The sequence below is a fragment of the Streptomyces sp. NBC_00207 genome, assembly GCF_045160965.1.
In the GTDB taxonomy this organism is placed as follows: domain Bacteria; phylum Actinomycetota; class Actinomycetes; order Streptomycetales; family Streptomycetaceae; genus Streptomyces.
Window position 1 is genome coordinate 3,226,607 of record NZ_CP130715.1, and the last position, 107,519, is coordinate 3,334,125.

At 70.8% G+C, this 107,519-nt stretch carries 139 protein-coding genes, 1 other RNA gene and 2 pseudogenes (1 of these 142 cut by a window edge); 111 read left to right on the plus strand and 31 right to left on the minus strand.

Annotation, left to right across the window (positions count from 1 at the left end):
• The 4 genes from OG472_RS15315 to OG472_RS15330 form a co-directional block, all read left to right on the plus strand.
• On the plus strand, positions 1–9 hold the final stretch of the coding sequence (locus tag OG472_RS15315; RefSeq protein ID WP_401601530.1) for a hypothetical protein. 420 nt of this gene lie to the left of the window's left edge; only the last 9 of its 429 coding nucleotides appear in the window; its start codon lies off the left edge, out of view; it ends in the stop codon at positions 7–9.
• A gap of 53 nt (positions 10–62) precedes the next feature.
• Positions 63–764, plus strand: a complete 702-nt coding sequence (locus OG472_RS15320) for a DUF3105 domain-containing protein (RefSeq protein ID WP_401601532.1) — start codon at positions 63–65, stop codon at positions 762–764.
• Positions 761–1,441 carry a DUF305 domain-containing protein gene (locus OG472_RS15325; RefSeq protein WP_401601535.1) on the plus strand — a complete coding sequence of 227 codons (681 nt, stop codon included), beginning with the start codon at positions 761–763 and terminating at the stop codon, positions 1,439–1,441. The genes OG472_RS15320 and OG472_RS15325 overlap by 4 nt, the downstream gene beginning before the upstream one ends.
• Before the next feature lie 200 nt (positions 1,442–1,641).
• On the plus strand, positions 1,642–2,061 hold the full coding sequence (locus OG472_RS15330; protein ID WP_361769649.1) for a CBS domain-containing protein: 420 nt from the start codon (positions 1,642–1,644) through the stop codon (positions 2,059–2,061).
• Here the strand turns inward: OG472_RS15330 and OG472_RS15335 are convergent.
• Positions 2,046–2,912, minus strand: a complete 867-nt coding sequence (locus OG472_RS15335) for an alpha/beta fold hydrolase (protein ID WP_405943182.1) — start codon at positions 2,910–2,912, stop codon at positions 2,046–2,048. The genes OG472_RS15330 and OG472_RS15335 overlap by 16 nt on opposite strands.
• A gap of 131 nt (positions 2,913–3,043) precedes the next feature.
• Positions 3,044–3,745, minus strand: coding sequence for a DUF998 domain-containing protein (locus tag OG472_RS15340; protein ID WP_383572094.1), 702 nt, complete (start codon positions 3,743–3,745; stop codon positions 3,044–3,046).
• A 73-nt stretch (positions 3,746–3,818) separates the two neighbouring features.
• Here OG472_RS15340 and OG472_RS15345 point away from each other — a divergent pair, with 73 nt between their 5' ends.
• The 4 genes from OG472_RS15345 to OG472_RS15360 all read left to right on the plus strand — a co-directional run bounded on the left by OG472_RS15345 (position 3,819) and on the right by OG472_RS15360 (position 9,541).
• A complete protein-coding gene (locus tag OG472_RS15345; RefSeq protein WP_405941548.1) occupies positions 3,819–4,364 on the plus strand; it encodes a hypothetical protein in 546 nt (181 codons plus the stop codon).
• 219 nt (positions 4,365–4,583) lie between these two features.
• Positions 4,584–6,188 carry a multicopper oxidase family protein gene (locus OG472_RS15350; RefSeq protein ID WP_405941549.1) on the plus strand — a complete coding sequence of 535 codons (1,605 nt, stop codon included), beginning with the start codon at positions 4,584–4,586 and terminating at the stop codon, positions 6,186–6,188.
• Between the two features lie 163 nt (positions 6,189–6,351).
• Positions 6,352–7,713: a hypothetical protein gene (locus OG472_RS15355; RefSeq protein WP_405941550.1), complete on the plus strand. Its 1,362-nt coding sequence runs from the start codon at positions 6,352–6,354 to the stop codon at positions 7,711–7,713.
• 73 nt (positions 7,714–7,786) lie between these two features.
• Complete coding sequence (locus OG472_RS15360; RefSeq protein ID WP_401601552.1) at positions 7,787–9,541, plus strand: NAD+ synthase; 1,755 nt, start codon at positions 7,787–7,789, stop codon at positions 9,539–9,541.
• A 103-nt stretch (positions 9,542–9,644) separates the two neighbouring features.
• Here OG472_RS15360 and OG472_RS15365 read toward each other — a convergent pair whose 3' ends face one another.
• The gene (locus OG472_RS15365) at positions 9,645–10,673 is read right to left on the minus strand and encodes an endonuclease/exonuclease/phosphatase family protein (RefSeq protein ID WP_401601555.1); all 1,029 of its coding nucleotides are present in this window, start codon (positions 10,671–10,673) and stop codon (positions 9,645–9,647) included.
• Positions 10,674–10,960: 287 nt separating this feature from the next.
• On the opposite strand from OG472_RS15365, the gene panB reads away from it, so the two are divergent.
• The 3 genes from panB (at position 10,961) to OG472_RS15380 (ending at position 13,832) form a co-directional block, all read left to right on the plus strand.
• Positions 10,961–11,839 (plus strand): 3-methyl-2-oxobutanoate hydroxymethyltransferase, encoded by an 879-nt coding sequence (gene panB, locus OG472_RS15370; RefSeq protein ID WP_383572075.1) that lies wholly within the window; start codon positions 10,961–10,963, stop codon positions 11,837–11,839.
• A gap of 131 nt (positions 11,840–11,970) precedes the next feature.
• Positions 11,971–12,984: an ATP-binding cassette domain-containing protein gene (locus tag OG472_RS15375; RefSeq protein WP_383572072.1), complete on the plus strand. Its 1,014-nt coding sequence runs from the start codon at positions 11,971–11,973 to the stop codon at positions 12,982–12,984.
• Positions 12,981–13,832 (plus strand): ABC transporter permease, encoded by an 852-nt coding sequence (locus tag OG472_RS15380; RefSeq protein ID WP_405829884.1) that lies wholly within the window; start codon positions 12,981–12,983, stop codon positions 13,830–13,832. The genes OG472_RS15375 and OG472_RS15380 overlap by 4 nt, the downstream gene beginning before the upstream one ends.
• A gap of 56 nt (positions 13,833–13,888) precedes the next feature.
• Here the strand turns inward: OG472_RS15380 and OG472_RS15385 are convergent, their stop codons facing one another.
• Positions 13,889–17,437: an AfsR/SARP family transcriptional regulator gene (locus tag OG472_RS15385; RefSeq protein WP_405941551.1), complete on the minus strand. Its 3,549-nt coding sequence runs from the start codon at positions 17,435–17,437 to the stop codon at positions 13,889–13,891.
• A 73-nt stretch (positions 17,438–17,510) separates the two neighbouring features.
• Here OG472_RS15385 and OG472_RS15390 point away from each other — a divergent pair, with 73 nt between their 5' ends.
• Positions 17,511–18,305 carry a site-2 protease family protein gene (locus OG472_RS15390; RefSeq protein WP_405829885.1) on the plus strand — a complete coding sequence of 265 codons (795 nt, stop codon included), beginning with the start codon at positions 17,511–17,513 and terminating at the stop codon, positions 18,303–18,305.
• 19 nt (positions 18,306–18,324) lie between these two features.
• Here the strand turns inward: OG472_RS15390 and OG472_RS15395 are convergent, their stop codons facing one another.
• On the minus strand, positions 18,325–18,507 hold the full coding sequence (locus OG472_RS15395; protein WP_030723453.1) for a hypothetical protein: 183 nt from the start codon (positions 18,505–18,507) through the stop codon (positions 18,325–18,327).
• 238 nt (positions 18,508–18,745) lie between these two features.
• On the opposite strand from OG472_RS15395, the gene OG472_RS15400 reads away from it, so the two are divergent.
• Entirely contained in the window at positions 18,746–20,809 is a 2,064-nt protein-coding gene (locus OG472_RS15400) for a TerD family protein (RefSeq protein ID WP_405829887.1), read from the plus strand.
• Positions 20,810–20,900: 91 nt separating this feature from the next.
• Here the strand turns inward: OG472_RS15400 and npdG are convergent, their stop codons facing one another.
• Entirely contained in the window at positions 20,901–21,605 is a 705-nt protein-coding gene (gene npdG / locus OG472_RS15405) for an NADPH-dependent F420 reductase (RefSeq protein ID WP_383572060.1), read from the minus strand.
• A gap of 96 nt (positions 21,606–21,701) precedes the next feature.
• Here npdG and OG472_RS15410 point away from each other — a divergent pair, with 96 nt between their 5' ends.
• Entirely contained in the window at positions 21,702–22,307 is a 606-nt protein-coding gene (locus tag OG472_RS15410) for a hypothetical protein (protein WP_405941552.1), read from the plus strand.
• 112 nt (positions 22,308–22,419) lie between these two features.
• Here the strand turns inward: OG472_RS15410 and OG472_RS15415 are convergent, their stop codons facing one another.
• Entirely contained in the window at positions 22,420–22,656 is a 237-nt protein-coding gene (locus OG472_RS15415) for a hypothetical protein (RefSeq protein ID WP_327413666.1), read from the minus strand.
• A 72-nt stretch (positions 22,657–22,728) separates the two neighbouring features.
• Between OG472_RS15415 and map the strand changes: the two genes are divergently transcribed.
• Positions 22,729–23,586, plus strand: a complete 858-nt coding sequence (gene map, locus OG472_RS15420; RefSeq protein WP_405941553.1) for a type I methionyl aminopeptidase — start codon at positions 22,729–22,731, stop codon at positions 23,584–23,586.
• 151 nt (positions 23,587–23,737) lie between these two features.
• Entirely contained in the window at positions 23,738–24,385 is a 648-nt protein-coding gene (locus OG472_RS15425) for a heme oxygenase (biliverdin-producing) (RefSeq protein WP_405829890.1), read from the plus strand.
• Positions 24,386–24,409: 24 nt separating this feature from the next.
• On the opposite strand, the gene OG472_RS15430 is transcribed toward OG472_RS15425, so the two are convergent.
• The 4 genes from OG472_RS15430 to OG472_RS15445 all read right to left on the minus strand — a co-directional run bounded on the left by OG472_RS15430 (position 24,410) and on the right by OG472_RS15445 (position 28,434).
• Positions 24,410–24,553 (minus strand): hypothetical protein, encoded by a 144-nt coding sequence (locus tag OG472_RS15430; protein ID WP_401601575.1) that lies wholly within the window; start codon positions 24,551–24,553, stop codon positions 24,410–24,412.
• Between the two features lie 337 nt (positions 24,554–24,890).
• Complete coding sequence (locus tag OG472_RS15435) at positions 24,891–25,568, minus strand: PhzF family phenazine biosynthesis protein (RefSeq protein WP_405941554.1); 678 nt, start codon at positions 25,566–25,568, stop codon at positions 24,891–24,893.
• Positions 25,569–25,587: 19 nt separating this feature from the next.
• On the minus strand, positions 25,588–27,003 hold the full coding sequence (locus OG472_RS15440) for an HtaA domain-containing protein (RefSeq protein WP_405941555.1): 1,416 nt from the start codon (positions 27,001–27,003) through the stop codon (positions 25,588–25,590).
• Between the two features lie 60 nt (positions 27,004–27,063).
• Positions 27,064–28,434 carry an HtaA domain-containing protein gene (locus OG472_RS15445; protein WP_405941556.1) on the minus strand — a complete coding sequence of 457 codons (1,371 nt, stop codon included), beginning with the start codon at positions 28,432–28,434 and terminating at the stop codon, positions 27,064–27,066.
• 116 nt (positions 28,435–28,550) lie between these two features.
• Between OG472_RS15445 and OG472_RS15450 the strand changes: the two genes are divergently transcribed.
• The 6 genes from OG472_RS15450 to efeU all read left to right on the plus strand — a co-directional run bounded on the left by OG472_RS15450 (position 28,551) and on the right by efeU (position 35,412).
• Positions 28,551–29,567: a hemin ABC transporter substrate-binding protein gene (locus OG472_RS15450; protein ID WP_405941557.1), complete on the plus strand. Its 1,017-nt coding sequence runs from the start codon at positions 28,551–28,553 to the stop codon at positions 29,565–29,567.
• 319 nt (positions 29,568–29,886) lie between these two features.
• On the plus strand, positions 29,887–30,960 hold the full coding sequence (locus OG472_RS15455; protein ID WP_401602471.1) for a FecCD family ABC transporter permease: 1,074 nt from the start codon (positions 29,887–29,889) through the stop codon (positions 30,958–30,960).
• Positions 30,961–30,968: 8 nt separating this feature from the next.
• Positions 30,969–31,832 carry a heme ABC transporter ATP-binding protein gene (locus tag OG472_RS15460; RefSeq protein WP_405943183.1) on the plus strand — a complete coding sequence of 288 codons (864 nt, stop codon included), beginning with the start codon at positions 30,969–30,971 and terminating at the stop codon, positions 31,830–31,832.
• 211 nt (positions 31,833–32,043) lie between these two features.
• The gene (gene efeO / locus OG472_RS15465) at positions 32,044–33,198 is read left to right on the plus strand and encodes an iron uptake system protein EfeO (RefSeq protein WP_383572030.1); all 1,155 of its coding nucleotides are present in this window, start codon (positions 32,044–32,046) and stop codon (positions 33,196–33,198) included.
• A 35-nt stretch (positions 33,199–33,233) separates the two neighbouring features.
• The gene (efeB, locus tag OG472_RS15470) at positions 33,234–34,529 is read left to right on the plus strand and encodes an iron uptake transporter deferrochelatase/peroxidase subunit (RefSeq protein ID WP_405829900.1); all 1,296 of its coding nucleotides are present in this window, start codon (positions 33,234–33,236) and stop codon (positions 34,527–34,529) included.
• A 34-nt stretch (positions 34,530–34,563) separates the two neighbouring features.
• Positions 34,564–35,412, plus strand: coding sequence for an iron uptake transporter permease EfeU (gene efeU / locus OG472_RS15475; RefSeq protein WP_405829902.1), 849 nt, complete (start codon positions 34,564–34,566; stop codon positions 35,410–35,412).
• 60 nt (positions 35,413–35,472) lie between these two features.
• On the opposite strand, the gene OG472_RS15480 is transcribed toward efeU, so the two are convergent.
• Both OG472_RS15480 and OG472_RS15485 read right to left on the minus strand, forming a co-directional pair.
• A complete protein-coding gene (locus OG472_RS15480) occupies positions 35,473–36,042 on the minus strand; it encodes a GNAT family N-acetyltransferase (RefSeq protein ID WP_405941558.1) in 570 nt (189 codons plus the stop codon).
• A gap of 256 nt (positions 36,043–36,298) precedes the next feature.
• The gene (locus OG472_RS15485; protein WP_405829905.1) at positions 36,299–37,165 is read right to left on the minus strand and encodes a PhzF family phenazine biosynthesis protein; all 867 of its coding nucleotides are present in this window, start codon (positions 37,163–37,165) and stop codon (positions 36,299–36,301) included.
• Positions 37,166–37,284: 119 nt separating this feature from the next.
• On the opposite strand from OG472_RS15485, the gene OG472_RS15490 reads away from it, so the two are divergent.
• A complete protein-coding gene (locus tag OG472_RS15490; RefSeq protein ID WP_401601600.1) occupies positions 37,285–37,578 on the plus strand; it encodes a hypothetical protein in 294 nt (97 codons plus the stop codon).
• Positions 37,579–37,618: 40 nt separating this feature from the next.
• Here OG472_RS15490 and OG472_RS15495 read toward each other — a convergent pair whose 3' ends face one another.
• Complete coding sequence (locus tag OG472_RS15495; RefSeq protein ID WP_401601602.1) at positions 37,619–38,380, minus strand: SDR family oxidoreductase; 762 nt, start codon at positions 38,378–38,380, stop codon at positions 37,619–37,621.
• 108 nt (positions 38,381–38,488) lie between these two features.
• Between OG472_RS15495 and OG472_RS15500 the strand changes: the two genes are divergently transcribed.
• On the plus strand, positions 38,489–39,787 hold the full coding sequence (locus OG472_RS15500) for a Bcr/CflA family multidrug efflux MFS transporter (protein WP_405829906.1): 1,299 nt from the start codon (positions 38,489–38,491) through the stop codon (positions 39,785–39,787).
• 114 nt (positions 39,788–39,901) lie between these two features.
• Positions 39,902–40,918, plus strand: a complete 1,017-nt coding sequence (locus OG472_RS15505; RefSeq protein WP_405829908.1) for a small ribosomal subunit Rsm22 family protein — start codon at positions 39,902–39,904, stop codon at positions 40,916–40,918.
• Here the strand turns inward: OG472_RS15505 and ddaH are convergent.
• Positions 40,915–41,769, minus strand: a pseudogene (ddaH, locus tag OG472_RS15510) (dimethylargininase); the annotation flags it as partial. The gene OG472_RS15505 and the pseudogene ddaH sit on opposite strands and share 4 nt — an antisense overlap.
• Before the next feature lie 97 nt (positions 41,770–41,866).
• Between ddaH and OG472_RS15515 the strand changes: the two are divergent.
• Entirely contained in the window at positions 41,867–42,478 is a 612-nt protein-coding gene (locus OG472_RS15515; RefSeq protein WP_401601610.1) for a TetR/AcrR family transcriptional regulator, read from the plus strand.
• A 170-nt stretch (positions 42,479–42,648) separates the two neighbouring features.
• Positions 42,649–43,398 (plus strand): bifunctional DNA primase/polymerase, encoded by a 750-nt coding sequence (locus tag OG472_RS15520; protein ID WP_401601612.1) that lies wholly within the window; start codon positions 42,649–42,651, stop codon positions 43,396–43,398.
• A 152-nt stretch (positions 43,399–43,550) separates the two neighbouring features.
• On the opposite strand, the gene yaaA is transcribed toward OG472_RS15520, so the two are convergent.
• Positions 43,551–44,354: a peroxide stress protein YaaA gene (gene yaaA, locus OG472_RS15525; protein ID WP_405829911.1), complete on the minus strand. Its 804-nt coding sequence runs from the start codon at positions 44,352–44,354 to the stop codon at positions 43,551–43,553.
• A 102-nt stretch (positions 44,355–44,456) separates the two neighbouring features.
• On the opposite strand from yaaA, the gene OG472_RS15530 reads away from it, so the two are divergent.
• Positions 44,457–45,899, plus strand: a complete 1,443-nt coding sequence (locus tag OG472_RS15530; protein ID WP_405829913.1) for an RNB domain-containing ribonuclease — start codon at positions 44,457–44,459, stop codon at positions 45,897–45,899.
• Here the strand turns inward: OG472_RS15530 and OG472_RS15535 are convergent.
• Together OG472_RS15535 and OG472_RS15540 are read right to left on the minus strand one after the other, a co-directional pair.
• Positions 45,896–46,732 carry a hypothetical protein gene (locus tag OG472_RS15535; RefSeq protein ID WP_405829915.1) on the minus strand — a complete coding sequence of 279 codons (837 nt, stop codon included), beginning with the start codon at positions 46,730–46,732 and terminating at the stop codon, positions 45,896–45,898. The genes OG472_RS15530 and OG472_RS15535 overlap by 4 nt on opposite strands.
• Before the next feature lie 5 nt (positions 46,733–46,737).
• Positions 46,738–47,472 carry a MerR family transcriptional regulator gene (locus tag OG472_RS15540; protein ID WP_405829917.1) on the minus strand — a complete coding sequence of 245 codons (735 nt, stop codon included), beginning with the start codon at positions 47,470–47,472 and terminating at the stop codon, positions 46,738–46,740.
• 77 nt (positions 47,473–47,549) lie between these two features.
• Between OG472_RS15540 and rnpB the strand changes: the two genes are divergently transcribed.
• An RNA gene (rnpB, locus tag OG472_RS15545) (RNase P RNA component class A) lies at positions 47,550–47,951 on the plus strand.
• Positions 47,952–48,035: 84 nt separating this feature from the next.
• Here the strand turns inward: rnpB and OG472_RS15550 are convergent.
• On the minus strand, positions 48,036–49,358 hold the full coding sequence (locus OG472_RS15550) for a tyrosine-type recombinase/integrase (protein ID WP_405941559.1): 1,323 nt from the start codon (positions 49,356–49,358) through the stop codon (positions 48,036–48,038).
• Positions 49,359–49,745: 387 nt separating this feature from the next.
• Positions 49,746–50,216 (minus strand): hypothetical protein, encoded by a 471-nt coding sequence (locus tag OG472_RS15555; RefSeq protein ID WP_405941560.1) that lies wholly within the window; start codon positions 50,214–50,216, stop codon positions 49,746–49,748.
• Between the two features lie 486 nt (positions 50,217–50,702).
• On the opposite strand from OG472_RS15555, the gene OG472_RS15560 reads away from it, so the two are divergent.
• The 32 genes and pseudogenes from OG472_RS15560 (at position 50,703) to OG472_RS15715 (ending at position 65,216) form a co-directional block, all read left to right on the plus strand.
• Positions 50,703–50,936 carry a helix-turn-helix transcriptional regulator gene (locus OG472_RS15560; protein WP_405941561.1) on the plus strand — a complete coding sequence of 78 codons (234 nt, stop codon included), beginning with the start codon at positions 50,703–50,705 and terminating at the stop codon, positions 50,934–50,936.
• Between the two features lie 103 nt (positions 50,937–51,039).
• On the plus strand, positions 51,040–51,357 hold the full coding sequence (locus OG472_RS15565) for a hypothetical protein (protein ID WP_405941562.1): 318 nt from the start codon (positions 51,040–51,042) through the stop codon (positions 51,355–51,357).
• Complete coding sequence (locus tag OG472_RS15570) at positions 51,354–51,578, plus strand: hypothetical protein (RefSeq protein WP_405941563.1); 225 nt, start codon at positions 51,354–51,356, stop codon at positions 51,576–51,578. The genes OG472_RS15565 and OG472_RS15570 overlap by 4 nt, the downstream gene beginning before the upstream one ends.
• A complete protein-coding gene (locus OG472_RS15575) occupies positions 51,575–51,826 on the plus strand; it encodes a hypothetical protein (RefSeq protein ID WP_405941564.1) in 252 nt (83 codons plus the stop codon). The genes OG472_RS15570 and OG472_RS15575 overlap by 4 nt, the downstream gene beginning before the upstream one ends.
• On the plus strand, positions 51,823–52,038 hold the full coding sequence (locus OG472_RS15580) for a hypothetical protein (RefSeq protein ID WP_405941565.1): 216 nt from the start codon (positions 51,823–51,825) through the stop codon (positions 52,036–52,038). The genes OG472_RS15575 and OG472_RS15580 overlap by 4 nt, the downstream gene beginning before the upstream one ends.
• On the plus strand, positions 52,035–52,244 hold the full coding sequence (locus tag OG472_RS15585) for a hypothetical protein (RefSeq protein WP_405941566.1): 210 nt from the start codon (positions 52,035–52,037) through the stop codon (positions 52,242–52,244). Before OG472_RS15580 ends, OG472_RS15585 begins: the two co-directional genes overlap by 4 nt.
• Entirely contained in the window at positions 52,244–52,681 is a 438-nt protein-coding gene (locus tag OG472_RS15590; RefSeq protein ID WP_405941567.1) for a hypothetical protein, read from the plus strand. Before OG472_RS15585 ends, OG472_RS15590 begins: the two co-directional genes overlap by 1 nt.
• Positions 52,682–52,774: 93 nt before the next feature.
• Entirely contained in the window at positions 52,775–53,359 is a 585-nt protein-coding gene (locus OG472_RS15595; RefSeq protein WP_405941568.1) for a hypothetical protein, read from the plus strand.
• Positions 53,356–53,685, plus strand: a complete 330-nt coding sequence (locus OG472_RS15600; RefSeq protein WP_405941569.1) for a hypothetical protein — start codon at positions 53,356–53,358, stop codon at positions 53,683–53,685. Before OG472_RS15595 ends, OG472_RS15600 begins: the two co-directional genes overlap by 4 nt.
• Positions 53,682–54,026, plus strand: a complete 345-nt coding sequence (locus tag OG472_RS15605) for a hypothetical protein (protein ID WP_405941570.1) — start codon at positions 53,682–53,684, stop codon at positions 54,024–54,026. Before OG472_RS15600 ends, OG472_RS15605 begins: the two co-directional genes overlap by 4 nt.
• A gap of 110 nt (positions 54,027–54,136) precedes the next feature.
• Positions 54,137–54,388 (plus strand): hypothetical protein, encoded by a 252-nt coding sequence (locus OG472_RS15610; RefSeq protein ID WP_405941571.1) that lies wholly within the window; start codon positions 54,137–54,139, stop codon positions 54,386–54,388.
• A gap of 103 nt (positions 54,389–54,491) precedes the next feature.
• Entirely contained in the window at positions 54,492–55,313 is an 822-nt protein-coding gene (locus OG472_RS15615) for a PD-(D/E)XK nuclease-like domain-containing protein (protein WP_405941572.1), read from the plus strand.
• A gap of 8 nt (positions 55,314–55,321) precedes the next feature.
• Positions 55,322–56,086: an ATP-binding protein gene (locus OG472_RS15620; RefSeq protein ID WP_405941573.1), complete on the plus strand. Its 765-nt coding sequence runs from the start codon at positions 55,322–55,324 to the stop codon at positions 56,084–56,086.
• A gap of 76 nt (positions 56,087–56,162) precedes the next feature.
• Entirely contained in the window at positions 56,163–56,531 is a 369-nt protein-coding gene (locus OG472_RS15625; protein ID WP_405941574.1) for a hypothetical protein, read from the plus strand.
• A complete protein-coding gene (locus tag OG472_RS15630; RefSeq protein ID WP_405941575.1) occupies positions 56,528–56,797 on the plus strand; it encodes a hypothetical protein in 270 nt (89 codons plus the stop codon). The genes OG472_RS15625 and OG472_RS15630 overlap by 4 nt, the downstream gene beginning before the upstream one ends.
• On the plus strand, positions 56,794–57,237 hold the full coding sequence (locus OG472_RS15635; RefSeq protein ID WP_405941576.1) for a helix-turn-helix domain-containing protein: 444 nt from the start codon (positions 56,794–56,796) through the stop codon (positions 57,235–57,237). Before OG472_RS15630 ends, OG472_RS15635 begins: the two co-directional genes overlap by 4 nt.
• On the plus strand, positions 57,237–57,587 hold the full coding sequence (locus OG472_RS15640) for a helix-turn-helix domain-containing protein (RefSeq protein ID WP_405941577.1): 351 nt from the start codon (positions 57,237–57,239) through the stop codon (positions 57,585–57,587). The genes OG472_RS15635 and OG472_RS15640 overlap by 1 nt, the downstream gene beginning before the upstream one ends.
• Before the next feature lie 47 nt (positions 57,588–57,634).
• Positions 57,635–58,516 carry a hypothetical protein gene (locus OG472_RS15645; RefSeq protein ID WP_405941578.1) on the plus strand — a complete coding sequence of 294 codons (882 nt, stop codon included), beginning with the start codon at positions 57,635–57,637 and terminating at the stop codon, positions 58,514–58,516.
• Complete coding sequence (locus OG472_RS15650; RefSeq protein ID WP_405941579.1) at positions 58,500–59,123, plus strand: DnaA ATPase domain-containing protein; 624 nt, start codon at positions 58,500–58,502, stop codon at positions 59,121–59,123. Before OG472_RS15645 ends, OG472_RS15650 begins: the two co-directional genes overlap by 17 nt.
• Positions 59,120–60,493, plus strand: a complete 1,374-nt coding sequence (locus OG472_RS15655) for a replicative DNA helicase (RefSeq protein WP_405941580.1) — start codon at positions 59,120–59,122, stop codon at positions 60,491–60,493. Before OG472_RS15650 ends, OG472_RS15655 begins: the two co-directional genes overlap by 4 nt.
• A complete protein-coding gene (locus OG472_RS15660) occupies positions 60,490–60,810 on the plus strand; it encodes a hypothetical protein (protein ID WP_405941581.1) in 321 nt (106 codons plus the stop codon). Before OG472_RS15655 ends, OG472_RS15660 begins: the two co-directional genes overlap by 4 nt.
• Positions 60,807–60,986, plus strand: coding sequence for a hypothetical protein (locus OG472_RS15665; protein WP_405941582.1), 180 nt, complete (start codon positions 60,807–60,809; stop codon positions 60,984–60,986). The genes OG472_RS15660 and OG472_RS15665 overlap by 4 nt, the downstream gene beginning before the upstream one ends.
• Entirely contained in the window at positions 60,983–61,402 is a 420-nt protein-coding gene (locus OG472_RS15670) for an HNH endonuclease signature motif containing protein (protein ID WP_405941583.1), read from the plus strand. The genes OG472_RS15665 and OG472_RS15670 overlap by 4 nt, the downstream gene beginning before the upstream one ends.
• Before the next feature lie 117 nt (positions 61,403–61,519).
• Complete coding sequence (locus tag OG472_RS15675) at positions 61,520–61,843, plus strand: hypothetical protein (RefSeq protein WP_405941584.1); 324 nt, start codon at positions 61,520–61,522, stop codon at positions 61,841–61,843.
• A 44-nt stretch (positions 61,844–61,887) separates the two neighbouring features.
• Positions 61,888–62,277: a hypothetical protein gene (locus OG472_RS15680; RefSeq protein ID WP_405941585.1), complete on the plus strand. Its 390-nt coding sequence runs from the start codon at positions 61,888–61,890 to the stop codon at positions 62,275–62,277.
• Positions 62,278–62,345: 68 nt separating this feature from the next.
• Entirely contained in the window at positions 62,346–62,720 is a 375-nt protein-coding gene (locus OG472_RS15685) for a hypothetical protein (RefSeq protein ID WP_405941586.1), read from the plus strand.
• Positions 62,717–62,893 (plus strand): annotated as a pseudogene (locus OG472_RS15690) (LuxR C-terminal-related transcriptional regulator); the annotation flags it as partial. The gene OG472_RS15685 and the pseudogene OG472_RS15690, both read left to right, overlap by 4 nt.
• A 306-nt stretch (positions 62,894–63,199) precedes the next feature.
• Positions 63,200–63,568: a hypothetical protein gene (locus OG472_RS15695; RefSeq protein WP_405941587.1), complete on the plus strand. Its 369-nt coding sequence runs from the start codon at positions 63,200–63,202 to the stop codon at positions 63,566–63,568.
• Positions 63,565–63,747 carry a hypothetical protein gene (locus OG472_RS15700; RefSeq protein ID WP_405941588.1) on the plus strand — a complete coding sequence of 61 codons (183 nt, stop codon included), beginning with the start codon at positions 63,565–63,567 and terminating at the stop codon, positions 63,745–63,747. The genes OG472_RS15695 and OG472_RS15700 overlap by 4 nt, the downstream gene beginning before the upstream one ends.
• On the plus strand, positions 63,744–64,052 hold the full coding sequence (locus tag OG472_RS15705; RefSeq protein ID WP_405941589.1) for a hypothetical protein: 309 nt from the start codon (positions 63,744–63,746) through the stop codon (positions 64,050–64,052). Before OG472_RS15700 ends, OG472_RS15705 begins: the two co-directional genes overlap by 4 nt.
• Entirely contained in the window at positions 64,045–64,584 is a 540-nt protein-coding gene (locus tag OG472_RS15710; protein ID WP_405941590.1) for a DUF6221 family protein, read from the plus strand. The genes OG472_RS15705 and OG472_RS15710 overlap by 8 nt, the downstream gene beginning before the upstream one ends.
• A 32-nt stretch (positions 64,585–64,616) precedes the next feature.
• On the plus strand, positions 64,617–65,216 hold the full coding sequence (locus tag OG472_RS15715; protein WP_405941591.1) for a hypothetical protein: 600 nt from the start codon (positions 64,617–64,619) through the stop codon (positions 65,214–65,216).
• 45 nt (positions 65,217–65,261) lie between these two features.
• On the opposite strand, the gene OG472_RS15720 is transcribed toward OG472_RS15715, so the two are convergent.
• Positions 65,262–66,044: a Bro-N domain-containing protein gene (locus OG472_RS15720; protein WP_405941592.1), complete on the minus strand. Its 783-nt coding sequence runs from the start codon at positions 66,042–66,044 to the stop codon at positions 65,262–65,264.
• A 221-nt stretch (positions 66,045–66,265) separates the two neighbouring features.
• Between OG472_RS15720 and OG472_RS15725 the strand changes: the two genes are divergently transcribed.
• On the plus strand, positions 66,266–66,673 hold the full coding sequence (locus OG472_RS15725; RefSeq protein ID WP_405941593.1) for a helix-turn-helix domain-containing protein: 408 nt from the start codon (positions 66,266–66,268) through the stop codon (positions 66,671–66,673).
• 58 nt (positions 66,674–66,731) lie between these two features.
• On the opposite strand, the gene OG472_RS15730 is transcribed toward OG472_RS15725, so the two are convergent.
• Entirely contained in the window at positions 66,732–67,496 is a 765-nt protein-coding gene (locus tag OG472_RS15730) for a GntR family transcriptional regulator (RefSeq protein WP_405941594.1), read from the minus strand.
• 252 nt (positions 67,497–67,748) lie between these two features.
• Between OG472_RS15730 and OG472_RS15735 the strand changes: the two genes are divergently transcribed.
• The 13 genes from OG472_RS15735 (at position 67,749) to OG472_RS15795 (ending at position 75,430) form a co-directional block, all read left to right on the plus strand.
• Positions 67,749–67,994 carry a helix-turn-helix domain-containing protein gene (locus tag OG472_RS15735; protein ID WP_405941595.1) on the plus strand — a complete coding sequence of 82 codons (246 nt, stop codon included), beginning with the start codon at positions 67,749–67,751 and terminating at the stop codon, positions 67,992–67,994.
• Positions 67,991–68,326, plus strand: a complete 336-nt coding sequence (locus OG472_RS15740) for a hypothetical protein (protein ID WP_405941596.1) — start codon at positions 67,991–67,993, stop codon at positions 68,324–68,326. Before OG472_RS15735 ends, OG472_RS15740 begins: the two co-directional genes overlap by 4 nt.
• On the plus strand, positions 68,323–68,535 hold the full coding sequence (locus OG472_RS15745; protein ID WP_405941597.1) for a hypothetical protein: 213 nt from the start codon (positions 68,323–68,325) through the stop codon (positions 68,533–68,535). Before OG472_RS15740 ends, OG472_RS15745 begins: the two co-directional genes overlap by 4 nt.
• A 164-nt stretch (positions 68,536–68,699) precedes the next feature.
• Positions 68,700–68,855 (plus strand): hypothetical protein, encoded by a 156-nt coding sequence (locus OG472_RS15750; RefSeq protein WP_405941598.1) that lies wholly within the window; start codon positions 68,700–68,702, stop codon positions 68,853–68,855.
• Complete coding sequence (locus OG472_RS15755) at positions 68,855–69,406, plus strand: DUF6919 domain-containing protein (protein WP_405941599.1); 552 nt, start codon at positions 68,855–68,857, stop codon at positions 69,404–69,406. The genes OG472_RS15750 and OG472_RS15755 overlap by 1 nt, the downstream gene beginning before the upstream one ends.
• An 8-nt stretch (positions 69,407–69,414) precedes the next feature.
• The gene (locus OG472_RS15760; RefSeq protein WP_405941600.1) at positions 69,415–69,621 is read left to right on the plus strand and encodes a hypothetical protein; all 207 of its coding nucleotides are present in this window, start codon (positions 69,415–69,417) and stop codon (positions 69,619–69,621) included.
• Positions 69,622–69,696: 75 nt separating this feature from the next.
• Positions 69,697–69,840 carry a hypothetical protein gene (locus OG472_RS15765; RefSeq protein WP_405941601.1) on the plus strand — a complete coding sequence of 48 codons (144 nt, stop codon included), beginning with the start codon at positions 69,697–69,699 and terminating at the stop codon, positions 69,838–69,840.
• 89 nt (positions 69,841–69,929) lie between these two features.
• Positions 69,930–70,235, plus strand: a complete 306-nt coding sequence (locus OG472_RS15770) for a hypothetical protein (protein WP_405941602.1) — start codon at positions 69,930–69,932, stop codon at positions 70,233–70,235.
• A complete protein-coding gene (locus OG472_RS15775; protein WP_405941603.1) occupies positions 70,232–70,438 on the plus strand; it encodes a hypothetical protein in 207 nt (68 codons plus the stop codon). Before OG472_RS15770 ends, OG472_RS15775 begins: the two co-directional genes overlap by 4 nt.
• A gap of 27 nt (positions 70,439–70,465) precedes the next feature.
• The gene (locus OG472_RS15780; RefSeq protein WP_405941604.1) at positions 70,466–71,764 is read left to right on the plus strand and encodes a hypothetical protein; all 1,299 of its coding nucleotides are present in this window, start codon (positions 70,466–70,468) and stop codon (positions 71,762–71,764) included.
• Between the two features lie 508 nt (positions 71,765–72,272).
• Positions 72,273–74,309, plus strand: coding sequence for a hypothetical protein (locus OG472_RS15785; protein WP_405941605.1), 2,037 nt, complete (start codon positions 72,273–72,275; stop codon positions 74,307–74,309).
• A 189-nt stretch (positions 74,310–74,498) separates the two neighbouring features.
• Positions 74,499–74,963, plus strand: coding sequence for a hypothetical protein (locus OG472_RS15790; RefSeq protein WP_405941606.1), 465 nt, complete (start codon positions 74,499–74,501; stop codon positions 74,961–74,963).
• Between the two features lie 2 nt (positions 74,964–74,965).
• A complete protein-coding gene (locus OG472_RS15795) occupies positions 74,966–75,430 on the plus strand; it encodes a hypothetical protein (RefSeq protein ID WP_405941607.1) in 465 nt (154 codons plus the stop codon).
• Between the two features lies 1 nt (position 75,431).
• Here the strand turns inward: OG472_RS15795 and OG472_RS15800 are convergent, their stop codons facing one another.
• Positions 75,432–75,623, minus strand: coding sequence for a hypothetical protein (locus OG472_RS15800; protein WP_405941608.1), 192 nt, complete (start codon positions 75,621–75,623; stop codon positions 75,432–75,434).
• A gap of 206 nt (positions 75,624–75,829) precedes the next feature.
• Here OG472_RS15800 and OG472_RS15805 point away from each other — a divergent pair, with 206 nt between their 5' ends.
• The 16 genes from OG472_RS15805 (at position 75,830) to OG472_RS15880 (ending at position 89,309) form a co-directional block, all read left to right on the plus strand.
• A complete protein-coding gene (locus tag OG472_RS15805; protein ID WP_405941609.1) occupies positions 75,830–76,066 on the plus strand; it encodes a DNA-binding protein in 237 nt (78 codons plus the stop codon).
• A gap of 682 nt (positions 76,067–76,748) precedes the next feature.
• Entirely contained in the window at positions 76,749–77,843 is a 1,095-nt protein-coding gene (locus OG472_RS15810; RefSeq protein WP_405941610.1) for a hypothetical protein, read from the plus strand.
• Between the two features lie 31 nt (positions 77,844–77,874).
• Positions 77,875–78,573 (plus strand): glycosyltransferase family 2 protein, encoded by a 699-nt coding sequence (locus OG472_RS15815; RefSeq protein WP_405941611.1) that lies wholly within the window; start codon positions 77,875–77,877, stop codon positions 78,571–78,573.
• Complete coding sequence (locus OG472_RS15820; RefSeq protein WP_405941612.1) at positions 78,570–79,166, plus strand: class I SAM-dependent methyltransferase; 597 nt, start codon at positions 78,570–78,572, stop codon at positions 79,164–79,166. The genes OG472_RS15815 and OG472_RS15820 overlap by 4 nt, the downstream gene beginning before the upstream one ends.
• Complete coding sequence (locus tag OG472_RS15825; protein ID WP_405941613.1) at positions 79,166–80,047, plus strand: NAD-dependent epimerase/dehydratase family protein; 882 nt, start codon at positions 79,166–79,168, stop codon at positions 80,045–80,047. The genes OG472_RS15820 and OG472_RS15825 overlap by 1 nt, the downstream gene beginning before the upstream one ends.
• Before the next feature lie 294 nt (positions 80,048–80,341).
• Entirely contained in the window at positions 80,342–80,539 is a 198-nt protein-coding gene (locus OG472_RS15830; protein WP_405941614.1) for a hypothetical protein, read from the plus strand.
• Positions 80,540–81,046: 507 nt separating this feature from the next.
• Entirely contained in the window at positions 81,047–81,460 is a 414-nt protein-coding gene (locus tag OG472_RS15835) for an HNH endonuclease (protein ID WP_405943184.1), read from the plus strand.
• A gap of 97 nt (positions 81,461–81,557) precedes the next feature.
• Positions 81,558–81,995 carry a hypothetical protein gene (locus OG472_RS15840; protein ID WP_405941615.1) on the plus strand — a complete coding sequence of 146 codons (438 nt, stop codon included), beginning with the start codon at positions 81,558–81,560 and terminating at the stop codon, positions 81,993–81,995.
• Complete coding sequence (locus OG472_RS15845; RefSeq protein ID WP_405941616.1) at positions 81,988–83,718, plus strand: terminase; 1,731 nt, start codon at positions 81,988–81,990, stop codon at positions 83,716–83,718. The genes OG472_RS15840 and OG472_RS15845 overlap by 8 nt, the downstream gene beginning before the upstream one ends.
• A complete protein-coding gene (locus OG472_RS15850) occupies positions 83,715–85,145 on the plus strand; it encodes a phage portal protein (protein WP_405941617.1) in 1,431 nt (476 codons plus the stop codon). Before OG472_RS15845 ends, OG472_RS15850 begins: the two co-directional genes overlap by 4 nt.
• Positions 85,129–85,896 carry a hypothetical protein gene (locus OG472_RS15855; protein WP_405941618.1) on the plus strand — a complete coding sequence of 256 codons (768 nt, stop codon included), beginning with the start codon at positions 85,129–85,131 and terminating at the stop codon, positions 85,894–85,896. The genes OG472_RS15850 and OG472_RS15855 overlap by 17 nt, the downstream gene beginning before the upstream one ends.
• A 4-nt stretch (positions 85,897–85,900) precedes the next feature.
• Positions 85,901–86,536 (plus strand): hypothetical protein, encoded by a 636-nt coding sequence (locus OG472_RS15860; RefSeq protein WP_405941619.1) that lies wholly within the window; start codon positions 85,901–85,903, stop codon positions 86,534–86,536.
• Positions 86,537–86,551: 15 nt separating this feature from the next.
• Positions 86,552–87,508, plus strand: a complete 957-nt coding sequence (locus OG472_RS15865; RefSeq protein ID WP_405941620.1) for a phage major capsid protein — start codon at positions 86,552–86,554, stop codon at positions 87,506–87,508.
• A gap of 29 nt (positions 87,509–87,537) precedes the next feature.
• Positions 87,538–88,521, plus strand: a complete 984-nt coding sequence (locus OG472_RS15870; RefSeq protein WP_405941621.1) for a glycosyltransferase family 4 protein — start codon at positions 87,538–87,540, stop codon at positions 88,519–88,521.
• Between the two features lie 9 nt (positions 88,522–88,530).
• Positions 88,531–88,947, plus strand: coding sequence for a hypothetical protein (locus OG472_RS15875; RefSeq protein ID WP_405941622.1), 417 nt, complete (start codon positions 88,531–88,533; stop codon positions 88,945–88,947).
• The gene (locus tag OG472_RS15880; RefSeq protein WP_405941623.1) at positions 88,947–89,309 is read left to right on the plus strand and encodes a hypothetical protein; all 363 of its coding nucleotides are present in this window, start codon (positions 88,947–88,949) and stop codon (positions 89,307–89,309) included. Before OG472_RS15875 ends, OG472_RS15880 begins: the two co-directional genes overlap by 1 nt.
• Here OG472_RS15880 and OG472_RS15885 read toward each other — a convergent pair.
• Positions 89,306–89,629, minus strand: a complete 324-nt coding sequence (locus OG472_RS15885) for a DUF4429 domain-containing protein (RefSeq protein WP_405941624.1) — start codon at positions 89,627–89,629, stop codon at positions 89,306–89,308. The two genes, OG472_RS15880 and OG472_RS15885, sit on opposite strands and share 4 nt — an antisense overlap.
• Before the next feature lie 28 nt (positions 89,630–89,657).
• Between OG472_RS15885 and OG472_RS15890 the strand changes: the two genes are divergently transcribed.
• The 20 genes from OG472_RS15890 to OG472_RS15985 all read left to right on the plus strand — a co-directional run bounded on the left by OG472_RS15890 (position 89,658) and on the right by OG472_RS15985 (position 104,372).
• Positions 89,658–89,990 carry an HK97 gp10 family phage protein gene (locus tag OG472_RS15890; protein ID WP_405941625.1) on the plus strand — a complete coding sequence of 111 codons (333 nt, stop codon included), beginning with the start codon at positions 89,658–89,660 and terminating at the stop codon, positions 89,988–89,990.
• The gene (locus tag OG472_RS15895) at positions 89,990–90,391 is read left to right on the plus strand and encodes a hypothetical protein (protein WP_405941626.1); all 402 of its coding nucleotides are present in this window, start codon (positions 89,990–89,992) and stop codon (positions 90,389–90,391) included. Before OG472_RS15890 ends, OG472_RS15895 begins: the two co-directional genes overlap by 1 nt.
• Positions 90,392–90,465: 74 nt before the next feature.
• The gene (locus OG472_RS15900) at positions 90,466–91,050 is read left to right on the plus strand and encodes a phage tail protein (RefSeq protein ID WP_405941627.1); all 585 of its coding nucleotides are present in this window, start codon (positions 90,466–90,468) and stop codon (positions 91,048–91,050) included.
• 95 nt (positions 91,051–91,145) lie between these two features.
• A complete protein-coding gene (locus OG472_RS15905) occupies positions 91,146–91,478 on the plus strand; it encodes a hypothetical protein (protein ID WP_405941628.1) in 333 nt (110 codons plus the stop codon).
• 122 nt (positions 91,479–91,600) lie between these two features.
• Positions 91,601–91,894 (plus strand): hypothetical protein, encoded by a 294-nt coding sequence (locus OG472_RS15910; protein ID WP_405941629.1) that lies wholly within the window; start codon positions 91,601–91,603, stop codon positions 91,892–91,894.
• A gap of 19 nt (positions 91,895–91,913) precedes the next feature.
• On the plus strand, positions 91,914–96,110 hold the full coding sequence (locus OG472_RS15915) for a hypothetical protein (RefSeq protein WP_405941630.1): 4,197 nt from the start codon (positions 91,914–91,916) through the stop codon (positions 96,108–96,110).
• A 10-nt stretch (positions 96,111–96,120) separates the two neighbouring features.
• Complete coding sequence (locus OG472_RS15920; RefSeq protein ID WP_405941631.1) at positions 96,121–96,972, plus strand: hypothetical protein; 852 nt, start codon at positions 96,121–96,123, stop codon at positions 96,970–96,972.
• A gap of 11 nt (positions 96,973–96,983) precedes the next feature.
• The gene (locus OG472_RS15925) at positions 96,984–98,024 is read left to right on the plus strand and encodes a hypothetical protein (protein WP_405941632.1); all 1,041 of its coding nucleotides are present in this window, start codon (positions 96,984–96,986) and stop codon (positions 98,022–98,024) included.
• Positions 98,024–99,109, plus strand: coding sequence for a hypothetical protein (locus OG472_RS15930; RefSeq protein ID WP_405941633.1), 1,086 nt, complete (start codon positions 98,024–98,026; stop codon positions 99,107–99,109). Before OG472_RS15925 ends, OG472_RS15930 begins: the two co-directional genes overlap by 1 nt.
• 1 nt (position 99,110) lies before the next feature.
• Positions 99,111–99,830, plus strand: coding sequence for a hypothetical protein (locus OG472_RS15935; protein WP_405941634.1), 720 nt, complete (start codon positions 99,111–99,113; stop codon positions 99,828–99,830).
• 8 nt (positions 99,831–99,838) lie between these two features.
• On the plus strand, positions 99,839–100,006 hold the full coding sequence (locus OG472_RS15940) for a hypothetical protein (RefSeq protein WP_405941635.1): 168 nt from the start codon (positions 99,839–99,841) through the stop codon (positions 100,004–100,006).
• Positions 100,007–100,018: 12 nt separating this feature from the next.
• A complete protein-coding gene (locus OG472_RS15945; RefSeq protein WP_405941636.1) occupies positions 100,019–100,651 on the plus strand; it encodes an N-acetylmuramoyl-L-alanine amidase in 633 nt (210 codons plus the stop codon).
• A gap of 2 nt (positions 100,652–100,653) precedes the next feature.
• A complete protein-coding gene (locus tag OG472_RS15950; RefSeq protein WP_405941637.1) occupies positions 100,654–100,899 on the plus strand; it encodes a hypothetical protein in 246 nt (81 codons plus the stop codon).
• Positions 100,900–100,909: 10 nt separating this feature from the next.
• Positions 100,910–101,269, plus strand: a complete 360-nt coding sequence (locus OG472_RS15955; protein ID WP_405941638.1) for a hypothetical protein — start codon at positions 100,910–100,912, stop codon at positions 101,267–101,269.
• Positions 101,270–101,704 carry a hypothetical protein gene (locus OG472_RS15960; protein WP_405941639.1) on the plus strand — a complete coding sequence of 145 codons (435 nt, stop codon included), beginning with the start codon at positions 101,270–101,272 and terminating at the stop codon, positions 101,702–101,704.
• Positions 101,694–102,026, plus strand: coding sequence for a hypothetical protein (locus tag OG472_RS15965; protein ID WP_405941640.1), 333 nt, complete (start codon positions 101,694–101,696; stop codon positions 102,024–102,026). Before OG472_RS15960 ends, OG472_RS15965 begins: the two co-directional genes overlap by 11 nt.
• A gap of 120 nt (positions 102,027–102,146) precedes the next feature.
• Positions 102,147–102,599 carry a DUF6221 family protein gene (locus tag OG472_RS15970; protein WP_405941641.1) on the plus strand — a complete coding sequence of 151 codons (453 nt, stop codon included), beginning with the start codon at positions 102,147–102,149 and terminating at the stop codon, positions 102,597–102,599.
• The gene (locus OG472_RS15975) at positions 102,596–103,015 is read left to right on the plus strand and encodes a hypothetical protein (protein ID WP_405941642.1); all 420 of its coding nucleotides are present in this window, start codon (positions 102,596–102,598) and stop codon (positions 103,013–103,015) included. The genes OG472_RS15970 and OG472_RS15975 overlap by 4 nt, the downstream gene beginning before the upstream one ends.
• The gene (locus tag OG472_RS15980; RefSeq protein ID WP_405941643.1) at positions 103,015–103,353 is read left to right on the plus strand and encodes a hypothetical protein; all 339 of its coding nucleotides are present in this window, start codon (positions 103,015–103,017) and stop codon (positions 103,351–103,353) included. The genes OG472_RS15975 and OG472_RS15980 overlap by 1 nt, the downstream gene beginning before the upstream one ends.
• Positions 103,350–104,372 (plus strand): hypothetical protein, encoded by a 1,023-nt coding sequence (locus OG472_RS15985; protein ID WP_405941644.1) that lies wholly within the window; start codon positions 103,350–103,352, stop codon positions 104,370–104,372. The genes OG472_RS15980 and OG472_RS15985 overlap by 4 nt, the downstream gene beginning before the upstream one ends.
• 60 nt (positions 104,373–104,432) lie before the next feature.
• Here the strand turns inward: OG472_RS15985 and OG472_RS15990 are convergent, their stop codons facing one another.
• The 7 genes from OG472_RS15990 to OG472_RS16020 form a co-directional block, all read right to left on the minus strand.
• On the minus strand, positions 104,433–104,888 hold the full coding sequence (locus OG472_RS15990) for a hypothetical protein (protein ID WP_405941645.1): 456 nt from the start codon (positions 104,886–104,888) through the stop codon (positions 104,433–104,435).
• Positions 104,889–105,048: 160 nt separating this feature from the next.
• Positions 105,049–105,276 carry a hypothetical protein gene (locus OG472_RS15995; RefSeq protein ID WP_405941646.1) on the minus strand — a complete coding sequence of 76 codons (228 nt, stop codon included), beginning with the start codon at positions 105,274–105,276 and terminating at the stop codon, positions 105,049–105,051.
• A 23-nt stretch (positions 105,277–105,299) separates the two neighbouring features.
• Positions 105,300–105,632: a DUF6233 domain-containing protein gene (locus OG472_RS16000; protein WP_405941647.1), complete on the minus strand. Its 333-nt coding sequence runs from the start codon at positions 105,630–105,632 to the stop codon at positions 105,300–105,302.
• 153 nt (positions 105,633–105,785) lie between these two features.
• Positions 105,786–106,073 carry a hypothetical protein gene (locus OG472_RS16005; protein WP_405941648.1) on the minus strand — a complete coding sequence of 96 codons (288 nt, stop codon included), beginning with the start codon at positions 106,071–106,073 and terminating at the stop codon, positions 105,786–105,788.
• A 9-nt stretch (positions 106,074–106,082) separates the two neighbouring features.
• On the minus strand, positions 106,083–106,232 hold the full coding sequence (locus tag OG472_RS16010; protein WP_405941649.1) for a hypothetical protein: 150 nt from the start codon (positions 106,230–106,232) through the stop codon (positions 106,083–106,085).
• A gap of 9 nt (positions 106,233–106,241) precedes the next feature.
• Entirely contained in the window at positions 106,242–106,823 is a 582-nt protein-coding gene (locus tag OG472_RS16015) for a hypothetical protein (protein ID WP_405941650.1), read from the minus strand.
• A 336-nt stretch (positions 106,824–107,159) separates the two neighbouring features.
• The gene (locus OG472_RS16020) at positions 107,160–107,303 is read right to left on the minus strand and encodes a hypothetical protein (RefSeq protein ID WP_405941651.1); all 144 of its coding nucleotides are present in this window, start codon (positions 107,301–107,303) and stop codon (positions 107,160–107,162) included.
• Positions 107,304–107,519: the final 216 nt, after the last annotated feature.

Here is a 107,519-nt window from a genome sequence, read left to right on the forward strand (position 1 = left end):
CGGACCTGACGGGTCCGGTTTTGCGTTCCACCCACCCCCCTCAGCAGAAGGAACCAGGGCACATGGCCAGCAAGTCCGGCAGGACCCAGCAGAACACCGACCCGCACTCCCGTCAGGCGCGCATAGCCGAGATGCGCCGCGCCGAAAAGAGTCGGGAGCGGCGCAACAAGGCCGTCGCGATCACGATCTCGACGGTCATCGTCGCCGGTCTGGTCGGTTTCGGCGCCTGGGTGCTGATCGACCAGAAGCAGACCGAGCAGCGCAAGAAGGAGGCCGCGGAGCAGATCCGCAAGGAGGCCGAGGAGGTCCGCAAGAAGCCCGTCGAGGGCGAGCAGCTCTGGGACGCGAAGAACCTGGGCCGCAACCACGTCGAGACCCCGGTGAAGTACGAGATGAATCCCCCGGTCGGCGGTGACCACCACCCCCGGTGGATGAACTGCAACGGCGACGTCTACAAGAACCCGCTGCCCGAGGTGAACGCCGTGCACTCGCTGGAGCACGGGGCCGTCTGGGTCACGTACAACGAGAAGGCCGCCAAGGCCGACGTGGACAAGCTGGCCGCGACCGTCGGCAAGACCCCGTACACGCTGATGAGCCCGATCAAGGAGCAGACCGGGGCGATCATGCTCAGCGCGTGGGGCAAGCAGCTGACCGTGGAGACGGCGGACGACCCGCGGGTGAAGCAGTTCTTCACCAAGTACGTGCAGGGCGAGCAGACCCCCGAACCCGGCGCCGCCTGCACGAGCGGGCTGACCGCCAAGTGACCGGCCGTACGCCCCGTACGTACTGGGTCGCGGGCACGGCCGTGCTGCTGGCGCTGCTGTTCGCGGCGGCGGCCACGGTCGCCGCCGCGAACGGCGATCCCGGTGCGGCACGCCCTCCGTCCGCCCCCGCCACTCCGGGTCTCCACTCCCCGGACGCCGGCTTCGCCCGGGACATGGCGGTGCATCACCAGCAGGCGGTGGAGATGTCCTTCATCGTGCGGGACCGCACCGGGGACGAGGCGGTACGCACCCTCGCCTTCGACATCGCCAACACCCAGGCCAACCAGCGGGGCATGCTGCTCGGCTGGCTGGACCTGTGGGGACTGCCGAAGGTGGTGGCCGACGAGCCCCCGATGTCGTGGATGGGGACTTCCGGAGGCCACGGAGACCATGCGGGCCACGGCGCCGCCAAGCCCGGCGCGCTGATGCCCGGCATGGCCACCAAGGAGGAGCTGGAGCAGCTGGGAGCCGCCTCCGGGCGGGACGCCGAGGTGCTCTTCCTCCAGCTGATGACCGACCACCACAAGGGCGGCGTCACGATGGCCGAGGGATGTGCGCAGCAGTGCGTGACCCCGGTCGAGCGGGCGCTGGCCCAGGGCATGGTCGACGCGCAGCGCTCGGAGCTCACCCTGATGGCGGACATGCTGGGGAAGCGCGGGGCTGCGCCGCGCGGGTGACGGGACACGCGCCGCGCGGGTGACGGGACACGCGCCGCGCGGGTGACGGGACACGCCCGTACGGTGGTGAGAGGGCGCCCTCTCACCCGTACGGGCGTGTGCTCCCGCGCGTGGAGTCGCACGACGAGCCCGGGGCGGGGGACGCCGAGGCGGGCGCAGCCGCGCCCCGCCGCTCGTACGGCGCTCAGGAGGTTGATGCGATGACCACCGCCGGAGAGATCATGCACAAGGGGGCCCAGTGGATCCCCGCCACCGAGACCCTGGACCGGGCCGCCCAGCTGATGAGTGAGCTCAATGTGGGCGCGCTGCCCATCAGCGACTCCGAGGAACGGCTCTGCGGGATCCTGACCGACCGCGACATCGTGGTCGGCTGCGTGGCCAAGGGCCGCGACCCGTCGAAGATCACGGCCGGTGACATGGCCCGGGGAACGCCGCGCTGGATCGACGCGGGCGCGGACGTCTCCGAGGTGCTGGAGGAGATGCAGAGCCACCAGATCCGCCGGTTGCCGGTGATCAGGAACAAGAAGCTGGTCGGCATGATCAGCGAGGCAGACCTGGCCAAGCACCTCTCCGAAGAGCAGATCGCGGGCTGGGCCGAGAAGGTCTACGCGAGGAGCTGACCGCCGGCGTTGCGGACCGCCCGGGCCACCTGGTCCGGGCGGTCGAGCATGACCAGGTGCCCGGCGGGCTCGGCGACCTCGAAACGGGCGCCCAGCACGTCGGCGAGGTCCGCCTGCCGGGCGAGCCAGCGCAGGTCGGAGCGCCCGTGGAGCCCCCCTACGGCGGAGCCGTGGGGGAACGGGCCGTCGTGACCGGCGATGACGGTGGCGGGGGCGGTCAGCGGGTGCGTCCCGCGCAGGGCGAGCAGTTCGGCGGCCATGTCCGGGTAGCGGGAGTTCTCGAGCAGGGCTCCGCGCCAGACGCGGCCGGTGCGGTAGCAGCGGCGTACGAGGTCCCGTGCGGCCGGGTCGGGGCCGCCGGTGCGGGAGGCCCGTACGGTGGCGCGCCGGGCCAGTGGCCCCAGCGCGGCCGGCAGCCCGGCGGCGGTCACCGCCAGGCCGAGCGCACGGGCGACGCCGGTGCGCAGCGCGGCGGGCAGCACCGTACGGGGGTCCTCCTCCACGCTGCCGTCGAGGAGGACGAGGGCGGCGGTGCGCCGCGGGTAGAGGCGGGCGAAGGCCTCGGCGTGGAACGCGGCGATCGAGTGCCCGACGACGGTGACCGGGCCGGTGAAGCCCAGTACGTCCAGCAGGCCGGCGATCCGGTGGGCCTCCCCGGCGGTGGTCGGCGGCTCGGCGGCCGGGCCGCTGAGGCCGTGGCCGGGCCGGTCGAAGCGGACGACGGTGCGGCCGGAGGCGGCGAGCAGCCCGGCGACCGCGTCCCAGTCGAACCAGGCCATGGCGAGCCCGGCGCTGAGCACGCACACGGGACCCCGGCCCTCGACGACGACGTGCAGCGGCACCCCGTCCACGCGGACGAACCGGCCGGTGCCGCGCACGTACGGAGCCTCGTGCGGGTCCGCGTACCGGTCGTCGTACGGCTCCGCGTTCCGCGGCGGGCGCGGCGGCTCGGGCCGTGACTCGGGGTGTGGCCCGGGCGCCGTCACGTACGGCCTTCCTTGTGGACCGAGTAGGCGAGCAGGCCGAGCCAGAGCGCCACGAGCAGCACCTGGAGCCGCTGCCCGGCGCCGAGGGCCCAGGTCCCGCGCCCCGCGGTGAACATCGCGATGGCGGTCAGCGTCCACGCGGTGGCGAGGAGTTCGAGGGCGACGAGCGCGGGGCCGTAGCGGGCCAGCGGGGCGAACCAGCCGTAGCGGCGGGCGGCGACGGTCAGGGCCACCAGGCCGACGAGGGCGCCGGTCATGGCGAGGCTGCTGCTGACGGCATGGGCCCGGTGGGTGGCGGGGACCAGGCCGGCGGTCTCCAGGGCGGCGCATTCGGGGTCCACGGTGGGCGTGCAGCTCAGCGGCAGCCAGGCGTCGGCGGCGGTGGCCGCGCCGAAGAGGGTCACCCCGGCCCAGCCGACGACCGCCCAGAGGCGGCGCGACTCGGCGTGCTTCAGCAGCCGGGACAGGGCCAGCAGTCCGCCGGAGAAGGCGAGCAGCCCGGCGGTGAAGTCGGTGGCCCGGAAGAGGCCGCCGAGCGGCTGGTCCTGGGCGGCGAGCTCGCTGACGTACGTCTCGATGGGGTTGAGGCCCGTGGAGAGGACGACTTCGAGGACCCACGCGGTGTAGGCGGCGCCGGCGAGACCGATCAGGACGGCGACCGGCCAGGCGGTCCGCGGAGAGAGGCCATGTGGGGACATAGTGTGACTAATCCTAAGCAGACCCGGGGGTCGGTCCTATGATCGGATACCCACCCCGGGTAGGGTTCCGGCCATGACGCGCAGTGCCGAGCGAGCCGCCCCGGGGTCCCGGTTGCTGCTGCTCGCCGCCCTGCTGCTGGGCATCGTCACCATGCACACCCTCGGCCATCCGTCTGCCTCCCATGCCATGGAGGACGTGTCCGCGGCCCGCTCCGTTGCCTCGGCCGGGTCGCCCGGTCCCGCGGCGGACGGTGGCGCGCACCACACCCCGGCGCTCGCGCCGACGACGCCGGACCGGGAGCAGGAGCACCGGCCGGCCGTGGAACCGGCACACGAACCGGTCCCGGCCCCGGTGCCGGTCCCGGAAGCGGGCCTGGCAGCGGGCCTGGAGCCGGCGCAGGCCGCAGGGACGCAGGGGCCCGGTACCGGCATGGACCCCATGTCCGTCTGCTCCGCCGTGCTCGCGGGGCTCGTCCTGCTGTACCTCGGCGCCGGACCGGCCGGCTCCCGCGACACCGCGCCGCTCGGGGGCGCGGCCCGCATACCGGGCCGGTCCGGTGGCCCGGATCCGCCCTCGCCCCGTGAGCTCCTGACCCGGCTGGCGGTCCTGCGGGTATAGGCCCGGCCCCGGCCGTCGCCTCCGCATGCCCTTACGCCCGCATGCCCATACGTCCGTACGCCCGTACGTCCGTGCGCCCGCATGCCCTCGTGCCCGTACGCAGGGGCACCCGCACGCCCGCGGTGTCCCGCTCCCCGTACACCCGCATGCCCGTACGCCCGCGAGGCGGCGCCGAACCGCGCCCATGAATCCGTAACACCAGACCCACGAGGTGCTCCCATGCGCTCTCTTCCCACCCGTCGCGCCGTCCTCGGCGCATCCGCGGCCATCGCCGGCTCCGGACTGCTCGCCGCCTGCTCCGGCTCCTCCGGTTCCTCCGGCACGGACCACGGCTCCATGAACCACGGCGGTTCCGCCGCCGACGGCCCCGAGGGGTACGTGGACCCGGCCGGGCCCGAGGTCCGCGCCGCCGAGGCGGCCCGCAAGGCCACCGGCCCGCTCACCGAGGTCAAGGTCACCGCCACCGCCACCCCGCTCGACCTCGGCGCCGGGCGGACCGTCCGCTCCTGGGCTTACGGGGACAAGCTGCCGGGCCAGGAGATCCGGGCCACCGCCGGCGGCACCCTCTCCCTCACCCTGGCCAACAACCTTCCCGAGGCCACCTCCCTGCACTGGCACGGGCTCTCGCTGCGCAACGACATGGACGGGGTCCCCGGGCTGACCCAGCGGGACATCGCCCCGGGCGGATCCTTCACGTACAAGTTCGCCGTCGCGCAGCCCGGGACGTACTGGTTCCACCCGCACACCGGGGTCCAGCAGGACCGCGGCCTCTACGCCCCGCTCATCATCGAGGACCCGAAGGAACCCCTCTCCTACGACAAGGAGTGGGTGGTGGTCCTGGACGACTGGATCGACGGCGTGGACGGCGCCACCCCGGACGCCGTCCTCGCCGAACTCCGCAAGGGCATGAACGCAGACGGGGCCGGAGGCGGCGGGGGCCACGCCGGGCACGGCGCCCCGCCCGCCCCGGGTGCGAGCCGCCCCGGCGGCCGCTCCCACCTCCTCGTGGGCGCCGACAGCGACATCCTCGGCAAGGACGTGGGCGACGTCGCCTACCCCTACTACCTGATCAACGGCCGGGTGGCGGAGGACCCGTCGGTCTTCACCGCCCGCCCCGGGGACCGGATCCGACTGCGTATCATCAACGCCGGCGGGGACACTCCCTTCCGGATCGCCCTCGGCGGCCACGAGCTGACGGTCACCCACACCGACGGCTACCCGGTGGAGCACGTGAAGGCCAGTTCCCTGCTCCTGGGCATGGGCGAGCGGTACGACGTCCTGGTCACCGCCCAGGACGGGGTGTTCCCGCTCACCGCGCTGGCCGAGGGCAAGGGGCAGTCGGCGCTGGCGGTGCTGCGCACCGGGGCGGGTACGGCGCCCACGGCCGCGACCCGGCCGGCCGAACTGGACGTGCGGCCTCCGTCGGCGGACACGTTCAAGGCCGCCGGTACGGCCGTACTGGCCCCGCGCGAGCCGGACCGTACGGTGCAGATCCGCCTGACCGGCTCCATGACCCGGTACGACTGGGCCTTCGACGGCAAGCCGTACACACCGGACCAGCGGCACCCGGTGAAGGCGGGCGAGCGGGTCCGGCTCGAGTTCCGCAACGCGACCCCGATGTGGCACCCGCTGCACGTGCACGGCCACACCTTCGCGCTGGGCGGAGGGGCCGGCGGGGCGCGGAAGGACACCTCGGTCATCCTGCCGGGCGGCAGGCTGACGGCGGACTTCGACGCGGACAACCCCGGGCTGTGGATGGTCCATTGCCACAACGTCTACCACTCGGAGTCCGGAATGATGACGGTCCTGGGCTACCAGCTGTAGGCAGCGGCCGTACGGTCCCGGGCCCGGCTCCTTCGGCGGGCAGGCCCGGGCCCCGGTCCCGGCCCCCGCCCGGGCCCGGGCGGGAATTCGGAGGGGCGCGGGCCGTGGGCATGGCACCCTTGCGGTGATCACAGCAGCTGCGACGAAGGACGCCCCCGCCGGTATGAGCACCCCGCCGAACCCGCCCAGTACCCCCGCCGAACCCCCGACGGAGCCGGCGCGGACCCCGATACCCGAGACGGCCTCCATACCGGCGCCCGTGCAGCCGCTCTCGCTCGACAAGACCCCGGCCACGGCGGCCACCGAGGCTCCCGCGACCCCGCCCGCCGCCGGGGCGCCGGAGGCCACCGGGGCGCCGGCCGCCGCGGAATCCCCGGCTCCTGGCGAGGCCCCGGCCCCCGCCGAGGTCCCGGCAGCCCCTGCTCCCGAGACGATCGAGGCGCCCGCCGCCCCGGCAGCCCACGAGGCCCCGGCCGCCCCTGCGGGCTCTGCCGCCCCCGAAGCCCCGGCCGCCCCCGGCCCGTCGCAGTTCGCCCCGCCCGCGCCGTCGCCGTTCGCCACGCCCGCCCCCGGCGCCGCCTCGCCGTTCGCGACGCCCGCCCCCGGTTCCATACCGTCGCCGTTCGCCACGCCCGCGCCGGGCGCCCCGACCGCCCCCGGCATGCCCGGCGCCCCCGCCTGGGGCCAGCCCGCCTGGGGCGCGGGCCCGTACGGCGGTTACCCGCAGCAGCCGAAGCCGCCCACCAACGGCCTGGCCGTCGCCGCCGTGATCGTCGCCAGCTTCGGCGTCATGACCGCCGTCGTGCCCTTCTTCTTCTGGGCCGGCGCCCTGCTGGCCGTCGTCGCCACGGGCCTCGGCATCGGCGCCGTCGTCCGCGCCAACAACGGCGCCCCGAACAAGGCGATGGCCGTCGTCGGCACCGCCCTCGGCGTGCTCGGCCTCGCCGCCTCGATCGGCGGCTTCTTCATCACGGCCGCCTTCCTCGAGAACACCTCCGGTCGCGGTCGCCACGAGCAGGGCATCGGCATCGACGAGGACGACATGGACCTGGAGGGCCTCTACCCCAGCGGTGAGCCCTGGCCGTCCGCGTCCCGGTCGCCCTCGCAGGTCCCGGGCCTGACCAGCGCGCTGCCGTTCGGCGAGACCTTCACCTACCCGAACGGCGTCAAGGTGAGCCTGTCGGCGCCGACGAAGTACGAGCCGAAGGGCATCATCGCCCGCGAGCGGGTGAAGAACGCGATCCAGCTGACGGTCACGATCACCAACGGTTCGTCCTCGCCGCACGAGGTCATCTACGCGATGCCCAACGTCCGCGACGAGCAGGGCATGACCGCCGAGATGGTCTTCGACAGCGGCGGCTCCGGCAGCCGCGTTCCGAAGATGATCGAGGGGTCCATCCTGCCGGGCCAGTCCGCCAGCGGGATCGTGGCCTTCGAGGTCCCCGAAGGCACCAAGAGCATCACCGCGGACATCTCCGCGGGAACCCTGCTCGACGACGTGAAGTACGCCGGCCCGATCGGCTGACGAAGCAGTTCCCGCAAGGGAAAACAGGCGGGGCCCAGGACATCGCGTCAGAAAGACGATTAGACTGGGCCCCGTGCCTCAACTACGCCTCGCTCTGAATCAGATCGACTCGCACGTCGGCAACATCGCCGCCAACGCCGACTCGGTCGTGCACTGGACCCGGCACTCCGCCGAGCAGGGTGCCCACCTGGTGGCGTTCCCGGAGATGATGCTGACCGGGTACCCCGTCGAGGACCTCGCCCTGCGCGGCTCCTTCGTCGAGGCCTCCCGCGCCGCGCTGCGCGGGCTCGCGGAGCGGCTGGCGGCCGAGGGCCTCGGCGAACTGCCGGTCGTCGTCGGCTACCTCGACCGCACCGAGAAGGCCGTCCCCCGGCTCGGCAAGCCGGCCGGCTCCCCCGAGAACGCGGCGGCCGTGCTGCACCGCGGGCAGGTCGTCCTGCGCTTCGCCAAGCACCACCTGCCCAACTACGGGGTGTTCGACGAGTTCCGGTACTTCGTGCCGGGCGACACCCAGCCCGTGATCCGGGTGCACGGCGTCGACGTGGCCCTGGCCATCTGCGAGGACCTCTGGCAGGAGGGCGGCCGGGTCCCGGCCACCCGCTCCGCCGGGGCCGGACTGCTGATCTCCGTCAACGCCTCACCGTACGAGCGCAACAAGGACGACCTGCGCCTCGAACTCGTCCAGAAGCGGGCCCAGGAGGCCGGCTGCACCCTCGCCTATCTGGCGATGATCGGCGGCCAGGACGAGCTGGTCTTCGACGGCGACTCGATCGTCGTCGACGCCGACGGCGAGGTCATCGCCCGCGCCCCGCAGTTCTCCGAGGGCTGCGTCCTGGTCGACCTCGACCTGCCCGCCGCGCGCGCCGACGCCCCCGAGGGCGTGGTGGACGACGGGCTGCGCATCGACCGCGTGATCCTGTCCGAAGAGCCGGTGGAGCCGTACGAGGCCGTGGTCACCGGCGGTTACGCAGACCGCCTCGACGACGACGAGGAGGTCTACGACGCGCTGGTCGTGGGCCTGCGCGCGTACGTGAAGAAGAACGGGTTCCGCTCCGTCCTGGTCGGGCTCTCCGGAGGCATCGACTCCGCCCTCGTCGCCGCCATCGCCTGCGACGCGATCGGCGCGCAGAACGTGTACGGCATCTCGATGCCGTCGAAGTACTCCTCGGACCATTCCAAGGGGGACGCGGCCGACCTGGCCGAGCGGACCGGCCTGAACTTCCGGACCGTGCCGATCGAGCCGATGTTCGACGCGTACATGGGCTCGCTGGGCCTCACCGGCCTGGCCGAGGAGAACCTGCAGTCCCGGCTGCGCGGCACCATGCTGATGGCGGTCTCCAACCAGGAGGGCCACATCGTGCTGGCCCCGGGCAACAAGTCGGAGCTGGCCGTCGGCTACTCCACGCTCTACGGGGACTCGGTGGGCGCTTACGGCCCGATCAAGGACGTCTACAAGACGGACGTCTTCCGGCTCGCGCAGTACCGCAACCGGGCCGCCGCCGAACGCGGCGAGACCCCGCCGATCCCGGAGAACTCCATCGTGAAGCCGCCGAGCGCCGAACTGCGCCCGGGCCAGGTGGACACCGACTCGCTGCCGGACTACCCGGTGCTCGACGCGATCCTGGCCCTGTACGTGGACCGCGACCAGGGCATGGAGGCGATCGTGGAGGCCGGCTTCGGCCGTGAGCTGGTGGCCCGGACCCTGCGGATGGTGGACACGGCGGAGTACAAGCGCCGCCAGTACCCGCCGGGCACGAAGATCTCCGCGAAGGGCTTCGGCAAGGACCGCCGGCTGCCGATCACGAACGGCTGGCGCGAGCAGGCGTAGCCACCGCGCGCGGCTGCCGGGCCCGGAGGCCGGGCCCGGCAGCCGTGTGCGTCAGCCGTGTGCGTCAGCCGTGTGCGTCAGCCGTGTGCGTCAGCCGTGTGCGTCAGGGCTTGACCGTGACCCGGGCGGCGACCGGAAGGTGGTCGCTGCCCGTGCGCGGCAGGGTCCACGAGGCCTCCGGCCGGATCCCGCGGACCATGATCTGGTCGATCCTGGCCATCGGGAACTGCGCCGGCCAGCTGAAGCCGAAGCCGTCGCCCGCCGCACCCTGGGTGGAGCGCATCTGCGAGGTCACCTCGGACAGGGCGCGGTCGTTCATGGTGCCGTTGAGGTCGCCGAGCAGGATGACCTTCTTCAGCGGTTCGGCGGCGAGCGCGGCGCCCAGCGCGTCGGCGCTGTCGTCGCGCTGGTTCGCGGTGAAGCCGGCGTTCAGCTTGACCCGGACCGAGGGGAGGTGGGCGACGAAGGCCGCGACCTTGCCGTGCGGGGTGTCGACGGTGGCGCGCATGGCCCGGGTCCAGCCCATCCTGATGTCGACGGGCGCGCTCGCGCTCAGCGGGTACTTGCTCCACACGCCGACCGTGCCCTCGACCGAGTGGTACTTGTACGTGCCCGCCAGGGCCTTCTCGTAGACGGGGACCGCGCTCCCCTTGAGCTCGGTGAGGGCCAGGATGTCGGCCCCGGACCTGGCGACCGATTCGGCGGTGCCGCCCGGGTCGGGGTTGTCGGCGTCGACGTTGTGGGTGGCGACCACGAGGTTGCCGCCGGAGCCGGACTTGTCGGTGACCAGGCCGCCGAAGAGGTTCACCCAGACCGCGCCGGTCAGCACGAGGGCGATGAGCGCGGTCGCGGACTTGCGGAAGACGGCTCCGGCCAGCAGGACCGGGACGGCCAGACCCAGCCAGGGCAGGAAGGTCTCGGTGAGGCTGCCGAGGTTGCCCACGTCGTTGGGCAGCTCCGCGTGGAAGATCATCACCAGCGAGATCAGTACGGAGACCGCGGCGAGCACCCATCCCCGCCGCCAGATCCCGGGGTCCTTGCGCAGTTCGGCCAGCCGGCGCCGGAAGCGGGATCCGGAGGGCTCGGGCTCCGAGCCGCCGTTCCCCGATTCCGTCATGTACGCCTGTGCCATGCCACTGCCCTCGCTGCCGTGCTCGCGCTCCGTCCCCGCCCCTTGACCCTAGGCGATGCACGAAGCCTTCCGTGTCGTACGTCACGACCGCCCGTCACGGTCGTACGTCCGGGAGGACGAACGGCCGTGCGCACGGGGTTCCGGTTGTCACGAAACGCGCACATTGGATCCTTCGGGGCGGTGTGCTCCCCGCACTACTTCCGCCTTCGGCCCCGCGGATGCCACCATGGTGGGTGAGTCCGGGGACGCCGTGAGGGCGCCTCGAGATGACACAAGGAGCAGTTGCAATGACGCATGCCGTTTCGCCTGCCCGCGAACCCGCAGCAGCAGCTTCGTCGGGCCCCCCGACCCTGTACGGAGGCACGGGCACCCGGCGCATCACCGTCCGCGATCTGACCCTCGCCAAGGAACGCGGCGAGAAGTGGCCCATGCTCACCGCATACGACGCGATGACCGCGTCCGTCTTCGACGAGTCCGGCATCCCGGTCATCCTCGTCGGCGACTCCATGGGCAATTGCCACCTCGGCTACGACTCCACCGTCCCGGTGACGATGGACCAGATGGCCATGCTCTCCGCGGCCGTCGTACGGGGCACGAGCCGCGCCCTGGTCATCGGCGACATGCCGTTCGGCTCGTACCAGGAAGGCGCCGTGCAGGCGCTGCGCAGCGCCACCCGTCTCGTGAAGGAGGCCGGGGTCGGAGCGGTGAAGCTGGAGGGCGGCGAGCGCTCGCTGGCCCAGACCGAGCTGATCGTGCAGTCCGGCATCCCCGTCATGTCCCACCTGGGCCTGACCCCGCAGTCCGTCAACGCGATGGGCTACCGGGTGCAGGGCCGCGGCGACGAGGCCGCGCACCAGCTGCTGCGCGACGCGAAGGCGGCGCAGGACGCGGGCGCGTTCGCGGTGGTGCTGGAGCTCGTCCCGGCCGAGCTGGCCGCCGAGGTGACCCGGTCCCTGCACATCCCGACGGTCGGCATCGGCGCCGGCTCGGAGTGCGACGCGCAGGTGCTGGTGTGGACCGACATGATGGGCCTGACCGGCGGGAAGCTGCCGCGGTTCGTGAAGCAGTACGCGAACCTGCGGGCGACCATGGGCGACGCGGCGAAGGCCTTCGCCGCGGACGTGGTCGGCGGAACGTTCCCGCAGGAAGAGCACGCCTTCCACTGATGAGGTGAACGGCCGCTCCGGCGGCCCCGCGACAGCCCGCCGACCGTGTGTCGGCGGGCTGTCGTATGCCTGTCGTACGTTTGTCGGTCGACTGTCGGTGCTTTGTCAGTGGCGGCTGCTCCCATAGGGGCATGACGCGAAACGACAACAAGCCCAACGCCGTGGAGGTACGGGGGCTGGTCAAGCACTACGGCGAGACCAAAGCCCTCGACGGTGTCGACCTGGATGTCCGGGAGGGCACGGTCCTCGGGGTCCTCGGCCCCAACGGCGCCGGCAAGACGACGCTGGTCCGCTGCCTCTCCACCCTGATCACCCCCGACGCCGGCACGGCCGTCGTCGCCGGGTTCGACGTGGTCCGCCAGCCGCGGCAGCTGCGCCGCACCATCGGCCTCACCGGCCAGTACGCCTCGGTCGACGAGAAGCTCTCCGGCTGGGAGAACCTCTACATGATCGGGCGGCTGCTCGACCTGTCCCGCAAGGACGCCCGCCTCCGCGCGGACGAGATGCTGGAGCGGTTCTCCCTGACCGAGGCGGCCAAGAAGGCCGCCATGAACTACTCCGGCGGCATGCGCCGCCGGCTCGACCTCGCCGCCTCCCTGATCGGCAACCCGGCCGTGCTCTACCTGGACGAGCCGACCACCGGTCTCGACCCCCGCACCCGCAACGAGGTGTGGGACGAGGTCCAGCGGCTGGTCGCCGAGGGCGCCACCGTGCTGCTCACCACCCAGTACATGGAGGAGGCCGAGCAGCTCGCCAGCGAGCTGACGGTCATCGACCGCGGCAAGGTCATCGCCAACGGCAAGGTCGACGAGCTGAAGGCGCGCGTCGGCGGCCGCACCCTGAAGATCCGCCCCGTGGCCTCCGCCGACCTGCCGGGCATGGCCCGCGCGCTGGCCGAGGCGGGACTGGACGGCGTGGCCGGCACCCAGGCCGTGCCGGACGAGGGCGTCCTGCTGGTCCCGATCCTGAGCGACGAGCAGCTGACCGCCGTGGTCGGCCTGCTGGCCGCCCGCGGGTACGCGATCGCCGACCTCGGCACCTACCTGCCCAGCCTCGACGAGGTGTTCCTGGCCATCACCGGCCAGAAGCCGGCCTCCGTCGAGGACTCCGTCCCCACCGAGAAGACCGAGGAGGTCGCGGCATGAGCACCGTAACCACGACGAAGACCGCTCCCACCGCGCCCGGTCCGGCCCCGGTGGACGGCCCGTCCGGCGAAGGCCGGATCGGACTGCGCGCCAACCTGCGGCACATCGGAGCACTCGTGCGCCGCAACGCCCTGCAGATCAAGCAGGACCCCGAGTCGATGTTCGACGTCCTGTTCATGCCGATCATCTTCACGCTGCTGTTCGTGTTCGTCTTCGGCGGCGCCGTCTCCGGCAAGGGCAACCAGAGCCAGTACGTCAGCTACCTGGTCCCGGGCCTCATGGCCATGATGGGCATGAACATCGCCATGGCGGTGGGCACCGGGGTCAACGACGACTTCAAGAAGGGCGTGATGGACCGCTTCCGGTCCATGCCGATCGCCCGGTCGTCCGTACTCCTCGCCAAGATCGTCGTCGAGATCGGCCGGATGCTCGTCGCCATCACGATCCTGCTGGGCATGGGCTTCATCCTGGGCCTGTCGATCAAGGGCTCGATCGTGGACCTGTTCCTGGCCATCGGCCTGTCGGTCGTCTTCGGCGCCTCGCTGATGTGGATCTTCATACTGCTGGGTCTCACCCTGAGCTCCGCGCAGGCCGTCCAGGGCATGGCCATGATGGTCCTGATGCCGCTCCAGTTCGGCAGCTCCATCTTCGCCATGCCGTCCACGATGCCGGGCTGGCTGCAGACCTTCACGGACTACAACCCGCTGTCGAACCTGGCCGACGCGGCCCGGGCCCTGATCAACGGAACACCGGTGGGCGACTCGGTGTGGATGACCCTGGCCTGGTCGGTCGCCATCACCGCGGTCACCATGCCGCTCGCGGTACGGAAGTTCCGCCAGAAGACCTGACCCGCGGACCGATCCGTTCGGATCGCGTCCCGGACGGACACCGGCCGGGGGCCGGGTCAGATGAGGGCGGTGGCCTCCTCCATGGTGAGGCCGCCGCCTTCGGCGTACGCCTTCTCGAAGGCCGCGCCGCCGAGCGCCGCCCGCGCCAGCTCCTCGACGCGGGCGGCGTCCTCGCGTTCCGTGGTGATCGGGAAGTGCCCGGGCGGCAGGTGGGTCCGGTAGGCACCGAACAGCCGGGCGGCGTCGTACGCGCGCCGCGGGCCGCCGAGCGAGACGAGGGAGACGGCCCCCGTCAGCAGGTACACGGCGGGCAGCTGCGGGGCGACCATCATCACGAGCGGGTCCCGGACCCTGTTCGTGGCCTCGCGGATCCGCACCAGCGCTTCCTCGTACTCGCCCTCCTGGTTGTCCAGCCAGGCCGTCGTGGCGAGGAGGAACACGTCGAAGACGGCGTACGCACCGAGCGCGAAGTCCTCGCGCAGCGCCTCGATCTGGGCCCGGGCCTCGGAGATCCGGCCGGTGCGGCCGAGGAGGCCCGCGAGGAACATCCGGGCGGCGGGCATGGCCTCGTTGCCGTACCCCTGCCACCGTGCCGTGATCTCGGTGAGGATCGCCTCGGCCTCCTCGGCCTCCCCGTTCTCGACCAGCGTCCCGGCCATCCGTACGCGCAACACCGTCACCTGGGCGTTGGCGCCCAGGCGTTCGGCGTGCTCGATCGCGGCCCGGAAGTCCTCGGCGGCCAGCGCGTACATGCCGCGCTTCTCCCGGGACTCGGCGCGCGCGGACAGCGCCTCGGCGCAGCCCCAGTCGTCGCCGAGCTCGCGGAAGAGGGCCAGGCTCTCCTCGGCGTCGCGGGCGGCGTCGCCGGCCCAGTCCGCCCGGTTGGCGAGGATGTTGGCCCGGAGCTGCAGGGCGGACGCGAGCTCCCAGCGGAAGCCGAAGGCGCGGGCGGTCTCGACGGTCTCGTCCACGACGCGCTGCAGCATCCCGGGGTCGCCCGCGATCATGACGGCGTAGATCCAGAGGGAGGAAGGGGACCGGCAGGTCTGCGGCAGCCCGGGCCGGTAGGCGGCGAGCACGCCGTCGATCTGGGTACGGACCTCGGGGGTGTCCCAGGTGTCGCTGTTCTGGTCGCGGGCGGCCAGCCGGATCAGCTGGATGCCGCGCCAGGCCTCGGTGAGCAGTTCGCCGGTGTACGGCGGGGGCGTGTCGACGATGCGCTCGTGGACGGGCTCGGCGGGGACGGTGGGCGCCGCGAAGGGGTTGGGGCCGAGCGCGGCGGCCGCCTCGGACCAGTGCCGGGACTCGGTGGCCAGGTCGTGCATGTGCCAGTACCAGCCCAGGGAGTGGACGAGGCACAGCACTTCGCCGGCGTCGCGGGCGGCGACCGCGCGGCGCAGGGCGGTACGGATGTTCTCGTACTCGGTGACGAGCCGCTCGGTGGCGGCCCGCTGGCCGTGCCCGCGGAGCAGGGGCTCGTTGGCGCGGGCCAGTTCGCGGTAGTGGACGAGGTGGCGGCGCTCGGTGTGCTCGCGGTCGCCCTCGGCGGCGGCGAGGCGCTCGGCGGCGTACTCGGCGACGGTCTCCAAGAGGCGGTAGCGCATGCCGGAGCCGTCGCGGCCGGGGGCGGCGACGACGAGGGATTTGTCGACGAGGGAGCCGAGGACGTCGGCGGTGTCGTAGGAGGGGTCGGCGCAGACGTCCTCGGCGGCGGCGAGGTCGCAGCCGCCGGCGAAGACGGACAGACGGCGCAGGACGGTGCGTTCGGGCACGTCGAGGAGGTCCCACGACCAGTCCACGACCGCACGCAGGGTCTGCTGCCGGGGCAGCACGGTACGGGCACCGCTGGTCAGCAGCCGGAAACGGTCGTCGAGCCGGTCGGCGATCTGGCGCGGGGTCAGCAGCCGCAACCGGGCGGCGGCCAGCTCGATGGCCAGCGGCAGACCGTCCAGACGCCGGCAGATCTCCGCCGCCGCAGCCGGATCGTCATCCGTACGGAAACCCGGCCGGGCCGCAGCCCCACGGTCACCGAGCAGCCGCAGCGCCACGGGATCGGGCAGCGGCTCCACCGGACGCAGCGACTCCCCCGGAACCCCCAACGGCTCACGGCTCGTCGCCAGGATCTGCACACCCGGACAGCGCGCCAGGAGCTCCTCCGCCAACTCCGCGGCGGCACCGATGACGTGCTCGCAGTTGTCGAGCAGCAGCAGGAGCCGCTGGCGTGCGCAGTGCTCGGCGAGCCGGTCCAGCGGGGCGTCGCCGGTCCGGTCGGTCAGGGCCCGCAGCTCCTCGGCGGCGGCGCCGCGCAGCTTGGTCTCCCGGGCCCCGAGTGCGGCGAGCGCGGCCTCGGCGACGTCCTCCGGGTCGTCCACGGGGGCCAGCTCGACGAACCACACCCCGTCGGGCCATCCGCCGCGCGCGTCGTGCGCTTCGGCGGCCTCCTGCGAGAGCCGCGTCTTGCCGGCCCCGCCGGGCCCGAGGAGCGTGACGAGCCGCGCCCGCGCGAGATCGTCCCCGATGGCCCGGATGTCGTCCTCACGGCCGACGAAGGTGGTGAGCCGGGCCCGCAGATTCCCACTGCCCCGTCCGCCCTGCCGGGCCGCCTCGGGCGCCGACGGCGGGTACGGGCCCGACCGGGAGCCGGCGGACCCCGCGGCGTAGGCGGTGGCGCCCTGGCCCGGCTGCGCCGGATGCCCGCCCGGGGCCGAGTCGGGGGCGCCCGGCCGCCATCCCTCGCGGGGGGCGGCGCCGGGCGGGGTGGCCGGTGCCGAGCCCCGGCCGGACGGCCCGGGTCCGGTCGGCGCGCCGACGCCAGAGCCCTGCTCGGGCCGTATCGGGTGCGCGGCGCCGCCGGTGTCGGCCGGGTAGGGGGCGGGCTCGGGGCGACGGGGCGCCGAGGGGGTGAGGAGTTCGGTGTGCAGGGTGCGCAGGGCGGGGCCCGGGTCCGTGCCGAGCCGGGCCGCCAGGTCCCGGCGTACGGCGTCGTACGCGGCCAGCGCCTCCGCCGGGCGGCCCGCGTCGCGCAGCGCCCGGATGCGCAGGGCCTGCAGCGGCTCGTCCAGCGGCTGCTGCGCGCACAGCGCGGTCAGTTCCGGCAGGGCCCGCTCGGCCCCGCCCAGGGCCAGGGCCGCCGCGAGCCGGCCCCGGCGCGCGTCCATCCGTACGGCCTCCCAGCGCGCGGACTCCGCGCCCGGGTCCGGCAGGTCGGCGAGGGCGGGCCCGCGCCACAGGGCGAGGGCCTCCTCGTAGCGGGCGGCGGCCTCGGCCGGGTCCCGCGTCTCGGCCGCGGACCGGGCGAGGCGCTCGAAGCGGTACAGGTCGACGTCCTCGCGTTCGGCGGCGAGCTGGTAGCCGCCCTCCGCGGAGCGCACGGCCGCGTGCCCGAGGGCCCGCCGCAGCCGGGCGACCAGCGCCTGCAGGGCGGCCACCGCGTCGGCCGGCGGGTCACCGTCCCACACCTCGGCGACCAGCAGCGCGGCCGGCACCACCCGCCCCGGCCGCAGCGCGAGCGCGGTCAGGAGCGCCCGCAGGCGCGCTCCGCCGACGGCGACGGGGGTCCCGTCGTCGTGGATGGCCTGGGCGGTGCCGAGAATTGCGTAACGCACCGGCCCATTGTCCCCGCACCCCGCCCCGGCCCCGAACCGTTTTCGCTCCGGAGGCCGGGATAGGTTTCCGGGCATGGGTCATCAGGGCAGCCGCGGCGAGCGGCGGATCAGTTCGGTATTCATCGGCATCTTCGCCGTCATGGCCGTCACGGGCTGGGCGGTGTGGACGGGGTACTCGACGAGCACCGGGCTCGCGGTGTTCCTCTTCGTGACGTCGGCGTGGGTCGTCTCCCTCTGCCTGCACGAGTACGCGCACGCCCGCACGGCCCTGCACGGCGGCGACCTCTCGGTGGGCTCCAAGGGCTACCTGACGCTGAATCCGCTGAAGTACACGCACGCGCTGCTCAGCATCGTGCTGCCGGTGCTGTTCGTGATCCTGGGCGGTCTGGGCCTGCCCGGCGGCGCCGTCTACATCGAGCGCGGCCGGATCCGGGGGCGCTGGAAGCACAGCCTCATCTCGGCGGCGGGCCCGCTGACCAACGTGGCGTTCGCCGTCGTCTGCACGGCGCCGTTCTGGCTGGACGCCCTCGACGGGGTGCCGATGCCCTTCCGGTACGCGCTCGCCTTCCTGGCCCTGCTCCAGGTCTCGGCCGCGATCCTGAACTTCCTGCCGGTACCGGGCCTCGACGGCTACGGCGTCATCGAACCCTGGCTGTCGTACCGGGTGCGCCGCGAGGTGGAGCCGCTGGCGCCGTTCGGCCTGATCGCCGTCTTCGCCCTGCTGTGGATCCCGGAGGTCAACGTCTTCTTCTTCGGCGTGGTGCGCGATCTGCTGTCCGCACTGGGCGTGTCGGACCTGGAGACGGACTGCGGCCACGCCCTCTACCGCTTCTGGCAGGACGCCGGCAGCTTCTGCGAGGCCCCCTGACGCGGCCCCGCCCGGCGGCCTACGAGGTCCGCGCGGCCTTCTCGGCCTTCGCCTTGCGCAGGTAGTACCAGGCCAGGTTGGACGTGAGCCCCGCGAGCAGCACCCACACGATCCCGAGGAAGCTGCCCTCGACGAAGGCGACGACGGCCGCGGCCACCGCAAGGACGCAGACGACAACGGCGAAGACGGCAAGGCGGGGCATGGGAAGAGCTCCTCGGGAACACTGAACGGGGTCGAGCCCCTCCAGTGTCCCCCATGCCCCGCAGTGCTGCCGTAAGGACGGAGCCGAACCGCGGTCGTCCCATTTCCCCCTTTGCCTGATCTGCTGCGCTGCTCGGCGCTACGGTTCGCCGGTGACGCGCCGTATCGGGGGCGCGACAGAGCGAACATCCCGGCCCGCTCCGCCCGCGACGGACGACGCCGGCGAGTGGGGGGAAGACATGCAGGAGATCCCAAAGGGCGCGAACGTCAGCCTGACCGCCCTCAGCGAGGACGCCGGTTCGGTCGTCGTGAGTCTGGGCTGGACCAGCACCTCCGGAGCCGGCGATGCCGACGTCTCCGTACTGCTCCTGGACGAGAACGGCAAGGTCCGCGGAGAGAACGACTTCTACTTCTACAACAACCCCGCGGCCGCCGACGGAAGCGTGCAGCTCCTCGGAAAGACGCCCACCGACAGCGGGGACGAAGACCGCATCAGCGTGGACCTGACCGCCGTTCCGGAGGACGTCACGCGGATCGTGGTGGCGGCCAGTCAGTACGGTGGCGCCCGCTTCGGGGACCTCGACGACCTGCGGATGACGGTCGCGGACCGGGCCGGCGAACCACTCGTCGGATTCTCGATCGAGGGCGCGAGCGTGGAGACGGCCTTCATCTTCGGTGAGCTCTACCGTCGGGGCGAGGAGTGGAAGTTCCGGGCCGTGGGGCAGGGGTACGAGACGGGCCTCGCCGGGCTGGCCACCGACTTCGGCATCGCCGTCACCGAGGAGGCCGACGAACCGCCGGCGTCCGAGGCGGCAGGGGAGCCCGGTGGTCCCGGTGAGCCGGGCACTCCCGGAACGGCGGAAGCGCCCGCGCCCGGCGCACCCGTCCCACCCGTCGCACCCGCCGATCGCACTGCTCCCGGCCCCGCCGCCCCCGCCGCGGAACCGGGACCCGCGGCAGCCGCCGTGCCGGCCCAGTCGCGCGGTCGCAGTCCGCGCACGACGAGGAAGAAGGTCACCCTGCCCAAGGTGGCCAAGAACTCCCTCGCCGAGAACGACTCCTGGCCGACGGCGCGGCTGTTCCCGGTGCCCTCCCTCAAGAGCGACAAGGAGCGCGAAGTACGCGCGACCTCGGTCCTGCTGTCGGTGATGGCCCAGGTCCCCGAACTGGGGCGCCGCCTCACCGCCGCGTTCGGTGCCCCGGCCGGCCGCATGCAGACCTTCACCGAGGTGTCCCTGCCCCACGGCGACTCCCCGAAGCGGCCCGACGGTGTGATCCGGGTGGAACGCGCGGGCAGGCTGTGGACGGCGCTCGTGGAGACGAAGACGAACGGCAACCCGCTCAAGGCCGAGCAGGTCCAGCAGTACATGGACATCGCCGCGCGCCGCGGCTACGAGGCGGTGATCACGCTGTCCAACGACGTGGCCCTCGAAGGGGCGGCCATGGTCGACGTCAAGATCGACGGACGGCGCAAGCACAAGGTCAGCCTGTGGCACCTGTCGTGGGCGGAGGTGGCGCACCAGGCCCAGATGCTGATCCGCCACGAGGGCGTCGGCAACGCCGCCCACGCGTGGCTACTCCAGGAGCTCCTGGAGTACCTGCAGCACGAGAACTCCGGGTGCCACGGGTTCCAGAACATGGGACCGGCCTGGGTGCCGGTGCGCAACGGCATCGAGGACGAGACCATCGACCCCGCCGACGCCCGCGCCGTCGACGTCGTGGAGAGCTGGGAGCGGCTCATCCGGCAGGTCTGCCTGCGCCTCGGTGGGGAACTCGGGCAGAAGGCCCTGCCGGTGCAGCGCGCCCGGCGCGGCAGCGATCCACGGGCCCGGCGGGTCACGGCGGCCGGGAGGCTGTGCACGGAGGGGCGGCTCTCCGCGGAACTGCGTGTCGACGGGACCAGCTCCGTCATCGCGGTCATCGCCGATCTGCGGACGGGGAAGGTCCGCACGTCCGTCGACATTCCGGCTCCGGAGGCGGCGTATCCGCTGGCCACGGTGAAGCGGCTGATGCGGCTGCTCTCCGATGCACCGGCGGATCTGCACGTTCAGAGCCTCGTCGAGGGTGAGAACGGGCCGCGCGGCACCCTGGAGCGCCTGCGGCCCGAACCGGGTGATCTGCTGCCCAGGGACGGGGCCCCGCTCAGCGGGTTCCGGCTGTCGCTGATCAAGGGGATGGGCAACAGCCGGGGCAATACCGAGTCCGGCTTCATCCGCAGTGTGGACGGTGCCGTCGACCGCTTCTACCGGGGTGTGGTGGCCCAGCTCGGCGCCGTCGAAGCGCGCCCCGGCCGACGGGGCTGAGCGCGGGGCATGCCCGGCGGTCCGGCCGACGAGGACCGCTCCGCCGTGCATGCCCCGGCAACGGGCGTCCGTGCCCGTGGGAATTCGCGGCTCAGACGTCCGTGATGCGCAGGCCCGCGTGGGCCTTGTAGCGGCGGTTGGTGGAGATGAGGTTGGCGACCAGGGATTCGACCTGGTGGGCGTTGCGCAGGCGGCCCGCGAAGACTCCGCGCATGCCGGGGATGCGGGCGGCGAGGGCCTGGACGATGTCCGTGTCGGCGCGGGCCTCGCCGAGGACCATCACGTCGGTGTCGATCTCGTCGATCGACTCGTCCTGGAGCAGGACGGCCGAGAGGTGGTGGAAGGCTGCCGTGACGCGGGAGTCGGGGAGCAGGGCGGCGGCCTGCTGGGCGGCGCTGCCCTCTTCGACCTGGAGGGCGTAGGCGCCCTGCTTGTCGAAGCCCAGCGGGTTGACGCAGTCCACGACGAGCTTGCCCGCGAGGTCCTCGCGCAGGGCTTCGAGGGTCTTCGCGTGGCCCTCCCACGGCACTGCGATGATCACGATGTCGCTGCGGCGCGCGCACTCGGCGTTGTCCGCGCCCTCCACGCCGAGGCCCAGTTCGTCGGCGGCGGTCCGGGCCCGGTCGGCGGCACGGGAGCCGATGATCACCTTCTGGCCGGCCCTGGCGAGGCGGTAAGCGAGGCCCCGGCCCTGGTCGCCGGTGCCGCCGAGGACGCCGACGACGAGGCCGGACACGTCCGGCAGCTCCCACGGGTCCTTGACCGGCGGCTTCTGCGTGCTGTCTGAGGAAGTCATGGGGGCGAGGGTACTGCCGGGTAGGCCACAGTCGAAGGGGAGGGAAGGATCCCGTACTGCTCCCCTATGTCCCTTCCATGCGGCAGGATGCCCGATATGGATGCCGTGAGGGTCGCGCTGCTGCGCGAGGTGCTCGCCGGTACGCAGTGGCCGGGCGCCGCCCGCCGCTTCGCCGGTTCGCTGCGCCGGTCCGTCGTACCGGCCGGCGGGAACCTGCTGCTGGTGGGGACGGAGGGCTACGAGCCCTGGCATCTGGCGGCGCACCTGGTGGACGAGGCCGCATGGTCGGGTCTGCCGGAGCTGGCGCCCACGCTCGTACGCCACCGGGTGCGGCCCGGGGGGCCGCCGCACCTGTCGGTGGGGCTGGGCAGGCTGGCGGCGGCCCGGCGCGGGCACACGCTGCTGGTGGTGGCGCCCGGGGAGCCGGGTGAGGGGCTGCTGGAGCGCGTCCACGAAGCCCGGCGCGCGGGGGCGACCGTACTGTCCCTGGACGGCGGGGATCCGGATCTGGGCACGCTCGCGCACGAGGTGCTGTCGGTGCCGGAGGCCGGCGCCGAACTGGACCTGGACACGGTGCAGCACCTGGTCAGCGCGGCGGCCGGGGAGAACAGCCTGCCGGTGCAGCGCGGGCCGCGCCGCTTCCGGGACCGGCTGGCGCGGCTGGCCGACCAGTTGACCGCGCCGCCGCCCAGCCGCTGGTAGCCGGGACCGCGGGCACCGCCCGGCCGCTGACGTTCCGGGACCGCGGGCACCGCCCGGCCGCTGACGTTCCGGGACCGCGGGCACCGCCCGGGCCGCCGGTGGACCCGGGGCGTCAGGAGGGCGTGCCCTCTTCTTCCTCGCGGGTCTTGTCGTTCCACTTGGGATCGTTCTGCCACTCGAGGTTGCGTTCCTGCGCCGTCTCCATGGCGTGGCCCGCCGCCTCGGGCGTCTCGTACGGGCCGAAACGGTCCTTCGCCGGGCACTCGGGGCCTTCTTCGACCTTGTTGTGGACCAGGCAGTAGTACCACTCGCCCGCTTTGCCCACCTGGCGCTTCTTGAACAGGGCCATCGTTGTCAGGCTCCTCTCGTTACCGCTCTCTGCCGCCATGCTGCCCCATCCCCGCTGGATACACTCGCTTGCATGTCTGGCCAGTCGCTGCTCGTACCAGGCGAGCTTTCCCCCGTCCGTTCCGTTCCCGGAAACATCCGCCGGCCCGAGTACGTGGGCAAGCCCGCGCCCACTCCGTACACCGGACCGGAGGTGCAGACGGCCGAGACCATCGAGGCCATGCGCATCGCCGGCCGGATCGCCGCCCAGGCGATGGAAGAGGCCGCCAAGCTGATCGCGCCGGGGGTGACCACCGACGAGCTCGACCGGGTCGCCCACGCGTACATGTGCGACCACGGCGCCTACCCCTCGACGCTCGGCTACCGCGGTTTCCCGAAGTCGCTGTGCTCCTCCGTGAACGAGGTCATCTGTCACGGCATCCCGGACTCCACCGTCCTGCGCGACGGCGACATCGTGAACCTCGACGTGACCGCGTACATCGGCGGGGTACACGGCGACAACAACGCCACCTACCTGTGCGGGGAGGTGGACGAGGAGTCGAAGCTGCTGGTCGAGCGCACCCGCGAGGCGCTGAACCGCGCCATCAAGGCCGTCAAGCCGGGCCGCCAGATCAACATCATCGGCCGGGTCATCGAGTCGTACGCGAAGCGCTTCGGCTACGGCGTGGTCCGGGACTTCACCGGCCACGGCATCAACTCCTCCTTCCACTCCGGCCTGATCATTCCGCACTACGACAGCCCGCACGCCACGACCGTCATCGAGCCCGGCATGACCTTCACCATCGAGCCGATGCTGACGCTGGGCACCCACGAGTACGACATGTGGGCGGACGGCTGGACCGTCGTCACGAAGGACCGCAAGCGGACCGCGCAGTTCGAGCACACGCTGGTGGTGACGGACGCGGGAGCGGAGATCCTGACCCTGCCGTAGCCGGGTCCCCGCGGGATCCCGGCCGGGTCCCGGGGGCGGATTCTTTTACCGACAAGACGTCGGGAACACATTGACTTAGGCAAGCCTAAGTAGGAGTATCAGGCGTGGCGGCACTGCCGCCACGCCTTTTTCCTCTTCCTGGAGGTCCGCCTTGGACGCCTTCTCTACGGTCATCCGCGTCGCGTCGCACGAGCAGCACACCGAGGCCGAGACGTCGACCTTCATGAGCGACCTGCTCGGCGGACGGCTCGGCGTGGACGCGTACACGCGCTACACCGAACAGCTGTGGTTCGTGTACCGGGCCCTGGAGGATGCGGCCGAGTCCCTCGGGAACGACCCGGTGGCCGGCCCGTTCATCCAGCCCGAGCTGATGCGCGTCGCCGAGATCGAACGCGATCTCGCCCACCTGCTGGGCCCGGACTGGCAGGAGAACGTGGTGGCGCTGCCCGCGACGCAGGCGTACGCCGCCCGCGTGGCCGAGTGCGCGGCCGAGTGGCCGGGCGGATACGTCGCCCACCACTACACCCGCTACCTGGGCGATCTCTCCGGCGGCCAGATCATCCGCGACAAGGCCGAGCGCACCTGGGGCTTCGAGCGCAAGGGCGACGGCGTCCGGTTCTACGTCTTCGCGGACATCTCCAACCCGGCGGCCTTCAAGCGGACCTACCGCGAGCTGCTGGACGCGATCGCCGCGGACGACCTGGAGAAGCAGCGCATCATCGACGAGTGCAAGCGCGCCTTCGACTTCAACGGCGCGGTCTTCCGCGAGCTGGGCGAGGAGTTCCGCCTCAGCGCGTAGCCCCGGCGGCGCCGGCCCCGCGGATCAGCGGAGCCGGCGCAGGGCCTGCGCCTCGGCCCGTTCCACCGACGCCCTGCCGTGCACGTGCACCAGGGCCAGGTGGAACAGGGCCGGGGCCACCGGCGCCCAGCGGTGGATCCGGTCGGGGCGCAGCAGGTAGCGGGTCACCTCGGCCGGGCGGAAGGGGACGCACTCGCCCCGACGAGTCGATGTGCCGCGAGAGCCCCTCGTTGACGGAGGAGTTCCACATGCCCGGCGCCGTACGCACGCGCTCGCTGCGGTGGCTCATGACGAGCAGGTGGTCGGCGGTGACCACGGCGATGTTGCGCCGAAGCTGCACTGCAGGAAGGCCGGGGCGGCCAGCGCTGTTCGGGGTCGAGGCAGCGGGTCCGGGGCGGGTCCCCGTCCGCGGACCGGCGGTCCGGCTGCTGGGCCGCGAGGAAGGTGCAGTAGTCCGTTGCGCACCATTCCCGCCGACCGGCGGCGGCAGCCTAGAGGCAAACGATCACCCCTGGGGGGCGACCGGTGTCACCGCCCGGGCGAAGCGGACGCGGCCGCCGATCTCGACGGTGCCGTCGGGTCCGGGGGCGGTGAGGATCTGGGAGCCGGCGCCCTGGGTGATGTTCAGGGCGCGGTTCAGCTGGGCGGTCAGCAGGATCGCCGCCGAGCCGGTGGCCTCGTCCTCGGCGATGATCCCGTCGGGGCGGCGCGGGAAGCCCCGGGCCCGTACGCGGCCCGCGGTCTCGTCCTCCCAGGCCCAGGCGTAGAGCCAGCCCTCGCCGGGCGGCGGGGCCGGGAGCGCCTCGACCTCGGCGACGGATCCGTACTGTTCGGTGCACTTGCCCTCGACCCACTCGGAGCGGGCCGTGATCCAGGTGAACTCCCCGTCGTCCCGGGCCCATACGGATCCGGCGGGCGGCTGGAGCTCCTCGATGTCCAGCAACCACGCGACCCCGACCAGCGGATGTCCGGCGAAGGACATCCGGGTGCCGGGGGTGCGGATGTCGACGACCCCGCGCTCGGGGTCGTCGACGAACACCGTCTCGCTGTAGCCGAGTTCGGCGGCCAGCGCCTGCCGGGACGCGTCGTCGGGGCAGGTCCGGCCGTCGCGTACGACACCGAGCAGGTTGCCGTACCGGCCGTCACCCGCGCAGAAGACCTTCAGCACGTCGAGATCGTTCACGCGGGAATTCAAGCACGGCTCAGGCCTGGGCCGTGCGCCGCCTGCGCGCGAGGAACATCGCGCCCGCGCCGGCCGCGATCACCGCGCCGGAGGTGGTGAGCAGGGCCACGGCCGGGATCTCGGCGCCGGTGTTGGCGAGGTTGCCGCCGACGGAGCTGCTGCCCACGCCGGCGCCCGTAGCACCGGTGGTGCCCGTACCGCCGGTGGTGCCGGTGGTGCCGCCCGTGGTCGTCGGCAGGGTGGCGTCCTTGTCCACGGCGACGGAGAAGGTGAGCGGGTCGATGGCGTCGCCCGCCTTGTACGGGGAGCCGGTGGTGTCGTTGGCGAAGGCCGCCGCACCCTCGGCGGTGAAGGCGGCCGGGACGGCGTTCAGGGCGAGCACGCCGTTCTTGGTCTTGTAGTCGGTCTTCGACAGGTCGAGCGTGGCGAAGGGGACGGCCGTCTTGCTGCCGGAGGCGTTCTTGACGTCCAGGTACAGGGTGCCGGTCTTGCCGGTGGCGTCGACGCGGGGGTTGGCGAAGGTCATGTCGAGGCCGTGGGCCGCGTACTGGAAGCGGAGGTTGCCCTCGAAGGAGGCGTTCAGCTTCTGCTTCTTGACGTCCAGCTCGCCCTTGCCGAAGGCGAAGTCGTACAGGTCGCCGTTCTTGGCGGCCCCGCCGGCCGGGGTGATCGAGCCTGCGCCCAGCACGTACCTGCGGAAGGACTCCTTCACGCCCCACGTCAGCTTGCCGCCGAGGACCTTCTGCACGCCGTCGGCCGGAGCGGTGGGCTGCGGGGCGGTGGGCGTGGGCTGCGGGGCGGTGGGGGTGGGCTTCGTGGGGGTGGGCTCCGGGTCCGGGGTGGGCTGCTTGAAGTCCAGCTTCGCGGTGAGCGGGTCGCCCGCCTTGTCCTCGTAGCCCGGCGAACCGAGCGCGTCGGCCGCCTCCTTGGTGAGGGTGGTCGCCAGGTTGGTCATCGCCTGGCCGGCGAAGGCCACCTTGGCCAGCGGCACGTCCTGGGTCGTCGTACCGGCCTTGGTGACGTCCGCGGTGAGCTTCTTGGTGCCGGTGTCGATACGGATGTCCGAGAGCTTGACCTCGAAGCCGTGGCCGGTCGGCGGGGCGGGCGAGGAGAAGGTGACGCTGCCCTTGAAGGCCGCCTTCACCACGTGGCCGCCGGCCGGGTCGTACTGCCCGGTCGGCTCGACGAAGCGCAGCGTGCCGTCCTCGTTCTGCCTGGCGCCGTCCGCCACGGTGATGGTGCCCTTGGCCATGCCGGTCACGTAGGTGCGGTAGCTCGCGAGCACGCCCCAGTCGAGGGAGCCGCCGATGATCTCCACCGGCGCGGTCGGGGGGCCGCCCGCCGCGGTGGCGGGCAGGGCGAAGGCGGTGGAGCCGAGCGCGGCGGCGGTGAGAACGGCGGCCGCGAGGGAGACCGGACGGCGGATGGACGACATGGCGGGGTACTCCCGGGAGGCAAGAAGAGGGAAGGGGGAAGGAGGCGGCGGAGGGCGGAGCTACTCGGCGGCCGTACGCCGCTTGCGGACCACCAGGAAGGCGCCGCCGCCGGCCAGGACCAGTACGGCCACGGCCAGGGCGATGAACAGCCCGGTGCCGGAGGACTGCCCGGCCTTCGCGGCGGGGGCGGGCTCGGCGGCCGGCGACGCGGGCGCGGGCGGGGCCGTGGAGCCCAGGTCGGGCAGCGCCGGCAGCTTCGCGGCGGCGTCGAGGGCGACGGCGAGCGAGACGGGATCCATCTCCGTGCCCGCCTTGTACATGGAGTTGAAGGCCTGTGATCCGCCCTCGGTGAGGACGGCCGGCGCTTCGGTCAGGGTGGCCAGCCCGCCCTCGGCCTTCAGGCCCTTGGCGTCGAACTCCACCAGCGGGACGGCGTTCTTCGTCTCGCCGCCGGTGGTCACGTCCGCGGACAGAACGCCCTTGCCGTTCTCCACCTTGACGCTCACCTTGCCGAGCTGGAGGTCCAGATGGGCGCCGGTGAACCGGACGGTGCCGGCGAAGGCCGCGTCGAGCGTGCCCTTCCCGCCGTCGTACGCGCCCTTGCCCTGCGGGAAGCGGAACAGCGCGCCGCCGTCCTGGGCACCCTCGGCGAGGGTCCACTTGCCCTGGCCGACCGAGCCGGTGACGTACTCGCGGAAGGTGCGGCGCACCCCCCAGTCGACGGCGGCGTCGGCGAAGGCGCCCTGCGCCTGCGGGGTCTGCGCCGTGGCGCCCGGCTGCGGGGTCGCCGACGGCGAGGGCTCCGCGGCCGGGGCGGACTTCACGTCGGCGGAGAGCGAGACGGGGTCGAGCTGTGTGCCGGCCGCGTAGTAGCCGGCGAAGGCCTGGGCGCCCTGCGCGGTGAGGGTGGCCGGGATGTTCGTCAGCGTCAGCGGGCTGGCGCCGCCCTTCATGTTGACGCCTCCGAGGCCGAGCGTGGCGAAGGGCACCTGGGACTGGTTGCTGACCGCGCCGGTGTCCTTGGCCTTGCTGGAGACGTCCACGTACAGGGTGCCGCTGCCTCCGCCGATCTTGACGGTGGGGTTGCTGACGGTCATGTCCAACTCGTGGACCCCGTCGGGCTTCTGGTGTCCCTGGAAGGTCACCCCGCCCGAGTAGGAGGCTTCGAAGGTGCCGGAGCCCGGATCGTAGGAGCCGGCCGCCGAGTGGAACCGGAACAGACTGCCGCCGACCGTGGCGGCCCCGCTCTTCAGCTTGAAACCGCCTTTTGCAACCGGGCCGGTGACATAACTCTGGAAAGACGATTTGATACCCCAGTCGAGCCGACCCCCCTGAACGGTGCCCGCGTGGGCGGCGGCTGCCGGGAGCAGGGCGCCCAGCAGGGCCGCCAACAGCGTGACGGCGAACGCGCGGACGGGTCTGGCGGACATGAATGGCCCCTCCTGGGTCTGGCTAAGCAAGGTTAGGCTAACCTAAGCTACTCACGGCCGGGTTCGTAACCCCCCGGTCCCCAGAACCTCAGTCGGACGATCAGGACGGTGCCTTCGTGCCTACGCCCGCCGCGTCACACCGCATTCCCCGTCTCGCAGTCGCCGTGGCAGCACTGGCACTCGCGCTGACGGGCTGCGGAGGTACGGCCACCACCCCTGGCCCATCCGCCCCCGGCGCAGCCGCCGTCCCGGACCGGGTGGAACCACTCGATCCGGCGCCGCAGCCCGCACTGCCGGTGACGGTGCCCTCGGCCGACGGCGTCCAGGTCACCATCACCTCCGCGGACCGCGTCGTCCCGCTGACCGGCAGCCTCAACGAGATCGTCCACACCCTCGGCCTCGGCAGGCAGGTCGTCGCCCGGGACATCACCGCCACCTTCGAACAGGCCGCGGACCTGCCGGTGGTGACACGTGGCCACGACGTCTCCGCCGAGAGCGTCCTGTCCCTCCGCCCGACCCTCGTCATCGCGGAGACCACCAGCGGCCCCGCGGAAGCGGTCCAGCAGATCCGCGACGCCGGCATACCCGTCCTCGTCGTCGCCCCGGCCAAGTCCCTGGACGACGTACCGAAGCGCATCGACACGGTCGCCGCCGCCCTGGGCGTCAAGGACGCGGGCACCCGGCTGACCCAGCGCACCGCCGACCGGATCACCGCAGCCCGCAAGGACGTTCCGGCCACTTCCGGGAAGAAGCCCCGGGTGGCCTTCCTCTACCTCCGCGGCACCGCCTCCGTCTACCTCCTGGGCGGCTCGGACTCCGGCGCCGCCTCCCTGCTGGAAGCGGCCGGCGCGGTCGACACCGGCAAGGAGTCCGGCCTCGGCAAGGACTTCACCCCGATCACCAGCGAGGCCCTCGCGGCCGCCGCCCCCGACGCGATCCTGGTCATGGCCAAGGGCCTCGAATCGGTCGGCGGCATCGACGGCCTGGTGAAGATCCCGGGCGTCGCCCAGACCCCGGCCGGCATGGACCGCCGAGTGGTCACGGTCGACGACGGCGTCCTCCTCAACTACGGCCCCCGCACCGACCAGGTGCTGTCCTCCCTGGTGACCCAGCTCTACGGCAAGGCCGCCTGAAGTGCCCCTCCACGACCCCACCAGTGGCCTCGCCGGCCAGAACGCAGCATCCACCGAGGCGGCAACGCCCGACACCGCCCCGCCCGCAGGAGCCAGGCGTGTGCCGGGGCGCTCCCCGCAGGGCGTCGAACGCAACGGGGCTCGGCCCTCCGACCCCCCGACACGTTCGGCGCCCGAGGAGACGCCCCGGCGCGCGCCCGGCCCCACCCCTCCCACAGGCCCCGGCACGGACACGGCCAAAGCCACCCCGGCCAAGCGGCGCAGCCAACCCGTGCCCGGCCCCGGCGGCACCACCGTCTCGGCCGCCCGAGGCCCGGCCCTGCCGGAGCCGCCCGGCCTCACCCGCACCGCCCCCGCCGAGCCGCGCGGCCGAAAGGCCTACCTGCTCACCGCGGCCCTGGTCGCGGCCCTGCTCCTCCTCGCCCTGCTCTCCGCAGGAGTCGGCGCATACCGCATCCCCACCGCCGACGTACTCGCCTCCGTCCGGCACCACATCGGCCTCGGCGGAACCCCCCTCGACCGCGTCGGCGAGAGCGTGCTGTGGAACGTACGCCTCCCCCGCGTCGTCCTCGCGCTGCTCGTCGGCGCCAGCCTCGGCTGCGCCGGCGCGCTCATGCAGGGCGTCTTCGGCAACCCCCTCGCCGAGCCCGGCGTCATCGGCATCTCGGCCGGCGCCGCCGTCGGCGCAGTCGCCGCCATCGGCCTCGGCCTCAGCTTCCTCGGCAACTGGACGATCACCGTCTGCGCGTTCATCGCGGGCCTGATCACCGTCAGCTCCGTCTACCTCCTCTCCCGCAACGGCGGGAAGACCGAGGTCGTCACGCTCATCCTCACCGGCATCGCCGTGAACGCCTTCGCCGGCGCCCTCATCGGCCTGTTCGTCTTCTTCGCGGACAGCGGCCAGGTCAACCAGATCACCTTCTGGCAGCTCGGCTCCCTCGCCCAGGCCACCTGGCCCAAGGTGCTCGCCGTCCTGCCCTGCGCCCTCGCCGGTCTGCTGATCGCCCCCTTCTACGCCCGCCGCCTCGACCTGCTCTCCCTCGGCGAACGCCCGGCCCGCCACCTCGGCATCGACGTCGAGCGGCTGCGCCTCTCCCTCATCCTGGTCGTCGCCCTGCTGACCGCCGCCGCCGTGGCCGTCGCCGGGGTCATCACCTTCATCGGACTGCTCGTCCCCCACCTGCTGCGCATGGCCAACGGACCCGGCCACCGCTTCCTCGTCCCCGGCAGCGCGCTCGCCGGAGCCGTGGTCCTCGTCGCGGGCGACCTGGCCGCCCGCACCCTCGCCCAGCCCGCCGAGCTGCCGCTCGGTGTGCTGACCGCCCTGATCGGCAGCCCGTTCTTCTTCTGGCTGCTGCGCCGCACCCGCCGCAAGCAAGGAGGCTGGGCGTGACCAGCAGGCTGATCGGGCTGCTCGCCCGGAACAAGCGCACCATCCCGCCCCGCCCCGCCCCCGGCGCGCCCCTCGCCGAGATCGTGGACCTGCACGTCCGCCTCGGCGGGCGCGAGGTCCTCTCGGGCATCGACCTGACCGCCCGGTCCGGCGAGGTACTGGCGCTGGTCGGCCCCAACGGCGCCGGCAAGTCCACCCTGCTGGCCGCACTCGCCGCCGACCTTCCCGCCGCTTCCGGCGAGGTCCGGATCGACGGCCGCCCGGTGGGCGACTGGAGCACCCCGGATCTGGCGCTGCGCCGCTCCGTACTCCCCCAGTCGGCCGCACTGTCCTTCCCTTTTCCTGTGGCGGACGTCGTACGGATGGGCCGCGCCCCCTGGGCGGGCACGCTCCTGGCCGAGGCCGACGAGGAGGCGGTGGCCACCGCGATGGCCGCCACCGAGGTGACGGAGTTCGCCGCCCGCCCGTTCTCGGCCCTCTCCGGCGGCGAGCGGGCCCGGGTCGCACTGGCCCGCGTACTGGCCCAGCGGGCCCCGCTGCTGCTGCTCGACGAGCCCACCGCCGCGCTCGACCTGCGCCACCAGGAGCTCGTGCTGCGGATCTGCCGGGAGCGGGCCGCGGCCGGGGACGCGGTGGTCGTCGTCCTGCACGACCTGGGCCTGGCCGCCGCCTACGCGGACCGGGCCGCCGTCCTGCACGACGGCCGGATCGCCGCGGCGGGCCCGCCGGCCGAGGTGTTCGAGGACGCCTTGCTCAGCCGGGTCTACCGGCAGCCGGTCGAGGTGCTTCCGCACCCGCGCACCGGGGCCCCGCTGGTGGTCCCCGTACGCACGGCGGAGCCTTCCGCGATGCGGAACGAACAGCCGGCCTGAGCCCGGCTTGACCTCGGCTTGACCTGGCCATGGGGTGCCCGTGGAGCGTCCGTGACGGGTCCGTGTCCAGCCGCCGCGCCGCGCCGGAAGGTGAGAGCTGAATCACTGGACGCGTGGGCATGACTCAGGTAAGCCTCGGTTAAGTTAGGTCCGCCTCACCGGCCTCTCCCCCTTGGGACGGCCCGATTCGTCCGACGCCCAGGAGCCCACCATGCGCCCCGCCCGCCTCACCGTCATCGCCGCCGCCTCCGTCGCGGCCGCCCTGACCGCCGTCACCGGCTGCTCCCAGAAGAGCGACGCGGGTGGCGACGACGTGATCAAGGTTGCGGCCTCCGACAGCGCCTGCGACGTGTCGAAGACGGAGTTCCCGTCGGGCAAGGTGCAGATCGACGTCGAGAACAAGGGCTCGAAGGTCACCGAGGTCTACGTCCTCTTCCCGGACGCTCGCATCGTGACCGAGCGCGAGAACATCGGCCCCGGCACCAAGGCCTCCATCACCGCCGAGATCAAGGCGGGCGACTACGAGATCGTCTGCAAGCCCGGCATGAAGGGCGACGGCATCAAGCAGAAGGTCAAGGCCACCGGCAAGGGCTCCGCCGAGGAGAAGCGCAGCCCCGAGGCGGACGCCGCCGTCGCCGCGTACCGCGCGTACGTGGTCAAGCAGGCCGAGGAGACCCTCCCCAAGGCGCAGGCCTTCGCCGACGCCGTCAAGGCCGGCGACATCGAGACCGCGAAGAAGCTGTACGCCCCGTCCCGCATCGGCTGGGAGCGCACCGAGCCGGTCGCCGAGTCCTTCGGTGACATCGACCCGAAGGTCGACGTGCGTGAGGACGGTCTGGAGGCCGGCCAGGACCCGGCGAAGGACTGGACGGGCTGGCACCGCCTGGAGAAGTCCCTGTGGGCCGACAACAAGATCGACGACAACGACAAGAAGCTCGCCGACACCCTGATCGCGGACCTGACCGACTGGCAGAAGAAGGTCGGCACGGCGGAGATCACCCCCAGCTCGATCGCGAACGGCGCCAAGGAGCTCCTCGACGAGGTCGCCACCGGCAAGGTCACGGGCGAGGAGGAGCGTTACTCCCACACCGACCTGGTCGACTTCAAGGCGAACGTCGAGGGCGCCCAGGAGGCCTTCGAGGTCCTGAAGCCGATCGTCTCGAAGTCCGACCCGGAGCTCGCCAAGCAGCTGGAGACCCAGTTCGCGGCGATGACGGTGCTGCTGGACAAGTACCGCACGGACAAGGCCTCCTACGAGTTCACCTCGTACGAGAAGCTCGGCGACGCGGAGAAGAAGGAGCTCTCCGACGCGGTCAGCGCCCTCGGTGAGCCGCTGTCCAAGCTCGCCGCCGCGGTCACGAAGTAAGTCCCGAGCAGAGTCGAAGGAGGCGGGAGACCACGATGAGCGAGTCGCAGTCGGAGTCGGCGGCGCAGCCGCAGCCGGAACAGCAGGCGGTCAGCGAATCCCCGGTGGCGCCCTCGCGGCGTTCCGTCCTGGGCTGGGGCGGGGCCGGGCTCGCGCTCGGCGCCGCCGCGGCCGGCGGCGCGGTGGCGGCCTTCGGCGGCGGGTCGGACATGGTCTCGGCCGCCGCGGCCGGGGGCGCCGTGCCGTTCCACGGCGAGCACCAGGCCGGTATCGCCAGCGCCGTGCAGGACCGTCTGCACTTCGCGGCCTTCGACGTGAAGACGAAGAGCCGCGAGGAGCTGATCAAGCTCCTGAAGGACTGGACCGAGGCGGCCCGCCGCATGACGGCCGGTCTGCCGGTCGGCGAGGGCGGCTTCGGCGGTCTCCCGGAGGCCCCGCCGGACGACACGGGCGAGGCGCTGGGCCTGAAGGCCTCCCGCCTCACCCTGACCATCGGTTTCGGACCGGGCCTGTTCGCCAAGGACCGGTTCGGGCTGGAGGGCAAGCGCCCCGAGGCGCTGGTCGACCTGGAGCTGTTCCCCGGCGACAACCTGGACCCGGCCCGCTCCGGCGGCGACATCTGCGTCCAGGCCTGCGCCGACGACCCGCAGGTCGCCGTGCACGCCATCCGCCAGCTCGCCCGCATCGGCTTCGGCAAGACCGCGGTGCGCTGGTCCCAGCTGGGCTTCGGCAAGACCTCGTCGACCACGCCCGAAGAGCAGACCCCGCGCAACATGATGGGCTTCAAGGACGGCACCCGGAACATCTCGGGCACCGACAAGGCGGCCCTGGAGAAGCACGTGTGGGTCGGCGCGGGCGACGGCAGCGACTGGATGACCGGCGGCTCCTACCTGGTGGCCCGGCGGATCCGGATGAACATCGAGATCTGGGACCGCACCCCCCTGGGCGAGCAGGAGGACATCTTCGGCCGCGACAAGGGCGAGGGCGCCCCCGTCGGCAAGTCCAAGGAGCGCGACGAGCCCTTCCTGAAGGCCATGAAGCCGGAGGCGCACGTCCGCCTCGCGCACCCGGACACCAACAACGGTGCGACGATCCTGCGCCGCGGCTACTCCTTCACCGACGGCACGGACGGTCTCGGCCGCCTCGACGCGGGCCTGTTCTTCCTCGCCTACCAGCGCGACGTCCGCAAGGGCTTCGTCCCGATCCAGCGCAACCTGGCGAAGTCCGACGTCCTCAACGAGTACATCCAGCACGTGGGTTCGGCGATATTCGCCGTCCCGCCGGGCGTTCGCGACAAGGACGACTGGTGGGGCCGGACGCTGTTCGCGTAGTCCCCGTCGTAGAGCCTGGAGAGGAACCACCGCCGTGTTCGGCAACTATCTGATCGGCCTGCGCGAGGGGCTGGAGGCCAGCCTGGTCGTCTGCATCCTCGTCGCGTACCTGGTGAAGACCGAGCGCCGGGACGCCCTGCGTCCCGTGTGGCTCGGCATCGGGATCGCCTGCGCGCTCTCGCTCGCCTTCGGCGCGATGCTCGAATTCGGCAGCCAGGAGCTGACCTTCGAGGCGCAGGAGCTCCTCGGCGGCAGCCTCTCCATCATCTCGGTGGGCCTGGTGACCTGGATGGTCTTCTGGATGAAGCGCACCGCGCGGCACCTGAAGGCCGAGCTGCACGGCAAGCTCGACACGGCGCTCGCCATGGGCACCGGCGCGCTGGTCGCCACCGCCTTCCTGGCCGTCGGCCGCGAAGGCCTGGAGACCGCGCTGTTCGTGTGGACGTCGGTACGGGCCAGCGGCGAAGGCTCCTCGGCCCCGCTGATCGGCGTGCTGCTGGGCATCGCCACGGCGATCGTGCTGGGCTGGCTCTTCTACCGGGGCGCGCTGAAGATCAATCTGGCGAAGTTCTTCAAGTGGACCGGCGCCATGCTGGTGGTCGTGGCCGCGGGCGTGCTCGCGTACGGGGTCCACGACCTGCAGGAGGCCCGCTTCCTGGGCGGCCTGGGCGACAAGGCCTTCGACATCAGCGCGACGATCCCGCCGGACAGCTGGTACGGGACCCTGCTCAAGGGCGTCTTCAACTTCCAGCCGGACCCCACCGTCCTGCAGCTGACGGTGTGGACGCTGTACCTGGTCCCCGTGCTGGTGCTGTTCCTCGTCGACCGCAGCCGCCCGGCGAGCCGGAAGCCGCAGCCCGCGGACGCCGCGCCGGCCGGCTGACGCCCTGCGCACGACCTCGTGAACGGCCGGCAGGCTGTGGTGAGGGGCCCGGCGGCCCGCTCACCACAGCCTGTCGGCGTGTCCGGGGTGGAGCGGTACGCGGACCCCGGTGAAGGCCGCGCGGTCCCGGCCCGGGTCGTCCGTGAAGAAGGCCGCCAGCACCACCTTGTCGAAGCCGGGGGCGTCGGTGGCGAGCGGCTCCGGGTCGCCGGGGGCGTCGCCCAGCAGCACCGTGCCGGGCAGCTGCGCGAAGCCGGCCGCCTCGTAGAACGGCGCGAGCGGGCGGTCGCAGCTGAACAGCGCGAGGTCCACGGCCCGGTCCGCCGCGAGCTCGGCGCGGGCCGCCGTCACCAGGCGGGCCCCGTATCCCCGTCCGCGCAGCGCGGGCCGGGTCACGACCGAGCTCAGCCCGGCCGCCCGGTAGGTCCGCCCCGCGAGCCGGACCTCCTTGAACAGCAGCGCCAGCGAGGCGGCCACGGTGCCGTCGGGGGCCAGCAGGAGCAGGGCCCGCGGAGCCAGGGCCGGATCGTGCCCCGGCTCGGCCCCCGGCCACGCCGCGTCCTCCAACCCGGCCACCTCCCGGGCCAGCCCTGCAGGCAGCTCCGCCTCCCTGAAACCAACCACCCTCACGACTCCTCCTCCCAACTCAACTGCCGCGCCCCTGCGGGGCCTACCACTCCGGACCCGCCCCGCGGCTCCGCTGCCAGGGGCTCCGCCCCCGGACCCCCGCGCCTCAAACGCCGGCAAATCCAGCCTCTCCGGCGTTTGAGGAGCGGGGTCTGGGGCGGAGCCCCAGCAGCGGAGCCACGGCTGCAGGTCTGGGGCGGAGCCCCGGTGGCGGCGGCACGCGGGCACGTCACCGGGGCGGGCGGGCCCGGGGGCGGGCTCACGGGATGCGGACGCCCTCGCCGCCGACCCTGACCCGGGGGTCACCCGCACGCAGTTCGACCGTGAGCACCCCCGGGCGCCCCATGTCCTCGCCCTGGTGGAGGGTGAGCACGGCGTCCGCCGGGACCAGCCCGAGCTCCCGGACGTACGCGCCGAACGCGGCCGCGGCGGCCCCCGTGGCGGGGTCCTCGACGACGCCGCCGACCGGGAAGGGGTTCCGTACGTGGAACTCCGCGGGGCCCGCCCGGTGCACCAGCTGGACCGTGGTGAGGTCCAGGCGCCGCATCAGGGCCTCCAGCCGGGCGAAGTCGTAGGCGAGGTCCGCGAGCCGGGCCCGGGTGGCGGCGCCGAGCACGAGGTGGCGGGCTCCGGCGTAGGCGATCCGGGGCGGGAACGCCGGGTCCAGGTCCCCCACCTGCCAGTCCAGCGCGGCCAGAGCCTCGGCGAGGTCGGTCGCGCCGATCTCCTCGATGTGCGGCTCGACGCTGGTCAGCGTGGCCCGCAGCCGCCCGCCGTCCTCGGCGGTGACGGACACGGGCACGGTGCCCGCCCGCGTCGCGAGGAGCAGCTCTCCCGGCCCGATCCGCTCCGACAGTGCCACGGCCGTGGCCACGGTGGCGTGCCCGCAGAAGGGGACCTCCGCCTTCGGGCTGAAGTACCGCACGGTGAAGGACCGGCCCGCGGGGCCTTCGAGTCCCTCGGGCGGGGCGGTCAGGAAGGCCGTCTCGCTGTACCCCAGCCGGGCGGCGATCGCGAGCATCGCCGCGTCGTCCAGCCCGGCCGCGTCGAGTACGACCCCGGCGGGGTTGCCGCCTTCGGGGTCGTGGGAGAAGGCGGTGTAGCGCAGTACCTCGGTAACGGTCATGCGTCCATGATCGTCCGGAGTGCCGTGCGGGGTCCAGGGCTTTCGTGCCGGGCGGGATGGACGACCCGCGACGGGGTACGCGCAGGGCGACCGGCACGCACCGCGAGAACGGGACGACGATGACCGAGCACCCTGACGAGGCCGCCGTGGAGGCCGCCCACGAGCCGCACGACCCGGCCCCGGGAGAGCGCGCCGCCGTCGACCGGGTCCGCGCCGAGGCGGTCGGGATGGGGCACCACCAGGCGGAGGCCGCGCTGGAGGCGGCGCGCGCGGAGGGCGCCGACCCGGCCGTCGTCGCCGAGTGGGAGCGCATCGAGGAGCACCTGGCCGCGCACCGGGGCCCGTACGCCCCGGACGCGGACCCGTTCGTCCAGGGCCTGCTCACGGCCCGCACACGGCACGGGAGCGACTAGGTCCGGTCCGGAGCCGGGATCCGGGGCCGCAAGGCCCCCGCTACCCCCGCCCGATGTAAGGCATCGACGTCGCCATCACCGTCGCGAACTGCACGTTGGCCTCCAGCGGGAGCTCCGCCATGTGCAGGACCGTGCGGGCCACGTCCGCGGCGTCCATCACCGGTTCCACGGCGAGCTGGCCGTTGGCCTGGAGGATGCCGGTCTGCATCCGCTCGGTCATCTCGGTCGCCGCGTTGCCGATGTCGATCTGGCCGCAGGCGATCCGATACGGACGCCCGTCCAGCGACAGGGACTTCGTCAGGCCCGTCATCGCGTGCTTGGTGGCGGTGTAGGCGATGGAGTGCGGGCGCGGCACGTGCGCCGAGATGGAGCCGTTGTTGATGATGCGGCCGCCCTGCGGGTCCTGCTGCTTCATCTGGCGGTAGGCGGCCTGTGCGCACAGGAAGGCGCCGGTCAGGTTGACGTCCACGACCGAGCGCCAGGCCTCGTAGGTGATGTCCTCCAGTGGGACCCCGCCGGGCCCGAAGGTGCCCGCGTTGTTGAAGAGCAGGTCGAGGCGCCCGTACCGGGCCCGCACTGACTCGAACAGCGCAGTCACGTCGTCCGGATGGCTCACGTCCGCCCGTACGCACAGCACGTCGGCTTCGGCGCCGGCCGCGGCGGCGGTCTCCTCCAGCGGCTCGGTCCGGCGGCCCGCCACGGCCACGGACCAGCCCGCCGCCGCCAGGGTCAGCGCCACCGAGCGGCCGATGCCGGAGCCGGCGCCGGTCACCAGGGCGATCTTCTTCGTACTTTCGTCCATGGGGCCGCAGGGTACGTCACACGGCGGCCCGGTCCCCGGACGTTCCGATTGCTGAGAGCATGGGTCGGTCAGGGGTGCGTAAAGCAGATGAGAAGACTGGAGTTCCGCATGTCGGAGAGAGGCCCCGCGACGGCCGCCTCGCACGACTCGTCGCCCGAATCGCCCTCCGCCCCCGCCACGACGACGCCCCTGGCGGCAGCACGCCGCACGGGCCTGCTCGTCACCTTCATACTCGGCGGGCTCACCGCCCTCCCCCCGCTGTCCATGGACATGTACCTGCCGGCCCTGCCGCAGGTCACCGATGCCCTGAACAGCCCCGCCGCGACCATCCAGCTCACCCTCACGGCCTGCCTCGCCGGCATGGCACTGGGCCAGCTCGTCATCGGCCCGATGAGCGACCAGTGGGGCCGCCGCCGGCCCCTGCTCGCCGGCATGGTCGTCTACGTCCTGGCCACCGCGATCTGCGCCCTCGCGCCGACCGCCGAGCTGCTCATCTCCTTCCGGCTGCTCCAGGGCCTGGCCGGCGCCGCCGCGATCGTCATCGCACGCGCCGTCGTACGCGACCTGTACGACGGGGACGAGATGGCCCGCTTCTTCTCCACCCTGATGCTCATATCCGGGGCCGCCCCGATCATCGCCCCGCTCATCGGCGGCCAGGTGCTGCGCTTCGCCGACTGGCGGGGCGTCTTCGTCATCCTCACCGGCGTCGGCACGGTCCTCACCGTGACGGTCTGGCGCAGCCTCGGCGAGACCCTGCCGCCCGACCGGCGGCACACCGGCGGCGTCGGCTCCGCCCTGCGGACCATGCGCGGACTGCTCGGCGACCGCGTCTTCACCGGCTACACCCTGACCGGCGGCTTCGCCTTCGCCGCCCTCTTCTCGTACATCTCCGCCTCCCCCTTCGTGGTGCAGGAGATCTACGGGGCCTCGCCCCAGGCCTTCGCCCTGCTCTTCGGCCTCAACTCCGTCGGCCTGATCCTCGCCGGCCAGATCAACGGCAAGCTGCTGGTCGGCCGGGTCAGCCTGGACAAGGTCCTGGCCGTCGGACTCGGGACCGTGCTGGCCGCCACGGTGGCCCTGCTGCTGATGTCGACGGGTGTGTTCGGGGAGGTCGGGCTGACCCCGATCGCCGCCGCGCTGTTCGTCCTCATGTCGGCGATGGGCGTGGTCCTGCCGAACACCAACGCGCAGGCCCTGATGCGCACCCCGCACGCGGCCGGATCAGCCTCCGCGCTGCTCGGCACGTCCTCCTTCCTGATCGGCGCGATCGCCTCGCCGCTGGTGGGGATCGCGGGCGAGGACACGGCCGTACCGATGGCCGTGGTGCAACTGGTGTGCGCCGTCCTGGCGCTGAGTGCCTTCCTGGGCCTCTGCCGCCCGTGGCGGTCCAGCCCCGTCGGCGTGTGACACGCGGGGCCCGGGGCGGAGTCCCGGGCCCCGCGCCCGTCGGCGTGTGAGGCGTGGGGTCCGGGGCGGAGCCCGGCTGGGCGGGGCGTCACGGTCGCGACATAAACTTCGCAGGTGAACGCCTCCGCCCCCACCACCGCCGAGACCCTTCGCAGCGCGCTCGGCGGGCTGCTCGACGGACTCCCGCCGAAGCAGGCCGCGGCCGCCGTCGAGCGGCTCATCGCCAGCTACCGGGGGCAGACCCCGACCGACGCGCCCGTACTGCGCGACCGCTCCGACGTGGCGGCTTATGCGGCGTACCGGATGCCGGCCACCTTCGAGGCCGTACGGGCCGCCCTGGACGGGCTGGCCGAGGCGGCGCCGGGCTGGGCGCCGGGCTCGCACGTGGACGTGGGCGGCGGCACGGGCGCCGCGACCTGGGCGGTGGACGCCACCTGGGACGGCCCGCGGGAGACCACGGTGCTGGACTGGGCGGATCCGGCACTGAAGCTCGGCCAGGAGCTGGCGCGGGCCTCCGCCTCGCCCGTGCTCCGCGCGGCGCACTGGCGGCGGGCCGTCATCGGCTCCGGGCTGTCCCTGCCCGACGCCGACCTGGTGACGGTCTCGTACGTACTGGGCGAGCTGACCCCGCAGGCCCGTACGGCGGTCGTCGCCGAGGCGGCGCGGGCCGGGCAGGCGGTGGTGCTGATCGAGCCGGGCACGCCGGAGGGCTACCTGCGCATCCGCGAGGCCCGCGACCAGCTGATCGCCGCCGGGCTGCGGGTCGCCGCCCCGTGCCCGCACGGCGGGACCTGTCCGATCGAGGTCGGCCAGGACTGGTGCCACTTCTCGGCGCGGGTCAGCCGGTCCTCCCTGCACCGGAAGGTCAAGGGCGGCTCGCTCCCGTACGAGGACGAGAAGTTCAGCTACGTCGCCGCGACCCGCTTCCCGGTGGAGCCGGCCGCCTTCCGGATCACGCGCAAGCCGCAGATCCGGAAGGGGCTCGTCCAGCTGGAACTGTGCGGCCCGCAGGAGGGCGAGGGGGCGGGCCTGACCCGGGTCAACGTGACCAAGCGCCACGGTGACCTCTACAAGGCGGCGCGGGACGCCGACTGGGGCCAGGCCTGGCCGCCGCCCTCCCGGGAGGGCTAGGGGCGCAGCTCCTGCGTGCAGCACTTCACGCTGCCGCCGCCCTTGAGCAGTTCGCCCAGGTCCATCGGGACCGGCTCGAACCCCCGGTCCCGCAGCGGCGCCAGCAGCCCGGTGGCCGCCTGCGGGAGCAGCACGTGCCGGCCGTCGGACACCGCGTTCAGGCCGAGGGCGGCCGCGTCCCGGCCGTCCGCGATCAGGGCGTCCGGGAAGAGGCGTCTGAGCACGCCCTGGCTGCCGGGGGAGAAGGCGTCCGGGTAGTACATGATCTCGTCGCCGTCGAGGACGCTGAGCGCCGTGTCCAGGTGGTAGTAGCGCGGGTCCACCAGGTCGAGGCCGATGACGGGGCGGCCGAAGAACTCCTGGGCCTCGTCGTGCGAGAGGGGGCTGGAGCGGAAGCCCCGGCCGGCCAGGATGTAGGTGGCCGTGACCGCGAAGTCGCCCTCGCCCTCGTTGACGTGGGACGGCTCGTGGACGTCCTGGTAGCCGTGGCTGCGGAACCAGTCGAGGTGGATCTCGGCCTCGGCGGCCCGTTCCGGGTAGGCGAACCGGGCACCGAGCACCCGGCCGTCGACGACCAGGGCCCCGTTCGCCGCAAAGACCATGTCGGGCAGGCCGGGCTCGGGGATGAGGGTCTCGACGGTGTGGCCGAGGGCGCGGTAGCGGTCCCTCAGGTCTTCCCACTGGGCGTGTGCGAGGGGCAGGTCCACCGGTTTCGTGGGATCCATCCACGGGTTGATGGAGTACGTGACCTTGAAGTGTGCGGGTGGGCACATCAGGTAGCGCCGGGGTGTGGCGTCTCTGCGCAAAGAAGGCTCCTCACGACTTTCACGACTCGGGACGAGTACGGAAGAGAATCGTCTCTCCTCCCGCTGGACGACACAGTGAACTGACCGGGTGGTTTACGCAACCATAGGAAGACGAGACGTCTCGCTTTGATAGCTTCGGGGCATGACCAAGACCCCTGACGCCACCCGCCGCAGCGACCGCTCCCGGCGCGCCATCCTCGACGCCGCGCTCACCCTCGTCGGGGAGGTCGGCTACAACAAGCTGACCATCGAGGCCATCGCCGCCCGCGCGGGCGTCGGCAAGCAGACCATCTACCGCTGGTGGCCGTCGAAGGCCGCCGTCCTCCTCGACGCCTCGCTGGCCCTCGCCGGCGACGCGGAGACCGAGGGCGGGTGGACCGGCTTCCCCGACACCGGGGACCTCGCCGCCGACCTGAAGTCCGTGCTGCGGGCCACGGTCGACGAGTTCAACGACGAGAAGTACGACGCCCCCGCGCGCGCCCTGACGGCGGCCGGGGCCACCGACCCCGAGCTCGGCGCCCGCTTCACCGAGCAGCTGCTGGAGCCGCAGCTCGCCCTGTACGAGGCCCGGTTGAAGACGGCCCGGGAGGCCGGCCTGCTCGCGCCGGACACCGATCTGCGGCTGACGGTGGAGATGCTCCTCGGGCCGCTGACGTACCGCTGGCTCATGCGCACCGCACCCCTGACGCACGCTTACACCGACGCCCTGGTGGACCGGGTGCTCGGCGGGGTGGCCAACGTCACCGCCCGCTAGCCGGCCGGGAACCGGCGGCCAGCAGAGACCATTTGCCCTGATCCTGGGGATATGTGGGGGTTGCCGGTCACCCCTCCCCGGCCCCCCGGTCGTCAAGAGCGGTCACCCGGGGCGCAGGATGGTGGGACGATGTGAAGGTCCGCCGGGGATACGGTGAGGTGAGGGGATAGATGGGGTCTGAGTCCGGCCGCGTCAAACGCGGCCAGCAGAGCAGGATTTCCCAGTGGCTGCGCCGGCGGCAGAAACCCACCGCCGAGGACCCCGCACGAGAGCGCGAGGCGCTCCTCCTGGCCGTCGCCGCCGCCGGTCTGCCGCTCGCCCCCGCCGCCCATCCCACCGGCTACCGATGTTCGTGCGACCGGATCGGCTGTCCGACGCCCGCACGGCACCCCATCTCCTTCGCCTGGCAGACCCAGTCGACCACCGACCGCGCCCAGGTCGAACGCTGGGCGCGCAACCAGCCCCAGGCCAACTTCATCACCGCGACCGGCATGGTCCACGACGTGCTGGACGTCCCGCTGGAAGCCGGCACCGCCGCACTGGCCCGCCTGCTCGAAGCCGGCATCGAGGTCGGCCCCGTCGCCGAGTCCGGCGGCACCGGCGAGCAGGCCCGGATGCTCTTCTTCACCGCCACCCGCGGCACCCCCGAGGACGAGGACGAGTGGTGGCCGTGCGAACTGGACTGCCACCCCGAGACGATGGACGAACACCCCGGCCTGCGCTGGCACTGCCGCGGCAGCTACGTCCTGGTCCCGCCGGCGGCCCTCCCCGGTGACCTGGCGGTGACCTGGCTGCGCGGCATGGAGCACCCCCTGCCGGACCCGCTCACCCTCCTCGAAACCCTGACGGACGCCTGCGCCGCTTACGCGGGTACCGCCGATCGCCTCCCGGCCACGGTCGCCTGGCCCCTGGGCCACTAGCCCCGGCGGCGCCGCCCGGCTCTCCGGGGCTCCGCCCCAGGCCGGGCGCGACGCGGCTGCGCAAGCGTCCCGGGCTGCGCCCGGCCTCCTGGGGCTCCGCCCCAGACCCCGCGCCTCAAACGCCGGCGGGGCTGGATGTTCGAGGCGGCGGGTCAGTGGTGGATCTGGGTGACCACCACGTCGAGGGACCACGCCTTGCCCGGCTTCGCAGGGGCCTCGGCCTCGACCACGTAGCCCAGGTCCCGCAGGGCCGTCACCAGCTCCGCCGGCGACGCGGGGGCGGATCCCGCGAGCAGGAGGTCCCGCACGAGGCGACCCTTCGTCGCCTTGTTGAAGTGGCTCACCACCGACCGCTTCTCCACGCCGTCCACCACCTGCGAGTGCAGCACCCGCACGGTCGCCGTCCGCCCCGCGACCTCGCCCTTCGGCTTCCACGCGGCCGCGTACGCCGAAGACCGCAGGTCCAGGACCAGCCCCTGCCCCGCCGCCTCGGGCATGACGGAGGCCATCGGCCCCCGCCAGTACGCGCCGAGCGCGCCCAGCCCCGGCAGCTTCACGCCCATCGAGCAGCGGTACGAGGGGATCCGGTCGGTGATCCGCACCGCGCCCCACAGCCCCGAGAAGACGAGCAGCGCGTCCTGCGCGCGCCCCCGGGCCTCCGCGGGCAGGTCGGCCAGACCCAGCGCGTCGTACAGCACGCCCGTGTAGATCTCCCCCGCCGGCCGGGCCGCCGCGGACCGCAGGTCCACGTTCTTCGCGACCTCGCCCCGCAGGCCCTCGCTCAGCCCCAGCACCTCGCGCGCCTTCGGCTCGTCCGCCGCGCACAGCTCGACCAGTTCCTCCAGCACCGCCGCACGCGCCGGGGCCAGACCGGGCAGGGACAGCGACTCCGGCTTCAGCGGTGCGCCGGAGCCGCCGGCGGCCTTTCCTTCAGACGGCGGCAGCAGCACGAGCACGGTGGTTCTCCTTCAATACGACACGGCGCAGGGGATGCGGCCCCCCGGCCAGGGTAGACGGCTCGCCGTGCCGTCCGGGCCGCCCGACCATAGGCTCGGTCCATGCCACGCCGTCAGATGCACATGACCGGCGCAGACGGGGCTGCTCTGCGGGCCGCGCTGCGTGAACTGCGGACGGAGCTGGGGGTGCCCTCGGAGTTCCCGGCGGCGGTCCTCGCCGAGGCCGAGGGCGCGGCCGCGCACCCCCGCCTCCCGGACCTGGACAGCACCGACATCCCCTTCTTCACCATCGACCCCCCGTCCTCCGTCGACCTCGACCAGGCCATGCACCTGGCGAAGCGCTCCTCCGGCGGCTACCGCGTCCACTACGCCATCTCCGACGTCGCCGCCTTCGTCACCCCCGGCGGTCCGCTCGACGCGGAGGTCCACCGCCGCGTCACCACCCTCTACTTCCCCGACGGGAGGGTGCCGCTGCACCCGGCCGTGCTCTCGGAGGACGCGGCCAGCCTGCTGCCCGACCGGACCCGCCCCGCGCTGCTGTGGCGCTTCGACCTGGACTCCGACGGCCGTGTGGAGACCGTCGACGTGCGGCGCGCCCTCGTCCGCAGCCGGGCCAAGCTCGACTACGACGGCGTCCAGAAGGCCATCGACACCGGCACGGCCGAGGAGCCGCTCGCCCTGCTGGAGGACGTCGGCCGGCTCCGTGAGGCCCTGGAACAGGAGCGCGGCGGCATCTCGCTCAACGTGCCCGAGCAGGAGGTCGCCGAGCACGACGGCACGTACTCCCTGGCCTACCGCGCCCCGCTCCCCGCGGACGGCTGGAACGCGCAGATCTCCCTGATGACCGGCATGGCCTCGGCCGATCTGATGCTGGCCACCGGCACGGGCGTCCTGCGTACGCTGCCCAGCGCCCCCGACGGCGCCGTCGGCAAGCTCCGCCGGGCGGCGAAGGCCCTGCGGATCGACTGGCCCCACCACGTCCCGTACGCCGAACTCGTGCGCTCCCTCGATCCGCACCGCCCCGCCCACGCCGCCTTCCTCCAGGAGTGCACGGCCCTGCTGCGGGGCGCCGGCTACACCGTCTTCACCGGCGGCGAGACCCCCGACCCGGCGATCCACTCCGCGGTGGCGGCCCCGTACGCCCACTGCACCGCGCCGCTGCGCCGGCTCGCCGACCGGTACGCCGGCGAGCTGTGCGTGGCGGCGGTCGCCGGGGCCGAACCCCCGCAGTGGGCGGTGGCGGCCCTGGACGCGCTCCCCCGGGAGATGGCGGAGGGCACCCGGCTGGCGAACACGGTCGAGCGGGAGTCCGTGGACCTCGTCGAGGCGGCCGTGCTCAAGGACCGCGTCGGCGAGACCTTCGAGGCCACGGTCATCGACGTCGACGACCGGGAGCCGCTGGCCGGCACCGTCCACCTGGAGGAGCCGGCGGTCGTCGGACGCGTCGAGTCCGCCACGCGGCCGCTCCCGCTGGGCGACCGCATCCGGGTCCGGCTGACGCAGGCCGACCCGGGCACGTCGAAGATCCTCTTCGCGCCCGTCTAGGAGGTGGCGGGCTGTCGGCGCAGGGCGGTGACCAGCGCGCGCGGGTCGTCGGCGTGGAAGCGGACGGTCCGGGCCTCGGCCGTGGCGCCGAGCGGGCGGGTGAAGGGGAGGGGCCGGTTCAGCTCCAGGGTCACCGTGGTCTGGCTGCCGACGATCAGGTCGAGCACCCCGTCCTCGGACAGCGTGACCAGCCGGCCCTCGGGGTAACGGCGCTCCACCCGTACCGAGGCCACCGCGTCCGGCGGTACGGCGAGGTCGAAGAGGGCGCCGTAGCGGATCAGCAGGGACCCGTCCGGGCGGACCACGTGCGGCCGGGTCACGCAGGCGGCGTGCAGGGCGAGCACGATCAGGATCCCGTACACGTCGAGCACGAGCACCACCCGGTGGACCACCGGCCAGGGGATGAGGAAGGCCAGCGCCACCGTCTCGACCACCGACACGAAGAGCATCCCGTACATCATGGCCGTCTGCGGTCCGGTGTACGCGGCGGCGAGGTCACCGGGGCGCACCCCGTGCCGCCTGCGCACGATCCACCTCCCGAGAGCGGCGAGGGCGTGCAGCTCGTGCCGCAGCAGCCTCCGGACCTGGACCGGGACCACGGCCCGCACGGCCTCCCGGCCGGCCTGGCCGCGGGCGGCGCCGCGGGCGCGTGCGGCGCAGTAGAGCCCGCGCAGCACCCAGGCCTCCAGCAGGACCACCCCGAGGACGAGGACCTCCGCGGCGGCCAGTGCCCACCCCGGCGGCCGGACCCCGGCCGCCAGGCACACCACGAGCCCCAGCTCCGCCGGTATGACGGCGGTGACGCCGATCCGCGCCGCGCGCATCGCACGCATCCCCCTCATCCCCTGCCCTTCTCCATGAACGCCTCCATGACCAGGCGTACGACCTCGGCCTGCGCGGGCGCGTACTCGGCGAGCAGCGCCTCCTTGAACCCGGGCACGACCACCCCGTCGGAGGGGATCGCGGCGAACACCTCGTCGGGGACGGCCGCCACGAGCTCCGCCGCCAGCGGCGGGATCCGGGGATCGTCCACGGGGGCGTCGGCGAGCGCGTCCAGCCGCTCGTACAGCACGAGCACCGCGGGATCGGCGGCCAGCGGGCCGAGCGCGGCGTAGAGCTCCTGGCCGCCCAGGCCCGACGCGTCGATCAGCGTGAGGTGCTCGCGGTCCATCGCGGCGGACGGCGAGGCCGTGGGCGGCGCCTTCGCCAGCAGTTCGGCGAGCGCGGGCGAGAGGGGCTCGCCCTCCCCCGGCCCGGCGGCGAGCAGCACCGCGAGCCGCCGGCGGCGCTCCACGATCTCGGCCTCCTGCCGGGCCAGGTCGGCGTCGAGCTCTTCGAGTACGTCGGCCAGTTCGCGCCCGGCGTCGTCCGCGAGGACGTCGCGCACCTCGTCGAGGCTGAGCCCGAGCTCGGTGAGGCGGCGTACGCGGGCGAGCAGGACCGCGTCGCGGACGCTGTAGGCCCGGTATCCGTTGGGGCGCCGCTCCGGCTCCGGGAGCAGCCCGACATGGTGGTAGTGCCGGATCGCCCGGGTGGTGACCCCGACGACCGCGGCGATCTCTCCGATCCGCATGACCCCAGTAGAAACCCTGCCGTTGCGTCAAGGTCAAGCGCGGCCATCGCCCCGGGTAACATGTCCACCACGGCAGACGAGTCGGCCGGGCGGCCGCGTCGGGATCCTCGGATCCCGCCGAGGAACGTCCGGGCTCCACAGGGCAGGGTGGTGGGTAACGCCCACCCGGGGTGACCCGCGGGACAGTGCCACAGAAAACAGACCGCCGGGGGCTTCGGTCCTCGGTAAGGGTGAAACGGTGGTGTAAGAGACCACCAGCGCCTGAGGTGACTCAGGCGGCTAGGTAAACCCCACCCGGAGCAAGGTCAAGAGGATCCGTCCCCGGACGGGTCTGCGCGAACGCTCGAGGGCTGCCCGCCCGAGTTCGCGGGTAGACCGCACGAGGCCGGTGGCAACACCGGTCCTAGATGGATGGCCGTCTCCCCGGCGACCGCGAGGTCACCGGGCGACAGAACCCGGCGTACAGGCCGGCTCGTCTGCCCTACGGGCTCCTGACCTGCTCAGGAGCCCGTTTTTTCATGATCCAGAATCATCGTGGGCGGAATCTGGGGAGATCCACTTCCCTAGGACGCTTCGGGGGGCTCTGCCTCTTCGGCCGACGCCATCCAGGCACCCAGGGCCGCGAGCGCCCGGCGCCCCGACTTCGGCATGAAGTGCACGTAAGTCCTCAGCGTGAACGCGGGATCGGTGTGACCCAACCACGCAGCCAGCTGGGTAATGGTCTCACCCTCAGCCAGGACGACGCTAGCGAAGGTGTGCCGGGTGACGTGGAAGCCCTCCTCGCGCGGCATCTTCCACGCGGTCCGCTTCCACGGCTTCTTACCCTTCCCCTGCACCCACTCATAATCGGGCTCCGGAATTACCTTCGCCCGGACGAGCGCGGGCTTCCAGTTCTTCTCGTCGAAGGTGCTCCGATTGATGGCCCCACCACCGGCACCGCCGGTCCTTGCGGTGGTCACTAGTAGACGTACTGTCCGTCTCGGCCGCTTCTCCCATTCAAGATTGGGCCGGTCTGGATCCACCCAGGGAAGCGTCACCTCGATGGTCGGGAATGCCTTGGCGTAATCCGTGATGGCGGCGGCCAGCTCCGGCGGGCACGGCGCCGTTCGCGTTTTGTTGCCCTTCGGTGGCGCAAAGGCTGGCCGGCCGCCCACCAAAACGACCTGGCGCACGACGTTGATCTCGTCGCCGCTCACGTCGTCCGGGGAGAAGCCGAAGCACTCCCCCTGCCGCAGGCCCGCGCCAACTGCCAGGTTCAGCAAGATGTCGTACCGCGACCCGAGGGCCTTCCGCATCGCAGCAACTGTCTCCTTGGTCCATGCCTGCGCCTTCGACGGCGGGGACGTCGGAGCCGACAGATCGGCATCCCTGAAGGGGTTCTCGGGGATCCGCTTGGCTTTGTGTGCAGCCTGCATGATCGAGGAGAAGTGCCGCCACGTGGTGCGCACCGTGTTGACGTCGATGTCCTCTTCAACGCGGGTAAGCCAGCGCCGGACTTCGTCGTGGCCGATGCGGTTCAAGGGCAGGTGCCCCACGTGGGGCAGGATGTGCCGAAAGACGCGGGATTTCATGGATTGCTTTGTGGTGGGCGGCTGCCGAAGGTTCGGCCACCAGTGCTTCCGGACGTACTCGTCGAGGAGCATGTTGCCGTCACGCGGGTCGTAGAAGGTTCCGCGGCTGGTGTCGGTGGCCGAGTCCTTGAGCCACTTCTTGGCACCGTCGGGCCCTTCGAGCTTCTCGAAGCTGCGGTCGCGGGCGCCGGGGATGCCGGCTACCCGCCACCGCTTGCCCTGCCCGTGCCGTTCGGTTTCAACCCGCGTGGGCTTGCCCGTCTTTGGATCGGCGGGGCCCTTCTTGTACCAGCGGTCCTCGATGTAGCCGGGCAACGGTGCCTCCGTCTCGCGGGTCCTGCGGGGAGTCGATGGTGACGATCTCCCCATTCCAGACCTGGAACCATGCACCACCGGCGAAGAACTCCGCAGCCACTGGGTTGAGGGCGGCGACGACGTCTTCCAGCCTGGCGTTGCGGTCGATCCGTATGACGATCGTGCCCCGCTTCTCGCGGAGGTCCACGACCTGACCGGGCTCCAGGTCGTCTAGTTCGTATGTGGCGCGCAACATGAGCCCTCCCCGAGTCGGCACAACTGGGACGGGTGCGATCAGTTGTGCACGGTGGGTGAAGACTTTACGACTGTGGGGCAGCGTCCACAATCGGTTGGGGCGGATGGCTGCAAATAGCCTTTACGGATCGGTAGGTAGTCGCTACGGGCAACCTAATCGTCGCGCTGGGCGCGCTCCGCGGCCTCGATCATCGCGCGCCACTGACGGAGTTCTACCTTCGACTTGCCCGCAAGGTGACCGACGATGATGCGGACGTCTTCGTCGTAGCCGGCGAGCTCGGTTGCTTCGTACTCCAGCCACTGCTGGGCTGCGGCTTCCTTGATCCGGCGCTCCGACTTTCGGAGTCCGACGGCGATGGCCCGCAGCTCGTGGGGCTTCGGCGGGTTGGCTGGGGGGTTCTTCACCAGCTTGTGCAGGTACTGCTTCACGACCGTGGCCCCGGTTTCGGGATCCACGGCCCGTTCGGCGATCTGCTGATAGGAGAAGCCTTCATCGAGAGCTTCCTGGATGAGGCGAGAGAGCGCTCCGAGGGGCCCGGGGGCGGGCGGGGCCGACTCAGGGGCGGTGGCAGGCACCGACATCTCCGCTTCCTCTCCATCCACGTTCACGTGGTCTGTCTCCATTGCTGCCCGATTGAACCAGAGAAGTCGCTGGTCAGGCCGTACAACCATCCTGGATCGCAGACGAATCGTCTACAGACCAAGGGTATCCGCACCAGAACTTTGCGGGAACGGCAGATCTGGCCGTCCCAATTTGTGGACAACACGTCCCGGCTGTGGTTACCTAATCTCAGTCAAACCAACTCCATCTCACTGGAGATCCATTGAGCCGCCGCTACGCCCTACGCGACCGCAGCATCCTCAGATGGGTCATGGACCACCCCGGAACGGGGGTCGCGTTCTCCGTCCGAAGCCTGGCCCAATCGGCCGGGTGCAAGGTCGGAGTCATAGGCGGACTCCTCACCGGGCGACAGAAGACAGCAACCGTGGACGACGCGCACTCCATCTCGGAGGCCGTCGGCGTGGCCTTGCTGGTCCTTTTTGCACCCTCACCGTCCCCAGAGAGGGACGATCCGTCCACGCAAACACATCTTCTTGGAGGCGAAACCCGTGAAGTACCCCCCGCGTAAGTACGTCGCCCCGCCGGAAGGGAGTCTCTGGTCCGACGAGGCCGCCAGGTACATCGGCGTCGCCCTGACGACGCTCTACAAGTGGCGCCAGACCGGCTACGGACCGGAGTCGCACACCGTGGGCCGCAAGCTCGCCTACGAGCTGACCGTGCTGGACGACTGGCTGCACGGCCAGGGCCGTACCAACCGCAAGGCCGTCGCCTCCGCCGCCTAGAGCGGTATGCGGCCCCGACCGCCGGTTTCTTCCCGGTCCCCGGCTGGCCAGGGCCTCCCGATCCACCCCTCACCTGCACCTACATGCAAGGAGAAGAGGACCGATGTCGAACATCATCGCCGGTGATCCGGCTCCCACCAACCCCAACCGGCTGGTCTTGTCGACCGGCCAGGAGTACGCCGACGCGATTTGCGAGATTGCGGTGCTGGCCCGTGGCGAGGACCCCGACAGGCTGATCGCTCTGGTCGGTGCTGCGCTGCGGTACGTCGATGCAAATGCGCGGGCCGAGGCCCTGGCCGCCGATAGCGCCTGCCACCGCATCGAGGTCCTGACGGAGGTCGCCGATCTGCTGCGGGACGCCGAAGAGACCGGCGCGGCCCTGCTGGTGGACCGGCTGCTCGAGGGCGGTGACGAGCGATGACCGCGCCGACGCCTGACATCGCCCGCCTGGACGTGCCGCTCGCGCAACTGGACGCGGACCTGCAGTTCCTCCGCCTGAAGCGTGAGGCCGCCGCCCGGATGAAGCAGCTCATGGTCGAGGACCAGCAGTACGACGTCCACCACCTCGACGCCGACAGTGCCTGTGTCCTCCCGGACTGCGAGTACGTCAACTACCTGCCCCGAGCTGGAGGCCAGTCGTGAGGATAGAGCCCGCAAGCGCGCTGCCGGATCTGATCGGCTCGGTCCGCCTCTCGCCGTCTGGGAAGAGCCTCGCGGTGCTGTGGCCGTCGCCGCCCCACGCGGCCCGCTGGATCGTCACCGACCAGTGGGGCTCCACCGGCTACGAGCCGGACTCCACCGTCGCGAAGTGGACCGTCGTCGGCGCAGTCCCTTGCAGCCCGGCGGCCGGCATGGCTCTCGATGGAAGCACGAAGGTGGTGGCGTCGTGAGTACGACTGTCGGCACGCTCAGCGTGCACCTGACGGCGGACCCCGCCGAGATCAAGGCGGAACGCGGCGGCCCGTTCTCGTGGCTGCGGCTCGGCCCGGTCACCCTCCACACCGACAGCTCGAGCCCGGCAGCCCTCCGCATCATGGCTGCCGCCCTCCTCGATCAGGCCCAGCACATGGAGCAGGCCGTGCGATTGGAGCGCGTGTCATGACGACCTGGGATGCGCACGATGCGCGGACGTCGGACCTGTCGGCGGCAGATGAGGCGGCGCTGATTCGCCGGCTGGCCCGCTACCGGTCGGTTGCGGCCCGGCGCCACAAGGGCGGCTGCGTCTGCCCGGCCTGTCACGTCCGCCGGGTCGACGCGAACATGCGGGCCCTGCGGAAGCTGGCCGCCGACGCGAAGCAGGTGGCGTGATGGCGACCGAGACTGTGCTGTCGCCTCTCCTGTGTGACCTCCCCGAGGCGAAGGCACCAACGCCGCCGGCTCGCCCGGCCGACCCGGACTTTGCCGAGTCGCTGGCTTCCGGCCTCACCGAGACCTTCGGCCAGTTCACCGTCCGAATGGCCGACCTGCTGAACGTCGACCCCGCGGATCCGGACGCCGAGTCGAAGCGGGCCGCGCTGCGGCAGCAGCTCTGCCTGGCCCGCGGTGTGGCCCCGGCGGACATCTGCCCGGTCATGGGCTACGACCTGTCAGCGGACGCCTTTAGGCGCGCCAAAGGCGGCTGGGTCGAGCACTTGAAGGCGCACCGGCCGTCGGACTGGACCTACGCCGAGCACGACCGGGCCCGCGGCTTCTGGGCGAACGCCCGCTCGGACCTGATCCACGAATGGCCGGAGGTCGAACGATGACCCTCCGCCGTGCCCGCTGGCTGACCGCCGGCACTGCTGCCGCCTCACTCCTACTCCTCGCCCTCGGGCGCCGCATCCAGACCGGAGGCCGAAGTGCCTGACGCACCGCTCGACGCCCGAGCCGAGATCACGCTGCTGCGCGACGCGATCCACGCCAGCCACGAGCAGGGCTCCCACCTCCACCACGTCTTCAGCGGCTGGGAGGAGTGCGCTCCCTGCGAGAAGGCCAACGAGGAGGGCGATGGCACCTTCGCCTGCGACGCCTACAAGGCCTGGCAGAAGGAGGCCGAGGCGGGACACCGCTCCCGGGCGGAGGTGGCGGTCGACCAACTGGTCGCTGCTCTGGCCGAGACCCGTACCCAGCTGGAGATCGCCGAGCGGCAGAACGGGGAGCTCGCCAACGTGATCGCTGGTACCGGCCTCGCCCTCTGGGAGGAGGAGCGGGACCTGGCCCGGATGCGTCTGGCCTGGCAGTCCGCCCGGCAGCGCGCCATCGCCTACGGAGAGGGCATCCTCCGCCAGGTCAGCAACCGCGAGGCGTGGGAGGGATGGGCGAAGGAAGCACAGGCCGAGGTAGTCCGCCTCCAGTCCCTGCTCGCCGAGCGGGACGAGCAGATCGCCGGACTCCTCGCCGACGAGCCCACCCTCGACGACTACCAGCCGGCGGCGCCCCGATGAGCCTCGCCGACATAGTCCGGGAGCGGACCCGCGGTCGCGGCCAGCACCGGGCGGCGGACGACAACGCTCGCCTCCGCGCCGAACTGGACCAGGAACGGGCCCGCACCGCGGACCTGGAACGCCGCCTCACCGTCGCCACCACCGGATGGGACAACGCCAACGCGAAGGTCAGCCAGCTCCGGGACGACCTGTCCCGGGCGGTCGAGGCCACGCGACAGAACCAGCAGGCCGTCTCCTCCCTCACCGCACACTCCGCGGTCGCCGACACCCAGCCCACCCCTGTCGTACCGCTCCACCAGGCTCGCGAGAAGGGACTCCTGTCATGACAGTTCACCAGCACGTCGTTCAGCTGCGCGGGAAGCCCGCCTTCACCGTGAACGCGATCCAGCCCGCACCCGGCCTCTACGTCTACCGCGGCCTGCCATACATCCGATGGGGCGAAGAGTTCCACTGGCACATCAGCCACCACGCGGGGCTGATCATCGCTTCCGCCCAGTCCGCGGTCGAGGCCCGCCGGGTTGTCGACGAGATCGCCGACCTCATCGACTGGACTCTCTCCCCGGAGGAGATCAAGGCCACCATCGGCGCCAACGCTTACGAGGTCCGCGAGCGGATCGTCTACGGCACCGACGCGGTGTTCCACCAGAACCGCCCCGTCGCCGCCTAGAACCCGCCGGGTGCGGTCGTGCACCGACCGGCCGCCCCCGGCGACCCAACCACCGCCCCGGACGGGCTGACCGCCCGCCCGCGGCCGACTACACCCTGAAGGAGCCCAGCATGGACCACTACACCTCGACCATCCCTGCCGAGACCGCCTGCCACGTCCTCTCCGTCTTCGGCCGCGGCGGCTACGCACCCGGACGTTGGAGCCAGCAGCTCCTCGAGCTGATCGCCGGCGCCGACATCGAGAACGCCGCCCTTCTGGCCCAGGCCTTCCCGGCCGAGGTTCAGGCCGTCCAGATTGCCAAGTACGACAAGGACGGCATCAGCCGGCTGCAGGCCATCGCGAACGGGCAGGCCGCCGCGTGAGCCGCATCCAGTGCGCCCGCTGCGGCGACGAAGGTGGGCCCTTCGCCCGCACCGCCGAAGGCCCGGTCTGTGAAGACTGCCTCGACGAGCTGGAAAACGAGCAGTGACCGCGGCCGCCGAGATCGAGCCGGGACTGTACGACATCCCCGCCGAGCTCTACCACTCCGACCCGGTCCCCGGCGGCAGCCTCTCCGCTTCTGGCGCCAAGATCCTCGCCGACTGCCCGGCCCGCTACGGCTACCTCCTCGACCACCCGCAGCCCTTCAAGCCGGAGTTCGAGTTCGGCACGGCGGCTCACACCGTGGTGCTCGGCGACGGGCCGGAGCTGGTGGTGGTGGACGAGGAGAAGTGGAACACCAACGCCGCCAAGGCGAAGGTCAAGGCCATACGGGATGCCGGCGGGATTCCGCTCAAGCAGGCCGACTACCAGCGGATCTGCGATATGGCCGAAGTTCTGGCGGCGGATCCGGAAGCCTCGGAGATCTTGACCCCCGGGTCCGGTCTCGCCGAGCAGTCGATCTTCTGGCCCGACGGCCCGATCTGGTGGCGCAGCCGCTTCGACTGGCTCCGCCCCGACCTGATCGCCGACTACAAGACCACCCAGTCCGTCCACCCGGACAAGCTCAGCAAGACCGTCCATGAGCTCGGCTACCACATCCAGGAACACATCTACCGACGCGGTGCGGTCGAGCTTGGCCTCATCCCCGACGGCGCCTCCTTCAAGTTCCTGTTTCAGGAGAAGCAGCCTCCGTACCTCGTGCAGGTCGCCGAGCTCGACCCAGTCGCCCGATACGCCGGCCTCCGACTCACCCACCTTGCAGTCGGCCGCTACCTCTACGGCCGCGAGACCGGCCACTGGCCCGCCTACAGCGAGACCTCCACCGTCATCGGGCTGCCGCCCTACATCGAGCGCCAGTACGCCTAGGAGCAGTCGTGTCCCAGCTTCCCCCGCCCGTCCGAACTGCCCGGCCCCAGCAGGCCGAAGCGGCCGGAGGGTTCGAGTTCCGCCCCGCCAGCAAGGCCGGCCGCAAGGCCCGCCTGTCCATCCAGGGCATGTCCGGCTCCGGCAAGACCTGGACCGGACTCAGCATCGCTCACGGCCTGTCCGAGGGGCGCCAGTTCGCAGTCATCGACACCGAGGGCGGAGCCGCCAGCCTGTACGCCGGCATCGGCGGCATCCAATTCGACTCCGTTTCCATGGACCGCTACGACCCCCGCGACCTCGTCCGCGTCCTCGACTCCGCCGCCCAGGCCGGCTACCCCACCGTGTTCGTCGACAGCCTCTCCCACTTCTGGAAGGGCACCGACGGCACCCTCGCCCAGGTCGAGAAGGCCAGCAGCAGGTACGGCGGCAACAAGTTCGCCGGCTGGAAGGACGGCACCCCGATCCAGAACGACATGGTCGCCGCGATCCTCGCCTACCCCGGCCACATCGTCGCCTCGATGCGCTCCTACACCGAGTGGGTGCTGGACGGCTCTAAGCCCAAGCGGGTCGGCATGCGCCCCGACCAGCGCAAGGGCATCGAGTACGAGTTCGACGTGGCCGTGTCCATGGACATCGACAACCGGCTCGAGGTGCTCAAGTCCCGCTGCCCCGCGCTGAACCGCAAGGTCATCGAGCGACCCAACGGAGCCCGGGACATCGCCGGCCCGCTCCTCGCCTGGCTGAACGCCAACCCCGAGCCCGTCGAGCAGTAGCAGAACCCCCGGGGCGCCGCGGCCCGAACCTGCGGCGCCCCACCCCACCAGTACAGCACGCGAGAGGAACCCTGCTATGTCCGGTCAGCTGCAGATCCCCACTCCCGTCCGCACCGTCATCAACCCGTCCGCCGGCGACGCTGCCAAGCAGCGCGGCATGAAGCGCATCGGCCTCCTCGACCCGACGTGGGCCGCCGACTGCGACGAAGCGATAGCCGAGATGGCTTCCCGCGGAGTCGTCTTCCAGGCCGCCGACCTGGTCCGGCTCGAACTCGTCGGCGAGCCCCCGCACCCCAACTGCTGGGGCCCCCGCTTCGGAAAGGCCGCCCGCCGCGGCATCATCCGCCACGTCGAATTCGGCAAGTCCAGCCGGGCGACCGTCCACCGGTCGATCTGCCACCACTGGATCGGCACCGCCGCCGCACGGGCGGAGCAGGCCGCATGAACGCCTCCGACACCGTATGGACCTGCATCGGCGCCGCGGCTGGTCTCCTCCTCATCGCCACCTACGGCTGGGACGCCTGGCACCTGGGCCGCACCCGCCGCCGCTGGCAGCAGTCCACCGGCAGTGACCCGCAGACCGTCGCCGACGACGTCACCGAACGCCGCAAGCAGCGCGAGATAGCCCAGCTCGAAGCCTGGCTGCGGCTCCCGTTGCAGTCCCGCAACACCATCCCCCACCAGACCCGCCGAACGGAGGACCCCCAGTGACCACCGCAGTCATCACCGGAACCCGGGCAGGAGTCGCCCCCAGCCGCCGCCTCTACCCCTCCACAACCGAGACCTTCTACAACGACCTCGACCTCGTCGCCGTCGAGAAGGCCATGAACGGCGAGACGACAGAACTGACCGCCGACGAGAAGGTCTACGCCGCCCAGCTACTTCACCAGCGGGGCCACGACTTCACCGACATCAGCCGACGCCTCCGGTGCAGCCGCGACACCGTCTCCGCCTGGCACAAGGACAACTGGGTGGCCAGGCAGCGCGCCTTCCTTCCCCCGCCGGAGGAAGACCCGATCGACATCGGCGCCGCCAAGCACGGCCGGTCCGGCTACACCAAGGGCTGCCGGTGCCGTGTCTGCCGCGGCGCCGCCTCCGCCTACTCGCGGGCTCGCCGCGACCGCCTCCGTGAGATGCGGCAGGCCGCCTGATGGGCTACCAGCGCGCCGCCAACCGCAGCTCCTGCCTCCACAACCACCCGTACCCGGAGAACATCGGCCGCGACCGCCGCGGATGGGCGTACTGCATCGCCTGCCGCCGCGAATGGGAGCGCAACCGGGCACCCAGGCCGCGCAACTACGTGCCTGTCGAGCCCGACCCGGCCGCCATCGAGCGGGCCGTCGCCGGCGACCCTCCCGCCCGGCTCACGCCGCGCGAACGGAAAGCCGCGGTCCTCGCGCTCACCAAGCGCAACGTTGCGGCCTGGCGGATCGCCGAACAGATCGGCTGCAGCAAGCGCACCGTGCACCGCATCCGCAGCCAGTACGCCGCCGCGGCCTAGCCAACCACCACCCGCATCCACCGCCGCCAGTCAGGAAGAAGCCTCCGATGGCCGAGAAGGACAAGCGCACCTACGTCAAGGTGCATGACGGTCTGCCGGACCACCCGAAGATCGTTAAAGCGGGCGGGGAAGCCGCCTGGCTCTACGTGTGCGGCCTCGCCTACGCCTCCCGTCAGCTGACTGACGGCGTGATTCCGAAGCCTCTCGCCCTCCGACTGACGGACGGAAGCAACCTCGAAGCAAATGCTTCGGCACTGCTTCGCGTTGGCTTGTGGCACGAGAGCGGCCACGACTGCCCGAAGTGCCCTCCGGCGGAGTCCGACACCTACGTCATCCACGACTACGTCATCCATCAGCGTTCCGCTTCCGAGGTCGAAGACCTCCGCGCCAAGCGTTCTGCCGCAGGTCAGAAGGGCGGGAAGCGTTCCGGCGAGTCCCGTCGTGGTGATTCCAGGGGCGAAGCAAACGCTGAAGCACTTGCTTCGGCTTTGGTGAAGCAAACGCAAAGCAAAACCGAAGCAGAGACAGAGACAGAGACAGAAGTAAAAGAAAAGACTTCTCGAACTCCTGCGGAGTCCGCGGATGCTCCCCCTCGGCACGACGTCGAACGGGTCTGCAAGCACCTGGCCACGGTGATCGAGAAGGGCGGCGACAAACGCCCCCGCATCACCGACAAGTGGCGGACCGACATGCGCCGCCTGCTCGACCTCGATGGCGTCTCGCCCGACCAGGCCATTACCGCCATCGACTGGGCCCACGCCTCCGACTTCTGGAACGCCCACATCCTCAGCCCGGCCAAGCTCCGCGAGAAGTACCCCACCCTCCGCCGGCAGGCCACCGCCCAACAGCGGAGTGCCGCCCCTGCCGGCCCCAGCACCGCCCCCCGATTCATGACCGACGAGGAGAAGGCCAGTGCCCTCAACTTCTGACGACCTGCCCGACCCGCGGGACTCCGTTCGCCGAGAACGCCGCGAGGACGCTGTTGCCGGCTTCCTGGCGCAGACGCCGGTGATCTACCAGCACGACATCGACATCCACCCCAAGGCCGCCACTTGGGCCGACCAGCTCCCGGACTCCCCCCGGAGCCTGTTCCTCACCGGCGCCATCGGTGTCGGCAAGACTCACACCGCCTGGCAGGCCACTCGACGTTGGATCGACCGTCGCATTGCCGACACGGGTCGCCTGCCGTCTGTTGAGACCTGGCGATCCACGGCCCTCTTCGACGCCCTGCGCCCCGACAGCCGCGACTACGACGGTCGCGTCCTCACCGCCCAGCTGCAGCGCGCCGACCTGCTGTACATCGACGACCTGGCCGCAGCCCGCGTCTCTCCTGTCGGGTGGACGCAGGAACGGCTCTACGAGATCTTCGACGAGCGGTACATCAACCGGCGGCCGGTTCTGATCACCTGCGATGTCCTGCCCGGCGAGACCGAGCACCTCGTCGGCGAGCGCGTCCAGTCCCGGCTCCGGGAGATGTTCCGCGGCGGGGTCCTCCTCCTCGAGGGCGACGACCGCCGCCTGGGCGGTGCAGCGTGAGCGCCGACCTGTGGGACGCCCCCGCCGACGAGACCGGACTCGACGGCCCCGCCCGCCCCCGGGACCTCGACGCAGAACACATCGTCGTCGCGAACGTCATGCGTCAACCCGAACTCATCGACGACCTCGCCGCCGCCTTCGACCCCGCCGACATCACCGACGACCGCCTGCGCTGGGTGTGGCACGCAGTCGACGAAATCCGACAGAAGCTCACCGCCGGCGAGATCCGCTACGAGGCCGTCAACACCCAGCTGCAGGCCTGGAAGGCATCCGGCTACCTGCCGATCGTGCCCCTCACCCGCGACCAGCTCGTCGACTTGTACGGCCGCGCCCAGCTCGGATCCACCACCTGGTACGCCGCCAGCATCACCAAGAAGGCCGCCGCCGCCCGGCTTGTCGCCCACGGCTACGAAGCCATCGCCCGCGGCCGGTCCGCCGCCTTCGATCCCGACGAGGACGTTCCCGCCGCCCAGGCCCAGCTCGACGGAGTCCTCGGCGCCACCGACCAGGCCGACATGGCGGTCGTCGGCGACCTCCTCGCTGGCAGCCTCGAGCGAGCCGTCACAAAGCCCACGACCGAGAACCGCATCCCCACCGGATTCATCGACCTCGACCTCCTGCTGTCCGGCGGCTGGGCCCCCGGCCAGATGGTTGTCGTCGGCGCCCGCCCGGCCATGGGCAAGACCACCTTCGCCCTCGGCCTCGCCCGGGCCGCCGCTGTCAAGCACAGCATCCCGACGCTGTTCCAGTCCCTCGAGATGAACAAGGAAGATCTCGCCGACACCCTGCTGTGCTCCGCCGCGCAGGTCGGCCTCCATCACCACAAGCAAGGCACCGTCGACCCCGCAGGTCTGACCCGACTCGCGAAGGCCGCCGGCCAGGTACGCCCCGCACCGCTGCACATCAACGAGACCGGACACCTGTCCGTCCCGTTGCTGCGAAGCCAGGTCCGGCACCTCGTCCGCACTGTCGGCCTGCGCCTCGTGATCGTCGACTACCTGCAGTTGATGTACGCCCCCAAATCCGAGAACCGCCAGCAGGCCGTCGCCGACATGTCCCGCCAGCTGAAGCTCATGGCCAAGGAGTTCGGCATCACGATCATCGTGCTTGCCCAGCTCAACCGCGGACCCGAACAGCGCACCGACAAGCGCCCCCAGGTCTCCGACCTTCGTGAGTCCGGAGCCATCGAGCAGGACGCCGACATCGTGGTCCTGCTGCACCGCGAGGACGCCTACGAACGCGACTCGCCCCGCGCCGGCGAAGCCGACCTGATCGTCGGCAAGCACCGTGGCGGCCACCCCGGAGACATCACCGTCGCCTTTCAGGGCCACTACGGCCGCTTCGTCGACATGGCTTCGGAGGCGTCGTGACCGAGCTGACCCCGGAGGACATCGTGGCCGCCAGGGATGAGGGCGACCTCGTAGCCACCCTTCTTGCCGCTGCCGGGATCCACCCCAAACTGCCCCGCCAGCGAGCTGCGGCCCCGGAGCCCGAGCCGGACATCGTCCACGTCGCCTACCCCGGCGCCTGGCCCACCGGCACCAGGCGGCCGACCCCCGTACCGCCGGCGTCCGGCCCGCAGATCGATGCCGCGGTCGCCGACTACCGGCACTGGATCCTCGCCGACCGTCCTGCCGCACCCACCCGATGCCCCTGTCTCGGCTGCACCCCTGGAGGGATGCCATGACGGACACCTGCCCCAACTGCCTCGAGCGGGACATAGAGCCCGCCCTGGAACGGCGCCGCGGCCAGACCACCCGCGACGGCTACCAGTGCCCCCACTGCAGGCAGCAGTGGGTCGTGATGCGCCATCAGCCGTCGTACCTCACCGCCTCCGAATCCGAAGGGGAGCAGATCGCATGAAGATCACCGACAGTGATCGATTCTGGTCGCACGTAGCTGGCGACTCTGCCGATGATTGCTGGCTCTGGACCAGCAGCCTTGGAGTCACCGGGTACGGCCGATTCAAGTTTCGGGGGCGAGCAGTCCGCGCCCACCGCTACGCCTACGAGGCCCTGAGGTCGGAGATACCGGGCGGCCTGGTTCTCGATCACCTGTGCAGGAACCGGGCCTGCGTGAATCCGTGGCACCTCGAACCTGTGTCCCAGCGGGCGAACGTGCTCCGAGGGGGCGGCGTCGCCGCGCAGGCGGCGGCCAAGACCCACTGCCCTCAAGGCCATCCCTACGACAGCGCAAACACGATCGTGTCCAGCGAAGGCTATCGACGGTGCCGCACCTGCTGCCGGATCGCCGACCGTCTCCGTCGAGCCGCCAAGTGACCGAGCGAATCGACTCCGCCGACCGGCCCGCCGCGTGACCGCCGTCCACGCGGCCCGCTACACCCGCCCCGCCACCCGGCGCCGTACCGACCACACCAACACCCGAAAGGCCACCACGTGACCACCAAGCTCATCCGCGACCGCATCCCCGAGATCGCCGCAGCCCGCGGCCAGCACCTCGACACCCGCGTAGCCGACACCGCCGAAGCAGCCGAGCTCCTCGTCGCCAAGCTCGAAGAGGAAGCCCTGGAAGTCGCCGAAGCCGACAACCGCGACGACCTCCTTACCGAGCTCGCCGACGTCCTCGAGGCGCTGTACGCCCTGACGCAGATCTGCGGCTGGACCCTCGACGACCTCGAGGCCGCCCGCATCCGCAAGCACGCCGAACGCGGCGGATTCGACCGACAGCTCGTACTCACCACGGCCGACGACCCCGCCTGACCTGCCTGCCCCGGATACCGCCAGCCCCAGCATCGGAGGACCCCATGCCCTACCCCGAGTACCTGACTCCCGAAGAGAAGCTCGCCAGCGCCAAGGAGCGACTCAACATCCCGACGATCACCTGCATCTGCGGCAGCACCCGCTTCATGACGGAGATGGGCGAGGCCGACCTCCAGCTCACCGCGGACGGCCACATCGTCGTCATGCCCGGCTGCGACATGAAGTCCCCGCACCCCCGCTGGGCCGACCCGGTCGAGGCCGAGGAGCTGAAGGTCCGACTGGACGGCCTGCACCGGGCCAAGATCCGGCTCGCCGACGAGGTGCTCGTGGTCGGCGACTACATCGGCGACAGCACCCGCGCCGAGATCGCCTACGCCCGCAGCCTCGGCAAGCCGGTCCGCTTCACGCACCCCGAGGTCGACCCCACCCCGTGACGTGGACGGCCGCCTCCGGGGCTATCGGAGGCGGCCACCCCGATCATCCACCACCCGAGGAGAACCCGATGGCCAGCACCATGGAATGGATCCGCCGAAACTACGGCGTCCCCGCCCGGCACGGCATGAACGTCACCTACGGCGGCAAGCCCGCCGTCATCGTCGGCACCCGCGGCCCGCACCTGCGCCTCCGCGTCGAGGGCGAACGGCGGACGGTCGTCGACCACCCGACCTATCGCGTCGTCTACCCCGAGATTCCGAAGCCGCCCCGCCCCCGCGGCTGGTGCTCCTGGTGCACACAGGACCGGGCCATGACCGCGTCGGGCGTAATGGGCAAGCACCGGCCCGCTTTCCCCACCAACGAAGACTGCCCCGGGACCGGCAAGCCGCCCATGTGGCCGGTCGAATACCGCACCAACGCCGAAGCTGCAGGCCGGTCGTGACCGCGCCCGCCCGGCCGGAGCTGACCGCGACGGAGCTCGCCGTGCTGGCCGGTGCCGCGGAGGGCGACACCTACGCCGCTATCGGCGCCCGGCTCGGCCTGCACGAGAAGTCCGTCGCGAAGATCGCCGTCCGGGCGGGCCGCAAGCTCGGCGCCCGCAGCATCACCAACGCCGTCGTTCTCGCCTGCCGGGCGGGGATCCTCGACGGCCGCCCACAGCGCCATGGGGACCACGCCGGCTATGAGGCGCACCGGAAACGCGGCGAGCGTGGCAAGCAGATCTGCGACCCCTGCCGTGAGGGCGAGAAGGCGTACCGCGACGGACTCAAGGCCGCACGGCAGGCCCAGGAAGCCGCCTGAGCGCGTCTCTCCCGGCCTCAAGCCCCGAATCCGTCCCCACGTAGGTCCGGGCCGCTGAGAGACGCTCAGCGGCCCCGTACAGCCCCGCCGCCCCGACCGACCCGACACCCGGAGGAACCCATGACCGCCATCCAGCCCAGCGAGTTCCTGTACGAACTCTGGGACGCCAACTGGGACGACGGCCCCCTCGGCAACTACAAGATCCTTCAGCACCCCATCACGAAGAAGACCAGCAAGCGGATCCACTTCACGCTCCGGGGCCGGGCCGCGTTCGTCGACCGGCAGCGGATCGAGGCCGACGGCGAGATCTACCACCGCCGGTTCCAGAGCGTGCTGTACCTGGCGCCGCCGGTGATCCCGAGCCAGGCGAAGCCGCCCCTGCAGAAGCTGCGACAGGCGATGGCGGACGCGCACCCCGACCGCGGTGGTACCGACGCCGAGTTCATCGCAGCCCGCCGCCGGTACGAGCAGGCGAAGGCGCCGAGGTGACCGGCCGGCCCCCGCTGTGGCTGCCCCACGAGGAGGCCTACACCCCCGAGCCGCCCCCGCCACCCGCCGACGAGCAGGCGTTCACCGACCTCCACGGCCCCCAACCCCAGCCCCGCGCCTACCGGACCACCGTCACCGCTGGCGCCATCGACGACTACGAACCAGGAGACCAGCCGTGACCCCCGCCGACCTGCGTGCCGCGATAGTCCGCGACTGCCCCCACCGCCTCGACGACTACGACCGGCACACCGCTCGCTTCAAGGTCCGCGGATGGCGGTTCGGCCCGGCGCTCATCGCGTACTGGCGGATCGAGCACGCCATCAGCAGCCAGCCCGACGTCGAAGCGGAGCTCGGCCGACTGTACGGACTCGCCGAGGACAGCCCCGACTATGCCGGCGCCAAGGACTACCTAGCCCAGGTCAGCCGCATCCGACACCAGATCAGCGCCACCCTCGACCCGCCGAAGGAGACCCGCGATGCCTGACCTGCACGGCTGGATCAGCCAGCAGATCGACGAGGCCGAGCAGGCCGCCCGCACGTGCCCGCCGTCGCCAATGCCCGTAGAGACGGGGGCCAGCGATTACGTCGCCACCGAGGTCCGCGACGCGACCGGACAGGTTCGCGCCACTGGGCTGTTCGTCACCCCGGCCGCTGCCCTCCGCCGGTGCGCCGCCGACCGGAAGATCCTTGCCATCCACTGCTACGCCGGCGGCAACCACTGGGACCAGTACGCCTGCCGCGGCTGCGGATCCGACGACACCGGCTACCTCGTCGACCACACCAACGACTGCGAAACGCTCATCGCGCTCGCCGAGGGCTACGGGATTACCGACGAGGAACTCGCCCAGCTCGACCGGCCTGAGTGGGAACGGCCAGTGAACCTCTACAAGTCCTACGCCGACCAGATGGACGCGTACTGCCGCCGCCTCGACGACCTCCTGCGGCCGACGAACCCCACCTCAGCCGTCCCCGCGTCCCTCCGCGGACCCAACTGGAAGCCGCGCTTCACAGCCTGACCGCCCGTACCGCCCGCACAAGGAGCTCAGCCGTGAACGCCATCAGCGCCTGCGCGATCTGCCGGAACCCGTCCACCGCCCGAGTCCACGAGGGGTGCGAGGAGCGCCTCGACGCCGGACTCGCCTCCCTGCCCCGCCTGTACCGCGAGCTCGAACAGCACCTCGCCCCGTCCCGCCGCGGCGACAGCGGGCGTGCCGGCAGCCGGACCGCCCCCCTTCCGGTCAACGAGCGCGTACTGGATCTCCGCGCCCGCGGCGGCATAGAGGGCGTCGTCGTCACCTGGGAACGCGACGCCCGCGAGACGCTCGGCTGGGAGCCGGCACCCTTCCGCGGCGACGTCCAGCAGACCGTCGACGGCGCAGTTGCGTTCCTCCGCACCCAAGTCCCGTGGTTCTGCGACGCCCACGAGGCCGTCTACGACCTGGCCCAAGACGTCCGCCGGCTGCGAGCCGAATGTGACTCGATCATCACCGGCGAACGACCGCCCCGCCGGATCCCCGTGGGCTGCCCGTGCGGCGCCGTCCTCAAGGTCACCATCGACACCCCCGGGATCCGCTGCGACGACTGCGGCACGCAGTACGGGCACGCCGAAGCGCTACGGCTGCCGGCAGTGGACCGGTCAGCTGCATGACGAAGGCCCCACCCAATCGGGTGGGGCCTTCCTGTGCGTCCGGGGTCAGGCGCTGAGGGCGATCTGGTCCCCGTGCTCGAACGCGGCGATGAGGTCACTCATCCCCGCGTACACCGCCTCCAGCAGCGGCCGATCCTCCTCCGTGTAGACGGCCACCTTGTCGATCCGCGAACCCGCCGGGCCCGCGATCTTCTCCGGGCGCCGTCCGTGCTGCTTGAAGTGGGCGTTCGATACCCGCGACCCGAAGCCGGACTGGAACTTCGCGACCGTCTTCGCCTTGTGGCCCTTCTCCGCGAGGAACGTGGCCGCGTACAGCGGCGTCTCGCTCGGCTCCAGCTCAGGCCGCTCGCCCATGGCGCGGGCCAGGATCACCTTGGCCGTGGCTGTCGCGTAGGGCTCGGGCAGGGCCGGGCGGAGGATCGCGAGGATCTCCGCCTGATCCCGGTACGGCAGCGGGCCGGCCGCCGCGGTGATCTCCTTCGGGGCAGGCGCGGGTGCGGGTGTCGGAGCCGTCTGGAACTGACCTGTCTTGCGGATCTGCGGGATCACTTCGTGGGTGACCCAGCGCTTGAACTTCTTGGCCTCAGGCTTATCTGATCGGAGGAGCAGGGTGTACAGGCCCGGCTCGTTCACAATGGCCCGGTTGGGGTTCCCCGGACTTCCATCCGCCAGGCGGATAGAACTCCTCTCGTCTTCGTCGAGGCGGGCGAGGGCGTTACCTACGTTGGCGATACCCAGGGCGGTGCAGACGTCTGACGCCACCCACCACGGCTCGCCGTTGACCAGCGTCGTGCGGACCTCGGCGCCCTCGAATGTGAAGGCTTGCAAGCCCCGGCTGCCGCCATCTGGCGTGGAAGGTGCGACCATGGACATGGTCTCTCCGATCTGTGGACACAGTGGATTGATCGATGGGCCCACCCGGTTCTTGGTCGTTCGGGGTGGGCCCTCCGTGCTTCACGGTAGTGGCAACATCGGCACCTTCGCCACAACTTCGCCCAACTAGATCTCGATAGTTGAATCGACTTGGGCCAAGTTGGCATACTGTTCGCATGACTCAGGCCAATGATCGTGACCACGACCGGCTCGCCACACAGGTTCGCGCCCGCCGGGCTGAGCTTGGACTCAGCCGCGCTGCTCTAGCGGAGCGTGCGGGGGTCTCCAAGGGAACGTGCCACCGCCTCGAAGAAGGGCAGCCGATCCGCGACATCAACTACGCGAAGATCGACGCGGCCCTGGGTTGGGCGCCGGGGTCGTGCGCCTCCATCCGCGACGGCGGCGCGCCGACCCCCGCACTTGGCGCGGAGGGCTTGAGCCTGGTCAAGGTGCCGATTGACGAAGAGGGCATCGGTGATGCGTTCATGATCATTGCCGTCAAAGGCTCAGATCTCCCCGCTTCCAAGATCCGAGCTATGAGAGACGATCTCATTGAGGAGCTGAAACAGCGAGGCATGCTGTAGTGGTACGCGAAGGGCCCGACCGCGCGACATGCGGTCGGGCCCTTCTTGCGTTCCGCGCCTACTCGGCGGCTTCGGCCGGCGGGATCGGGATCGTGTATGAGAGCGCGTACTGATGCGCGGCCACCACGATGTCGCACGTCTCGACTGGCAGCTCGTCGACGTAATACGTGCGTGCGACGACGATGACCGGGACGCCCGGAGGGAGCTTCAGGCTCTCAGCCTCGCGCGGCCGGGGGGCCCGCGCGGTGACCTCTTCGACCACCTTCGTGATATGCAGACCGATCAGGTCGAAGCGTGCCACGACGCCCGATACGGGGCCACCCTCCGGGTGCTCAATGGCCGTACCGCCAGTCAGGGCGAGCGGCTCGTAAGAGGTCGACAGCTTGATCACGTCGCTGTCGGCGAAGAACGTATAGGTGGTCCGCACGACCTCGTCGCCAGGTTCGATCGCGAGACGTTCGGCGATGACCTTGGTTGCCTCGGTTCGGCGCGTTGACGACTCAAGTTCGGATCGCCGCCCGCTGGCTTCCGTAGCCGCCTGCACGGGGGAGCCGACAGGCCTCTTGCCGTAAAGATCGCCCGAGATTCGCTTGCGCAGTGGTTGCTGCCTGCGGACGAACATGCCCTTGCCGCGCTCTGTGGTGACCAGGCCTTCGCTCACGAGGGTTTGGATGGCGTTGCGAATCACGATGCGGGACATGCCGTACTCGGCCATCAGGGCCGCCTCGGTCGGCAGCTTCTCCCCCGAGCGGTAGTCCCCGTCGAAGATGCGCTGGCGAATGTCGTCGGCGATCTGCTGGTACGCCGGTTTCGGCTTAGTCACACTGCCCCTTTCGTCTACTAGTTACTACAAGTGAACCACGGCCCTGACCAGTGCATCTACAGCTACTTCCGTGACGATCCGCTCACAGCCTTGCGCGGGGAGTCATAGTTGTTATAACTTCCTCTGTGTCGGCAGGAACAGCAGAACCGACAAGTTCAGCCAGGCTTCCAAAGCAAAGGCCCCGACGGGGTTGTCTCGGTGCTGGAACACCGAGCCCGTCAGGGCCTACGCATCAGAGATTGGGTCTCAGAGATGCAGCACGAGCTTACCGTGTCTGCCCCGCAGCAGGCACCCGATGGCCGCCCCTTGGGGGTCAGGTTCATCGCCACCGCCCTCCGAGTTGACCAGACCACGGTCTACCGAGAGATCAAGTCGGGCCGGCTTCCCTCCTACCGCGTCGGCTCCGGCCGCGGAACCATCCGCGTCAGCAGGGCCGCGTTCAAGCAGTACCTCGACGACCGCGGCATCCCGGCGAGCGAGCTGGCGGTGGCACTGTGAACGCCACGACGCTTGCCGCGAAGCCCGCGCTGCGGATGGTGAATGGCCAGCGGCCGACCCTCGACTACGTCTTCGATACCCGGCTCGCCGAGATGACGGACGAGCTGCACGTCGAGGTCATCACCTCCGAGATCACCGACGCCGAGTTCTTCGGCTGCGTGGTCGTCCGTGGGTCCCGCATCGTCGTGATGCTCTCCCCGAACCTCGGCGACTTCGAGGCGGACTTCTTCACCCGCTACCTGACGGCGCAGGCGTACAAGCTTGAGATGTCGCCGCTGCCGACGCCGTTCGACGTCGAGCTCAGCCCCATGCTCGAGGGGGTGCCGGCATGAGCGCCCAGCCCGCCCCGGTCCGACCCCTCGCCTTCAGCTCGGACCCGTCGATGGATGAGGCTTTGGCCCGTGTCCGTCGGGCCCGCCGTCAGCAGGCCGTGGCCCACTCCCTGCAGGCAGCCGTCCTGGCCGACGAGGCCGGAGACCCGGCCTACGCCGCCGGCTTCCGCGCCGACGCCGACCGCATGCTCCAGGCGATCACGTCATGAGCGCGCCGCAGTACGCCGCCACCGCCTGCGACTGGTGCGGGCAGGGCGGCAGCGACCCCATCGACCCGCAGGACGGCGAGTAGCCCCTGCCCCGCCAGCACTCTCGCTGCCGGCCTCCACACCCACCGCTAGACCACCCCGCCTGACCGAAGAGGAGCACCGACATGCCCAAGTTCACCCTGATCAAGACGCCCACCGAGTACGACCTCGCCCTCGCCGAGCGGGAGGCGGAGGCCGACCACCTCGACCCGGTGACCGCCCTCATCGAGGCCCGCATCCAGGTCGTCGAGTTCCGGCAGACTCAGCCGCAGGCCGCCTGATGGGCTCCGTGTGGCGGGACGCCCGCAGCATCGGCGACCTCGGGCAGGCCATGGCCCTGTGGATGGAGGGTCGCGGCCCCGACTGGCCCGGCTACTTCGGGCCGTTCGGGCAGGAGGAGGAGAACGGTGCTCGGCACCTGATCCCCACCCTGGCCGCTGCCAACCGGGCCGGGTTCGTCACCACCGGCAGCCAGCCCGCCTACGACAACGTCTCAGGCGGCGCCCACTGGCGGCAGAAGGCGCACGTCGACGGCATCGTCCACGACCGCAGTCCCCTCCTCCACAGGCTGACCGCCCTCGAACGGCAGGGCTTCCTCGTCGTCCGCGGCTGGCCGATGCGGTACGTGGCCGTCACCGACAGGGACGGGGAGCCGGTGACCGGCTTCGGCGGGTTCCGTCTCGGCCGCAATCAGGCCGCCCGCGAGTGGCACGGCATCGGCCGGCACGCCCTCCGCGAGGTCAAGGACCGCAGCGTCCGCCTCAACATCGTCGACCCGGTCTGGGGCCGCGACGACCGCCTGTGGCCCGCCCTCGCCAACGCCATCCGCTAGGAGACCCCATGTCCAAGCTCGGCAAGAAGGTGTCCCACGCCGCCAACCAGGCCACCGGCGCGATCGTCAAGGTCGGTGCCCGTCAGGGCAAGGCCGGGATGGTCGTCGCCAACGCCGTCTGCGCCACCCTGCTCGGCACCTACGTGCAGCTGTGCGACGACGGCCTCGACTGCACCGACCCGGACCACGAGCACGTCGACCTTCAGCTCCGCTGACCGGTTGCCCGATCCGCCCGACAGGTGCGGGCGGTGAGGGGAGCCGGGACAACCCCGGCCCAGGGAGGGAAAACCATGGCGAAGAACAACGACTGGCACTGGACCTGCGGCAAGTGCTGCGCGGAGAACCGCGAGGCCGACCACCCGCGCTACTGCCCTTGCGGAGCTTCCCGCAGGGACGGCGGGACCAGCTGGCAGGACATGAAGCCGCAGCGCTGACCGTAGCCCGCTCCGCCCGTCTCGAACGGGCGGACTGGAGATCTGTCAGCACCACCCCACCCACCATCTCGCAGAAGGGTTCATCAGCCATGGGCTGGAGCATCTCGCACGGCGGTACCCGGTACGGCTTCTCCTACGGCGACGTTGCCGAGCTGCGCGACAAGCTGGAGAACGCCGCACCGAAGGAGTGGCCGACGCTCGCACCGGTCCTCAAGCGCGGCAGCGGAGACCCGTTCAAGGTCAACTCCAACACCGCTCAGCAGGTGGGCGTCGCGCTGCACCAGGCGGCCGACCGGCTGCGGTTCTGGGACCGAGCTTGGGCCCGAATGGCCCGCCAGATCGGCGACTCCGCCCTCCTGGCCGCCCGCCTCGGTGAGCCGTGGCGGTGGTCATGACCGCCGACCTGACCGCGGCAGCCCGCCGGGCCCGCATCCTCGCCCTGTTCGCCGCGCTGGCCTGGGTGTTCGGGATGACCCCGCCAGTCGGTGACCGGATCCTCCTCGCCGTCCTCGCCCTGACCGCCATCGCCGCCGACGTGTTCCTCGACGAGCACAAGACCCGGGTCCTCAAGCGCCCTGGCTACGACAAAGCCGCCTAACCCCCACCACACGAAGGGATCACGACCGTGAGCAGCACCATGGACCACGTCAACGGATCCGCGCGCCCGGAGGCGGACCCGTGGACGCTCGTCAAGTCCGAGCCGGCCTTCGACCCCGTAGCCCTCGCCGAGGCTGACGCCATTCGAACCCGCGCCGAAGCGGAAGCCGAGGCCCTGCGCATCGAAGCCAAGGCCGCAGCAGAAGCCGAGCTCATCAAGGCCACGGAGGAAGCTGAGAAGCTGCGCCTCGCCAACGGGCGGGCTGCTCGCCGAGACGAAGCCGAGGAGGCGGCGCACAAGGTTCGCATGGCCGAGCTGGAGCGGAAGCTCGCCGAGACCCAGCGGCTGACCGATGCCGAGGGCAAAGCTGCCGAGGAGAAGGAAGCGGCGGCCGAGTCTGACCAGGAAGCCCGCGAAGCCTCGGCCCGATCGTGGAAGCATGCCGCCCTCGGCTTTGCCGTGGTCTGCGCCCTGGTTGCCCTGCCTGTTCAGATGTCCGCGTTCTACAGCCCCGAACGTCCGTACCTTGGCGGTGTCCCGATCGTTCTCGAAGCGGGGGCGTGGGTTGTCCTCAAGGGTGCGGCAGCCGCAGTCACCGACCGTCGGCCGCATTGGCACTACCGGCTGATCGCCTGGCTGATCGCGGCAGGGGCTGCAGCCGTGAACCTGGGCCACGGGCTCACCTCGTTCGACACCGTCACGGCCTGCGCGACCGCAGTTGCCTCGATCGCCGGCCCCGGCGTGTGGGATCTCCACGAGCACGGTCGCATCCGAGCCCGCGACGGAAAGCAGACGTTGCGGCAGCGCTGGACTCAGCACAGGGCAGCGGCCAAGCAGGCCAAGAAGGAAGCGACTCTCGCGGCCGAGCGCGCGGCAGCAGCCAAGGCGGAAGCGGACGCTGCGGCCGCCGATGCCGCACAGCTTGCCGCGAACCGCGAGGCCAAGTTCGAAGAGGTGTGGCAGCACGCCCTCAAGCTCGCGGCAGCACTTGGCGAGACCACCGTGACCGAGACCATCTGGAAGCGCGCACACAACGACATCGAGGGCACCGACCCGGGCGACAGCGTGGAGATCATCAGCGCTCGTAACGCAGCCCAGCGACGAGTTGCCGCAGCACAGTCACGGGCGCTTGGCGAGAAGCCCGCCAAGGTCACGAACGCCCAGCGTGCGATCCAAATCAAGACTCCTCGAGCCCGCTCCTCGTATCGGCCCGTTCCGCCCCGCCGAACCAAGGGCGACAGCCTGCCGCACCACCCCGTCGCCCGCGCCGCCGCAGGCGAGACCAAGCGCAAGTCCAACGCTGTCCGCGAGGGGGCTGGAGAGTGACCAGGGAAGCCCACACCTACGTGGTGGAGAGTCCCCACATGCGGGCCGTGAAAGTCGGTTGTGCCGACTCAGGCTCGAAGCGACTGCCCCAACTGGAGCGCTACGGGTGGCGCCTTCACCGCCTCCTCACGGTGGCCGACAAGGCCCTGGCCCGACACGTAGAACAGGCGACTCTCTTTGAGGTTCGGAACCGTCTCTACATACCCGAGTACGTGCCCGAAGAGGACATGCCGGCTGGGGGCTGGACGGAGACATCGAGCTCGGCGTTGATCAGCGCGGAACGGCTGTGGCAGATCGTCTGTGAGCAGGCTGTTGCTGCCCAGCTGGCCCCAGTCGTAATCCGGACAGGTCGCAGCAATCGCGTACCGCCTCGGTACAGGCGAGTGAAGGGCGACAGTCTGCCCCACGTCTCCGCCGCCCGCCGCGAGGCTGCCGAAACGGCAAGGGTCCGACAGCTGACCGCACCAAACCAAACCCCTAAGCGAACCGACCGAGAGGGTGAGACCGAATGAGCATCGCCGCTGAGCACCCGCACCTGACCCTCGTCACCGAGCAGCCGCCGGCCCCGCTTGAGGGTGTCGTCATCGAGAAGACCACGGCCGTCGAGAAGGCCTCGGCGCCGGGCTGGCTGCAGGCCGCGACGGACCACGTTGCCGAGCACCACGGCTACCTGCCGTGGGCGGTCCGCGGCTACCAGCGTGCCGCCGCCCAGTGGATGGACCGGTACCGGGACGACTGGCCCATCATGATCGAGACGGCGCGGGCCGCCATCCAGACGGCTGACGCCAGCGAGCAGCCCGACTTCAAGAAGCTGGTGAAGGACCACCGGTCCGACTACCGCCGACACCGCCTGATCTGGACCGGCCTCACCGCTCTCGGTGCCGCACCTGCCGTAGCCGGCGCCACCATCGCCACTGCCACCGGCAACCTTTGGGCTGACCTCGTCCTCGGCGGCTTCGCCTACCTGTACGGCATCCGCAAAGGCGCCTCAGAGCAGGAGCCGCAGGCGCTGGCCGCCGGGTCGCAAGGACAGCTTGACGGGTCGGACCAGGCCGCTCGCTGGGAGGTCCGCGGTGAGTACGACCTGATCACCGCCCTCATCAAGGCGAAGATCATCACGGAAGCGCAGCGTACCGAGACGCGAGTCGTCGGGCAGATCCGCCCCGACGGGCCGGGCTGGGCCGCCACCATCGAACTCCCGGAAGGCATGAAGGCCATCGAGGCCACCCCCAAGGGCGGCAACCTGGCCAGCGCACTCCGGATCAAGCACCAGCAGATCGACTTCAAGCCTGACACCTCCGAGGGGGCCCACGAAGGCCAGGTTGCCCTCTGGGTTGGCAACGAAGCCAACCCGCTCGCCGGCCCGAAGGTCTACAGCGAGCTGATCAGCGCGGAACGCTGGGACTTCTGGCGCGACGGCATCCCGCTCGGCATGGACGCCCGGCAGGCTCGGCAGACCCTCCGCCTCATCTGGTCATCCATCCTCATCGGCGGGCTGCAGGACTACGGCAAGTCCTACCTCGCCCGCCTCATCGCGGCCACAGCAGCTCTGGACCCCACCGTCCGCATCATCGTCATCACCGGAAAGAAGGGCCCGGACTGGGCACCGCTGAAGAAGATCGCCCACCGCTTCATCGCCGGATCCGACCCTGACGCCATCCGCGAGGTCTTCAGCACGATGACCACGGTCATCGACGACATGCAAGCCCGCGGCGACGAGCTCGACCGCCTCTTCGAGGAGGAGCCCCACCACGTACCCGAAGGAAAGATCACTCCGGAACTCGCCGGTAACGGAATGGGTCCGGTGCTCCTCATCGTCGAAGAGCTTCAGGAACTCCTTGGCGGGGCCGCACTCACCAAGATGCCCGTACCTGACGACGACTCCGACAAGCCGCGCCTCGTCTCTGCCAAGCCCCTCCTTGTCGACCTCTTCGCCCGCTTCAACCGCGTCTCCCGCTTCGTACTCGGCATGGGCGTCTACATCACCCAGCGCCCCGACTCCGGTGGCGTTCCCACCGAACTCCGCGATGTATGCGTCAAGCGCGCCTGCTTCCGCACCAAGACTCGCGAGAGCTCCGAGATGGTCCTTGGCGAGATGGCTGTCGCCGCCGGCGCCTCACCGCATGCTCTCCTTGAGAGCTCGAAGGGCGTCCTCGTCCTTGATGAGGGAGCCGAGGACGGCTACCGCACCCTCCGCGGCGACGTCATCGACCTGCCCGACTTCGCCAAGATCTGCGAGCGGGGCCGCCAGCTGCGCATTGCGGCCGGCACCCTCACCGGAGACGCCGCCACCCGGGACGAGCGCGCCAAGAAGGCCGCCCAGGCGAGGGCCCTGATCACCGGCTGCCTGGACGTCATGACCCAGCTCGGCCGGGACGCCGCCCAGCTGGACGAGTTGGCCGCCCGGGTCGGCAGGCCGGCCGACGAACTCGTCGCTGCGTTCGGCACTGCCGGAGTGGTCCGCCCCGAGAAGGTCACGATCGACGGCAAGCGCGTCCGTGGCTACGACCGGGCCTGCTTCGAGGCAGTCCTGAAGGTCGCCTGACCCCCCGGACACCCCCCGGACATCACCCAGTTCATCCCGGTATGCACCCCGGACAGAGGGCGGGCAGACCCCGGACATCATCCGACCTGTCCGCCTGGTGTCCGCCGCCCATCCGTGGGACAAACCACCGCAAACTAGGGCCGCGTCCGGCCTACAAACCACCGCAAACCCACCTCGAAGGAGAACGTCATGGGCAAGACCTACGTCGGCCGCAAGGGCGCCCGAGAGCTCGAGCGAGACGCCAGGCCCGGCATGCGCGTCTACTACATCAACGAGCACTCCACCCAGATCACGGCCCAGTTCGAGAGCCGCACCTACTCGACGCTCGTCTGCACGCACAAGTCGCGGATGTTCGGCTGGATGTTCGCCCACGCCGACCAGCACGGCACCGCCTACAGCAAGAAGGGCACCGTCACCATCGAGAGCGCCGTCTCTTCCGGAGGCGGCGTCAGCACCAGCCCGCCGCCCGGACTCCGCGACCTCGCCAGCCCCGAGCCCGACTGCCGCGACGAAGGCCACTACGGAATCCGGCGCGGCCAGGAGTTCCGCGGCGCCCTCCACCGCGACGACATCAAGCTCATGCAGGAGCAGGCCGACCTCGCCGAGGACCGCGCCAAGGCCGACAAGAACGCCGGCCGCCGGGGCTGGTGGTAGAGATGCAGACCTTCGCCCCCGCCGCCCCCACCCGGGCGGCGGCTCGCCCCCTCACCTTCGAGCAGAAGCTGGCCCTGGCCAGCCTCACTATGGACGAGCGCCTCGGACCCGCCGGCATCGAGATCGCAATCCGGACGGCGCACATCGAGATCTCCGAGATCCTCGTCGACCCGCAGTCAGCTACCACCCCCGCCCCTCGGCCGGCCACGGTCGACGAGGTGTTCGCTGAGGCGGCCCGCCTGATCCAGGCACACGGCTGGATCCGCAAGTACGTCGGCTCCGCGGCCACCAGCTACTGCGCGATCGGCGCCATCCGAGCCGCAGCCGGCGGGAACGGCCGGCTCGAGGATGAGGCCGAGACGCAGCTGCTCGCCAGGATCCGCCGCCAGTTCCCTGACGCGCTCTCGGTCGGCCAGTGGAACGACGCACAGTCCGGGCCGGCGCCCGTGCTGCGGATGCTCGGCTGACCTACCGCTCCACCGTCAGGCCCTCGCTGTCCGCGGGGGCCTTCGGTGTGGGGATCGCGCGCGCCACCCACCGGGAGCCGCCGACCTGCGCCGGCCGCAACGTCACCGTCACCTCAACTGCCTGCTGCAGCAGGGCCAGGCCGTCCGCGCACTCCTGCGCCGTATCAGCCGCGATACCGAAAGAGACCCCCATGCCCGGCATTCTGCCGGGGAAAGGGCTCCGCGGAAGCGATGGTGGGCAAGGTCCACTGGATAGAGGCCTCGCCATTTGGCCCGAACCAACCGTTTGTCAGCACAGGTTGACGTCCGACCTGGGCGAACGTATCGTCGGTCTCACTGGACACGTGTGACTCTGAGGCCCGCCCCTTCGGCGGGCCTTTGTCGTACCCGGAGGTGGGCATGGCCGCCGGAATCGCCCTCGTCGACGAAGAGGCCGCCGCCTGCTGGACAGGCCGCCCCGGCGTCACCATCCGCCGCTGGGCCCACGAAGGCCGCATTCAGCGGTACGGCAGTGGGAGAGGCAGGGTCCGCTACAACGTCTTCGAGCTGCCGCAGAAGACCGTCGACGACTGGACGGGCGAGGTCACCCTCGGCGATCCACCACCACTGCCGCAGCGGAGCCCCAAAGCCGCCTGACTGACGAGGAGGTGCCGTCGTGCCGTTCCCCGTTGGCACCCCCACTGTCACGCTGGTCGGCACGATCCCGTCGGCTGTCGCGGGCACCGCCTACCGCGGCAAGATCGTCTGCAAGCCGTCCGCCTACCTCGTCGACGCCGGCCGCAACGCCGTCTACCCCGGCGGCGGCAGCGCCACCTTCGCCAGTGACGGCACGTTCTCCGTCGTCCTGCTGCCCTGCGACGCTGCAGGCATTGAGCCCGCGGGCTGGCGCTGGTTCCTCGACCTGCAGCCCACCGGCGGCACCCGCGTCCAGTTCTACGCCAACATCACCGGCACCGGCACCGTCCAGTACTCCGACCTCACCCCTGTACCCGCCCCCGGCGGCGGCACAGGCGGAGGCGCTATAGGCCCCGCAGGCCCGGAAGGGCCCGCAGGCCCGACAGGGCCTCAAGGCCCCGCCGGCGCAACTGGCGCTACCGGCCCGGCCGGACCTCAGGGCGACCCCGGACCCGCGGGCGCTACTGGTGCTACGGGCCCGGCAGGACCCGCGGGTGCAGACGGCGACGATGGAGCAACAGGCGCCACCGGGGCTACCGGAGCCACAGGGCCAGCTGGACCGCAGGGCGCCCCCGGCCCGGCTGGGCCTACGGGCGCTACCGGCGCCGCGGGTGCGCCTGGAGCCACTGGCCCACAGGGAGACGTGGGGCCGGCAGGAGCAACCGGGGCAACAGGCGCCACGGGCGCCGCGGGTGCGGTCGGAGCGTCCGGCACGGTCATTCGCGAGGCTGAGGCCCGCATCACCGACGGTGCGGTAGTCGACCTGACGGCCTCCACTCCGTGGATCATCGCGACCACGTCCGTGGGTACGCCGCTCCAGTGCTCGATCCCAGCAGCTGTCGGCGACCGCATCCGCGTGGATATGGCGATGATGTACGTCGGCGGGCACTTCATGGACATCGCCCTGCTGACGAGCGCCGGTGCCATCTCCGTCTACGGCAGCTCGGGGACGAGCAGTCCGCTTGCCGAGGGCGCCCCCTGGCTGTACCCCAGCACCAGCTTCTCCAAGGTCGCCAACGAGAAGTTCACCGTGGGCGCTGGCCATATTGACGGCTCCGGCAACGTCACAATCGCGCTGGTCCACAGCGGAACCAGTTCCGGCAAGGTCTACGCGAACGCCACCTATCCGTGGCGGATGATGCTGACGAACATCGGCTCAGTGAACGGGTCCGCTGCGGGCTCCTGGGATCCCCGACCGTCCGAACAGGGGCTGATCACGTGGACGGGTGACCCCAACGATGCCGGACACGTGACCGCGCAGTCCTCGGGCGGCGTGGCCGGGCGGATCACGCTGGTGCGGGTGCCGATCCGCGAGCAAGTCACCATCTCGAACATCTGGCTGGGCCTGTCCGGCATCGACGCGGGCGCGTCCCTTTCGAACTGCTATCTCGGCATCTACGACTCGGCCGGGAACCGGAAGGGCGTCACTGCGGACATCAGCGCAAGTCTGATGACCGGAGCCACGGCTAAGGCGCTGCCACTGGTCGCGCCGTTCGTCGCCGCGCCGGGCTTCTACTTCATCGCGATGTTGCTGGGCGGGACCTGGACGACCAACAGCCTCACCTTCAAGGCGACGGGCGCGGGTATCTCGGTCAATGCCGGCCTCACCGCGCCGCTCCTCCGCTACAGCACCATCCTCACCGGCCAGACGTCGCTGCCGACCAGCCTTACCCTGTCCGGCCAAGGGACGAGCACCATCAACACCGGCTGGGGTTCCCAGTGGTACGGGATCAGCTGACACCTCGCAAAACAGATCACAGGAGGTGCCCGTGGACGACCTCCTCATGATCGTGCCCACACGTGGCCGGCCCGACAGCGTCCCCGCCATTCTCGACTGCTGGCGGCGGACCGGCGCCACAGCCGACCTGCTGTTCGCCGTCGATGACGACGACCCCATGCTGCCCGGCTACCGCGAGCACATGGAGAACCTCAACGACCCGCACATCCGCTGGCGGACCGGGCCTCGCCTGCGGATGTGCGGCACCCTCAACGCCGCCGCCGTCGAGGAGGCCCCCCGCTACCGGTTCCTCGCGTTCATGGGCGACGACCACCGGCCGCGGACGCCCGGCTGGGACGACCGCTTCCGGATCTGCATGTCAGCCGGCCCCGGCATCGTCTACGGCAACGACCTGCTCCAAGGCGAGATCATGGCCACCGCCGTCGCGATGACGTCCGACATCGTCACCACGCTCGGCTACATGGCGCCGCCCGCCCTCATCCACCTCTGCCTCGACCTCGTCTGGATGGACTGGGGCCGCGGCACAGGTCGTATCACCTACCTGGGCGACGTCATCCTCGAACACATGCACCCGGCCAACGGCAAAGCCGACATCGACGCCGGCTACATCGAGTGCAACAGCAGCGCGGTCTCCACCGCGGACGCCACCACCTACTACGACTACCGCGACAACGGCGGCCTCCAAGCCGACCTGGAGAAACTGCGGGCCCTCATCGAGGAGGCGGCATGAGCATCGACAGCGTCATCGACGCATGGGACCAGGCCGATCCCGCTGCGATCCACCCCACCCGCGGCATCAGCGAAGTGGCCTATCGGGCCTCCGGCGAGAACCAGGCCGCCCTGCTGTCCACGATCCTCCCGGCGAACTGCAGGGTCGTCGACTTCGGCTGCGGAGACGGCCGTGTCGCCATCCCCCTCGCCGCGCTCGGCTACGAGGTCACCGCTGCTGACGGCTCCCAGGCCATGCTCGACCGGCTCACCGAGGCGGCCCCGGACATGCCGACCGTTCTCACCGACGGCACGGACCTGGCCTATCAGCTGGGCCGCAAGACCGACGCCGTGATCAGTCTGGCCGTGCTCATCCACCACAGCTACGACTCGGCTGCCCAGATCATCGAAGGTCTCCGGGCCGCGGTCCGCGTCAACGGTCTCCTCATCCTGGACTGGCCCTTCTCCGACGAGCCCGTCGAAGGCAGCGACTGGATCAGCGTCACTACCTGGAGCCGCGACCAGCAGGACGACCTGTGCAGGCAGCTCGGCCTCAAGCGCCTCGACTCGACCGGCCTGCCCTGGCCCGTCTTCCGTGCGGTGAAGGCCGGCTGATGCGCGTCCTCCTCACCGGGGCCGCAGGCTTCGTCGGCCGCCACCTCCATCAGGCCCTGTGGGAGCGCGACTACCAGGTCTCCGCCATCGACCTCCGACCCAACCACGCCGTACTCAAGCGCGATGCCCTCGACCACTTCCGCACCAGTGACGTCCGCTTCGACCTCGCCATCCACTGCGCGGCCATCGTCGGAGGCCGAGCCAGCATCGACGGCAGCCCGCTCGGCGTCGCCACGAACCTGGCTCTTGACGCCTGGTACATGCGATGGCTGGCCCGTACCAAGACCCGGCGGGCCGTGTACTTCTCCAGCTCGGCCGCCTACCCCGTCGCGCTACAACAGCCCGGCAAGATTCGGCGGCTTGTCGAGACCGACATCGACTACACCCAGCCCGGCCGGCCCGACGCCACCTACGGGCTGGCCAAGCTGACCGGCGAACAGCTCTGCCAGTACGCCGAAGCGGACGGCACCCGCATGACCGTGCTCCGTCCGTTCTCCGGCTACGGCGAAGACCAGGACGAGACCTACCCCTTCCCCGCCTTCATCCGCCGTGCCCGCGAGCGCCAGGACCCCTTCGAAATCTGGGGCGACGGCAGCTCGACGCGGGACTGGATCCACATCGACGACCTTGTCGGGGCCACCCTTGCGGCCGTCGAGCAGGACGTCGCAGGCCCGGTCAATCTGGGCACCGGCAAGGCGACCAGCTTTGACGAGCTGGCCAGCCTGGTGACCACCGCGGCTGGCTACCAGCCCGAGTTCGACCACATCGCCACCGCGCCGCAGGGCGTTCACCACCGCGTGTGCGACCCGTCGAGGATGCTCGACTTCTACACGCCCACCGTCACCCTCGACGAGGGCATCAAGAGGGCGCTCGCAGCATGAGCGGCGGCTGGAAGGGATCGGATCGCAAGGCCCGGCTGCCATCCGGCTGGACAAAGATCCGGGCCCAGATCCTGGCGCGGGATCCGATTTGCAAGATCTGTGACGTCAGGCCCTCGCGGTTCTGCGACCACATCGAGGCCAAGGCCGATGACCACAGTGAGGCCGGCCTGCAAGGCGTTTGTGGACCCTGCCATGACCAGAAGTCCAGTGCTGAAGGCAACGCCGCCCAGCGCGAAAACCCCCGGCCCGGACGAACCCGCCCGCCTGAACAGCACCCCGGCCTGAGGTGAACCCGTGCCCCGCTACCTGATCACCCACCCCAAGGGCAAGCAGGGCGAGGACATCCTCGTCGAGGACCCAGACCTCACCCTCACCATTCACGGCGCATGGGCAGTTCTCTCCGACCCGCAAGGCGCGTGCCTCGCAGTGTCAGCACACGCGGGCGCGACCATCACCCGCATCGACGAACCCGAGGGCGAGCCGGCCGTTTGAACCCCGCCCCTCGCCACCGCTGAACAACCCCACCCCAAGTCACCTGCGGCCAGCTACCGCAGGCAGGAAGGCCCGACGTCTCCAGGCGTCGGGCCTTCCGCATACCTGGAGACAGAGATGACGAATCCGTGTCCGTACTGCGGCGCGAAGCTGCAGAACTCTCGTCGAGTTCAATGCGGGGCGCCTGATTGCAAGAGGCGCCACGCCAACGAAATGCAGCGCCAGTTTCAGCGGCGCTACAAGGAACAGCACGGCGCGTATCACAGCCGCCAGTACGACAAGCCCAGGGCAAAGCAACACGACATCACCTGCCAGCGCTGTGGCAAGGCCGCTGTGGTCACCAAGGCTGAGGCGAAGTACTGCTCACACCAATGCTGGTATGAGGCCAGCCACGCAAGGCACGCTCAGGTGGAGCTCGCCTGGAAGCCTGCTATTGCACAGCCTCGCCTGGCTCGGATGCGCGTACTCAAGCCACTACGTCGGCGATGGTTCAGCGTTAGCTGTCCCATGTGTGCGACGCCATTCATAACGGACAACCCGCGGGACCGACACTGCTCGCCACGTTGCGGCAAGCGTGCAGACAAGGACAAGCGTCGAGCCCTGGAGCGCAACGCCTTCGTTGCACCAGTCAATCGCGCACAGGTGTACGAGCGGGACCACTGGACATGCCAGCTATGCCGAGAGCCGGTGATGCGGCATGAGGTCGTTCCACACCCTCAAGCGCCGACGCTCGACCACATCGTTCCGCTCTCGCGAGGCGGGACTCACGAGCCAGCCAACGTGCAGCTGGCTCACTACCGGTGCAATTCGATCAAGAGCGACGGCGACTGGCCTCACGCAAGCGCTGCCCTCTCCGGTGATCGACGACCACCCTGGCCTCCCCTCCCCCTCCCCGGCTTCTCCCGGATCGGGGCCGTATAGATCACGACTTTCTGTACGGGTTTCCTAGGCGCCCGCGCGGCGCCGCTCACCGCCCCTTGCTCGCCCTGGAGGCGCGCACTAGACCCTGGAGGTCGCCATGGGCACTCGTGGACCCATCCCGGAGCGCTCCGAAGCGCGCCGGCGCCGCAACAAGAACGACGATGTCGGCCTGGTCAAGGCCCCCTCGGCCCCGCCGGCAGAGCTGCCCGACCTGCCAGAGCCGGATGAGCTGTGGCATCCGATCGCAAAGGACTGGTACCTGTCGCTCCGCGAGTCCGGGCAGGCCGCCTTCTATCAGCCGTCCGACTGGGCGATGGCCCGGTACGCCGCGGAGCTCATGTCCCGCGGCTTGTCGGATGGCCGGGCTCCGAACGGCCAGTTCGTCGCCGCCCTCAACAGCGTGATGTCCAGTCTGCTCACCACCGAGGGCGACCGCCGGCGCGCCCGGATCGAGCTGGAGCGGAAGCCGACCGTGAAGGTGGTCCCGGCTTCCGTGACGGCTATCGCCGACTACCGCTCCTCGATCGGTGGCTGACGGCGAGGTCCCCGAGGTCGTCACCCCGTTCACGATCGGCCCGTCCTGGCGGCGCGGCGAAGATGGCAAGTTCGTCCTCCCCGAGTACACGCTGGGCTGGCAGGCTCTGGCCTGGACAGCGACCTACCTGCAGCACTACGTCGGCGCCCCGTGGCGGTATACCGCGGAGCAGGCCCGGCTGACCCTGTGGTGGTACGCGATGGACCCGGCGACAAACCGGTTCCTGTGGCGGGACGGCGTTGTCCAGCGCATGAAGGGGCACGGCAAGGACCCGCTGGTGGCGACCTATGCTGCCTTCGAGTTCGTTGGCCCGTGCCGCTTCGGCCAGGTCGCGGACGAGGGCAACGAATGGGGCGTGCCCCCTGGGCAACCGCTGGGGCAGCCGCACCCGGCGGCCTGGGTGCAGATCGCCGCGGTCAGCCAGGACCAGACCCGGAACACCATGACGCTCTTCCCGTCGATCCTGACGAAGCGCGCGATTGAGGAGTACCGGATCGACCTCGGCAAGGAGATCATCTACGCCGACAAAGGTCGGGCTCGCATTGAGGCTGTCACCAGCTCGCCGCGGGCGCTGGAAGGCGGCCGGCCGACCTTCGTCTCCCTGGGAGAGACGCACCACTGGCTGGAGTCGAACCAAGGCCACGAAATGGCCGCGGTCATCGAGCGCAACGCGACCAAGAGCGCCGACGGCCAATCCCGAACCTTGGCGAACACCAACGCATACGAGCCCGGTGAGGACTCGGTCGCCGAGCGGACTCGGGAGGCTTTCGAGTCGGCGGAGGCGGGCCGGGCTGCCGACGTCGGGCTGTTCTACGACAGCCTCGAGGCGCCTGCCGAGGCGAAGCTGACCGAGGAGTGGATCGAACCGACCCTCCGCGCGGTCCGCGGCGATTCGACCTGGCTGGACATCGAGCGGCTGAAGGCGTCGATCCTCGACGTCCGCAACCCGCCCAGCCGCAGCAGGCGGTTCTGGTTCAACCAGATCACGGCCTCGGAGGACGCCTACCTGGCGCCCTACGAATGGAACGCATGCCCGCACGAGGGCATCGAGCTGCAGGCCGGCGACGAGATCGTCATCTTCTTCGACGGATCCAAGAGCGACGACGCGACGGGCCTGGTGGCCTGCCGCCTCTCGGACGGGTACCTCCAGACGCTCGGCGTGTGGCAGCGACGGCCAAACTGGCCCGACGGGGTTCCCTGGCGGGTGCCGCGCGAGGAGGTCGACGGCGTCGTGGACCTGGCCTTTGCCACATACAAGCCGCTCGCGTTCTTCGCCGACCCGGGCTCTGGTTTCGACGAGGCGGACGGCGAACGCTACTGGGATGGCTTCATCGACGCCTGGGCTCAGCGGTACGGGAAGCGGCTGAAGCTGAAGGCGGTCGCCTCCGGCCACGGCCAGCACGCGGTCATGTGGGACATGCGCGATCCGCGCCGGCAGCAGGTGTTCACCGAGGCCGTGGACCGCTTCTACCGGGACGTCTTGGAACGGCAGCTGACCCACGACGGCCACAAGGTGCTGCGCCAGCACGTGGCCAATGCCCGCCGCCGTACCAATCGGTGGGGCTACACGATCGGTAAGGAGCATCGGGAGTCGGCCCGAAAGGTCGACCTCGCGGTGTGCGCGATCGGCGCGCGGATGCTGCGCCGGATGGTCATGAATTCGACGGCCTGGACGAAGCGGTCTACGGCCCGCGGCAAGGGGAGGGTGGTGGTGCTGCGGTGACGACTCCCACTCTTCCCCTGCTGTCGCTGTCGGAGGACGAGCTGGGCATTCTGACGATGCTCCGCTCGGATCTCCTGTCGCAACGGTTCAAGCTGGAGCTGTTCGACGCCTATTTCAACGGCGAGCAGCTGGTCCGGGACCTGGGGATCTCGATTCCGCCGCAGCTGAAGACCCTGCACACGGTCATCGGCTGGCCGCGGATTGGGGTGGAGGCGCTGGAGCAGCGTCTCGACCTGGAGGCGTTCCGCTGGGCGGACGGCGCCGACTCTTCAGACTTGCTGGAGATCGCCGAGGCGAACGACTGGTTCGATGAGGCGTCTCTGGGGCACCTGGACGCGCTTACCTACGGCCGCGAGTACATGGCGGTAGGTAGCGGCGAGGGGGAGGATACGCCACCGCTGGTGACGTTCGAGTCGCCGCTGGACATGACCCTGGCCTGGGACGCCCGACTTCGTCTCTCAACGTCAGCACTGCGGGAATGCCAGTCCAGCGGGCAGGACTTCGGACTCTCCCCCGAGCAGCGCCTGGTGACGCTGTACTTGCCCATGCAGACGGTCTACGCGGTGGAGACCAACGGCGGCTGGGAGGTCCTCGACCGCGACGAGCACGAGCTGGGCGTCGTGCCGGTGCTGCGGATGGCGAACCGGCAGCGAACCGCTGACCGTGTCGGCCGCTCTGAGATCACACCCGAGGTCATGTCGATCACGGATGCGGCGTGCCGGCGCCTGATGGGCATCGAGGTGGCGTCCGAGTTCTTCGGGGCGCCGCAGCGGTACATCCTCGGCGCTTCCGAGTCTGCCTTCCAGGACGCGGAGGGCAACGCCAAGAGCGCCTGGGACACCTACATCGGTCGCGTCTTGGCGTTGGAGCGGGACGAGGACGGCAACGTTCCGACGGTCGGCGCGTTCACGGCACACGACCCGTCCGGCCAGACGAAGATCATCGATCTGTACGCCAGGATCATGGCCACCCAGCTCGGCCTGCCGCCGCACATGCTTGGCTACACCAGCGACAACCCGGCAAGCGCGGATGCCATCCGCTCTAGCGAGGGCATGCTGGTCAAGAAGGCCGAACGTCGGATCCGGCGGTTCAGCGCGACCCACCGTGAGGCGATGCGCCTGGCGTTGTGGGTGCGCGATGGTGAGCCGCCGGAGAAGAGCCGCCGCATTGAGACGGTGTGGCGGAACCCGGCGACGCCGACGATCGCGGCCCAGACTGACGCCGCGGTCAAGATGGTCCAGGCGGGGATCTTGCCCGCTGACGGGGACGTCGTGCTGGAGATGGCCGGCCTGACCGAGGACCAGCGGCAGCGGGTTGCGGCCGAACGCCGACGGGCCCGCGGGGCTGACCTGGTCCGGCAGTTGACTGGCCTGGCCGCGGCCGAGGAGCCGGCCCCGCCAGAGGTCAACGATGGCGACGAGCTCTGACGGTGGCCGCGCGGCCGACGCCCAGAGGCGGGCTCAGCGCGGCCTGACCCGTCTTCTGGTGCGCGACATGCGTGGCCTGCGGCGGCTGATCATTCCGTCGCGTCTCGAGGCGTCCGTGCCGGAGTGGATCGAAGCGGTTCGGGCGCTGGTCGAGCAGTACGGAGCGGCCTCGGCCAGCCTGTCTGCGGACTACTACGAAGCCGAGCGTGTGGCGGCCCGGGTGACCGGGCGGTTCACGGTGCCTCTGGTCGGGCCGCCGTCGGATGAGCAGGTTGACAACAGCCTGCGCTGGGCCACGAAAGACCTGTGGCCGCGCGATCCGGAGGATCCCGCGACAACGGAGGCGCAGCAGCAGCCGATGGATGTCCGGCTCGAGCAGGCCGAAAAGAAGGCCGAGGCGGTCGCGCAGAAACTCGTGACCGACCAGGGCCGCGGCACCGTCCAGGAGGCGGTACGCCAAGACCGGCAGGCCACGGCCTGGGCCCGGTCCGCTGCTTTGGGGGCCTGCGCGTTCTGCAAGCTCCTCGCCAGCCGGGGCGCTGTGTACAAGCAGGACACCGCCAAGTTCCGGTCCCACGACGGCTGTCATTGCGGCGTGGTGCCGGTGTTCAAGGGGCAGCGCTTTGAGCTGTCCGATCACGCGAGCGAGTGGGCCCGGATCTACCGCGACTATGCCTCGCCCTATCCCGGCGATCAGCTGAACCGGTTCCGGCAGGCTCTCGCCGAGCACGGGCATCTGTCCGTCCTGTAACCCCATGGCCGCCCTGGAGGTGGCCTTCTCTCAGCCCCTGGAGGGCCGTTTCACCATGCCTGAAATCGAGGAGACCGAGCAGTCCGTCGAGGAGCCGCAGGAGGCCGAGACCGCCCCGGAGGCGAACGGTTCCGAGGAAGAGCCCTTCGACCGGGCGCGGGCCGAAGCGAAGATCCGCAAGGCGAACAGTGAGGCGAAGAGCCTCCGTGAGCGTCTGAAGATCCTTGAGCCCCTCGCCGCCAAGGCGCAGGAGCTCGAAGACGCCCAGAAGACCGAGACAGAGCGGCTTACCGACCAGCTCACCGCGCAGCGGGAGCGGGCCGAGAAGGCCGTCCGTGCCGCGGTCGCATCGAAGGTTGAGGCCCTGGCTCGCGACTTCGCCGACCCGGAGGACGCGGTCGGCTCACTGGACCTGACCGCCTTCGTGGACGAGGACGGTGTCATCGATACCGCGGCCATCAAGGACGCCCTCGCCGATCTTCTCAAGCGGAAGCCGCACTGGGCCCGTCCCGACGAGGGCGGCCCCCGCCGTCCCGCTCCGGACCGCACTCAGGGCTCCTCGGGCAACGGCAACAGAACCCCCTCCGAGCCGGCGCAAATCTTCGCCGGACTCATGGAAAAGGCCCTGAAGGGCCGCTGAGAGAGGTAGCCCTCCATGGTTGCAACGAACCCCATCAAGACGTCGGATCTCAACTCCATCTTCCTGCCGGAAGAGATCATCGGCCCGATCTTCGAGAAGTCGGTCGAGCAGTCTGCTGTCATGGCGCTGTCTCGGCGCGTGCCGCTGTCCATGACCGCGCAGACCGCAGTGCCCGTTCCCCTGGATGTGCCGACCGCCGACTGGGTCGACCAGGCCGGCCGCAAGCCGCTCGGCAGCGGTGGCATGGACGTCAAGACGATGAGCGGCAAGAAGATCGCCGTCCTCATCCCGGTGGCCATGGAGGTCGCCCGCTCCAATGCGGCCGGCCTGTTCACCCAGCTGCAGAAGGACCTGCCGACCGCGTTCGCCCGCGCCTTCGACCGTGCGGCGATTCACGGCAAGACGATGAAGGGCGCCACTGGCCCCTTCGCGGACTACCTGGCGGAGACCACCAAGAGCGTCACCATCGGGACTGCCTCCCAGGCCACGGGCGGCATCTACAAGGACATCGTCAACGGCATGAAGGAGACCGTAGACGACGACTGGGACTACACCGGGACCCTCCTGGACCACCGGATGAAGCCCACGCTGCTCGGCGCGACCGACACCACCGGCCGCCCGATCTTCGTCGACACCACGGTCCCCGGCACGGGCGCGGCTCTGGCCGGCACGCTGGTCGGCGAGCCGGTCGCCTACTCGCGGTCGGTGTCCGGCAAGCTGCGCCGTCAGTCCGGCACGGTCGACACCGGCCTGCGTGGCATCGGCGGCGACTGGTCCCAGACTGCCTTCGGCGTCGGCATGGACATCACGCTCCGCATCAGCGACCAGGCGACCTACGTCGACGAGGACGGCGGCGTGCACTCCGCGTTCCAGGAGAACCTCGTTCTCCTGCTGGCGGAGGCCTACTACGGCTTCGTCCTCGGCGACGTCGAGGCCTTCGTGAAGTACCTGGCGGCCGGCGGCTCCTCCTGATGCCGGGCGTGGAGGGTGGCCGGGCGCCGATGCGGATCGTCGCCCGGCTGCACGGCTACCCGCCGCGCCACAACGCCGGAGCGGAGTGGATGGTCCACTCCCAGCTCCGCGCGCTCGTCGAGCGAGGTCACGACGTGTCGGTCTGGCTGTCCCGCTACACGGACGACAGGGCCGACTACGACCTCGACGGCGTCCAGGTCGTCCCGCTGCAGTCCCGCCTGGACGCGGCCTCAGCCATCCGGCGGGCGGACGTCGTCGTCTCGCACCTGGAGAACGTCCCGTCGGCCGGCGCCCTCGCGCGCGGGTACGGGAAGCCTCTGGTGGTGGTCTGTCACAACACCCACCGCCAGAGCTTCCGCGAGATGGCGGCTGGCTGTGAGTTGGCCGTCTACAACTCGCAGTGGATGAAGAGGGAGGCGGAGCTGTTCTTCGCCGAGTACCCCAAGGGCATCCGCCCCGGGCGCGATGTCATCGTCCGGCCGCCCGTCTTCGCTGACGAGTACCGGACGAAGCCCGGCAAGAAGGTCACCCTGGTCAACCTGAACCTGGAGAAGGGCGGCGCGCTCTTCGAGAAGCTGGCACGGTGCATGCCCGACGTCGAGTTCCTCGCCGTCGTCGGCGCCTACGGCGAGCAGATCGTCCCTGACCTGCCGAACGTCGAGGTCATCGGGCACATGTGCGGCCACGAGATGCGGGACGCGGTGTACGGGCGGACGAAGATCCTGCTGATGCCGTCGTCCTACGAATCATGGGGCCGCGCCGGCGTCGAGGCCATGGCCAGCGGCATCCCGGTGATCGCACACCCCACGCCGGGGCTGTGCGAGTCACTCGGCGAGGCCGGCGTGTTCATCGACCTGCGCGACGTGGACGGCTACGAGATGGCCATCCGCAAGCTCCTGACCAGCCGGACGGAGTACGGGCTGGTGGCGAAGCGGGCGAAGGCGCGCTCTGCCGAGCTGGATCCGGCTCCCGACCTGGCCGCCTGGTGCGACGCCGTGGAAGCTCTGGCCTAGGAGGATCCGATGGCGTTCGTCCCTCCTACCGCTGAGCAGCTGGCCCTGTACCTGGGGCTGGAAGAGATTGCCGGTGACCGGGCGGACCTGCTGATTGAGCAGGCCGTCGCGCTGGCGCAGTCGGTCGTCAAGCCGCTGCCGGACGAAGCGACCGCGGTCGTCCTGTCCGTGGCGGGGCGCGCCTACGTGAATCCGCAGCAGGTGTCCTACGAGACGATCGGCCCGATGTCGGTCCAGCGTCCGACGGGCAGCGGCGGCCTGTACCTGACCAAGGCCGACAAGGCCGCGTTGAAGGCGCTGGCTGGCCGGGGTGGCGCGTTCACGGTCGACCCGACGCCGGTGACTGCCGACCCGTCGCCGACGTGGCCAGTCGACGACACCTACGGGGCCGGGCTGGAGTATGAGCCGGGCTGGGGGTGGGTGTAGTGCCTGCCCCGTACCCCTACGGGGAGACCGTGGTGCGTCTGCGCCGCGGTACCTCGCCGGGCCGGGACCCGCGCGGCCAGCCGATCCCCGGCACCCTGACGGAGACACCGATCACGGGATGCGTTGTCACCCCGCGGGCCGAGTCACCGCAGGTCGGCGGCGAGCAGCAGCAGGCGCGGGACACTGTGATCGTCGGATGGACGGTGTACGCGCCGCCCGGCACGGATCTCGTCACCACCGACCAGGTCCGGATCCGCGGTGAGACCTGCGAGATCACCGGCCAGCCCGGCGACTGGGGCCGGTCCCCGTTCACCGGCGCAGCCGGCCCCGTCCAGTTCGCTGCAGACCGCGTTACCGGCTAAGCGCCTCGCGCCTGCTCGACTGCGGCGACCAGCTTGGCCACCGCGTCATTGCTGCGGCGCGGAACCGACAGGCTGTGCGGATCAGACTGCGGCGGCCGCCCGCCGGCCAAGGAGCCGTCAGCTTCGACGGCCGGAGCACTTCCCGGCAGCAGAAACTGTACGTACCCGTGGAACAAGCGCGTTGCAGGCTTGAACCGAATCCCGGTGACGTCAGCCGCCTTCAGCCGGAACTCGCGCGGCTGCTGGCCAACGGCCCGCTTCGTGATGACGATCCAGTCTCCGTCGAAGCCGATGCCGCCCTGCACGCCCTTGACGTCCATGTGCCCCCCAGGTTGAGGAGGCGAGGCTATGGCTGCCCGGTTCAAGATGTCCACCCGAGGGGTGGGGCAGCTCCTGAACTCACCTGAGATCGCGGGTGAGATGCTGAGGCGAGCCGAGGTGATCAAGAGTGTCGCCGAAGCCGTCTCTCCCGTCGGCGGTCCCGGTGACCCGCACCCGGGTCAGTACAAGCTCGCGTGGTACGCCAAGGTCGAGCGCAAGGCGATCGGCCGGTCCCGCAAGAAGCGCGCAGTCGGCGTGGTCGGCAACAGCACCTATTACGCCCGCTGGGTGGAGTGGGGCACCGAGCGCGTCCACGCGCACCACGTGCTGCTACGGGCGGCGCAGATTGGCGGCCGTTGATGGCCGCCGTCGGCTCGGTGGATGTCGAGCTGCTGGTCATCCAGTGGCTGCAAGCCCAGCTGGGCAGCGGCGTCGTTGTGCGGGACGAACTCGACAACAACCTGATGGATGAGCTTCCGACCGTCCAGGTCGAGCGGGTCGCCGCTGGTGACGACGACGGATTCCGGCTCGACAGGGCACTCGTCGACATCGACGCCTATGCCGCGACCCGGGCCGCCGCCATTGCGCTGGCCACGCAGATCCGCGGCCTGCTCCTGGGATCGCTACCTGGTTCGAAGACGGGCGGTGCCGTTGTCGGTCAGGTCAGAACGCTGACCGCCCCGGGAGTTCGCCCCTACGAGAACACCGGCCTCCGCCGAGTCGGGGCCACCTACGAGATCTACAGCCATCCGGTCTCCTGACCGGACCAGGACCGCGCCGGCCCTGTCCCGACCCCGTCCGTTGGCGGGGTCTTCGCATGTAGGAGACCCACCTCATGGTCAACATCACCCGCGCCGCGGACCTGACTCAGATCGGCGCCAACGGCGGCGGCTGGGTTGCCGACGTCGGCACCGCCGCCCCCGCCACCCCCCTGACCCAGCCGGCTGCCGCGTGGAAGCCGCTCGGCTGCATCTCCGACGACGGCCTCGTGCAGGGCTTCGACGAGGACTCCCAGGAGTTCACGCCGTGGGGGCTGACGTCCCCGATCCGGACCCAGATCACCAAGTCCCTGCGGACGTTCAAGCTGACCGCGTGGGAGACCTCGCGTACCACTGTGCAGTCGCTGCAGTACCGGATTCCAGTATCCGAACTCGCTCCGGTCGGCAGCCTGACGAGCTTCGCGGAGACGGCGAGCCCGGTCCCGGACCGTCGCGCCTTCTGGTTCGCGATCTTCGACGGCGACACCTCCCGCGGCTTCTACATCCCCGAGGGGGAGGTCTCCGACCGCGCCGACGTCACCCACAAGCAGGACCAGATGGCCGGCTTCGAGTGGACCATCACGGCCTACCCGGACGCCGCCGGCAACACCGTCTACCACGCCGACATGGTCCCGGTCACGCCCGACTACATCGGGTCCTGACCTCCCTGAACGGGCGGGCGAGCCGATACCTGGCGCGGTCCCGACTCGCCCGCCTGCACCACGCCGCGACCGCGCCGTCATGAAAGGACCGCGCCATGACCGAGACCGACCCCGAAGTGACCCCCGCCGAGGCGCAGGAGATCGAAGCCGCAGGCCACTACGTCACCGCTGAGCTGTGCGGCAAGACATTGGAGAGCGTGCCTTCCGGCGCCTGGCGACAGAGCACCATGCGCATGATGCGCATCGGAGACATCGACGCGTTCATGGAGCGGGTTCTCAGCCCTGACTCTTACGAGACCTATCTCGACCTTGACCCGACGAACGACGAGGTCGGAGACTTCGTCGCCGCCGCTAGCGAGGCTTCTGGCGAGCCGGTGGGAAAGTCCAATGGACCCACGGCATCGCCGAGGCGCACGCGGAAGCGCTAGAAGCCGACCTCGCGCACCACTACCCCCGCGACGCCGACCAGCTCGACGCCTATCACCGCGGGGAGATGTCGGCCCGGCGGCTCCGAGTCCTGATTCAGGGTCTGCCGCCGGAGTCGGCCACCATGACTGCCCTCCGCAATGCGATGCCTGAGGAAGAGCTCGACGAGCAGGCGGAGCGGGGCCAGCCCGAGCGGGGACGCTGGTCGCAATCCGAGCTCCTGCTGGCGTCGGCCATCGACGCTCTGCGCCGTGTCGAGTACGTGCTGATCTGCGCGAACACCGACAGTAAGGCCAAGAGACCAGCTCCTCCCGAGCCCATCGCGCGGCCCGGGGTGAAGCCTCGAAAGGCGAAGCCGGTTCTCACCGAGACGGGCGCCCACAAGCTGTTCGAGCTGATCAACGGAGGCGCGGCCTGACGCGCGGGAGGAGGATCCCGTGGCGATCACCGTGGGCTCGGTCGAGGTCGACGTCATCCCCAACACCCAGGGGATCTACGGCCGGTTGCGCGCCGGCCTGGTGCCGGCGGCAACGCGCGCCGGAGACGACGCTGGAACTGCCGCCGGCCGCTCGTTCGGGCCCGCGATGCAGCGCCAGCTGGGCGCCGTCGGAACGTCGATCGGTACCCAGATCGGCCAGCAGATCGCGAACCGGATCGTCGCCCAGGTCCGCGACTCCATCTCGGAGGGCCTTCGCCAGGGCAGCGGCCGGGCCGCGGCTGCGGCAGCACGGGAAGGCCAGGAGGCCGGCGGGGCATTCTCCCGGTCGCTCAAGACCCGCCTCGAGGCGGCATTCCGGTCCCTCCCGCGGATCACGATCGACGCTGACACCACCGAGGCGGACGCGGACCTGCAGGCACTGCGGGTCCGCATGGAAACCCTGGCCGGGCGCCGCATCGGCATCGACGTCGACGTCACGGAAGCGCGCGCGGAGATCCGGCTTATCGAGGCCGAGCTGCAGCGGCTCGGTGCCCAGCATCCCAACGTGCAGGTCCGTGCCGACACGGCCGCCGCCCGAGCACAGCTTGCCCTCGTCCACGCCGAGATCGATGCAGTCGACGGCAAGCGGGCCCGCATCGACGTCGACACCTCCGGTGCGCTCTCCGCGATCCTTCAGCTGACCGTTGCCATCGGTGGCCTCGCAGCAATCCCGGCGATCCCCGTCCTCGGGGCCGGTATCGGCGCGATCGGCTCGGCTGCCGTAGCTTCGGCCGCGGGCGTCGGTGCTCTGGCCGCCGTGGCCGCCCCCGCCTTCATCAACATCGCGGGCGCCCTGCAAGCACAGAAGGCCGCCCAGGACGCCTCGACCGCAGCATCCCAGCGCGGCGCGCAGGCCGGGGCCCAAGCGTCATCCCGGGCCCTGCAGATGGCCGGGGCCCAGCAGGCTTTGGCGGCAGCCCAGAGGAACGCCGCCGCGCAAATTGCGTCCGCCAGGGACCAGGTCGGTCAGGCGGCACGCAGTGTGGGCGACGCGGAGCGACAGCTCACCAGCGCCCAGGAAGACGCCCGCCAGGCCCAGCTGGACTTGGTCTCGGCACGCAAAGAGGCCGCTCAACAGCTGGAGGACCTTGCCACCCGGTACGCGGACGCCCAACTGTCCGTCCGGGAGGCCGAGCTGTCCCTGGCGGAAGCCCAGCAGCGGCGCAGCGAGGTGGAAGCCGACCCCAAGTCCACGCTGCTGGAGAGGCAGCGGGCCGCGCTCGCCGTGGACCAGGCGACGCAACGACTGAAGCAGCAGACGGTCGAGACGAAGCGACTGAAGGAGGAATCTGCGACCGCGGCTGCGGCCGGCGTGGAGGGCTCTGACACGGTCCGTCGCGCCCAGGACCGGCTGTCCGACTCCCAGCAGACCGTCGCCGACCGGAGCCGCGGCGTTGCCGACGCCCAGCAGGCTGTCGTGAAGGCGCAGGAGAACGTCGCCCGGGTGTCGGCGCAGGCAGCCGACTCCATCGCTTCTGCTCAGCGTCAGATTGCCTCCGCGTCCGCCTCGGCGGCCGGGGGCGTGGATCAGGCTGCCATCGCGCAGGCCAACTATCAGGCCGCACTGGACAAGCTCTCGCCCTCGGCACGTGGCACGTTCGACGCGTTCCAGTCACTGCGTACCGCGTTCAAGGGCTGGTCGGAGTCCCTTCAGCCTGCGGTGATGCCCATCTTCACGCGCGCACTGGATGGGATGCGGAACAGTCTGCCCGGCCTCACGCCCTTCGTCCTGGCAGCCGCTGAGGCGATCGGGATCCTGCAGGACAAGGTGTCAGCAGGCTTCAAATCCCCTTGGTGGCAGTCCTTCCGGGACGACCTCGCCAAGTCGGTGGTCCCCGCGACCGTCGGGCTGGGCGTCGCCATCGGCAACGTCTTCAAGACCATTGCCGGGGTCGTCGACGCCTTCCTTCCGCACATGGATGAGATCTCCGCGCGAATGCGGGACATCACCGGCCGCTGGGCTACGTGGGCTACCGGCCTGAAGGGCACCGACAAGTTCGCGGGCTTCCTCGCCTACTCGGCCGAGCAGGGCCCGATCCTGGCGAAGGTGCTCGGCGACATCGGCGCCGCGATCTTCCAGATCTCGCGCGCGACGGCGCCCCTCGCCGGGCCTGTCCTGGGCACCCTCGGGGCGGTCCTGACCGCGATAGCTTCCATCGCCGAGACGCTGCCCTGGCTGATCCAGCTTCTGTACGCGGTCTGGGTCGTCACGAAGCTGTGGACGCTGTCTCTGATCATCTTCAACGCCGTGATGATGGCCAACCCGATCGTCCTGATCATCGTGGGCATCGTCGCCCTCGTGGCCGCGGTCATCTACGCCTACAAGCACTGGGGCTGGTTCCGTGAAGCCGTAGACGCCGCCTGGCAAGGGATCGTCGCCGGAGCGAAGTACGTCTGGTCCATCCTCCAGCCGATCCTCGCCGGTATCTGGACCGCCCTGCAGGTCGTGGGCGCTGCCGCAATGTGGCTGTGGGAGAACGGCATCAAGCCGGCCTTCGAGAACATCTGGGCCTCCGCCCGCATCCTTTGGGCGATTCTCGTTGTGGCCGTGATCACGCCGCTGATCCTCTGGTTCAAGCTCCTCGGCGCGATTGCGATGTGGCTGTGGGAGACCACCTTCAAGCCGGCGTTCGAGGGCATTGCGACGGTTGCCCTCTGGCTGTGGAACACCGTCTTGAAGCCGGTTTTCACGTACATCGGCGAAAAGGCTGTCGCAATGTGGCGTGACTACATCAGCCCGGCCTGGGACGCCATCGTGCTGGGGCTCCGCCTGCTCGGCGCCTGGTTCCGCAGGCTCTGGGACGACCAGGTCAACCCGGTGTTCGGCTATATCGCCGACAAGGCCGGCTGGCTCTACGAGAACGGCATCAAGCCCCACTTCGACCGGATCAAGTCGGCGGTGAACCTCGTCAAGGACGCGTTCGTCCTGGCCAAGGACGGCATCAAGACTGCCTGGGATCAGCTCGTTGAGATCACTCGGCGCCCGGTTCAGTTCATCGTCGAGACCGTGTACAACGGCGGCATCGTGCCAGTCTGGAATGCCGTAGCGAAGATCGCCGGGCTCGGTGAGCTGAAGCCCGTCAAGTTCGCGACTGGCGGTTCCGTCTTCGGTGCCGGCACCGCGACCTCGGACTCTATCCCGGCCCTGCTCTCCACCGGTGAGCATGTCTGGACTGCGCGGGAGGTGCAGGCTGCGGGCGGCCACTCGGTCGTCGAGTCCCTCCGCCAGCGGGCCCTGCAGAGCGGATCGACTTTCGCGGCCGGCGGCGCTGTCGGTATCCCGCGCTTCGCGGAAGGAGGCATCGTCGACTGGCTGTCGGGCAAGGCGCAGAAGCTCGGCGGGGCTGTGATGACGGCTTTCGACTTCCTGTCGAATCCGGCCAAGGGCTGGGACACCGCCACGCAGACGCTCCGCGACAAGATCGGCGAGAACCTCACAGGGAACCAGTGGGCGCAGGCACTCAGCCAGCTGCCGATGGCGATGCTCAAGGGCCTGAAGACGAAGGTCATCAAGGCAACCGAGGAGCTGATCGGCGGCGGCACCGCCTCCGGTTCAGTCGCCGCCGCCATGGGATTTGCCCGCTCCCAGGCCGGCAAGCCCTACCAGTGGGGCGGCGCAGGCGATCCCAGCTGGGACTGCTCGGGCTTCATGTCCGGAATCCAGAAGGTCATCCTGGGCCAGTCCCCGCTCGGGCGCCTGTGGTCGACGTTCTCCTTCCAGGGGGACACTGCTCCGGCAGGCTGGCATCGCGGCCTGCGGTCGCCGTTCATGGTCGGCATCACCAACAACGGGGTCGGCCACACCGCCGGCACCCTCGCTGGCATGAACGTCGAGTCCCGCGGTGGTGACGGCGTCATCGTCGGCAGCCGGGCCCGCGGCTACAACGACGGGCTCTTCCAGGACTGGTACGGATTCGCCCCCGCCCTCGGAAAGTACGACTCCGGGGGATTCCTGCAGCCCGGCATGAACCTCGCCTACAACGGCACCGGCCGACCCGAGCCTGTGCTCACCGGATCCCAGTGGAATGCGCTGAGCAGCTCTGGCGCCGACACGGCCCCCGATCAGCGCTCCTACAACTGGACGCTCGTCGGCTCGCACATGACGGCCGCCGAGCAAATGGCCGAGATCCAGCGACGCATGGAACTTCCGGTATAGGAGGGCTCCCTTGGTAACGCAGATCGGAGCCATACCCGTCACCCTCGGCAGCCTTCCACTCAGCGTGGTGGACGACGCCGGCGTGGCCTGGCTCAACACCGACCTCAAGGGCTGGAGCTCACCCGGACTCCGGGCCGAGCTCCAGCCCCGACAGGCCGACCACGGGGCCTGGGCATCCCCCGTCTACCTGGACTCCCGGCCCATCACCATCACCGGAATGATCTCCGCACCAACAACAGGTGCCAGGGATGCGGCGATCGAGCAGCTGATCTCCGCGGTCTCCCTGACCGACACCACACTCACCGTCGCAGACAGCGTCCCGAAGCAGGCCACCGTCCGAAGGTCGGGGGAAGTTCTCGTCGAGCTGTTGGGCCTGTACGGCGCCACGTACAGCGCCCTCGTTACCGCGCCCGACCCCCGCCGCTACTCCACTGTGCTGCAGTCGCAGACGACCGGCCTTCCGTCGGTGACCGGCGGCCTGACTCTGCCGGTCGTCCTGCCGATCACGTTCAGCACCACCTCGACTGGCGGCGCCTTCACGCTAATCAACGAGGGCAGCATCGCTACCCGGCCTACGTTCACCGTGACCGGGCCGGCTGCCACGTTCGTCATTTCCTGTACGAGGCCTGGCGGGTCGATCACACAGCTCACCTACTCCGACTCCATCGGCGTCGGCGACACCCTCATCATCGACACTGACGCCCACACGGTGATGCTCAACAGCACCGTCTCCCGCCGCCGGTATCTGTCCGGCACGTGGCCGGAGATCCTTCCCGGCAGCTCCCTGTCTGTGCAGTGGAGCGCCCTCGCTTACGACGCCGCCGCGATGCTGACCGGCACCTGCCGCTCGGCCTGGATGTAAGGAGCCCGCCTGTGGTTGCCACCGATCCGCTCTGGCTCCCCACCCTCAGCTACGACGAGGGCGAGCTCCGCAAGATGGATGTCCCGTTCGTCATGGCGGACGGCACTGCTGGCGGCGCGCGGGCCGGCATCCGGCCGGGGGACATCGGCCTCGCGGTTTCCCTCGCTGGTACGACCGTCAACGTGACGGCAGGCTCGGCGTCGCTGTACCGCTCCGGGCAGGGCGTGTACCGGGCCCAGCTGGCAGCGACCAGCCCCGGCACCCTGTCCGCGGCGCACGCCACGTTCACCAGGATCGACCTCGTCTACCTGCGGGTTTGGGATACGGCCGTCGACTCGACCGGTCTCCGAAAGGCCGACACCGTCTATCTGGCCGGCACGCCCAGCGGTTCGCCGGTTGCCCCCACGCCGGGCGCCACCGAGATCTACATCCCGCTCGCCACGATCACCGTGCCCAGTACGGGCGGTGGCGGCACCGGTGCGGCCACGGTCTCCTCGACGGTCCGGCAGGTGACCGTCGCGCCGGGCGGCATCCTGCCCGTGACCTCCGCCGCCGACATCGCCGTCACCGGCAAGTACGTCGGGCAGGCCCGCTACAACACGGTTCGCGGTCAGCAGGAGTTCTGGAACGGCAGCGCGTGGGCAGCCCCCGGAGACTGGACCGCGTACACGCCGACCTGGGCCGGCGGCATCACCGCCATGGGGTCGTCGGTCTCCACCGGCCGCTGGTCCCGCGTCGGCAACACCTACGACGTGACAGCCCAGCTGACGTGGGGCACGGGCAGCACGATGAGCTCCACCGCCATCACCGTGACCCTGCCAGCCGCCGCGACCTCCGTGTCCGGGTCGCCCCGCTGGATCGGAACCGGCTACTTCTCCGACGGCGTGAACCCCTTCAAACCGCTGGCCGGCATCATCAGCCTTAGCGGCACGACCATGGCGCTCTTCGCAATCCGCCAGTCCGACATCGGCTACCAGAGTCCCGGCAGCCTCGGCTACTCCTGGATCTCCGGCGCCAGCATGAACCTCCAGATCCGGTACGAGGCGGCCTGATGAAGGGACCTCTCGAGGTCGCCTGGTACGGGTGCGCGCTCGCCGACGGCGGCATCGCCGAGGAGCTGCGGTCGCTCGTCCCGTCCGGGCTCAGCCGCCGGCTCGGCGCCTCCACCAGCACCTCGTTCACCCTGACGGTGGCCGGGACTGCAGCACCGGCCGAGTGGGAGTCCGCCACCGACCCCGGCCGGACGATGCTCGTCGGCGTCGACACCCTCACCAACACGCCTCTGTGGGCCGGCCTGGTCCTGACGCGCGGCGGCGGCGCCGAGAACACGGTCGAGCTTGGGGCCTGCTCGCCGGAGGGCTACCTGGACCGCCGCTACCCCGGCACCTACACCGCCACCGCTGTCGACGCCTCCACCGTGATGGCCGCCCTGGCCGCGCCGGCCGCAGTGTCCGGCCTGCCGCTGACCTTCGACGTCACCGCGTCCGGGCTGCTGATCGATTTCGAGATGCTCGACTCCGACGACAAGACGATCTTGTCCGCGTTGCAGACTATCAGCGCGATGGCCGGCGCCCCGGAGTGGACGATCGACGTCGTCTGGGCGGACGCCACCCTCACCGCGTTCGACCTGGTCATGCGGATCCGGCCCCGCATCGGCGTCCAGGACGCGACCCCCGAGGCGGTCTTCGACTTGCCCGGCTGCATCAGCACCTACCGGCTGTCGGAGTCCTACGAGCAGGGCAAGGGCGCGACGGTCGTCGTCGCGACGGGCGAGGGCCAGGGCGACGCCCGGATCCAGTCCGACGTCCAGACCGCCACCGACCTGATCGCCGCCGGCTGGCCACGCTGGATCTACCGCTACAGCCCCGGCACCGGCATCACCGACGTGGACCAGCTCAACGCGCACGCCGTGGCCACGCTCGCCCTGATGCAGGCCGGCGCCCGCGCATGGACCGTCACCGCGACCGCGTCGCAGGCACCCCGTGTGGGCACCGACTGGTCCCTCGGCGACAGCGTCTCCGTCCAGGTCGCCACCTCACCGCGGCACCCGCGCGGCGCGTCCGCGGTCGCCCGCGCCTACGGCTGGGACCTCGACATCGCCGGCGACAAGGTCACCCCGATCCTGCTGGAGGAATGACATGCCGCTGCCCGTCGACCTCCTGCCGCCGACACCGCAGGCGATCTGGCAGGCGATCCGGCAGCTTCAGCGGGACTACCGGGAGCTGCTGGCCGCCCGCCGCTCGGAACGCACCGGCAACCTGCGCGTGTACACGTCGGCCGGCGTCCTCATCGTCGAGACCGGACCGACCCCGACGACGCACCTGGACGGATCGACGCAGGAAGGGATCAGGCTCTTCCGGGAGGACGGTTCGCTCGTCGCCTCTGTGCAGGCCACGCCGTCGGTGACCGGGGTGAACACCCAGTCGTGGACGCTGTACGACCGCCTCGGCAACGCCGTCATGGGCGATGACCCGATCCCGGGCCAGGGCCTCGCGAGGCCCTACCTGCCGATCCCGTTCGCCGACTCCAACTACCTGGAGTGGCCGGCCACGTTCTCGATCCCGTGGGTCGACCTGAAGCAGACGACGATCAAGAAACAGCAGGCCATGGCCTACGTCGTCATGGGCCACACCATGGACACCGGCGGCGCCAGCGGAGAGGTCCGGATCAGCGTCAACGGCACCGTCATCGGCTCGCCCACCGCCGTCACATTCAGCGTCACCACCACGACCGTCGGCCCCTTCGCGCTGCCCGGCGTCCACCTCGCCGACGTCGACATTCGCATGCAGGGCCGCTTCACCGGCGGCGCCGGCAGCCTCCGCGGACAGGTCATGGCCGCCTCCCAAATCCAGTCGTAGGAGCCGCCATGGGCACCCCGCCCGAACCGCTGGAGAGGCCGCCCGGCGCCGACAACATCGTCGTCGAGCTGCCCATCCCGCTGTCCGAACAGAACCCGCCCGAGCTGCCCGACATCCCCCCGGTGCCCGAGCCGGAAGAACCCGACCCCGGCGGCGAAGCAACCGTCGCCACCTGACCTGGAGACCTCATGGCCTGGTACCCGGGGGCTCGCAAGATGGAGCTCCTCCCCGAAAGCAACGACCAGCAGGCGATCCGGCCGACGCAGTTCATCATGCACAGCATCGCCGCCCCCTGGACGAAGGAGCGGACGTTCGAGTACTGGCGCGACAGCACCAACCTCGAGAGTCACTTCGGTCAGTCCTACGACGGCAGCATCGCCCAGTACATCGGCACTGAGACCCGGGCCGACGCCAACTACAAGGCCAACCGCAGGGCCGACGGCACGGGCGCAGTCAGCATCGAGACCGCCTCCAACCTCGACCACAGCGACCCCTGGACCGACGCTCAGATCGAGGGACTCATCAGTCTCGGCGTGTGGCTCCACAAGCAGCACGGCATCCCCTTGACGGTCTGCCGCACCGCATCGGATCCGGGCTTCGGGTATCACCGGCTCCACTCCGACTGGGCTCTCAGCGGCACCAACTGTCCTGGTGATGCTCGGGTGAAGCAGTTCAAGGAGCGGATCTTCCCCGGCATCGTCGCCCGCGCTACGGGGACTCAGCCCCCGACGCAGCCGCCGTCGACGCCCACCACCCCGCCCACCCCTGTTCCCGCGCCCCGGTACCGCCGGCCGCGTGCCTACCGAGCGATCGGACTCTGATCATGACGACTCCTCCCACCACCCCGCCCCCGCTGCCCAAGCCCGCCGGGATCATCCTCGTCAAGGGGCAGCCCGAGATGGGCGACGGCCAGGCCGTCTTCGGGATCTGGCCGTCCGGCTACGTCCGGCAGATCACGGCCGCGGAGTACGTCCGCTGGGGCGAGCCGGTCATCGACTACTGGATCCCCGTCGGCAACGACGCCGAGTTCAACCAGCTGTTCGCCTACGACAAGGCCCTCCGGGGCTGAGAGGAACGCCATGAAGCTGTTCAATCGGGAGCCCGCGCTCTGGCTCGGCCTCGTCGCCATCGGCGTCAAGCTCCTTGCCGCGTTCGGCATGGACGTGTCCGCCGAGCAGCAGGCCGTCATCAACGCGGTCGCGGCTGCGCTCGTCGGTCTGATCCTCGCCGTGGTCGCGGGTGATGCGATCGGTGCCGCGGTCCTCGGTTTCGCCCAGGCTGCTCTCGCGCTGGCCGTGGGCTTCGGCCTCGACTGGTCTGCCGAACAGCAGGCCGTCGTCCTCGCAGCCGCTGCCGCCGTCGTGGCCATGTGGGACCGGACGCAGATCACCGCGCCGGCGCCGGCCGCCGCGGTCGCCCGCCCGCTCTCGGGCGTGTAGGTGAGGTGCCGGGCGGTCCGGCGGCTCAAGCGCAGGCTCGGCCGCCGCGGCACCATCCTCACGAGCTACGGGCTGGTCTGGCTCCTCTACGGGTACGGGCAGTTGACGACTCCCCAGCCCGACCAGCGCGGGCTCGCGACGGCACTGTCGATCATGCCTCTCTCCGGGTGGGGCTGGTGCTGGATCGCCGCGGGCATCGTGGCTCTTGTAAGTGCGTGGGCTCCGCCGGGCCGCGACGCCATTGCCTTCATCGTGCTGCCACTCATCGTGGTGCCGTGGATGGCGTCGTACCTCGCCGCCTGGATCAGCGGGGGCTTCCCCCGCGGTTGGGTGGCAGCAGCCGTGTGGGCGGTGATTACCGTCCCGGTCCTCGTGGTCGCAGGGTGGCCCGAGCCGCCCCGCGCCAAGAAAGCGGAGCCACCCTATGAGCACTGAAACGTGGGCCCAAGTCGGACTCACCGCGGCGGCGGCAGTGGCGAGCGCGTTCGCCGGCCGGGCGGCACGACGCTCCCGCCGGCAGGAGAACCGTGACGACTTCACCACGGTGAAGGACGCGCTGAACGAGCGGATCGACGATCTGAAGGAAGAGATGGACGACCAGCGCCAACTCATCGGCGACCAGGCCGAGGCGCTCCAGTACCTCGTCGGCCGAGTCCGGTCCCTGGTTGCCTTCGTTCGGAAAGCCGGGCTGGAGCCGCCGGCGCCGCCTCCGATGCCGGACCGCGTCCGCGACTACCTCCACCACATCGACGTGTGAGAGAACTGGAGTGCGAGCAGCCCCCATCGCTTCGGCGGTGGGGGCGTTTTGCTGTGCCCTCAACTCAGGTGCGACCTCGATAAGATGCCATATCGGCGCCCAGAATTGGTACAATTGAGCATGACGGAAGCTTTGATCAACTTCCTCCGGGATCGCCTCGCCGATGACGAGCGCGCCGCCCAGCTCATGGAGAAGTTCTATCCCTCGCCCTGGGAGTTGTCCGACCGCGGATGGATGGCCCGCGTGGTGGCAGACGGCCCAGCCTTCCGCGAAGTGATCCAGCTGGAGGACGGGCCGTGGAAGCCGACTGGCGAAGACGTCCTATGGCTGGGCGACATCATCGACCACGTCTCGCGTCACGACCCCGCCCGCGTACTCGCCGAAGTCGACGCCAAGCGCCGGATCGTCGCCCTGCATTCCGACGCGACCGGGCACAGCTGCTCCATGACGGACGAGACCGGATACGAGCTCAACTACGCCGAGGTCGCAGGCGACGAGGCTTGCACAACGCTCCGCCTCCTCGCCCTGCCCTACGCCAGCCGCCCCGACTACCGCGAGGAGTGGAAGCCGTGACTGCATCAGACGATCCGAACTGGCTCTGGGAGTTCCGAGCCGAGGACTTCGTGCACGCCCGGCTCCGCGAAGACCTCGCCGCCGCCGAGGCTCTTCCGGCGAGCACCGAGCGAGACGTGGCCGTCGACCGCGTCATCTCGCTCCGCCTCGCCGTCGTCCAGCACTCCCCATACGTCAACTCCGACGGCAAGTCCTGGGCGCGCTGCTTCACCTGCGACCCTGCCTGCGGCTTCCCCTGCTCCACGATGCGGTACTTCACCCGCATGTGGCGGCATCACCCGGACTACCTCCCCGCTTGGAACGACTCCCTCGACGGAGAGGGCGGCCCGTCCAGCTGGCAGCAGGACCAGCTTCGTATCGCAGAGCTGGGCGGCTACCGACACGAGTTCCTCGCCAACCACCCGGAGGCGGCGTGATGGACGACCAGAAGACATGGGACACCGTGTTCGACTCCCCGTGCCTGCTCCGGCTCGGCCCGTGGCGCATCGACGAGTGCGCAGAGTGCGCGCTGTGCGGGGGCTGCGCAACGCACGAGTGCTACGAGAAGGAGTCCACGGCCGTCCTCCACATGGACTGGTTCCGCGACTTCGCCTCCCCTGGCGAGCCGGAGTGCGGCAGCATCGGCGGACCGATTGACCAGGTGCCGTCGCAGTACGCACCGCGCCCCTGCAACCTGCCTGCCGGGCACGAGGGGAAGAACCACCGAGCGCGGATGGGCTGGTCGTGGCCAGCAGGCAAGAGGGCAGCCGCGTGACCGACGCCCCTCTGATCCCGTACCAGCCGAACCGCGCCCCGGCCGCCTACGACCCGGCGACCCTCGCCGTCCTCGCCGCCATGGAACAAGCCGCCGAGGAACACCTCGACGCCATCCGGCCCCACAACACCAAGCGGGGGTACCGCAACGACTGGAACCTCTGGCGAGAGTTCCACGACTGGCTCGCCGAACGCACCGGCCACCGGCTGCCGCTGACGGCTGTCACCAAGGGCACGCTCGTCGGCTTCGTCGTTTGGCTCGACACGGTGAAGCTGGCCGCGCCAAACAGCATCGACCGCAGGATCACCGGGGTAACCGTCACCGCCCGAGCCGAGGGCGTTGAGGTGCCGAAGGAAGCCACCGTTGCCGCGAGGGAAGCACTCAAGCCCCTCAAGGCCGACCCCGACCGAGTCGCCCGCGGCCGAGGCAAAGCACCCGCAGCCACACTCCAGCAGCTCCAACAGATGGCCGACGCCGCACCCGCCAGCCTCACTGGCCTCCGCGACCGCGCCCTCTGGCTCATGGCCTTCGGCATGGCAGGCCGCTCCGCCGAAGTCGCCGCCCTCCGCGCCGACGCCATCACCCTCGTCAGCGAAGGCCTCGACGTCCAAGTCCCCTCAGTCAAAGCCCGCCCCGCCCGCAAGGTCCGAGTCGCCTACGGCAGCAACCCCGACACCTGCCCCGTCCGAGCCTGGCTCACCTGGCGCGCAGCCGCCGGGATCACCGCCGGGCCCGCCTTCCTCCCCATCGACGTCCACGGCCAGATCGGCACCAGCGCCATGTCCGCCGCCGGCTGCCGCGAAGTCATCGCCCGCAGCGCCGAACGAGCAGGCATCGCAGTCCGGCTCACCGGACACTCCATGCGGTCCGGGTTCATCACCACCGCCCGCAAGGCCGGCAAGCGCGAAGAGAAGATCCGCGCCCAATCCGGGCACGCCGCCAACTCGCCGGTCTTCTGGGGGTACATCCAGGAAGCCGACGCCTGGACGGATGCAGCGTCCGAGGGCATCGGCCTGTAGCACTGAGTCAGTCGTTATGCGCTACGCCCGCCCCGCAAAGGGGCGGGCGTTCTCGTGCGACTAGCCGCGGTCAGGACATCGGACCGGCACCGGCTCCTCTTGGCCGTCCCAGGTGAACCGCAGGACCGCGGGCGTGTCCGCCATGTACCTGGCACTCAGGCGCCGCACCTCTCCCGGCGCCAGGATGGCACCGAGCGGATCCTCCCAGGCGACCAAGTCCACATCGGCGGGATGCAGCGCTGGGTTCTCTGCTGGGGCCTGCCCCTCGTTCGCGAGCTGCCAGGTGCCCGCTCCGAGGCGTTCGATGCGGAGCGCAACGCGGGGGCGGGCCGCCTCTCGCTGCATGGCCAACGTCTCCGCGGCAACAGCAGCCTGCCGCTCGGCCGCGTCCGCCGACCGCCGCGCCTCGGCTACGGCTTGCCGACTTGTTCGCCAAGCTGCGTAGCTAATCCCGAGAGCTCCAGCGGCGACGACGAACGAGCCACTTCCCAGAGTGATGTAGCTGCCTATGTCCATGGCGGGACAGTAGCGGGGCGCGGGGAGCCACCCCCAACCAAAGCGGAGTCTCCCCTTGTCATATGCCTACCGGCCCGCCCCACCCCGTGCGTATGGTGTGGCTCCGGACCATCCCGGGCCCGTCGCCCTCCCGGCTCCCCACGGGAGGGTCGCCGCGCGTCTATCCCTCGGCGCCGTCGGTGCTCCAGACGGTGGGCCCGCCGCCACGCCACATGATCGGCGGCCAGTCCGCTTCGTCCGCCCAGCCGGCCCGCCGCAGGAACTCGACGACGTCCCCCATGCTGTACGCCACGCCGAGGATTGCGTCGGTCCCGTGGGCGTGCACGGTCACCCGTCGGCCGCCGCTCGGGGCGACGGGGTGGACGTGGACCTGCGTCTGATCGGCCATACGTCCAGCCTGCGACGGCACGGTCAGTCCAGCACGCCGAGCGCGGTGTCCGGCCGGCAGTGCGTGCACGCCTCGACGCCGTCGGCGAGGGCCCGGCGGGCACCGTCCCGGTCCGCGGGCAGGCAGCGGGATCGGGTGTCCCAGCAGTCACCGACGTGCACGCGGACGGGGGTGCGGCCGACGCCGATGCCGTGCTCGATCAGCCAGTCCGGCGGCGGGGGCGGCGGCCGGCGCGCGGCATCCGCGGCGAGGCGCTGCTCTTCGGCGGTGATGAGCCGCTCGACCGTGGCCAGCTGCACCCGCAGGAACGTCGCGAGGGTGTGCAGGCGGGGCAGGTCGGGCGGATAGTCGGACACAAGTTCGATTCTACGACGATCGGCGCACGCCATTGTCAGCGCCGGGGACTAGCGTGGACACATCACATCGGCTCTAGCTAGCGGGGATGCTGCTGGGCTGGTGCGCACCGCCCCGCCTGCCGTTGATGCGTCGGCTAGCGGGGCGGAGCACTGTCAGCCCTCGTCGGCCGGCTTCGGATGCCGGACCGCAGCGTTCACCGCGGCCTCCAACTTCCCGCGATCCTGCCCCGTCGCCTTCGCATGATCGGCGATGGCCTGCTGGACCTCGGCCGCGCGGTCCCGCCAGGCAGCCACCGCCGTATTCCATGCGAGGTGCTGCTCCTCGGTCCAGCCGCCCTCGGTCGGCCGCCCGTAATCCTCCTGCAGCCGGCGCACCTCGGCATGAGCGTCATCTGCAGCCTGCCGCAGCGCGATCAGGTCGTCGTTCAGTTCGATTGCCACCGGCTGATCCTAGGCCGCGAGCTCCTGCTCGGCGCGCACCGCCGCAGCCCACTCCACCACCAGCCGGTAGTAGCGGTCGCGATCCTCCGGCCGCGGCTTGGCGCCGTCCTGCAGCAGCGCCCGAATCTCCTCGTTCACCTGCTCAGCGGACCGGATCATGCCGTCATGCTACGAGCCGTCACCGACATCCGGAACCGGCCGGGCGCCCTCCCAAAGCGCGTCCACGTGCTGCGCGAACCGGTCGAACATCCCGTCCGTCTGCAGCCGGCGCAGGTGCAGCATCGGGGAGTCATGGCCGAGGAGGTTCGCGATGTGCGGCGTCACCAGCATCTCGTCATCGAAGAGGAAGACCGACAGCGCAATGTGGTCGTCCGAGAAGCGGGCCTCCAGCCCGGGCAACGCGCCCAGCTTCCGCAGCTTGGCCAGGGTCATGTGGATGCGGACGCTGACCGTCAGCGGATCGTCCTCCACCCGCTCGCGCTTGCGGGTGACCTCCGAGTCTGGATCCCCGACGATGAACCGCACCTGGCAGCCGGCCTCGACCTTCGCCCGCAGGCGCTCCGCGGCCTTGGGCTGCTCCTGCCACAGGAAGTAGTTCGTGTAGCCGGCCATGACGATCCGGCGCCGCGCCCCGTCAATCAGCGACGACCACACCGTCGGCGGGCAGAGGTTCCGGTACGGGTACGACGCCACGATCTCCCGGTCGGGTCCAGTCTTGAGAACCTTGCCCAAGGCTTCTGACCACAGCATTTCCGGTCTCACTCCCAGCGTCTCTGCGACGGCCGTCCGCGTCTTGGGGTGCGGGACTCGCTCCGAGTCCAGCCACCTGTCGACCGTCTTTCCTGACACGCCGACCCTACGGGCCAGGCCCTCCCGGGTCACCCCGGCATGTCTCAGGGCGTCTCTGAGTGCGACGTTCACGAGGTCCCCCGGAAGGCGTGTGCGGGCATGCGGGTGACGCTACCGGGAAGCGTCCCAGGTGTCCCCGAAGTGCGGGTAGAAGCGTCCCCAGAGGCACGGCAGAGTACGGGCATGAGCCAGCCGCCTCCCTCCCCGGAACGCCCACTCCCGTCCGTCAGTGACCTGTCAGAGCAGCAGGTTCGCGGTACGGCCTGCGTGTACTGCGGGGTGTGCCTCGACAACGGAACCGCGGTCGACCTCGGCCAGCAGCGTGCCGGCCGCGCCGACCGCGTGCAGTGGTGGTTCCCGCGGGCGTGTCGGCTGCCGCATCCATGAGCCCCCGCCCGTCCCGATGCGGCGGCTACGGGGCGGGCGGGAACCGGACAGGCGACCGGCCGGTAGGTTTGTGGTTGCTTCAACAAACTTTGTCGGTCGTATGTTCGAACGAACATCAGTCAACCACTAGGTAGAACCTGACGGTTGGTGACATTTGCGCAGGTCGAAGGCAGGGTGCGCATGCATATATCTGCGAACCCACTAGCCCCA

Coding starts and splice junctions, on each gene's coding strand:
- OG472_RS15320 (WP_401601532.1), top strand. CDS start 63: ATGGCCAGCAAGTCCGGCAGGACCCAGCAGAACACCGACCCGCACTCC.
- OG472_RS15330 (WP_361769649.1), top strand. CDS start 1,642: ATGACCACCGCCGGAGAGATCATGCACAAGGGGGCCCAGTGGATCCCC.
- OG472_RS15340 (WP_383572094.1), bottom strand. CDS start 3,745: ATGTCCCCACATGGCCTCTCTCCGCGGACCGCCTGGCCGGTCGCCGTC.
- OG472_RS15345 (WP_405941548.1), top strand. CDS start 3,819: ATGACGCGCAGTGCCGAGCGAGCCGCCCCGGGGTCCCGGTTGCTGCTG.
- OG472_RS15350 (WP_405941549.1), top strand. CDS start 4,584: ATGCGCTCTCTTCCCACCCGTCGCGCCGTCCTCGGCGCATCCGCGGCC.
- OG472_RS15355 (WP_405941550.1), top strand. CDS start 6,352: ATGAGCACCCCGCCGAACCCGCCCAGTACCCCCGCCGAACCCCCGACG.
- OG472_RS15365 (WP_401601555.1), bottom strand. CDS start 10,673: ATGGCACAGGCGTACATGACGGAATCGGGGAACGGCGGCTCGGAGCCC.
- panB (WP_383572075.1), top strand. CDS start 10,961: ATGACGCATGCCGTTTCGCCTGCCCGCGAACCCGCAGCAGCAGCTTCG.
- OG472_RS15375 (WP_383572072.1), top strand. CDS start 11,971: ATGACGCGAAACGACAACAAGCCCAACGCCGTGGAGGTACGGGGGCTG.
- OG472_RS15380 (WP_405829884.1), top strand. CDS start 12,981: ATGAGCACCGTAACCACGACGAAGACCGCTCCCACCGCGCCCGGTCCG.
- OG472_RS15390 (WP_405829885.1), top strand. CDS start 17,511: ATGGGTCATCAGGGCAGCCGCGGCGAGCGGCGGATCAGTTCGGTATTC.
- OG472_RS15395 (WP_030723453.1), bottom strand. CDS start 18,507: ATGCCCCGCCTTGCCGTCTTCGCCGTTGTCGTCTGCGTCCTTGCGGTG.
- OG472_RS15400 (WP_405829887.1), top strand. CDS start 18,746: ATGCAGGAGATCCCAAAGGGCGCGAACGTCAGCCTGACCGCCCTCAGC.
- npdG (WP_383572060.1), bottom strand. CDS start 21,605: ATGACTTCCTCAGACAGCACGCAGAAGCCGCCGGTCAAGGACCCGTGG.
- OG472_RS15410 (WP_405941552.1), top strand. CDS start 21,702: ATGGATGCCGTGAGGGTCGCGCTGCTGCGCGAGGTGCTCGCCGGTACG.
- OG472_RS15415 (WP_327413666.1), bottom strand. CDS start 22,656: ATGGCCCTGTTCAAGAAGCGCCAGGTGGGCAAAGCGGGCGAGTGGTAC.
- map (WP_405941553.1), top strand. CDS start 22,729: ATGTCTGGCCAGTCGCTGCTCGTACCAGGCGAGCTTTCCCCCGTCCGT.
- OG472_RS15440 (WP_405941555.1), bottom strand. CDS start 27,003: ATGTCGTCCATCCGCCGTCCGGTCTCCCTCGCGGCCGCCGTTCTCACC.
- OG472_RS15445 (WP_405941556.1), bottom strand. CDS start 28,434: ATGTCCGCCAGACCCGTCCGCGCGTTCGCCGTCACGCTGTTGGCGGCC.
- efeO (WP_383572030.1), top strand. CDS start 32,044: ATGCGCCCCGCCCGCCTCACCGTCATCGCCGCCGCCTCCGTCGCGGCC.
- efeB (WP_405829900.1), top strand. CDS start 33,234: ATGAGCGAGTCGCAGTCGGAGTCGGCGGCGCAGCCGCAGCCGGAACAG.
- OG472_RS15485 (WP_405829905.1), bottom strand. CDS start 37,165: ATGACCGTTACCGAGGTACTGCGCTACACCGCCTTCTCCCACGACCCC.
- OG472_RS15490 (WP_401601600.1), top strand. CDS start 37,285: ATGACCGAGCACCCTGACGAGGCCGCCGTGGAGGCCGCCCACGAGCCG.
- OG472_RS15495 (WP_401601602.1), bottom strand. CDS start 38,380: ATGGACGAAAGTACGAAGAAGATCGCCCTGGTGACCGGCGCCGGCTCC.
- OG472_RS15500 (WP_405829906.1), top strand. CDS start 38,489: ATGTCGGAGAGAGGCCCCGCGACGGCCGCCTCGCACGACTCGTCGCCC.
- OG472_RS15515 (WP_401601610.1), top strand. CDS start 41,867: ATGACCAAGACCCCTGACGCCACCCGCCGCAGCGACCGCTCCCGGCGC.
- OG472_RS15520 (WP_401601612.1), top strand. CDS start 42,649: ATGGGGTCTGAGTCCGGCCGCGTCAAACGCGGCCAGCAGAGCAGGATT.
- OG472_RS15530 (WP_405829913.1), top strand. CDS start 44,457: ATGCCACGCCGTCAGATGCACATGACCGGCGCAGACGGGGCTGCTCTG.
- OG472_RS15535 (WP_405829915.1), bottom strand. CDS start 46,732: ATGCGTGCGATGCGCGCGGCGCGGATCGGCGTCACCGCCGTCATACCG.
- OG472_RS15540 (WP_405829917.1), bottom strand. CDS start 47,472: ATGCGGATCGGAGAGATCGCCGCGGTCGTCGGGGTCACCACCCGGGCG.
- OG472_RS15555 (WP_405941560.1), bottom strand. CDS start 50,216: ATGGAGACAGACCACGTGAACGTGGATGGAGAGGAAGCGGAGATGTCG.
- OG472_RS15565 (WP_405941562.1), top strand. CDS start 51,040: ATGTCGAACATCATCGCCGGTGATCCGGCTCCCACCAACCCCAACCGG.
- OG472_RS15570 (WP_405941563.1), top strand. CDS start 51,354: ATGACCGCGCCGACGCCTGACATCGCCCGCCTGGACGTGCCGCTCGCG.
- OG472_RS15585 (WP_405941566.1), top strand. CDS start 52,035: ATGACGACCTGGGATGCGCACGATGCGCGGACGTCGGACCTGTCGGCG.
- OG472_RS15590 (WP_405941567.1), top strand. CDS start 52,244: ATGGCGACCGAGACTGTGCTGTCGCCTCTCCTGTGTGACCTCCCCGAG.
- OG472_RS15600 (WP_405941569.1), top strand. CDS start 53,356: ATGAGCCTCGCCGACATAGTCCGGGAGCGGACCCGCGGTCGCGGCCAG.
- OG472_RS15605 (WP_405941570.1), top strand. CDS start 53,682: ATGACAGTTCACCAGCACGTCGTTCAGCTGCGCGGGAAGCCCGCCTTC.
- OG472_RS15610 (WP_405941571.1), top strand. CDS start 54,137: ATGGACCACTACACCTCGACCATCCCTGCCGAGACCGCCTGCCACGTC.
- OG472_RS15625 (WP_405941574.1), top strand. CDS start 56,163: ATGTCCGGTCAGCTGCAGATCCCCACTCCCGTCCGCACCGTCATCAAC.
- OG472_RS15630 (WP_405941575.1), top strand. CDS start 56,528: ATGAACGCCTCCGACACCGTATGGACCTGCATCGGCGCCGCGGCTGGT.
- OG472_RS15640 (WP_405941577.1), top strand. CDS start 57,237: ATGGGCTACCAGCGCGCCGCCAACCGCAGCTCCTGCCTCCACAACCAC.
- OG472_RS15645 (WP_405941578.1), top strand. CDS start 57,635: ATGGCCGAGAAGGACAAGCGCACCTACGTCAAGGTGCATGACGGTCTG.
- OG472_RS15665 (WP_405941582.1), top strand. CDS start 60,807: ATGACGGACACCTGCCCCAACTGCCTCGAGCGGGACATAGAGCCCGCC.
- OG472_RS15670 (WP_405941583.1), top strand. CDS start 60,983: ATGAAGATCACCGACAGTGATCGATTCTGGTCGCACGTAGCTGGCGAC.
- OG472_RS15680 (WP_405941585.1), top strand. CDS start 61,888: ATGCCCTACCCCGAGTACCTGACTCCCGAAGAGAAGCTCGCCAGCGCC.
- OG472_RS15685 (WP_405941586.1), top strand. CDS start 62,346: ATGGCCAGCACCATGGAATGGATCCGCCGAAACTACGGCGTCCCCGCC.
- OG472_RS15695 (WP_405941587.1), top strand. CDS start 63,200: ATGACCGCCATCCAGCCCAGCGAGTTCCTGTACGAACTCTGGGACGCC.
- OG472_RS15710 (WP_405941590.1), top strand. CDS start 64,045: ATGCCTGACCTGCACGGCTGGATCAGCCAGCAGATCGACGAGGCCGAG.
- OG472_RS15725 (WP_405941593.1), top strand. CDS start 66,266: ATGACTCAGGCCAATGATCGTGACCACGACCGGCTCGCCACACAGGTT.
- OG472_RS15735 (WP_405941595.1), top strand. CDS start 67,749: ATGCAGCACGAGCTTACCGTGTCTGCCCCGCAGCAGGCACCCGATGGC.
- OG472_RS15745 (WP_405941597.1), top strand. CDS start 68,323: ATGAGCGCCCAGCCCGCCCCGGTCCGACCCCTCGCCTTCAGCTCGGAC.
- OG472_RS15750 (WP_405941598.1), top strand. CDS start 68,700: ATGCCCAAGTTCACCCTGATCAAGACGCCCACCGAGTACGACCTCGCC.
- OG472_RS15755 (WP_405941599.1), top strand. CDS start 68,855: ATGGGCTCCGTGTGGCGGGACGCCCGCAGCATCGGCGACCTCGGGCAG.
- OG472_RS15760 (WP_405941600.1), top strand. CDS start 69,415: ATGTCCAAGCTCGGCAAGAAGGTGTCCCACGCCGCCAACCAGGCCACC.
- OG472_RS15765 (WP_405941601.1), top strand. CDS start 69,697: ATGGCGAAGAACAACGACTGGCACTGGACCTGCGGCAAGTGCTGCGCG.
- OG472_RS15770 (WP_405941602.1), top strand. CDS start 69,930: ATGGGCTGGAGCATCTCGCACGGCGGTACCCGGTACGGCTTCTCCTAC.
- OG472_RS15775 (WP_405941603.1), top strand. CDS start 70,232: ATGACCGCCGACCTGACCGCGGCAGCCCGCCGGGCCCGCATCCTCGCC.
- OG472_RS15785 (WP_405941605.1), top strand. CDS start 72,273: ATGAGCATCGCCGCTGAGCACCCGCACCTGACCCTCGTCACCGAGCAG.
- OG472_RS15790 (WP_405941606.1), top strand. CDS start 74,499: ATGGGCAAGACCTACGTCGGCCGCAAGGGCGCCCGAGAGCTCGAGCGA.
- OG472_RS15795 (WP_405941607.1), top strand. CDS start 74,966: ATGCAGACCTTCGCCCCCGCCGCCCCCACCCGGGCGGCGGCTCGCCCC.
- OG472_RS15800 (WP_405941608.1), bottom strand. CDS start 75,623: ATGGGGGTCTCTTTCGGTATCGCGGCTGATACGGCGCAGGAGTGCGCG.
- OG472_RS15805 (WP_405941609.1), top strand. CDS start 75,830: ATGGCCGCCGGAATCGCCCTCGTCGACGAAGAGGCCGCCGCCTGCTGG.
- OG472_RS15820 (WP_405941612.1), top strand. CDS start 78,570: ATGAGCATCGACAGCGTCATCGACGCATGGGACCAGGCCGATCCCGCT.
- OG472_RS15825 (WP_405941613.1), top strand. CDS start 79,166: ATGCGCGTCCTCCTCACCGGGGCCGCAGGCTTCGTCGGCCGCCACCTC.
- OG472_RS15835 (WP_405943184.1), top strand. CDS start 81,047: ATGTGTGCGACGCCATTCATAACGGACAACCCGCGGGACCGACACTGC.
- OG472_RS15840 (WP_405941615.1), top strand. CDS start 81,558: ATGGGCACTCGTGGACCCATCCCGGAGCGCTCCGAAGCGCGCCGGCGC.
- OG472_RS15855 (WP_405941618.1), top strand. CDS start 85,129: ATGGCGACGAGCTCTGACGGTGGCCGCGCGGCCGACGCCCAGAGGCGG.
- OG472_RS15860 (WP_405941619.1), top strand. CDS start 85,901: ATGGCCGCCCTGGAGGTGGCCTTCTCTCAGCCCCTGGAGGGCCGTTTC.
- OG472_RS15865 (WP_405941620.1), top strand. CDS start 86,552: ATGGTTGCAACGAACCCCATCAAGACGTCGGATCTCAACTCCATCTTC.
- OG472_RS15870 (WP_405941621.1), top strand. CDS start 87,538: ATGCGGATCGTCGCCCGGCTGCACGGCTACCCGCCGCGCCACAACGCC.
- OG472_RS15875 (WP_405941622.1), top strand. CDS start 88,531: ATGGCGTTCGTCCCTCCTACCGCTGAGCAGCTGGCCCTGTACCTGGGG.
- OG472_RS15885 (WP_405941624.1), bottom strand. CDS start 89,629: ATGGACGTCAAGGGCGTGCAGGGCGGCATCGGCTTCGACGGAGACTGG.
- OG472_RS15890 (WP_405941625.1), top strand. CDS start 89,658: ATGGCTGCCCGGTTCAAGATGTCCACCCGAGGGGTGGGGCAGCTCCTG.
- OG472_RS15895 (WP_405941626.1), top strand. CDS start 89,990: ATGGCCGCCGTCGGCTCGGTGGATGTCGAGCTGCTGGTCATCCAGTGG.
- OG472_RS15900 (WP_405941627.1), top strand. CDS start 90,466: ATGGTCAACATCACCCGCGCCGCGGACCTGACTCAGATCGGCGCCAAC.
- OG472_RS15905 (WP_405941628.1), top strand. CDS start 91,146: ATGACCGAGACCGACCCCGAAGTGACCCCCGCCGAGGCGCAGGAGATC.
- OG472_RS15910 (WP_405941629.1), top strand. CDS start 91,601: ATGACTGCCCTCCGCAATGCGATGCCTGAGGAAGAGCTCGACGAGCAG.
- OG472_RS15930 (WP_405941633.1), top strand. CDS start 98,024: ATGAAGGGACCTCTCGAGGTCGCCTGGTACGGGTGCGCGCTCGCCGAC.
- OG472_RS15935 (WP_405941634.1), top strand. CDS start 99,111: ATGCCGCTGCCCGTCGACCTCCTGCCGCCGACACCGCAGGCGATCTGG.
- OG472_RS15940 (WP_405941635.1), top strand. CDS start 99,839: ATGGGCACCCCGCCCGAACCGCTGGAGAGGCCGCCCGGCGCCGACAAC.
- OG472_RS15945 (WP_405941636.1), top strand. CDS start 100,019: ATGGCCTGGTACCCGGGGGCTCGCAAGATGGAGCTCCTCCCCGAAAGC.
- OG472_RS15950 (WP_405941637.1), top strand. CDS start 100,654: ATGACGACTCCTCCCACCACCCCGCCCCCGCTGCCCAAGCCCGCCGGG.
- OG472_RS15955 (WP_405941638.1), top strand. CDS start 100,910: ATGAAGCTGTTCAATCGGGAGCCCGCGCTCTGGCTCGGCCTCGTCGCC.
- OG472_RS15965 (WP_405941640.1), top strand. CDS start 101,694: ATGAGCACTGAAACGTGGGCCCAAGTCGGACTCACCGCGGCGGCGGCA.
- OG472_RS15970 (WP_405941641.1), top strand. CDS start 102,147: ATGACGGAAGCTTTGATCAACTTCCTCCGGGATCGCCTCGCCGATGAC.
- OG472_RS15980 (WP_405941643.1), top strand. CDS start 103,015: ATGGACGACCAGAAGACATGGGACACCGTGTTCGACTCCCCGTGCCTG.
- OG472_RS15990 (WP_405941645.1), bottom strand. CDS start 104,888: ATGGACATAGGCAGCTACATCACTCTGGGAAGTGGCTCGTTCGTCGTC.
- OG472_RS15995 (WP_405941646.1), bottom strand. CDS start 105,276: ATGGCCGATCAGACGCAGGTCCACGTCCACCCCGTCGCCCCGAGCGGC.
- OG472_RS16010 (WP_405941649.1), bottom strand. CDS start 106,232: ATGATCCGGTCCGCTGAGCAGGTGAACGAGGAGATTCGGGCGCTGCTG.
- OG472_RS16015 (WP_405941650.1), bottom strand. CDS start 106,823: ATGCTGTGGTCAGAAGCCTTGGGCAAGGTTCTCAAGACTGGACCCGAC.
- OG472_RS16020 (WP_405941651.1), bottom strand. CDS start 107,303: ATGCGGCAGCCGACACGCCCGCGGGAACCACCACTGCACGCGGTCGGC.